Source organism: Sorangium sp. So ce726 (assembly GCF_051521405.1).
Lineage (GTDB): Bacteria > Myxococcota_A > Polyangia > Polyangiales > Polyangiaceae > Sorangium.
In genome coordinates this window covers 10,535,978-10,651,320 of the sequence record NZ_CP150349.1, presented here as the reverse complement: position 1 = coordinate 10,651,320, position 115,343 = coordinate 10,535,978, and the positions used below count along the sequence as shown (strand labels likewise).

Here is a 115,343-nt window from a genome sequence, read left to right as displayed (position 1 = left end):
TCGAAGAAGTCGTCATAAGCCCGCCGCGAACTGGTGGGTTGTTCGAGGAGATCACATCATGACCGTAGGTGAGAAGGGCAAGCTGACGGAGCTGCAGCTCGATCGCCGGGTGCGCGAGCGCCTGCTGGCGAGCGGGACGCTCAGCGCCGGGACCATCGAGGCGCACCTCGGGGGGTTGCCGGATCTGGAGGAGCAAGCCGAGGGGATCGCCGTCGATCAGCCGGCGCTCGGCGCGTCAGCGCAGGGGTCGCGGGTCGAGCCCGAGCTCGACGACGAAGGGGCAGAGTGAGCGACGCGAAGGATCGGGAAGAGCTTCCGCCGTTCGGGAGCCCCCCGGAGCTGCCGACGCTCGACTTCTCGACCTTCGTGCTGTCGATCATCGGCTCCGCGTACGTGCACCTCGGCGACGCGCCCAGCCCTGACGGCAGGGAAGAGCAGAACCTGGTCCTCGCGCATCAGGACATCGATTTGCTGTCGCTCCTCCAGGAGAAGACGAAGGGGAACCTCTCGGGCGACGAGGAAAGGTTGCTCGAGCAGGCGCTCTACGATCTGCGGATGCGCTACCTCGAGGTCTCGAAACGATCGTGACCGTTGGCGCCAGGGCTCTCTCATGGGTCCTCCTCGCCTGGCTGGTCGCCTCGTGCAGCAAGGCCTCTCCTGGCCACTCTTCCAGCGCAAGCAGCTCCACCGTCCCCTCGGGCGCCGTGCCGGTGGCGACCGCGCCGCCACCTCCGTCGGCGCCGCCGCCTCCTCCGATCGTCCGCTCCGAGGGGATGCCCGGCTCCTTCGCGCCGCTCGCGCGCAGGGCCGATCCCGCGGTCGCGACGGTCAAGGCGCGCGTCGAGCGGCAGCAGCAACCGGGCGGCCGCCGCCGCACGATCGCCGAGGGGCTCGGGACCGCCTTCGTCTATGATCCAGAGGGCTTCCTGCTGACGAACAACCACGTCATCGAGGGCGCGACCGATATCCTCGTGAGCTTCGTCGACGGCCGCGACATCAAGGCGACCGTCATCGGCCGCGACAAGCACACGGACGTCGCCGTGCTGAAGGTCGAGGAGAAGGGGCTCCCGTCGCTCCCCCTGGGCGACTCGGACACCATCGAGGTCGGCGACTGGGTGGTCGCGATCGGCAACCCCTTCGGCCTCTCCCACACGGTCTCGGCGGGGATCCTCTCCGCCAAGGGCCGCACCCGGGACGACGTGAAGGGGCTCGACCCGAGCGGCTACTTCAACTTCCTCCAGACGGACGCGAGCATCAACCCCGGCAACTCGGGCGGCCCGCTCCTGAACCTCAAGGGCGAGGTGGTCGGCATCAACGCGGCCGTGCGCGCCAACGCGAACAACATCGGGTTTGCGATCCCGATCAACATGATCCGGCAGCTGCTCCCGATGCTGCTGCGTGACGGCAAGATCCGGCGGAGCCAGGTCGGGGTGATCGTCGACGTCCTCAACTCGATCGAGGCGGGGCGGCTCAAGCGCCCCGATCGAAAGGGGGCGTGGGTGAAGACCGTGGTGGCGGGGGGACCCGCGGACCGGGCTGGCATCGCGCCGGACGATGTGATCGTCGGCTTCGAAGGAAAGGCGATTTCCGACCCGAACGAGCTCCGGTGGATGGCGAGCATCGCCGGGGTGAACAAGGTCGTTACGCTCCGCGTCGCGCGGCTGGAGCGGGTCTTCGATGTCCGCCTCACGCTGGGCGAGCTGCCCGAGCTCAGCGACGAGCCCGATGAGCCGTGAGCCGGACGCCCGCTGCCTGCCGCCCGGCACGTCCGCCGGCTGCCGCGCGCCGTGCGTGGCCGCCTGCTCCGCGACCTCCCTCGTCCCCCAGCCTCCTCAGGTAAGCTGACCCCGTGGCCATTGCACCTTCTCACCCGGACGAGCTCGAGCCGGTCGCACCTCCCGGTGATCCCGGCGAGGGCGACGCGGAAGGCGAGGACCTGTCCGCGGAGGGCGACCACCCCGAAACGAAGCAGCTCCACCCGCGCCTGAATAGCGCTTCCGCCCGTGCGTCCAATCGCGAGGCGCGACGGCGGGAAGCGGAGGAAGATCGTGAGCTCATCGAGCGAGCGCAGAAGGGGGACCAGGCAGCTTTCCGCTTGCTCGTGGAACGGCACCAGCGCAGGGCGTTCGCGATCGCGATGGGGCTCGTCCGCGACGAGAACGACGCGCGCGAGCTGGTGCAGGACGCCTTCCTCCGGGTCTACAAAGGCCTCGGCTCCTTTCAGGGGGGTTCCTCGTTCTTCACCTGGCTCTACAGGATCGTCACAAACCTGGCGATCGACCTCATGCGGAAGCCGGGACGCCGCGACCTCGAGTTCCAGGAGAATCAGGCGGCGGATGAGCAGTCCGACTTCCCGCTCGTCGCTCGGATCGACGGCGCGGACCCCCTCAACGTGGTCCGGCGCCGGGAGATCGCCGGGCGCATCCAGGCCGCGCTCGACGCGCTGCCGCCCTACCACCGAGGCGTGATCCTGATGCGGGAGGTGGAGGGCATGTCGTACGAGGAGATGGCTCAGGCCATGGGGGTCTCGAAGGGGACGATCATGAGCCGCCTGTTTCACGCCCGTCAGAAGCTTCAGCGCGCCCTCGCTGACTGTTACGCGGAGGAAGAGGGCAAGGCCCCAGCAGAGGACCCGGAGGAGATCGCGTGAGCAGCGCCAACAGCAGCAAGGCGAATCACGGGGAAGCGAGCACCCCGCCGACGGATCTGGAGCTGATGCTCTATGTCGACGGTGAGCTCGATGAGGCTCGCCACCGGCAGGTGGAGGAGTACGTGCTCCACGACCCGCGCTGCCAGGCGAAGGTCGCAGCGCTCGTCACCGCAGCCGACATGGTCCGGGACAGCGCGCTGGCCTCCAGCGCGGCCGACGGCATCGCCGATGGGGTGATGGCGAAGATCCTCGAAGAGAAGGCGGGCGCCGCGCGGGTCGACGGGGGCACTGCCGCGCGGCCGCTCGCCGCGTCGCCGTCGGCGGAGCCGCCCCGCGCTCGGGCGCGGCTCCAGGGATCGCCGGCGAACGACAACGCGCGCGGGATCTTCGCGCTCACGGCGCTCGCCGTGGCGGCGGCCGCCGCCTTGATGGTCTGGGGCAAGATGGGCGTGGAGACGCCCACCGCGGATCTGACGGCGTCGGCGCCCTCCGCGTTGCTGGCCCCGCCGCCCGAGGCGCCCTCCGCGTTGCTCGCGGCGCCGGCGAAGGAGCCGGACGCCGCGCCGAGCTTCGAGGGAGAGGTCGAGCCCGGCGTCGAGATCGCCGCGGTCGACTTCGGGGCACGCATGGGCACCATCTTTTACGTCCCGCAGGAGGCCGTGGCTTCAGGCCCGACGACCACGGTGGTCTGGCTCTCCGATGACGGTCCGGGAGGACAGTGATGAGATTTCTTGCGAGTGCGATCACCGCGACCATGGTCCTGGCGCTCGGCGTGAGCCCTTCCCCTGCCGTCGCGCAAGAGCAGGCGCCGGCCCCCCCGCAGGCGGCGCCGTCGGACGCCGAGGTCACGTCCGAGATCGTGATCCTCCACGCGACGAACGACGGGAAAGGCATCGACCCGAAGATCGGCAAGATGCCCGAGCTCGGGAAGCCGCCGTTCTCGGCGTACAACAGCTACAAGCTCCTCGAACGGCTGAAGGTCAGCCTACAGAAGGGGAAGCCGACCACGACGAAGCTGCCGAACGGCAGCGTCCTCATGGTGTCGCTGAAGGACGTGGTGGCCGCGAAGAAGAAGGACGAGCCGAGGCGCTTCGTCGTCAGCGCGAGCATCCAGAAGCCAGGTGGCACCACGTTCCTGCCCCTGCTCGAGGTGAACGCCAAGGCCGGCGAGAACTTCTTCGTGGCGGGTCAGCAGCACATGGGCGGCGTGCTCGTGCTCGGCATCAAGGTCGCGCCCTGAGTCGAGGGGGGCTCGCCCCTGCTCAGCGGCGGGCCGAGGACGGCAGCGCGATCGGCAGATCCAGAGAGAAGACCGTCCCGCGCGGGGCGCGCGCATCCGCGCGGATGCTGCCGCCGTGCGAGGCAACGATGTTCCTTACGATGCTCAGGCCCAGCCCGGTGCCGGTCCCATCGGTCTTCGTCGTGAAGAAGGGGTCGAAGATCCTCGGCAGGTGCTCGGGCTCGATCCCGTGTCCGTCGTCGCGGATCGCCACCGTGATGTAGCCGTCCTCCGGCGACATCGCGGTGGAGATGCCGAGGCAACCGCCGCGCTCGTTCATCGCGTGCGCGGCGTTCGTGAACAGGTTCACGAACACCTGCGTCAGCGGGTCGATGACGCCGCAAACTGGAGGGATCTCGTCGAAGCGCCGCTCGACGGTGACGCCGGTCTGGTCGAGGAGGTGCTCGCAGAAGACGAGCGCGCGCTCGATGATGTCGTGGAGCGAGACGGCGCCCGGCTTCTCCGCGGACGGCCGCGCGTAGGCGATCAGGTCGCGCGAGAACCGGCGGATGCGATCCGCCGCGTCGTTGATCCTCGCGAGACGCTCGATGTCCGAGGGGTCGAAGCCGCCGCGCTCGCCCTTGCGGCGCAGGTACTCGGAGTAGGCGAGGATCGAGGTGAGCGGGTTGTTGAGCTCGTGCACGACGCCTGCGGCCATCTTCCCGAGCGAGGCCAGCTTCTCGGCCTGGATGACCTGCGCGCGAAGCGACTCGTGCGCGCGCGCCTCGCGGAGCGACGCACCCAGGGTGAGCACGAGCCGGTCGACCAGCGCCTCTACCGGCGCGCTGTCGAGGTACGCGGCGTCGTCGGCCGCGATGTGCATCGTCGAGCGACCTCCGGGCTCGATGGCCACGACGCGCTCGAAGGCGAACTCCGGGAGGAGCCGCACCGGATCGCGGCCGTCGTCGCGGCGGGCGCGCGGCGAGACCCGGACGGCCACCTGCGCCCCCGTCGCGCCGGGGATGTAGACGCCGAGCCCGCAGGCCGTGAGCACATTCGCAGCCGCGCCGAGCAGCGTCGAGGCGCGCAGCTCGATGGAGGCCGACGGATCCAGCTCGCTCGACGCGATGAGCAGGCTGTCCACCCATTCGAGCGGGATGTCCCGGGTGAGGGGCTTCCGGAGCGTGACGGGAGCGTCGGACAATGGCTGCTCCCCCAGGCGCTCCGCGGTCTTTCCGCTCACCCGATCACCCTGTTCGGGTCGTCGCCGCTCGACCGGTCGAGATCGATGATCTTCGCGGCGCCGACGTAGGATTTCGTCTCGTAGCGGGTGATCTTGCCGATCTTGCGGACGATCTCCGCCATCCGCTCGGCCTCGCTGCGGATCGTGGTCGCGGCGCCCTTGATGGGGGACGCGTCGTCGATCCGGCGGCAGATCAGCTCGGCGTAGCCGAGCACGCTGGTGAGCGGTTGGTTCAGCTCGTGCGCGGCCGCGCCTGCGAGCTCGGCGATGATGGCCTGCTTCTCGCGAGCGCGGAGCTCTTCCTGCGCCTCGGTGAGGCGGGCCTCCATCCGCATCCGCTCGCGCAGGTCGGTGAAGATGCCGACGGAGCCGACCGGGACGCCGTTCTCGAAGATCAGCGCCGCGGAGAGGTGCACCGGGATCCGCGACCCGTCCCTGGCCAGGACCTCGGTGCGGTAGCCCTCGAGCCGGCCCGGACCGCCGTGCTCCTTCGCGTGGATGAGCCTCATGATGTGCTCGGCGTTGTGGTCGGGGTAGAGCGCGCGGGCGTTCATCACGCCGACGACCTCCTTCGCGTCATACCCGTAGATCCGCTCGGCGGCGCGGTTGAAGAGCAGGACGACGCCCTCCATGTTGGCCGAGACGATCGCGTCGACCGAGCTGTCGATGACGCGCTCCAGGAACTCCTTGGTCTTGGTGAGCTCCGCCTCGGTGGCGCGCTCCGTGGTGACGTCGCGGAAGCTGACCAGGACGGCGCCGCTCTCCTCGCGAAGGACGCTGCTGAAGCTGAAGCTCAGGATGAGCCGCTCGTGCTCGCCCCGCCGCACGGTGAAGTCCACCATGTGCGGGAACGATCCCTTGGCGAAGCCGGCCCGGATCTCCTCGAGGAGGGGGTGCTCGCGCGCGTCGACGAGATCGGCCAGGTTCGCCCTCTCGAGGTCCTCCGCCGTGCGCCCGGTGATCGCCTGCGCGCGCGGGTTGGAGAAGAGGATGTGGCCGTCGGGATCGACGACGACGATGCCGTCGGCCGTCGAATAGAAGAAGTCAGCGTAGCGCTGGAGCGCCTTCAGCCGGCGCTCCGCCTCGAACCGGGCGAAGGTGCTTTGCTGCGTCTGATCGCGGAGCGACTGCAGGATGCGCGCGTTGCGCAGGGCGATCGCGGTGGCGCTCGCGACCGTGCGGGCCAGCGAGAGCTCGTGCGCGTGGGGAGCCACCGGCTGTCGGCCGCGCAAGAAGAGCACGCCGAGCGGTTTGTCCTCAAACAAGATCGGCAGGAGCGCGAGCGAGCGGAACGCGTTCTCCGGGAGCTCCGCGCGCACGATGTCGAACAGCGGGTGCGCCTTCGCGTCGTCGATCACGAGCACGTCGCCCGTGCGCATGACGCGCTGGATCTCCGGGTACTTGCCGAGATCGATCGGCAGATCCCGCAGCTCCTTGTCGTCGCTCGCGGCGACCACGTAGCCGACGTCGCCCGCGTCGCGCACGAGGACGATGCTGCAGCGGTCGACGCGCGCCACCTCGGCGATGCGCCGCACGACCGTGAAGAGAATGTTCCGGAAGTCGAGCGTCGAGGAGAGCGCCTGCGTGAGCTCGAGGACCACCTTCGCGTCGTGCTCTTTGCGCGCGAGCGCGTCGACGTAGTCCCGGATCCGGAGCTGCCCGCGGATGCGCGCGATCAGCTCGGCAGGGCGGAACGGCTTGCGGATGAAATCGTCCGCGCCGAGCTCGAAGGCGCGGGCGACGTCCTCGTCCGCGTCGAGCGCCGTCAGTACGACGACGGGGACGTCCTGCGTCCGAGGGGCGTCCCGCACGGCGCTGAGGACCACGTAACCGTCAGGGGGCGGCATCACGAGGTCGAGCAGCACGAGCGCGGGCACGCTCGCCTTGAGCCAGGCGAGCGCGTCCGCGCCCGACGTGACCGCGACGGCCTCGATGCCCGCGTCGGCCAGCGCGTGCAGCAGCATCTGCCGGCTGACGGCGTCGTCGTCCACGACGAGCACAGGATCACGGCGAGGCACACGCCAAGCTTAGCGACTCCAGGCTGGAGCGAAGAGAGAATTCCGGGCCTCGGCGCGGCGTTGGCGCGGTGTTGCGCACTGCATTGCGCGGGCCGCGCGCGCTGGGATCAGGAGAAGAGATCCCCCTGCTTCGTCGCTGGAGCCGCGAGGCCCAGGTGCTCGTAGGCGCGGCGGGTCGCGACCCTGCCGCGCGGCGTGCGGCCGACGAAGCCCTGCTGGAGCAGGAACGGCTCGTACACGTCCTCGATCGTGTCGCGCGGCTCACTGAGCGCCGCGGCCAAGGTGTCGATGCCCACAGGGCCGCCGTCGTAGTGATCGACGATGACGCGCAGCAGCCGGCGATCCATCTCGTCGAGGCCGGCCGCGTCGATCTCGAGCCGCTCCGCGGTCTTCTGCGCGATCTCCATCGTGATCGCGCCGTTGCCCAGCACCTCGGCGAAGTCGCGGACGCGGCGCAGGAGGCGGTTGGCGACGCGCGGCGTCCCCCGCGCGCGCGCCGCGATCTCGCGCGCCCCGCCGGCGTCGATCGGCACGGCGAGCAGGCCGGCGCTGCGCTGCACGATGCGCTCGAGCTCCTCGACGGGGTAGAAGTCGAGGCGGACGACGTGGCCGAAGCGCGATAGCAGCGGCGCGGTGAGCAGCCCGGTGCGGGTCGTCGCGCCCACGAGCGTGAAGGGCTTCAGCGCGAGCTGGATCGTCGTCGCGTACGGGCCGTCACCGGTCATGATGTCGATGTTGAACGACTCGATCGCGGGGTAGAGGCTCTCCTCGACCGCCGGCGTGAGCCGGTGGATCTCGTCGATGAACAGCACGTCGTTGCGCTCCAGCTTCGTCAGCAGGCCGGCCAGCGCGCCCTTGTGCTCGATCGCCGGTCCGCTCGTGACATGGAGGGCGACGCCCATCTCGCGGGCAAGGATGTGCGCGAGTGTGGTCTTGCCCAGGCCGGGCGGGCCACAGAACAGCATGTGGTCCAGCGGCTCGCGCCGCCGGCGCGCGGCCTCGACGAAGACCTTGAGGTTCTCCGTGTGCTTGGCCTGGCCGACGTACTCGGCGAGCGAGGCGGGCCGGAAGAGGCGGTCGAAGCGATCGTCGTCGCCTGTCTCGGCAGGAGAGAGCGCCCGTTCAGGCATGCCACGGCGTACCGCGTGCAAGCAGCGAAGGGAAGCGCTCCGCGCGGCGGCGGCGTGGGTCGCCGCGGGGCTCTTGGGCGAGCTCAGCCGAGCGCGGGGACCGAGGACAGGCGGGGACGGCGGGGGGGTGGGATGCGCGGCAGACGAGCGCGGCAGAGCGGCCGGCCATCGGGTGCGCCGTCCACCTCGAGAGAGCCGCCGTGGAGCTCGATCACCGACCGCGCGTGGCTGAGACCCAGCGTCAGGCCGCGCCCGCGCGCCGTGGTCTGCCGGCTGAACAGGGCCTCGAGCTCGTCCGGCGGCACGTCGCGGCTGCCGTACTCGATGTCGATGCGGACCTCGTTGTTGAACTCGCCAGCCATCGTCGCCGTGAGGCGCACGAGGCGCGCCGACGGGTCGGCCGCGCCGGTCCGGAGCGCGTGCGCGACGATGACCGCGATCGCGCGCGTCGCGTACGCCTGATCGACGGGGATCAGCGGCAGCGTGTCGCCGACCTCGATGACGACCTCGCCGCCGGCGTCGCTCGCGAGCTCGCGCGCCTTGCGAAGCGCGCCCGCGATGAGCCAGCCGACGGACGTCGGCTGAGGCTCGAGCGTGAGCTGCCCGGCCTCGACGCGGGCGGCGTCGAGGATCGACTCGATGAGGCCGAGGAGCTCCCGGCCGCGCGTCGCGATGAGCTCCAGGCTCTCGCGCTGCGCGGGGGTCAGGTCCTCCTGGCCCACGAGCTCGGCGAACCCGAGGATGGCGTTCAGCGGGCTCTTGAGGTCGTGGCTCACGCTCGCGAACAGGAGGCCGCGCATGCGCTGCGCCGCCTCGCGGGCCTCGAGCGCGCGCTCCTGCGCCGCGGCGAAGACGCGGAAGCGCTCGGCGAGGTCCTCGATGGCGTGACCGAGCCGGGCGACGACGGCGAACCGGGCGGGGCGCGCGATCTGGGTGGCGCCGCGCAGCACGCTGTCCGTGCCGAGCAGGCGCACCTGCTTCGTGGCGTGCACGAGATCGGCCGCGAGGACGCGCCCGAACAGGTTGCCGAGCGCGCCGGCGACCAGCACCGCGAGCAGCGCGACGAGCGCGCCCCAGATCGCGGCGGAGGGCTCGAGGTCGGCGGAGAACCGGGTGTTGACGCAGCCGTAGTCGAGCGGCGTGATCACGGCGATCTGCCCGTCGGCCTCGCGGCCGAAGGAGGGCTCCGAGCCCACGCAGTCGTGCTCCAGGCGCGCGAGGAACCCGAACTCCGCCGCGGAGGCCACGACGTCGTTGCGGCCGGCCGCGTCGATGGCCCCGAGCGACGGGTCGAGCGCCGTGCGCGCGATGAGCCCCGCGGTCGAGCGCCGGCTGCGCTCGATGAACGTCTGGAGGTGCGCGTTCGCGATGAGCACCGCCCCGACGCCGACGAGCAGCACCGGCGTGGCGACGGCCAGGAGCAGCTTGGAGGTGACCCGCCGGCGCGGCGTCTGGTAAAGCTCGGCGGTCTCGAGCAAGGCGCCGATCGCCTCGGCCGGGCTGATCTCAAAGAGGCTGAACGCCGCGGCGCGCGTCAGCACGTAGTGCGGGATCGCGGACGCGCTGAGGATCGTGATCGCGAGGATGAGCAGGCTGACCGCGCGGCCGTCGTCGAGCTTCTCTGGTCTGATCCCGGGGATCATCATGAGGCCCGAGATCGTCGAGCTCGCCAGCACGAAGCGCAGCGCCAGCGAGGTCGGGAGCCCAGCGAACCGCTCGAGCTCCTCGTGATCGATGTCGCGCGAGCCGATCACCAGCGAGCGCAGCAGGTTCTGGTGGGTGCGCAGCCGGAGCAGCGTCAGCAGCGTGGTCGCGCACATCGCGGCGAGCGCGATCTTGGCGCCGACCGAGAGCACGCTGGCGGCGACGCGCGGTTCCAGGATGAGCAGCTTCGGCGCGAGCGCCGCGATCGCCCCGAACGCGGCGATGCCGACCAGCGCCTGGCGGACGAGGACGCGCCTCGCGAAGTGGATCGCATCGTCCCTCATGCGCTCCTCGGTCATGCGATCCTCCCTTGGGGGCCGCCGGCGCCGGGGTCGTCCCCCGGCGCCGCCGCCACGTCGGGCGTGGGCGGGGTCGGCGCGAACAGGGGCTGCTGCACGATCCACATCGGCAGGGTGATCGTGAAGGTCGAGCCCCGTCCGAGCTCGCTCTCCAGCTGGATCGTCCCGCCGTGCATCAGCACGAGGCGCCGCGCGATCGAGAGCCCGAGCCCCGTCCCGGCCCGGCGCGAGCGCACGTCGCCGGTCTGCCGGTACTCCTCGAAGACGGCCGACGTCTCCTCCGGGGGGATGCCGGGGCCGGTGTCCTGGACGACGATCGCCGCATAGCGGCCGCGCCCCGTGATGTTGACCGTCACCGAGCCGCGCGCCGTGAACTTGACGGCGTTCGAGACGAGGTTCGTCAGGATCTGCCGCACCCGCCGCGGATCGGCGTGCGCGACCAGCGCGTGGTCCCCGGTGACGCGCAGCTGGAGGGGCTTGTCGCGCGCCGCCGCGGACGCCTCCCGCATCACCTGATCGACGAGCGCGCGGAGGTTGACGGCGCGGCGCGAGAGCTGGAGCTTGCCCGTCTCGAGCGCCGAGAGGTCGAGGATGTCGTCGATGAGCGTGCGCAGGTGCTCGCCGCTCTGCCGGATGACCGACAGCGCCTCGCGCGCGTCCTGGCTGAGCGGCCCGTCGACCTCGCTCTCCAGGACGTGCGCGAACCCGAGGATGGCGTTGAGCGGCGTGCGCAGCTCGTGGCTCAACCCCGCGAGGAACGCCGAGCGCTCGCGGTCCATCGCGGAGGCCTGCTGGAGGTCCGCCCGGTAGGTGCGCTCGGCCGCGGCGAAGCGGGTGATCAGGAGGTTGAAGGCCGCCGTCAGGAGGCCGACCTGGTCGAGCGACCTGATCGGCACGGGCTCGGCCTGGATCACATCCGTGGGTAGCGCGCTCTGGCCCTGTCCGCGCGCCATCGCCGTGATGCGCTCGCGCAGGTAGTCGACATCGTCGCGCGCCGACTTGGTGAACGAGAGCGCGACCGCGACAGCCACGCCGAGCAGCAGCATCGTGAGCGCCGCGACGGCGTTGCCGAGCGCGATCGAGTCGGGCGGCGGGCTCGGCGCGGAGACGAAGGTGATCACCGAGAGGTGAGAGAGCGGCGGGTGCAGCGGGCGCGCCGCGAACCGGACGCGGCCGAGCGAGGTCGTCGCGTCGCCCTTGCCCTGCGTGAGCATCTGGACGATGACGGCCTTGGACGGCGCGCCGAAGCTCTCGTTGACCAGGACGTGGCCGCCTTGATCGGCGAGCAAAATCTCCGACCCAGCCCGCCGCGCCGCCTCCCTCAGGAACGTCGCCCGCTCCCCTTCGATGGTCCCGCGGAGCCGCGCCGAGAGAGTCGCGGCCAGCACCTCGGCGCGCAGGCTCGCGGCCTGATCGCTCATCTTCGCGAGCTGGCCGATGCCGATCAGCGCGATCGCCACCGCCGTGGCGATCCCCACGACGATCACGATCGCGGGCGCGAGCGGCACGAGCGGCGTCGTGCCGCGGGGCCAGCGGATGAGGCGACGACGGCGGGCCACGGCGGAGTCAGGATGCTAGCGCGCTTCGGGCGGCGCACGGGCCACCTCGGGCGCCCGAAGCGAGCGAGCGCCCTCGTGGGCGGGCTTTTTTACCTGGGATCGGTCGCCAGGAGCGCGAAGACGGAGTGGTCGAGCCAGCGGCCGTCGCACCACTCGGCCTGCCGGGCGATGCCCTCGAAGCGGAAGCCGAGCCGGCCGATGACCGCGAGGGAAGGATGGTTGTCCGTCGCGGCCGCAACCCGCACGCGGTGCGCGCCCATGTGGCCGAACGCGAACCCGAGCGCGGCCCTCGCGGCCTCGGTCATCAGCCCGCGCCCGGTCGCCTCCTTGCGGAGCCAGTAGCCGAGCTCGCAAGAGCGGTGCAGGTGGACGCACGCCTCGAGCCCGACGACCCCGGCGAGCGAGCGGTGCGCGCGCTCGCGGATGACGAAGCGCAGCGCCCTGCCGTGATCCCAGTCGGCGGCGCACGCCTCGGCGAAGCGCACGCTCGCGGCCGGATCCGTGTGGAACTGCACCCAGGGCAGCCAGCGCTGGAGGTAGGCGCGCGAGCCGTTGACCGCGAGCCAGAGCTCAGGCCCGTCGGACGGGTCGATCGGAACGAGGATCAGCCGCTCGGTCTCGATGGGACGTGCGCGGACCTCGCTTCGAGGTGGGAGGATGAGCATGGGGTCACCGGCACTGGATGCGGGCGGCGTAGGGCTCGAGATGACCCGCCTCGTAGTCAAGCCAGGCGACATACCACTCTCCAGGCTTCGCGCCGGGGCTGATCGAGGGCGCCGGCTGATCCCCGCTGACGCGGGCGAATTTCGTGGGCGCACCGATGCCGTCGCGGTTGATCGACGCGGTGAGCATGCGGCCCCCCTCGAACCAGACCAGCTGGGCCTGCCCGCTCGACGCGATCGCGATCGACGGGCGCGCGCCCGCCTTCGAGAACCGCTTGCGCCAGAGCGGCTGGCCCTTGGCCGGATCGATGTAGGCGGCCGACGCGCCCCCGAGCGGCGCCTCGCCGTGCCAGACGACGAAGCACCCGCTCGCGCCGCAGGCGAGCGAGGGGCTGTCGCTCCGGACCCGATCGCTGTTCACGAGCGACAGGTCGCCGAGCGCGCGGTCGGCGCGCTTGCCGGGGCTGGCCGGCGGGAGGCCCTTGCTGGCGTTCGAGAGCGGGAGGCGCATGTACTGGATGACCCGCGTCGGCTCGCGATCGAAGCGGAAGGCGAGGTGCATCACGTCGTTCGTCACCGCCACCGAGGGGAAGCGGACGCGCGGCTTCGACGGGCCCGTCGGGGTGACGTCGGTCAGCCGGATGATCTCGCCCGCCGGATCGAGGTTCGGCGAGAGGCGGCGCATGAAGAGGTCCTCGGAGGCGGCGTCGCCGTCGTCCGACCACGCGATCAGGAACCCCTCGGCGGCGCGCGCGAGCGAGGGCCACGAGTTCCCCCCTCGAGGGAACGGCGCGACCATCACAGCGGGGCCGTCGATCCGCCCGTTGGCGTCGAGCCAGCGCACGTGCACGCCGGCCTCCGGTCCCTTGCCGTCCCAGTACGTGAGCACCAGCCGATCGCCTGCGGAGGTCAGCTCGGGGCGCCCGATGGCGCGGCCCTCCGGCGTCACGTCGAGCGCCGGCGACGACGGCCGCATCGCGCCGTCGAGCGTCGTCGTGTAGGCGTGCTCGGTGCCCTCGTGCGAGTCCGTCCAGGTGACGACCGCGCCGCGCGGCCCGAGCGCGATCGAAGGCCGGCTGGCCCCGACGGCGCGGCCGCCCTCGCGCACCAGATCGTGCGTGCGCGGCCTCGCGATGCCGGTGAGCGCGCATGGCGCCTTGCCGCTCGCGTCCTTCAGGGCGATCTGCACGTTCTCGATCAGCGTCCGCGGTACGGGGTGGTTGCCCTTGTCCTGAGCGTCCTTCAGCAGCCTGAGCGCGGCCTTGAGATCGCCGGCGGCGACCGCCTCCTGCGCCTGCGCGACGAGCGGCGGCCACGCCAGGCCGGGCGGCTCGGCGTGGGCGTCGGCGCGCGCCGGCACGTTGGCCCCGGCGGAGGCCGAGGGGGCGCCCGTGGCCGGCGGCGCCGCGGTGCTCGACGAGACGGGCGGCAGGGCCGTCGGCTTGAGGAACTGGCGGTAACCCGCGTAGGCGCCGCCCGCGACGAGCGCGAGCACGCCGAACACGACGAGCGCGCGCCCGGCGCCGCCTCGCTTGGGCGGCGATACGTGCGCCAGCGGATCGGGGACCGAGGTCTCGCCCGAGCCCCCGGAGAACGTGATCTGCTGCCCCGCGCCCTGGCTCACGCGCCCGGCCATCGCGGCGCCGTGCGCGCCTGAGGTGTCCAGCCCGGCGAACGGGTCCGCCCCGCCGCGCTCCGCCGGACCCGACGGGACAGTCCGCCGCGATTCGTTGGGGGTCACACGGACGACCCCCGGCGGGTCGAACGACAGGTCGGCCGGCGCGTCGCCGCCCGGCATGACGAGCCCCGCCTGCGACGGCTCCGCGCCGCGCGGCGGCGTCGGCTGCGCGACGCCGAGCGCGACCGACAGCTCGTCGGCGAACTCCTTCGCGGTCTGGAACCGGCGATCGATCGAGCGGTCAAGCGCCTTCTCGAACCACGTCGTGAAGCTCGCCGGGAGGTCGGGGCGGAGCGCCGCGGGCTGCGGCAGGGGCGCGTTGGCGATCTGCGCGAACGTCATCGCGACGCCCTGCTCGGTCTGCCAGACGGTGCGGCCGGTGAGGCACTCGTAGGTGATGCAGCCGAGCGCCCAGAGATCCGCGCGGTGGTCGACCGCTCCCTGGCCGCGCACCTGCTCCGGGCTCATGTACGCCGGCGTTCCGAAGACCGCGCCCTCGCGGGTGAGGCGCGCCTGCGCGTCGCCTCCATCGACCGGCGCGTAGAACTTCGCGAGGCCGAAATCGAGGATCTTCGCGCAGAGCCGGCCTTCCTCATCCTTTGTGAGGAAGATGTTCTCCGGCTTGAGGTCGCGGTGGACGATGGAGGCGGCGTGCGCCTTGGTGAGCCCTCGACACACCTGGGACACCACCGTCACGGTGGTCTCGGGGTCGAGGTACCTGATGACGGTCATCCGCTCGTACAGCGACTCGCCTTCGAGGAGCTCGAGCACCAGGAACGGCCGCCCGTCGTCGAGCTTGCCCGAGTCGTAGACGTCGCAGATGAAGGGGCTGCGGATCGACGCGGCGGCCCGGGCCTCTCGGAGAAAGCGCTCGACCACGACGGCTGAGGTCGTCAGCTCCTGGGCGAGCACCTTGATCGCCACGCGTTTGCCGATGTCGATGTGCTCGGCCTCGTACACGGCAGCCATGCCGCCGCGCCCGATCTCGCGTGTGATGCGGTATTTTCCGGCGAGGACCGTGCCTACCGGGATCTTCGCTTTGTTCGGCAAAGCCATCAGGCAGGGCTGTCCCGCGACTGGATTCGCCAGCGCAGCCTATTCGAGCCGCGTCATAAGAACAATGGCGAGCGCAGCGTGACCCGTCAGGGAGGGGCCCGGCCCGCTCCCGGATGCCGTACGAGCGAGCTCATCGGTTCCAGAACGGCACCGTGAAAACGGATTCCACCCCGGGCCGGCATAATTCATAAGGCAAGGCCCACCTCCGGCGTCCCGGTGCGCAAACGGGTTCTCACCCCTGGCGCCGCCGCCGTGCAAGCGAGCTCTGCCTTGTACAGGTGGAGCTGTGAAAAAAGTAAGCGGGCTCCGATTTCCTGACGCCCGATGCACTTTTCTCACGCTCGCACGGTGCGCGAAACATTCCGGAAACATGAGCTTGGGTACACCAGCCTGGACCTTCGGTCGCGCGCCAGCGTCCGGGGTGAAGGGTCGCCGATCCGGCTCCGCTGGATGGGTCCCTGAGTCGTTGACAGTGGCGGGCAAGGCTCGGTGGACCGGGTCGCCCCCGTCACGGATCGGAAGCCGGGCGGCGCCCGGCACATCGATGGGAGGCCGCCGGCGGAGGTGTCCCCCCTTTACCAGCTCTGCTCCGGCGGGGCCTTTCGGGTGAGCGCCCGGGTCTTCCACCCTGGCGGGCACCCGGTCACCACAGGCGTGCGCAATGAAAAAGGTCGAGGCGATCATCAAGCCGTTCAAGCTCGACGAGGTCAAGGACGCCCTCGCCGAGGTCGGGATTCAGGGCATGACGGTGACCGAGGTAAAGGGCTTCGGTCGGACCGGCGGCAAGAAAGAGGTCTATCGCGGGTCGGCGTATGTCGTCGACTTCGTGCCGAAGGTGAAGGTCGACATCGTCGTGCCGGACAGCATGGTCAGCGACGTGATCGACGCCATCGAGAAGAGCGCCAAGACGGGTCGGATCGGCGACGGCAAGATCTTCGTCGTCCCCGTCGAGGAAGCCGTGCGGATCCGCACGGGAGAGCGCGGCGAGGACGCCATCTAGGAGGCGCGCCGCCGGCAGAGCGTCACAGGGAATTCGCGGCGGGTCACAGGCTCGAGGATCGACAGATCGACAGATCGACAACCGAGAAGCGAACAGCGAGCACGAGCCCGCGCACCGTCGAGTCACATACAGCGAGAGCAGCGAGTCAGCGAGGTAGAGAAGATCATGAAGGCGAAAGATGTCGTCGCGTTTGCGAAGGAAAACGACGTAAAATTTGTCGATCTCAAGTTCATCGATCTGCCCGGCATCTGGCAGCACACGACCATCCCGGCGTCCCGCCTGAACGAGGATCTCTTCGAGGAGGGGATCGGCTTCGACGGTTCGTCGGTGCGCGGATGGCAGCCGATCAACGCGAGCGACATGCTGATGACGCCCGATCCGTCGACGGCGAAGCTCGACCCGTTCCATGCCCAGAAGACGCTGAGCATGATCTGTAAGATCAGCGATCCGGTGACCGGTCAGCCCTACGGCCGCGACCCGCGCTACATCGCCCAGAAGGCCGAGAACCACCTCCGCGCGAGCGGCATCGCCGATACGTCCTACTTCGGGCCCGAGGCCGAGTTCTTCGTCTTCGACTCGGTCCGCTACGAGAGCTCGCAGCGCGGCGCCTTCTACGAGATCGACAGCGAGGAAGCGGTCTGGAACTCCGGCAAGGCCGGCCCGAACCTCGGGCACAAGATCCGGTCGAAGGAGGGCTACTTCCCCGTCGCGCCGACCGACACGCTCGGCGATCTGCGCGGGCAGATGATGTCCACGCTGATCGAGACCGGCATCGGGGTCGAGGTCGGCCACCACGAGGTGGCGTCGGCCGGCCAGTGCGAGATCGGCATCAAGTTCTCGACGCTGACGGCGATGGCCGACAACCTCATGTGGTTCAAGTACGTCATCAAGAACGTCGGCCGCAAGAACGGCAAGTCGGTGACGTTCATGCCGAAGCCGCTCTACGGCGACAACGGCAGCGGCATGCACTGCCACCAGTCGCTCTGGAAGGAGGGCAAGCCGCTCTTCGCCGGCGACGGCTACGCCGGGATGTCCGACACGGGCCTCTGGTACATCGGCGGCATCCTGAAGCACGCGAAGGCGCTCGCCGCGCTCACCAACCCGACGACGAACAGCTACCGCCGGCTCGTCCCGGGCTACGAGGCGCCCGTGAACCTCGCGTACTCGAGCCGTAACCGCTCGGCGTCGATCCGCATCCCGCTGCCCCCCGGCAACAGCCCGAAGGGCCGCCGCATCGAGGTCCGCTTCCCGGACGCGAGCTGCAATCCGTACCTCGCCTTCGCCGCCATGATGATGGCCGGCCTCGACGGCGTCCAGAACCGGATCGATCCGGGCGACCCGCTCGACAAGGACATCTACGCGCTCTCGCCCGAGGAGCTCAAGGAAGTGCCGCACATGCCGGGCTCGCTCGACGAGGCCCTCGGCGCGCTCGAGCGCGACCACGAGTTCCTGCTCCGCGGCGATGTCTTCACCCGCGACATCCTCAAGACCTGGCTCGACTACAAGCGCGAGCGCGAGGTCGACGCGGTCCGGCTCCGCCCGGTCCCGCACGAGTTCTTCCTCTACTACGACGTCTGATCGCCCCCGCCCCCGAGGGCAGCGGAGGGGCCGGCGCACAAGAAAATTGCGCTGTGCCCCTCGCTGCCCGGTCTCTTCATCGCTCGCCGTCGTGTTCGGCGAGCGCCGGTGACGCCGAGTCGAAGCGTCGCGGTACCGCAAAATCCACGGTTCTCTGCGCCCGCGAAGGCAGCGAGGCGGGTTATCGCCCCCTCGCGCCGCGAACTTTTGCTTCCTGCTGGAGCGCGCCGCACCGCGGTACCGCTCGTCCATGGCTCGGGTTATCCTCCGGTCCGGCTCCGACGGGGACGGCGTAAAGCCAGCTCCTTCTCGGTTCCCCGGTCCCGCGGTCCTCTGGTCCGCCGGTTGGTCTGTTTCCTCAGCTTCCCCAGTTCCCCAGCGACACCTCGGCGCAGCAGTGAACCCCGGCGATCTCATCCAGTCTCGCTACCGGCTCGTGAAGCTCCTGGGCCAAGGCGCCAGCGGGTCGGTGTGGGCCGCGAAGAACGTGCTCATCGACCGCGACGTGGCGCTCAAGGTGATGAGCCCCGAGGTGGCCGGGGACGCCGTCGCGCTCCAGCGCTTCTTCAACGAGGCGAAGGCGAGCGGACGCCTGCGGAGCCCGAGCATCGTCGAGATCCTCGACCTCGGTCAGGCCGAGGACGGCTCTCCGTTCCTCGTGTTCGAGCTGCTCGTCGGCGAGGGGCTCGATGAGTGGCTGCGGCGCGAGAGCACCATCGAGCCGGAGGTGCTGGTCGAGCTCTTCCTCGGCCTCGCGCGGGCGCTCGACATGGCCCATCAGCAAGGGATCATCCACCGCGATCTGAAGCCCGCGAACATCTATGTGCACCGCAACCACCTGGGCGAGCTGGTGGGGAAGATCCTTGATTTCGGGATCAGCAAGGTGATGGAGAAGGAGCACAACTTCTCGCTGACCCGCACGGGTTGCGTCGTCGGCTCGCCGGCCTACATGTCGCCCGAGCAGGCCGCGGGGCGCGAGGACGTGGATGCCCGCGCTGACATCTGGTCGCTGGGCGTCGTCATGTACGAGGCGTTGACCGGGACGACCCCGCATCAGGCGCCGAACTACAACGCGCTGATGGTCCGGATCCTGAGCAAGGACTGCGATCCGATCGCCGCGCGCAGGCCAGGGCTCCCGCCGCGTCTCTGCCAGCTCGTCGAAGCGTGCCTCCGCCGCGAGCGCGACGAACGGATCACCTCGGCGGACGCGCTCGCGAAGGAGCTCGAGGCTGTTCTTCGCGAGCTGCGCGCCGAGCGCTTCCGCGGACAGAAGGGGCGGCGCGCCTCGGACATCGGCCTCAACGGAGACGTCGGTCTCGCGCCGGAGAGCGCGGCGGCGCGCGGCGGCGACGCCGCCGGGACGCTGGGACGGCTCGTGCAGCACGGCAGGCGCCTGCCAAAGGCCATGCTCGTCGCAGCGGGCATCGGGGTGGTGCTCTGGGCGATGGCGCTCGTGCTCATCGGCAGGTACTGGATCCGCTGAGCGCTGCGGCGCTGCAGGGCGAGCGAGCGTGGTCTGCTCGTCCACGGCATGCGCGCCAGGTTGCTCCTTGCGACAGTGCGCGTCGGGGCCCCATGTTGGCCCCACTTCGAGCCGTCATCTGAGCTCGAAGCGAGCATTGCTGGAAAGGAGGCAAGTCGATGGACGACCACCAGACGCACGCAGCGCACGCCCATGTTCATGGGCAGGGATGTGGACATCAGGCGTTGCGGCATGAAGGCCATGTCGATTACCTGCACGACGGACACCTGCATCATCCGCACGGGGATCACTTCGATGAGCACGTGCTCTCGGTAGGCAGGGAGAACCCTGACGCGTGCACGCCGAGCCATGCATGCGCCGATCACGAGAAGGCGCACATGCACGGGGCAGGCTGCGGCCATCAGGCCGTGCCCCATGGCGATCATTTCGATTACCTCGTGGGTGCGCACCTGCACCATCCCCACGGCGATCACTGCGATCACCACGGCTCGGTCCAGCTAGGGTGATCGCCGCGCCGCCCGCGCCGGAGCTCCGGCCCGTGAGGTGGAGGCCGCGGGACGACGCGCGAGGGAGGCCGCGAGCGGCGTGAGGGAGACCGGCGAGCGTGAGCTCCGTGAACGACGTTCCGGGGAGCCCGGCGTCAGGCGGGCGGCGCGCTGTGGTCGTCCGGCGCGCCGCTCGCGCTGCAGCGATGTGCGTGTGCGCAGGGCGCATGCGGCTCCTCTGGACCGGACGCGCCGGTGTCGCCGGCGCCGCGCATGCCGCCGAACCATGCGCGAGGGCCGAGCCTCATGAAGCTCGAGAGCAGGAGCGCGCCGAGCGCGACCGCGCAGACCCATTCGATGGTGGAGTGCTCCTGGGGCGCGAGGTCGTGGAGGTCCGGGATCGCCGAGAGGGGGACGAAGGCGTTGGCGACGAGGCCAAGCGCGACGGCGAAGGCGACGCTGAAGAGCGCGGAGACGGCGGCGGCGCGCGCTCCGAACGCCCGACGCAGCCCGCCGAGCGCCGCGATGTGGGTCGCGGGACCCGCCACGAGGAACGCGAGCGCGGCGCCGACCGGGAGCCCCTTGTGGATCATCACCGCGGCGAGCGGCGTCGCGCCTTGCGCGCACACGTGCGCGGGCACCGCGAGGAGCGCGCTCACGAGGACGTCGTCCGGCGCACCGAGCGCGCGCGCTGCGGCCGGCGCGATGGCCGCCTCGAGGACGGCGGCGAGCACCAGGCCCGCGACGTACCAGGCCGCCATGTGATCGAGCGCTGGACCGACGGCCTCGGCAACGGCGGCGCGGAGCCGCGCGCCCGGCGACGCCACGGTCCCGGCGACGACGGGCGGCGCGCCGCCGGAGGGCGCAGCGCTCGAGCCTGGCGTCCCGGCCATCCTGGCGACGAGGAGCGCGACCAGCACGGCGAGGAGCGCGCCGCCCGCGACGCGCGCCGCGGTGAACGGCAGGCCGAGCATCCGCAGCGAGAGCAGCGCGCCGGCAGGATCGAGCGCCGGCGTGCAGAGGACGACGGTGACGCCCGAGGCGACCGGCGCGCTCGCGCGCGGGAGCCGCTGCATGCGCGGCGCAACGCCACAGGCGCAGAGAGGCAGCGGCGGCCCGGACGCCAGGCCGCTGGCGGCGCGGGGCAGCGCCGCGCCGCCGCGCAGGGAGCCGGTCGAGCGATGCAGGACGCTCGGAGAGAGCGCGCGCAGGAGCCCCGCGATGGCGAGCCCGGCGAGCACGGCGGGCGCCGTCTCGACGAACAGCGGGCCGAGCGACTCGGCGATCGACAGCTCGGACGCGTGCGCGCTCGTGAAGGAGCTCTCCGGGCTGGGGAGCGCGAGCGCGACGCAGAGCCCCGAGGCGAAGGCGATCGCGCTCGCCGTCCGCGCGCGCGCCCCCCGAGGCGGCGCCTCGTGCGTGTGGACAACGAGCCGCAGGAGGACGCCGAGGCCGAACGCGATGAACACCTCGAACGACTCGTGGGGGAGGCTCTCCACGGCGCGCTGGCCGAGGAGGGCGCCGAGCACCGTGAGCAGCCCGAGGAGCCCGAGGCGCGCGGCGAGCTGCCGCCAGCCCCAGGCGGGCAGGAAGCGCGCCGCGAGCGACAGCCCCTCGGGCAGCCGGTGCACGAGGACGGCGCTCGCGAAGAGCACCCCGTCCGCGCTGCTGTCGGCCGCGGCCACGGCCAGCGCGAGCCCGGCGCCGTCGAGCAACCCGTGCACGGCGAGCGCCGAGAACGCGATCTCCCGCCCCAGCACCTCGCCGGTGTCGCGCCTCCGGTGCTCCGTGAGCCCGAGCGCCGCGTACCCGAGCGCCGCCCAGAGGACCGCCTGCGCCCCGATCTCCTCGACCACGTGCGGCAGGTGGCGCGTGAGGACGAGCGCGGGCACGAGGCCGAGCGTCAGCCCGTCGAGCGCTGACGTCGGCAGCGCCTGGCGCCGGCCGAGCGCCACGAGGAGCGGCCCCGCGGCGAGGCCGGCGATCGACAGGACGACGACGAGCGCGAGCATGGGCGCGGTGGGCTATGCCCGAGCCACGTAGCCTAATCAATATCAAATTGGTGTTGCAACCAGGATGCGGACAGCCGCCTGCGGCCGCTGAGCGCCGCGTCATTCACGCGGCTCGGGGCTGCCGGTAGCTGGGGGTCGCCGATGACCGGGGGCTGCTCCGCCGATCAGGCCTGCACGCACCGATCGCAGCGGCCCTTGATCTGGATCTGGAGTCCCTTGCGCCGCAACGCGCGCGGCGCGCCGCGCGCCGCCTTGATTTCGATGCTCTCGTCAGGGAGACAGAGCACATCGCCGCATGTGTCGCACATGAAGTGCGGGTGCTCGTCCGCCGCGTGGGTGCCGGTGGCCTCCCGCAGCTCGAACCGCCAGAGGTGGTCGCCCATGTCGGTGCGGCGCACGAGCCCGGCGTTGGTCAAGTCGATCAGGTTCCGGTAGATGGTGGCGCGATCCCACCCCTTCGGGGCGAGCTCAGCAGCGAGCTCCGCGTGGCTGACGGGCGTCCGCGAGCGGCCGAGGCTCTGCAGCACGGCGATGCGCGGCGAGGTGGCTCGCAGGCCGGCCGCCCGGATCTGCTCACGGAGGTCCTCCGCGGACTGACCTGCTTTCGTACGCGCCATGCAAGACATCTACCGTCGCCGGGAGAGTACTGCAATCACGATGCACGGAGCGCGCAGCGCCCCGGTCGGCCGCGCGTCAGTGTGAGCGAGATCGCAAGATCGTCGCCGAGCTCGCCCCGCCACCGCCAGCGAGAACGCAGCGTCTGCCCTCGCTCGGGCCGCGTGCGCGCGTGCCCGGCGTGGCCCGGAGAGGGCCGGCGGCCGCGAGCGCCGACCCGGCTCCGAGAGGATGTGGCAGGCGGAGAGTTTGGATAACGCCGTACACCTTGTTTCGAGCGTCGCTCGAACTGCACAGACCAGGCGGATGGGCGCGCGGCGCGGCGCTCCTCGGGAAAGCGCCTCGAAATCGGGGTGAGCTCCGCGGGCCCTGACCCCGAAGGCGCGGAGGACATGGAACAGGCGGAACAGCCAGGTCCCCGTCGTCGTCTGACCTCGAGTCGAGGGGCGCTCCCTCGGTCCGCGCCGCTCTCGACGCGTGCTCCATAATGGAGCGATCGATCCAAGTTGGAGCAATCGGCGTGTCCGTTCCACGCGGGCCCTCGCGCCTCGTCATCGCTCTGCGTGTCCGGGGGTCTTGCCGGCGTTCGGCGAGAGGGCGCAAGACACACAAGACGGGCCAGACGACCCAAGACGACCAGAACGACCAAGACGTGGAATCTTCCTTTGTCGTCGCGAGTGGAATCAGCCCTTTTGGAATTGAACCGATTGTGATCGCGGATATATATTCATGCTTCCTTTGCGGGGAAATGAACCAAGGAGAGTGTCCATGCGAGCTCGGACGTGTGCGGAAGTATTTGCCTTAGTCTTGATCGCTGCCTTGGGCGTCGCGTGCGGCGCCGACCCCTCGACCCCCGTGGAGGATGCGCCGGCCGTCGTCGACGTCGAACCTGAGCAGGTCGAGGCGGCGCCAGCGCCCCTGCGGCGCGGCTGCGCGACCGTCGAGCTGAGCGACGTTGAAAAGGAAGCCGTCGAGCAGTTCGTCCGCAGCCAGGTGGCGCTCGGGTTCTCGGCGGGCGCGGCGGTCGAGATCCCCGTGCACGTCCACGTCATCAACAAGGGCGCGGGCGTATCGAACGGCGACGTGACGGACGGGATGATCGCGGAGCAGATCGAGGTGCTCAACGAGGCGTACGCGAACACCCGCTTCAGCTTTGCACTGGCCTCCGTCGATCGGACGAGGAACGCGACCTGGTACACCATGTCATCGGGCTCCTCGGCCGAGCGGCAGGCCAAGACGGCGCTCCGTATTGGTGGGCCAGACCACCTCAATCTCTACACGGCCAACCCGGGCGGCGGTCTACTGGGCTGGGCGACGTTCCCCTCGAGCTACGCGGCCCGGCCGACCGACGACGGCGTCGTCCTGCTCCATTCCACGTTACCCGGTGGCAATGCGGCGCCGTACAACGAGGGAGATACGGGTACGCATGAGGTCGGTCACTGGCTCGGCCTCTTCCACACGTTCGAAGGCGGCTGCAACAAGAGCGGTGATGGCGTGGCGGACACGGCGTCGGAGCGCAGCGCCGCGTATGGCTGCCCGCTGAACAGGGACAGCTGCCGGGGAGGTGGGCTCGACCCGGTCCAGAACTTCATGGATTACACCGACGACTCCTGCATGGATGGGTTCACCGCAGGGCAGACCGATCGCATGTCGGCTCACTGGGATACGTATCGTTGATGGGTGGATGAGGTGAGGGCGGGCGGCGGGCGACTCCGCCGCTCGCCGGCCGGACAGGCGTCCGGCAGAGCTCGATCACATCGACTTGATCTGGGCCCGGCGCTCGAAGCTCCGGCTCTCGGTGAGGACGCGCGGCGCGGGCTCGGCAGGCGCCGGCCCTGCGCTCGAGTCCCTATCTCCCTGCGCCAGGCGCTGCTGACGGCGGGTGCCGGCCTGGACGCCGAAGTACACGCCGAGGAACGTCACGACACCCCAGGCGAGCAGGCCGATGGCGATGAGGCCGGTCTGGCGCGACGAATCGCCCCCGAGCTGGCTGATCTCCTCCATCGGCGCCGACAGCTTGCTCACCTCCTTCATCGGTTCGCGCAGCGTCGCGACCTGCTCCATCGGCTGCTTCAGCCCGGCGACGTCGCGCATCGGTGCGTCCAGGGCAGCGACGTCGCGCATCGGTGCGTTCAGGGCGGCGACGTCCGTGAGCGGGCCGCGGATGCTCACGAGGCTCTCGTTCATCGCGGCGATGGTGGCCTCCATCTCGCTCAGCCGATCCATCGACTCCTTGAGGCGCACGGTCTCCCGCATGCTCTGCTGCATTGCGTCCATCGATCCCTTGAGCTCGGCCAGCCGCTCCATCGCCGCCTGCATCTCGGCGAGCTTCTCCATCGGCTGACGCAGCTCGGCGAGCTGATCGATGCTCTCCTGCGAGCTCCGCAGGGTCTGATTCGAATCCTCGATCGTCGCGCGGGTCCGCCGCATCTCCTCCGTCGTTGCCTGGATGGAGCGCGTGTTCGTGTCGATCATCGTCGCCATGCCGCAGCCCGTCGACACGAGCGCGAGCAGCATCATCGGCGCAATCCGAAGGATCCTTTCGCAGTGCATACCTGATCGTTGGTTCCTCGAAGGCGGCGCGTCAATGTGTGCTTGACGCGGTGCGCTGAAATATGACATAGCCGTGTCCGAGGGGTGAGACGCTGTGAGACATGCGCGCGTTCGCCCGCGATCCGGTCGGGCGGCACGTGCTCTCACGGCGCTGTGAACTGTCGGTGTCGGTCCGGTGGATGTGACGCGCCGAGCGCTGGAAGCCGGACGCTGGCGGTGGAAGGCGAGAGGCCGAGTGCGCAGCTGCGATGGACGTGGCGCCCCCAGCGCCGCTGTCCGGAACTACAACGCGGGTGCGGCGCGCTTCATGCCGGCGCGGCGGCGAGAGCTCCGTGGCGGCCGCGCGGGGCGGGGGCGCTCACCGCCCTGGACGGGCAGGCTGCCGGGCGCCGGCGCGGAGGGTGAGCGCGGCGAGGATCGCGAGCACGACCGCGCCGAGCCAGGCAGGCGGGCCGAAGGCCTGCGTCCCCGCGGCGAGCGCGCCGTCGATCCACGTGGCGTCGAGCAGGGCGCCGCGCAGACCTGCGCCCGCGAGCGCGGTGAAGCTCGCGTGGACGGCGACCGCCGCGAACACGCAGCGGCCGCGCAGGAACAGCGCCGCGGCGAGCGCGCCGAGCGCGGTCGCGAGGGCGAAGCTCGACGGGGACGCGCCCGGCGCGAGCCCGAGGGCGGCGCCGTGCGCGAGGGCGGAGAAGACCAGCGCGAGGTGGGGCGAGAGGCCGGCGCGCGCCGCGGCGGCGAACGGGATGCCGGTGAGCAGGAGCTCGTCGCGGACCGCGAGGGCGATCGCGCGCGCCAGGGCGAAGCCGAGGCTCGCCGAGGGGGCGCCGGCCTCGACGGTCGCCCACCCCAGCGTCGCGGAGACGCCGAGCGTGATCAGCACGGCGAGCGCGCCCAGCGCAGCGCCGAGCCCGACGCGACGGGCGACGCGCGCGCGGCGGCCTGGGCCCTCCGGCTCCAGAGGGTCGGTCCACTGCACGCCGGCCCGCGCCGCGACGACGTCGGCGACGACCGCGCCGCCGAGCGCCGCCGCGAGCGGGCTCGACGACAGGAGCACGGAGACGATCTGCAGGGCCGCGGCGAGGCCGATGAGCCAGGCCGCGCCGAGCGCGAGCTCCGTCAGGCGGCGCTGCGGTCCGACGGGATCGGGCCGAGGAGGGGCCTCCTCCGCGGCGTTCAGTGGAGCGTGTGCCACTGGCCGTTGTGCTCCACCTTCGGGACGTCCGCGTCGCCGTCGGCCTCGTTGCGGTGACGCGCGCCCAGGGTGGCGACGAGCTGGACCGTGGACGGGCGCGCGGGCCGATGGCGCGCCTCCGACGCCGCGCGGAGCCGGCGGCGCGGCGCGCGAGGCGGCGGCGACCTCCGGCTGCGGAGCCGCTGCACGGCCAGGCGGCCGGAGACGAGCAGCCCGAGCACCAGCAGCGAGCCAGCCAGCACCGGGACGAAGCCGTAGCGGCGCGCGACGTTGGCGCGCCACGCGAGCTCGATCTCGCGGCCCGTCGAGACATAGGCGGCCTGGAGCGCGGCCTCGAGCGGCACGCCGCCGCGCACCTGAGCCAGGGCGCGCACGAAGCTCTGCCGGCGCCCGTCCTCGACGAGGAAGCGGACGACGTCCGCCGCCTGCGCGTAGGGCAGCGAGCCGGCCATGTCCTCGGCGCCCGCCAGGTTCGCCTCGAGCCCGTCGAGCGGGAGGAGGCGCCCCCGGAGCGCGGCGACCGAGAGCACCTGCGCGCGCCGAGCGCCGCGGTCTCCGGCCACGTGGGCGGCGAACCCCTCGTGGAACCAGCGCGGGATCACGGCGCCGCCCGTCACCTCATCCAGGGCGAGGTGCGCGAGCGCGTGACGGAAGGCGCCCTCGAGATCGGGCGTCTCGGCGCCGAGCCGCGGAGAGGCGCTCAGGACCGCGAGCCGCTGCGCGCCGAACGAGATGGCCGTTGTGGGGCCAGCGAGGCCCCCGGGGACGAGGTCGTCGAGCTCGGCAGGCACATCCGCGATCCGGACCTTCACCGGCGCGGTCAGCACGTCGCGGCCGAGCAGGGCGCTGAGCTCGGCGCGGAGGTCGCCGGCGCGGGCGATCAGCGGGCGGACGCGGTCGCGGGTGGACGGGTGATAGGCGAACTCGATCCAGTCGAGATCCTCGGTGTGGTACGCCGGCGGCGGCGGCGGCACGGGAAGATCGGCGCTGCCGTCGCGCGACGCGGCGGGCGCGTCGTAGACGCGGGGCGCGGCGCCGGCGAGCCGCGCGGGCGCGGCGATGATCGCGACGCAGAGGAGCGCGGCGAGCCTCAGCCCCAACCCCGCTGGGCTGCGCCGGGAGGAGCGCGTCATGGCGCGATCCGACCCCGGAGGTGCACGGTGTCGCCGTCATCGCCGCCCGTCTGGGCCAGCACGAGCACGACGATGCCGGTCGCGACGACGCCCGCGAGCGGCCCCCAGAACCAGGGGGAGCTCCACGTCGAGCGTCGCTCCGATGAGCCGCTGCCGCCGTCCGCGGACTTCGGCGCCGCCGGGGCGGCGTCGGCGCGAGGTCCGCGAGGTCCCACCGCGCCGCGCTGCGATGAGGCGGGCGCGCGCGGCGTCGCAGCGCGACCCGCCGCGCCTCCGCTGCGTTCGTCTCCAGCGAGCAGCGCGCGGACGGCCGCACCCGCGCCTGGCCAGCCGAAGATCGCCCCGGCGGGTGCGCCGTCGGTGGTCCGCTGGACCGTCGCGCCGAGCTCGATCGGCGCGTAACTCGCGCCCGCGACCCGGAGCATGCGCGCCACGGGGTGGCCGTGCGCCGTGCTCACCGCGACGACGAGCGCCGCGCCTGCGCCCGCGCCGAGCGACGCGAGCAGCCCGCGCGCGACCGGCTCGGACTCGGCGCGCCCGGCGGAGCGGCGCACCTCCGCGAGCTCCTTCACGGCGGCCGGCGCGTCCGGGCGCGGCGGATCGCCGGCGAGCACCTGCGCTGTCGCCTCGTCGATGGGCGGGCGGAGCGCGGGGTCACCGTAGATCGCGCGAGCGAGCGAGCGAGCCGCCTCGGCGCTCGCGTCGTCCACCGCCACCACGACGGCGCCGCGCAGGGCCGACCGTGCGGCGGGGGTGTCCGGCGCGCCGCGCGCAGCCGGCGCCGCCGCCGCGCTGCCCGCGTCCGGAGCCGCTGCGGCGGCGCCGTCTCGAGGCGGCTCCTGGGCCTGTGCGGGCGCCGCTGTCAGGCCGAGCGCCATCGCGACGAGGCCCGGGGCAGCCGGCGGACAGCGGAACATGCATTTACGGTACGGAGGCCGCGGGCGAGCGTCAAACGGCGCGCGGCGCGGCGTCACGTCACAGCCAGCCGTGCTCGCGGTACCAGGCGACCGATCGGCGCGTCCCCTCCGCCCAGCTCACCTCGGGCGCCCAGCCGAGCTCCCTGCGGGCGTCGCTCGAGTCGCAGACCCAGTGCGACGCGGAGAGCTCGTTCAGCTTGTCGCGCGTGAGCATCACGGCCTTGCCGGTGAGGCGGCCGAGCCCCTCGCTCGCGAGCGCGGCGCCGCGCACGAGCGAGAACGGGACGCCGACGCGGACGAGCGCCCGCGCGCCGAGCGCCGCCTCGACGTCCGCCAGCATGTCGCGCCACACATACACGCTTCCGTCGTCGATGAAGTAGGCGCGGCCGCTCGGCACGTCGCTCTCGATCGCCCGGATGCACGCGGCGGCCGCGTCGGAGGCGTAGATCACGCTGAGCGTGTTCCTGCCGTCGCCGAACATCGGGAGGAAGCGGCGCGCGACGCTCTGGAAGAACGCGAACGACTCCTGGTCGCGCGGGCCGTAGATCATCGGGGGGCGCACGACGACCACGGGCAATGCGCCCTTCTCGGCGAGGACCAGCCGCTCGGCCTCGAGCTTCGAGCGCCCGTAGCGCGTCACCGGGGCCGGGCGCGCGTCGGCGGCGATGGGGCGCCCGTCCAGGCTCGGGCCGATGGCGGCGAGGCTCGAGACGAACACGAACCGCCGTATCGCCCCCGCCGGCGCCGCCTTCGCCGCGTCGAGCAGGTTCCGCGTGCCGTCGACGTTGACCCGGAAGAACTCCGCCTCGTCGCGCGCCTTGACCAGCCCGGCCGAGTGCACGATCGCGTCGACGCCCGGCGGGCCGACGACCGCGCGGCGGACGCTCTCCGCGTCCTCCACGGCGCCGTGCGCGAGCTCGACCCCGCGCAGCGACGACAGGAACCTCGTGTTCGACGAGCGCCGCACCAGGGCGACGACGCTGTGCCCCTGCTGCACGAGCTGCTCGGCGACGTGCGAGCCGAGGAACCCGCTCGCGCCCGTGACCAGCACCCTCATCGATCCGCTCCTTCTTTACGGTCCCGGCGCGCACCGGCGGCTCGACGTGGCGCCGGCGCGGGCGCCCACGTCGCACAGCCGGCGCCCGCGTCCATCACAGCGCCCGCTCGTAGACGCGGTACTTCTTGTAGACTCGACCGCCCATCATCCGGATGCCCGCGTTGATGGCGGCGTTATCCTCCAGCGTCCACCCGAGCTCGCCGTGCGTCATGCCGAGCAGGTGCCCCGCGCGGTTCATCTCGACGTAAAGGAAGGCGCTGAGCCCGGCGTAGCGCCGCACATGGCGCCACTTCTTGCGGATCCCGAGCACGACGAGGCGCCCGCTCTTCGGGCCGCGCACGCGCAGGCGCCACAGCAGCTTGAAGATCCCGTCCGGGAAGAGCTTGCCGTGGAAGTCCTTGATCAGCTGGTTGAGGTCGGGCAGCCCGAGCGCCACGGCGGCCGGCTCGCCGTCGATGAACGTGATCTTGGTGAGCTCGGGCATCAGGATGAGCCGCACGTCCTTCGACCACTTGATGAGCTCCTTCTCGGTCATCGGGACGAAGCCCCAGTTGTCGCTCCAGGCGTCGTTGTAGACGTCCATGAGGATCCGGATGTCGCGGAGCAGGTTCTTCGGATCTCCGCAGCGCGTCTGCACCTCCGGCATCGCCAGGACCTCGGCGTGGGCCTTCTGCGCCCGGGCGGGGACGTTGCCGACCTCGTAGCGCCACGCGTAGAAGTCCTTCACCTTCTCGAGCCCCGCCTGCTCGATGAGCCGACCCTGGTGCGGCCGGTGGTAGGCCATCATCATCACCGGCGGGTGCTCGAAGCCCTCGATGAGGCAGCCGATCTCCTCGTTGATCGAGAGGGAGTAGGGGCCCCGCATGCGCTTCATCCCGCGCGCGCGCAGCCAGCTCGCGGCCTCGGCGAGCAGCGCCCCGGCCGTCTCGGCGTCGTCGATCGTATCGATGAAGCCAAAGGTGCCGGTGTCGTCGCGGTGGGCCCGGAGGTGCTCGTGATCGACCTGCGCGGTGATCCGGCCCGCTGGCCTGCCGTCCTTGTACGCCACCCACGCCGTCCCCTCGGCGTGCTCGAAGAACGGGTTCTTCTTCTTGTCGAGGCGATCGGAGATGTCCAAGTCGAGCGGGCGGATATAGTTGGGCTCACCCTCGTAGACGGTGTCGACCACGTTCAGGAAGTCCTTGAGGACCTTCTTGTCGCCCTTCCGGAGCTCGCGGATCTCGATAGCCATAGGGTCCGAGCCCGTACCTTCCGAGACGCGGCGCCGCAAGGGCCTCGCACGGACGTCGTCGTGGCCCTGATCGCGGAGCGCCGCGCCCCTCGCTGATCGCGGGACGCCACGCGTCGCGCTGTTCGCACGACGCAGCGCGCGCGAAGCCGGTAAGCTCTCGCGGAGGGCCTGTCCGGCCCCCGGCAACTCAGGTGGACGCAGCATGATGACCCCGAAGGAGTTCCAGAGGCAGTTCAAGCGGCTGCTCATGAGCCGCGTGGAGGGCATGGACTGGGAGGACAAGCTCGCCCGGGTCCGCCAGTACCTGCGTCAGCTCGAGGCGCGCCAGAGCCCGGAGGAGGAGTCGGCCGAGCTGTCGCCGTCGCTGGAGCTCATCCCGTTCGAGCCCGGCAAGCGGCCTGTCGACGAGGCGCTCTATCCGGGGCACGGGTGCAGCGAGCGCGTCGGCTGCATCAACACCTCCGGCGACCCGTCGGAGCTGGGCGACGAGGTGTGGCTGCTCTACCGGCTGCGCGATCTCTACGCGTTCGTCGCCCCCTTCGAGCGGCCGTTCGAGGTGACCCTGTCCGCGTGGTTCCTCCCCGCGAGCCCCGGCGACGGCGAGCCGTGCCCGGTGCCCGGCCTCATGGACGTGCCGCTCAGCCCGCAGATCGTCTCGACCTCGTCCTACCCCGTCCCGAAGCTCGAGCCCGCCCCGTGGAACTCGTTCCATCAGACGGTCTACGTCGCCACCATCGTGCCGGCGCGGCAGCTCGTGCCGCACCCCCCCGGCGAGGAGACCGGCGGCGGCTATTTCTGGGCCGACCTGCCCGAGTCGTTCCGGCGGCGCGTCACCGACGGCTTCGAGCCGTTCACGTTCGCGAGCCTGTTCCGGCAGCAGCTCCGGGTCGAGGTCAAGCTCAGCGAGGCGGGCAGGACGGTCTCCTCCGAGTCGACGGACATCGAGATCTTCGACACCGGCCGCTTCGGCTCGCTCTACGCGCGCCTGCTCGACCGGCTCGTCAAGGCGGACACGGAGATCCAGCAGCGGGCGCTCGGGATCGACGAGCTCCACGTCGGCTATCACCCGTGGTTCCCCGTGCTGACCATCGGCATGGACAAGGCGCTCCTGTACCTCCGCGCCATCCACCAGGACCTCGAGCAGCACCGGCGCAACCTCCCCGACCCCCGCTGGCTGCTCCGGGTGGGCCTCTACCTCGAGCTGCTCACCTGCCTCGGCATCTTCGAGGCCGTGAAGCACGATTACCCGGACATGCTCTCGCCGGGGGAGCGCGAGGCCTTCGAGGAGGGCGCGGCGTTCGCGCCGATCCGCGCGTCGATCGACGTCGTGGCGTGGGCGCAGGTCTGGGACATGCGGCACATCGCGCCGCGCGCGGCCGGCTTCTTCGCGGCCGGGCCCGTGAGCCTGACGAACCTGATGCGCAAGCAGAAGGCCACGCTCGCCTTCCTGCACGCCCACCACGCGGACCTGCAGAAGGCGATCGAGCTCGCCGGCCCCAACCTGTGGAACGCGCAGGAGACATGGCACCGGGTGTTCCGCGACGCGGAGCGGGCCGTGCTCAAGAACAACGTGCTCGCGTTCCCGGAGCTCGCGCATATCGATCCGCGGTGGCGCGACTTCGCGCTCTGGCACCAGCGGGGGGACATGCGGCTGTTCGGGCTCAACCTGATGCCCGAGGCGCTGACAGGGCTCTTCGGCGACCAGGACGGCATCTTCCCCGCGGCGTGCCGGCAGTACCGGAAGTCGATGAACGACGTGGCCCGGTGGGCCGTCGAGCGGAACCTCATGGATTACACGGGCGACGAGTGCATCCCGCGGAACGCGAGCCTGCTCGAGGCGTACATGGAGAAGAACCCGTCGCACCTCGCCGCGCTGCAGCGGCGCGACGGCCACGGGGCCGCGCCGTCGATCGAGCTCGAGGAGCCGAGCAAGGCCACGCGCGAGGCGAGCGCCGAGGACCTCATGACGCTGCTCCGGCGGACGCCGGTCTTCAAGCCGCTGCTCGATCGCGAGCTCCGCAAGCTCGCCACGAAGGCGCGCCGGATCGAGTACGGCCCGCTCGACCGGATCGTGCTGCAGGGGCAGCGGGACTCGTCGATGTTCGTCGTCGCGTCCGGCGCCGTCGAGGTCCTGGTGCGGCACTCCGACGGGCAGGACTCGACGGTCGCCGCGCTCGAGAAGGGCGCCGTCTTCGGGGAGTTCGCGCTGCTCACGGGCGAGGAGCGCACCGCGACGGTGCGCGCCGTCGACGAGGTGGTGCTCTACCAGATCACGAAGGAGGCCCTGCAGCCGATCATCGAGGCGCGCCCGCAGCTCGTGATCGAGCTGAGCCTGCTCATGGCGTCGCGCCAGGCCCACCTGCGCGACGCAGCCGAGCGCTACCTCGAGGCCGAGGAGAAGGTGCGGAGCCTCGCCGGGCGCATCCGGCGGTTCGTCCTCGGCTGAGCGCGCTCAGCCCCTCGTGGCTGGCCTCGCGCCCGGCGCTTCGTGGCCACGTGGCTGGCCTCGCGCTCGGCCCTTCGTGGCCAGCCGTCGCTCGGCCCCCTCGCGCTCAGCCCTTCAGGAGCCACGCGATCGCGTCGGCCTCCGCGGTGAAGAACGAGTACTCGGGCAGCCCCATGGCGGCCGACAGGCGGGAGATCTGCATCTTCGAGAGCGCGCTGTTCACGAGGTTCGCCGCCTTGCGCATGCCGTGCTCGACGGCGTAGGCCATGGTCTGCTCGACGTACGGGCTCACCTCGGGCTTCTGCGGGGGGAAGTCCGCGATGTCGGCGAGCACGTACCAGGGCTTCCCGAGGTTGAGCAGCGTCGAGGCCTTCTGGCGGAAGTCGTCGAGGTACGCCTTGCCCTCGTCGATGTCCCAGAACCCCCACACCTTCACATGGAGGACCCCGGTCGACGTGTCGGGCCTGACGGTGAACCGCCGCTGCGGGGCGCGCTCGCGCCGCGACGTGAGCTCGGATCTCCTCAACGGCTCGCTGCTGGAGAGGCTTGCCCGCCCCGGCGGATCGAGGGGCGCCGTCCGGGGCCGGGTCTCCGCGAACTTCGAGGCGGCCGACGGCGCGGGCGGCGCGGAAAACGAGGGAGGGACGGAGCGCGAGGGCGGATTGGAGGGCGACGGCGGAACGGAGCGCGAGGGCGGGCTGGGGTAGGAGGCCGGACCGGGGCGTGAGGGAGGCGTCTTCGACGACAGCTCCGGCACGGTGACGGTCGGCACCTCGGCGAAGCCCTGCGCCGTGCCGGGCTTCGAGGGCAGCGTCGGGTCGGTCGGGCTCGGGTTCGCGCTCGGCGCGGGCGACGCCGGCTCCGGCAGGAGGATGACGCGCGAGGCCCGCGGGAGGGCGACGTCGAGCGCGGCGGCGAGCGCGCTGACCGCGACGGACGCGCGCTCGAAGCGGTCCTCGGCCTTGAGCGCCGTCGCCTTGAGGAACCAGCCGTCGAACTCCTTCGGCAGCGCCGCCGAGGACCGCCGCGCCGCGCGCGCGCTGGGCGCCTCCATCGCGCCGCGCAGGAGCTCCCCCGCGAGCATGTACGGGGACGCGGTCGCCTCGGCCTCCTGGGCCCAGTACGACTCGCCCACGAGGAGCGCGTACGCGACGTGCCCGAGCGCGTAGATGTCGGCGCGCGGGCCGACGTTGCGCTCGGCGCGGATCTGCTCAGGCGCCATGTACACGGGCGTGCCGAGCATCTGCCGCGTCAGCGTGGAGGCGTTGTGCTGCTCGATGACCTTGGCGATCCCGAAGTCGAGGATCTTCACGCAGGGCGAGCCGTCGTCGCGGACGGTGACGAACAGGTTGTCCGGCTTGAGGTCGCGGTGGACGATGCTCGCCGCGTGCGTCTTGTCGAGCGCGAGCGCGGCCTGGAACAGGTAGAGCGCGACGTCCTCGGCGGGGAGGGAGCCGCGCTTCTTGACGAGGCTGCCGAGCTCCTCGCCGCGGAGCAGCTCCATGACGAGGAACGGGGTGCCGGTCTCGTCGTCGACCCCGGCGTCCGAGGTCCTGACGATATGGTCGCTCTCGATGATGCCGGTGATGCGCGCCTCGAGGGCGAAGCGGGCGCGCAGCTCCTCGCTGTCAAGCAGGCTGGGCAGCATCACCTTGAGCGCGCGGCGTGTCGCGGTGACGTCGTCCATCACCTCGTAGACGGCGCCCATGCCGCCCGCCTTGATGACGCGCAGCACCTGGTAACGGTTGCGAAACCGCGTATTCGGCTGCAACAGGCCGGACGAGGAGCTCATCCTGTGGCCCTCGGTTCAGGCATGGTTTGCACCACGCTACCAGCGCCGCTTCCCGCGTCGCAAGGCGGTCGGGTGAGGAACGTGCTCAGCGCAGGATCGCGCCTCCGCCGGTAGGCTCGCCCCCGGATCGATCGGCGCGGTCGAGGAGCGGCTCCAGCGCGCTCCAGAGCGAGCGGACGTCCTGGAAGCGCTCCTCGGGGGCCACGGCGAGCGCCCGCGCGACCCAGGCGTCCACCTCGGGGAGCAGGTCGGGCCGGAAGGCGTGCAAGCTCGGCCGCGGGCCGCGGGCGGCGGCGAGCAGGATGTCGACCCGGCTCGCGCCGGCGAACGGCACGCGCCCCGCGAGCGCGCGGAAGAGCACCGCGCCGAGCGAATAGATGTCGATCCGGTGGTCGATCTCCTGGGGCCGGCCCTTCCATACCTCGGGCGCGATGTAGCTGGGCGAGCCGGGGATCGCGCCCTCGCGTGTGAGGGGATCGGCCTGCATGACCTTGACAAGACCGAAATCGAGCAAGCGCACGCGCCCCCGCGCCGCTGCGCCGGCGTGGCCCTGCGCGCCGTCGCCCGTGACGCGGAGCTGCGCGCTGGCGAGGGGCGCGGGATGGGCGGCGCGGGCCGGCGCGCTCCCGTGGTGAGGGGAGGTGGAGGAAGGAACGCCCGTGTCGTTGTCCAGGACGAAGATGTTCGCGGGCTTCAGATCGCGGTGGACGATGCCGCGCGCGTGCGCGGCGTCGAGGGTGTCGACGATCGGGCGGAACAGCTCGCGGATCTCGTCGAGCGGGAGCCGCTGGTTCCGCGCCTCCAGCTGGCGCAGCGTCGTCTCGAGATCGCTGCCCTTCAGGAACTCCATGACGATGTAGAGGGTGCCGTCGGGCGCCTCGCTGAACGCGAAGACGTGCGTCGCGCTGGTGCCGGCCAGCTCCCCCATGGCGCGGGCCTCGCGCCGCAGGCGGGCTTTCAGGGCGGGATCGCTGGCGAACTCGGGCCGCAGGTACTTGACGGCGACGTGCGTGCCGACTTCCTGGTCCAGGGCGCGGTAGACCACGCCGTGGCCTCCCTGACCGACCACCTCGATCAGCTTGTACCGGCCGTCGATCACGTCGTCGATGTCGTGGTCCATCGGCAAGCCCTCGGTGCTTGAGCGCGCTGCGTCAGCGTGCCGCCCAGCGAGCCCAGGTTGTAGCCGCTTCGGCGCGCTGGCGGTAGGGACGGTTGGGCGCCGACCTGACTCGCCGGCCGGGGGCGGACCGGAGACGGCGCGGGGAAGCGCGAGCGCCCGGGGGACGCGGGCTGCGGGAAGGCGCCTGCGGGGAAGACGCCTGCGGCGAGCGAGCCTGCGGGGAGCGAGCGTGCGGCGAAGCGCGCTGGGAGGAAGCGCGACCCTGCTAGGGAGGGCGAACGCGCCGAGGGAGAAGGCGAATGCGACAGGGACGTCACGGATCGGGTTCAGGCGACATCCTAGGAGTGACAGAAATTGCCTGATGATTGATCACATTCATCATGACGCAGCGACGAATTTGGTTGGTTTGCCGACCCTGAGATCCCGTGTAGAGTGGCGCCCATCCTCCTATGAGATCTGTCCGGCAGAACAGCGATCTTCCCCGGGTGAACGGCCCGCTGCCGGTCGCGCTCGACGTGCAGCCGGCCAGGTCCGGCGAGCAGGAGATGGAGGAGGAGGCTTGGACCTATGAGGTCGCTCACCACGACTCGCCGCCAGATCTCACGCATGTCGTCGGGGAGAACCTTCGGCGGCTGCGCACGCGGCGCGGCCTCTCGCTGGAGCGGCTCTCGAAGATCTCCGGCGTGAGCCGCGCGATGCTCGGCCAGGTCGAGCTCGGCCGCAGCGCGCCCACGATCAACGTCGTCTGGAAGATCGCCCGCGCGCTCAGCGTGCCGTTCTCCGCGCTCGTCAGCGAGCGCTCGGCGAGCGGACCGATGCTGCTGCGCGGAGATCGCGCGAAGCGGCTGACATCGCACGACGGCAAGTTCACCTCGCGCGCGCTCTTCCCGTTCGACGCGCCGCGAACGGTCGAGTTTTACGAGCTGTGCCTCGCCCCGCTTGGCGCCGAGAATGCCGATCCCCACCCGCCCGGGACGACCGAGAACATCGTGGTATGTCAGGGGACCGTTGAAATCAGCGTCGACGGACAGCGGTTTCTGCTCGCGACGGGCGACGCGCTCGTGTTCCAGGCGGATGTCCCGCACGTCTACCGCAACCCGGCGAACGTCGACTCGCTGATGTACCTGGTGATGACGTATTCACTGCCGGCGCCCTGAGGCGCGGCGCGTTCCTCGCCGAGGAGCGGGGGAGGGGAAGGGGCGGAGCCGCGCGAGAATGCCGGCGAGCGCCGACGCTCCGCTGCTCCGAGGAGGGTTTGCGGCCGCGCTACTTGGTCATGGCGGGCGTGCACATCATCATGGGCATGCCGCCGCACATCATCATCATCGGCATCCCGGCCGACATCATCTTCGTCATGGCCTCGCAGCGCTCCTTCAGCATGTCCATCGACATGCCCTCGGGCGGCATCATCTTGCAGGTCATTCCGTCCTTGGTCATCTCACACGACATCTTGCACATCATCGGCATGCCCATGCCCATCATGCCTGGCATCATGCCCATCATGGGCATCATCGGCATGCCCATGCCCATCATGCCAGGCATCATCGGCATGCTCATGCCCATCATGCCTGGCATCATGCCCATCATGGGCATCATCGGCATGCCCATGCCCATGCCCATCATGCCTGGCATCATCGGCATGCCCATCATGCCGGGCATCATGGATGCACCAGCGGCCATGTCCGGCGTCGACATCATGGGGGACATCATCTGCGGCATCATGGGCATCTGCATTGCAGTGGTCATGGGGGGCTCCTGTCGTCAGCGCTCGTTGCTTCCGGGAGCCGTTCTAGCCGGTCGGCGTGTCGTCGCAACGCGTTAATATGGGTGCGTGTCGCTTTGCTCCAGTCTAGCGGAGGCGCCTCCATGGCGTTGGAGGCGCCGGCGCCCCGGGCGGACGAGTGTCCAGGATGGCGATGGGCCGCTCCGCCCGGAGTGCGAACTGGAGCGGCGTCCAGGCGAGGCCGGGTGTGCCGCGGTCACGATACTTGTGCTGGCGGCCGGCGGGTATCGTGCGAGCGCCAGCTCGAAGGGCCCGGCGCTGCTCCGGGGCCGGTGACGCTGTCTTGTGCATCGACCCGCCTTTGATTTGAATGCGGTCCCGCGGACGTGCGAAGTCCTGTCGGCGGATAAGAGCCACGGTGCCATGACTGGCAGGCTCCTCTGCTCCGGGAGCGATCGAGTCCAGGTTGCCTTTCAGGATTCACGTCGCCGTCGACACCGCCAGAGACATCATGCTCCGCGCCAGGGGCGCAGGCGCCATCGATTTCGGGGGCGGACCGGTTGGGAGATAGCTCCCCGACCTGAGCGGGGCTGATCAGTTGATCTGCAGGTTTGCGGCCGCCTTACCTTCCTGCCCCGCGCCCGCGGCGCCCCCGCTCGGGGTCGTGCCGCCAGCGCCGCCGAACCCGGGGGTGCCGGTCGAGCAGCTGTTGTCTCGGAACGTGAAGGTGACGCTCGCGGATCGCGCCAGGCAGGCGCTCGGGCCACCCCCGCCGCCCGCGCCTGGGCCGCCGTCGCCGCCATTGCCACCTTTACCGCCGACGCCACCGCTGCGGCCGTCATCAGGACCGGGGCCGCCCGGGCCGCCGTTCCCGCCGAGCTGCGGCGCTCCGCCGTTGCCGCCGCGGCCGCCGTTGCCGCCCTTCCCGGATGTGATCTCGTTGCGGGAGACGACCACCCGGCCGGCCGCGGCAAAAATTCCGAAGCTCCCGCCTCCACCGCGGCCCGCAGTGCCGCTGCGGCCGCCGAGCCCGCCGCATCCACCGCTGCCGCCGCCACCGCCGCGATCGTCGATGCCTACAGGGCACGTCCCGCCGCCGCCGCCGCCCGCGCCGCCGCCGCCGCCGCCGTTCGTTCCCGGTTGCCCATTGGTGCCGTTCGCAGGCTGGTAGACGCCCGAGGCGATGCTGCCGAGATTCGCGCCCCCCGTCCCCGGCGTCCCCTGCGACCCAGCCGTGCCCGGTGTGCCATTGGGGCCCGGCGGGCCGGGGTCCAGGCAGCTCGATGTGGCGCCTCCCGCGCCGCCCGCCGCGCCCCGGCTGCCCGGATGGCCCGCCGCTCCGTTGTTGGAGCCATGTCCGCCATATCCAGCTCTCCCGCCAGGCTCGTCGCAGGTGGGCGCCGGGCCGGCATTGCCGAGGCCGCTGCAGTCGTTGCAGCCCTGCTCTCCTGCATTCCCCGAGGTCGCCGTCCCCGCCATGTGCGCCGCCCCGTTCGTCCCTGCGGCGCCGGCCCGGCCCTCCTCCACGTTGATCTGGTTGAACCGCACGAAGAGATCCGCCGTCCCCCCGCCGAGGCGCACTCCATAGGTGCTCGCGCCGGTCGACGACGGGCTCAGCGCCTCTATCGAGAGGCCCTCGATGTGCGTCGGCTGACCGATCGACGGAGCGTGGAACACCGTGCCTGTCGCGCGCACGGTGGTGGTCACCGAGGGCGTCCTCCGGAACTTGAAGTCAGCGTTGCCGTGATCGAACCCACCGTAGATGCTGATGCCGGACACGACCGTGACCGCCTCCTCGTAGAGCTCGCCCGACAGGCAGACCGCCGGGACCCCGCCCGCTTGCGCCACCTGGATGGCCTTGGTGATCGTCTCCACCGGCGCGTTGCGCGTACCGCTGCTGGCGTCGTCCCCCGTGCTCGCCGAGACGTAGATGCATTGCTCCACGAGCCCGTCGCCGCCGTCGCAGTTGTCGTCGATGAACTCGGCGTCGATCGGATCCTCGCCCGCATCTCCCGCCGCGGTCGGCGTACACGCGTATTCACAGCCGCACTCGCCCGTGAGGGGATTACCGTCCACGTCGTGTGTGCCCGGCAAGCATCCCAGCGCGCACAGATCCGCGACCCCACCGCCGCCGCCGCCCGCCTCTTCGCTGCCCCCCTCTCCACCCGAGCCGCCTTCACCTCCGCCCGAGCCACCTTCACCCCCGCCCGAGCTGCCTTCACTCCCGCCCGAGCCGCTCGTGACGGCGGCGCTGCTCGATGAGGCTGTCGTGGTGCTGCTGCTCGCGGATGACGCGCCGCCCGCGCCCGAGCCGCCTCCCGTGCCCGCGACTGGCCCGATGGGGCCGTCGATCGAGCTGCTCTCCGCGCAGCCGATCGCCGAGAGCAATGCGAGCAGAGATGCCGTCTCGAGGAAGAATTGTGCGCGCATGCTTAATTCTGCACCTTCGAGTGCGTTTCGAAAAGACTTTGTCTTGTTCGGTCCCAATCACCATGGGGCCGTGCGCCACATTGCGGCCTGCATCGACAGCGCGTCCGCCCACGCCGTTATGTGCTGTGCCGGCGCGAGCCAGCTCACGATTCCATGATTCGCCCCTCGCGCCTGTCACCGTCTCCGGTACTCTGTGTCTGCGGACGTTCCCGCTTCCGTGCCGTCCTCGCTGTCATCTGTTCATCCCATGCGCCTCGAATCGCTCCACCGCACCTCGCTCGTCTCCATGGTTGGGCTCGCCGTCGCCATGGGGCTCCATGGCGCGTGTGCACCGGACTCAGGGGCTGGCCTCGTCTCGTCCTCCTCCTCTTCGGACGGAACTGGCTCGGGCGGGACCTTTGATCCGGATGGCGGGCTGTCGACCGACGCGCCTGTCGATAGCCTCGATCCGGACGCCGCGTGTGGCCTTGTCACCGAGGAGGCGATCGCGGTCCCGCTCAATCTCTATATCATGATGGACAAGTCGTCCTCGATGGCGGGCGACGACCCCATGGTGGCCGACAAGTGGACCAGCGCGAAGGCCGGCCTGACGGCGTTCGTCAACAGCGCGAGGTTCGCCGGCGTGCGCGTGGCGCTGCGCTTCTTTCCGCGGGCGGCGGACGACGTGCCGGCCTGTGACCATGAGGCGTACAGGGAGCCGCTGGTCCCGTTCGGTCCGCTCCGCGACAACGCGGGCGCCATCGTCGCGGCCATCGAGGCCGAGTCGCCGAACGGAGCGAGCACGCCCATCTACCCGGCGCTGGGCGGCGCGTTGCTCCTGGGCATCGACGTGGCGGCGAACCACCCCGGCGAGGCCTCGGCGGTGCTGCTCGTCACCGATGGGCAGCCCCAGGGGCCGGCGGCCCAGTGCGCCGGGGTGAACCCGGAAGACCCGGACGCCATCGCGGATCTCGCGGCGGTCGCCGCGCGCTACCGCACCCCGGTGCGCACCTTCGTGATCGGGCTCCCGGGCGTGAACCAGAGCTTCGCCAACCAGGTTGCGGTTGCGGGAGGCACCGACGCCGCCGTCCTCGTCGGGGCGACCAACATCGCCGTCGAGTTCCAGAACGCGCTCGCGAAGGTCACGGGGCAGGCGCTGCCGTGTGAGGTCGAGGTCCCTTCCCAGGTGGCTGGCGGACAGGTCGCGTTCGACGATGTCAACGTCCTCTTCGGGCTCGACGGCGCACCACAGGAGGTCCTGCCGCAGCGCCCCGGCTGCGACGGCCCAGGCTGGCGCTACGACAACCCGGCTTCTCCCGCGGCCCTCGTGCTGTGCCCCGACACCTGCGAGGCCGCGAGGAGCGCTTCGATCGCGAGGATCCAGATCCTCCTCGGCTGCGAGACCGTGATCCTCTGACCGAGCACCGTAGAACGACCGCGCGATCTCGAAGGAGAGAGGGCGAACCGCCGGTGTCGTGGAGATGACGCCGGGAGCGACAGAGAGGCCCAGGAACAGGCGGCGCAGACGCGGAGCGTCATGAGTGAGACGGCTCACCATGTTGGTGGCGTGGAGGCGCGGATCGTGGCGCCAGCGCGAAGGCGTGGGACCCGGCGCGCGCGGGCGGCGCCCGGTGGCGTCCGGCGTGCTGAGCGCCGGCTTGCAACTCTGCACTGCGCTTTGTGGACTCCGGGCCCCCAGAGCCGTAAGAGGACGGAACCATGACGAAGGAGTCCTCCCTCGCCGCCGCAGGCTCGCCGCGGCACGCCGCCCCCGCGCTCCATCCCGCCCTGGTGCTGAGCGCCTACCTCGAGCCGCTCGTGCGCGGCCGGCGGGTCGCGGTGCTGGGTGACGCCACCATCGGCCTCGCCGACCGGCTGCTCCAGCGCGGAGCCCGCCTCGTCCATGCCTATGACCCGGACGCCGCGCGCGTCGCGGAGAAGCTCGCGCGGACGGCGCCCACCCGGCAGCCGCACCCGAACGTCGGCGTGTTCGATGGCGACCTCGGCGTGCGCGACGGCGCCTTCGACACCCTCGTCATCCCCGATCTCTCCATCTTCGGCGATCCCGCCGAGGTCGTCCGGCGCGCCCGACGCCTCACCGCCGCGAGCGGCGTCGCCGTCATCGCGTCGCCGAACCCGGACGCCGCGCGGGGCCTGCTCCCCGCGGGCGCGCGCCGCGGCGCGGCGCCCGGCTACTACGCGCTCTACGACCTCGTGGCGCTCCAGTTCAAGCAGGTGCGGATGGTCGGCCAGGCGCCGTTCGTCGGCTATACGGTCGCGGAGTTCGCGCCGAAGGGCGAGCCCGAGGTGAGCGTGGACACGTCGATCCTCGACGCGTCCGAGGAGCCCGAGTGGTTCATCGCCGTGGCCGGCGAGCGCCTGCCCAGGCTCGACGCGTTCGCCGTGATCGAGCTGCCGTTCGCCGACTTCCCGGGCGCGAGCGCCGGCCCGTCGCCCGAGGCGCTCAACGAGGCCGAGGGCCGCGCGCAGCGGCTCGGGGGCGAGCTTGCGGAGCTGCGCACCCGGCACCAGCGAGACCGCGAGGACGCCGGGGTCCGCGCCGAGAGCGCGGTCGCCACGGCCGCGCGCCTCGCCGAGGTGGAGGGCGAGCTCGAGGCCAGGGCAACGCGCCTCCGGGACGTCGAGGCCAGGGCGGGCGACGCCCACGTCCGGGCCGAGCGCCTGTCGCACCAGATCCGCGACATGGAGGAGGAGCTCCGCAGCCAGCGCGATCGCGCGACCCGGCTCGCCAAGCAGCTCGACGACGAGAAGCGGGTGCGGACCAAGGTCGAGCTCGAGCTCGGCATGATCCGCAACAAGCCGGAGATCGCCGGCGCCCGCGACCGCCTCGACGCCGCGACGGCCGACCTTGAGGCCGCGCGCGTCCGGATCGCCGAGCTCGAGGCGCGGCCCGCCGTGGCGGGGCCCGACCCGGCGCTCGCGGCGCGCGTGGAGGAGCTCGAGGCCGCCGCCGCGGGGGGGCGGCGGGAGCTCTCGAAGCTCACGTCGGAGCGGGACACGGCGCGCAGGCGCGCGCAGGAGAGCGAGCGCGCGCTGGAGGAGGCGCGGCGCGCGGCGGGGAGGGTCGAGGAGCTGGAGGCCGCCCGCGCCGAGCTCGCGCGCGACCGCGACCGGCAGAAGGAGCGGGCGGACCGGAACGAGCGCGAGAGCCGCGCGCTGGAGGACCAGCGGAGCGCCCTCGACGCGCGCAGGCTGCTGCTCGAGGCGCGGATCGTGGAGCTCGAGCAGACCGTCGTCGCGCTGGAGCAGCGGGCGTCCGAGCTCGAGAAGCGCGACGCTGGCGAGGCGGCGGCCGCGGAGATCGCGGGCCTCGAGGAGGCGCTGCGCGACCGGGGCCACGTCATCGCGTCGCTCATGGCGCAGCTGCGCGAGAGCGAGCGGGTGGGCAAGGAGCTCGTCGACGAGCTCGGGACGGTCTTCGCGTCGGCGTCGGCCGACCACGGCGGGCCGGGCCAGGCGTCGGACGGCGGGCAGGGCGGAGCGCTCTCGGGGCAGGGCGGGCCGGGCAGCGCGGTGGAGGCGCTGCGGCAGCAGCTCGACGCGCTGGCGCGGAGCGCCGCGTCGAGCGAGGCCGACCTGCGCGCCGCGGGATGGAAGATCGCGCAGCTCGAGCGCGAGCTGACCGAGGCGCGCGACACGTCCGGCTCTCCGCCGGCGCTCCACGAGGAGCTCGAGCAGGCGCTCGTCGCCGCGCAGGCGGAGATCGCGGCGCTGCGCCGGGCGGCGGAGCGGGAGGACGTGGCCGTGGCGCGCGAGGACGTGGCCGTGGTGCGCGAGGACGTGGCCGTGGTGCGCGAGGACGTGGCCGTGGTGCGCGAGGACGTGGCTGGCGCGCGCGGGGATGTGGCTGTCGTGCGCGACGATGTCGGCGTGCCGCCCGAGGTGATCGAACAGACGGTGCTCCTCCAGCAGGTCGCCAGCGCTGTCGAAGCGAGCGTGTGAGCCGCGGTCTGGACCGGGGAGGGCGGTGGCCCCGGTCCAGATCCGACGACGTCGCCTGCGCGTCGCATCGACCCGCGCGTCAGCCGTGACGCCGACGCAGGGTCCCGGGCGCAGCCCGACGCGCGGCGCGCGACGTCACGCCGGGCCGGACAGGTTCGTGCTCTCGGCCGGCGACGCGCTGGCGAGCGGGGAGCGCTTCTCGCCCGCGAAGGCCTTCTCCACGAGGTAGTCGCCCGGCTCGCCGCTGTTGCCCTCCTCGAAGCCGCGCGACTCCAGGAGCGCGGCGGTGTCGGCGAGCATCTCCGAGCTGCCGCAGAGCATCAGCCGGTCGTGCGCGGGGTCGAGCGTGGGCAGCGCCAGATCGGCGAAGATGCGGCCGGACTCGATGAGCGTGGTGATCCGGCCCTCGGTCTTGAACGCCTCGCGGGTGACGGACGGGTAGTAGAGGAGCTTGGGCCCCACGATCTCGCCGAGCAGCTCGTCCACCGCGAGCTCTTGCTCGAGGTATCGCGCGTACGCGAGGTCCTGCACGCGGCGGCACGTGTGCGTGATGACCACGCGCTCGAAGCGCTCGTACGTCTCGGGGTCCTTGATGACGCTGAGGAACGGCGCCAGTCCGGTCCCGGTCGCCAGGAGCCACAGGGTCCGGCCCGGCCGCAGGTTGCCGATCGTGAGCGTGCCCGTCGCGCGCTTACCGACGAGGATCGTCTCGCCGACGGCGATGTGCTGCAGGCGCGAGGTCAGCGGGCCGTTCGGCACCTTGATCGAGAAGAACTCGAGCGTCTCCTCGTGGTTTGCGCTCGCGAGGGAGTACGCGCGGACGAGCGGCTTGCCCGCGACCAGGAGCCCCATCATGCAGAACTGCCCGTTCGCGAAGCGGAAGCTCGGCGAGCGGGTGGTCTTGAGCGTGAAGAGCTTGTCCGTCCAGTGGTGGACCTCAAGCACCGTCTCTTCTGTGTAACCGGGTACCATGTCGTTCATCCTTGTCGGTGCGAAAGCATCGCGGCGAGGTGGTTCGAAAGAGCGCGCCCCCGATCAAGACAGCGGGGCGGCGCCGCGGTGCGCGAGTGCGCCGAGCTCTACAGCAACATCGTTTTCCATCCGTTCGCCGCTTCACATAGCAATGATGCTAATGATAATCAAGATCATCATCGGCCCGTAGCGCGGTCGTCGATGGCTCCGTGGAGCGTCGCCACGTTGTCGCGCACGACCTCGTGGAGCGTCGTCCTCCAGGGGCGACGGCGCTCCTTGGCCTCTAGGGGCGAAGGCGCTCCTTGGCGATGCCCGTGGAGCCGCTGACCACACGGCGCGGAGACCGCACGCCGCGAGCCAGGCGACGACGGCGGGCCGGGCGGGGGCTCACGGGGCCGGGCGGTCAGGAGCGCGGCCGCCGCGCGGCGTCTCTGTGCGCACGCGGTCGCTCGCGCTAAGGACCGGGCCGATGCGCGCTCCTCGCTCCCTCTCCACGCTCGTCCGGCTCGCCGGCGCCGCCGCCCTGGCCCTCGCGCTCGGCGCCTGCGGCGCGGTCACCGCGCCTGGCGCGAAAGACCCCATCGCCTCGCTCCGCGACGCTGGTGCGCATTCGACCGACGGCGAGGTCGTCGGCCGCTGGCTCCTCGGAGAGCTCCTGGTCCCGGGCGGCACGCCTGCCGGCGCCAGGGAGGCGCGCAAACGCCTGGAGGGGATCGGCGCGAAATCGATGCTCGCGTCGCTCGGTCGCGCGATCGACGACCAGGGGCACGGCCGCAATGCGCGCGCGGCGGCGGCCTACCTCGATGCGCTGGACGCCGCCCGGGTGAGCGCGCACCCCGACGCCGCCCTCGTGGGCTGGTTCGCCGCGAACCGCTTGCTCGGCCTGCGATCCAGCGTCGCGGGCCTCTGGAAGAAGTCCCGCGAGGTCGTCCTGCGCGCCATCGACCACCCGAGCAAGCTCGGCTGGCGCGCGCGCGGAGAGCTCGTCGAGTGGTGGAGCCTCGACGGGTTGCCCGACGAGGCCGCCGCGGCGCGCCCGGCCGGCGCCGGCGCCGCCGGGACCGCCGACAAGGCCGGCGCCGCGCCCGCCGTGCCGCTCATCGACCTCGCGGCGCGCCGCTACGGGTGCATCGAGAACGCCCGCTTCGCCGGCCCGTTTGGCCACCTGGCCGCGAGCGACCACCGCGTCCACTACGAGGCGGAGCGCGCCGGCCCCTGGCCTCCCGTGTTCCCGCGCGATCCCCACCGCGCCGACGCGCCGCGCGTGCTCGGCGCCGAGCGCCGCGGCTGCCAGCTCTCGGCCGTCGCGCCGGAGGGGCCGGGCGAGGGCGGGGCCAAGGGAGGCATCTTCTACGTCGAGACCTTCGTCGACCTGCCCGCCGAGCGCGAGATGCTCGTCGCCGTCCAGGGGGCCTACGCCATCCTCGTCGACGACGTCGAGGTGCTGACCCGCGACACGAAGCAGTGGGGGATCTGGCCCCGCTTCGGCGTCCGCCTGCGCCTCGGCTCCGGCCGGCACCGCATCGTCGCCCGCGTCGGGGGCCGCGACACCTCCATCCGCCTGCTCGCGCCCGACGGCACGCCCCTCGGCGTGGCCACCTCCGCCGACCCGACGCCGCCCTATTCGCTCGTCCCGCCCGAGGTCCTGCCGGATCCCAACCCCATCGAGCCGTTCCTCACGGCGCTCGGCGTGCCGCCGCAGCCCGCGTCGAAGGTGGCGCGCGCGCTCGGCCTGCGCGGCGCGCCCCCCACCGAGCGCGACGTCAACGATCCGATCGCCCGGTACCTCGCCGCGACCATCGCGCACCTCGAGGGCCAGGACGACGTGAGCGCCGTGCTGATCGAGCCGCTCGTGGCCGATCCGGCGCGCGCCACCGGCCCCGCGCTCGCGGCCCAGGCGGTCTTCCTCGAGAAGGACCCGATCTTCCCGGCGTCCGACGGGCAAGACCTCGTGAAGGACGTGCGCGCGCGCGCCGCGGAGAAGGACCCGGAGCTCTGGTACCCCCGCCTCTGGCTCGCCCTCGAGGAGGCCGACAAGGTCGGCCTGTCCGAGATGACCCGCACGATCGAGGCCCTCGCCGACCGCTTCCGCGAGGTGCCTGACCTCCTGAAGACGCTCGCCGGGATGTACTCGCGGCTCGGCTGGCGCGTCGAGCACGTCCGCACCGTGAAGGAGGCCGCCGCGCGCTTCCCGGACGACGTCGAGGTGCTGGGCGCGCTCCTCCGGATCCACGACGGCGACGGGCACATCGCGCAGGCCGACGCCCTCGCCGCGCGCATCCGGGAGCTCGATCCCGACGCGGAGATCGAGCTGGAGAGGGCGATCGATCGCCGCGACTACGCGGCGGCGATCAAGGAGCTCCAGCGCCTCGGCTCCGCCCGCAAGGACCGCAAGGACATCGCCGCGCGCATCGCCGACCTCCTGACCCGCGCCGGCAAGCGCGCCGAGTCGTTCGAGCAGCTCGAGCGCGCGCTCGCGAAGTCGCCGGACGACGCCGACGCGCGCCTCGCGCTCGCGGACGCGCGCTTCGCGCGGGGAGAGCGCGACGCGCTCCAGAAGGCGCTCATCGAGGCGATCCGCACGGGCGCGGACACCTCGGGGCTGCGCGACGCGATCGAGCTGCTCGACGGCACGACGGAGCTCAGCCCGTACCGGCTGGACTCGAAGAAGGTGATCGCCGAGCACGAGGCCTCGGGCGAGGTCATGCCGGGCACGGCGGCGCGCGTGCTCGACTATGCGGCCATGTGGGTGCACGAGGACGGCTCGGCGCGGATGCTCCAGCACGAGATCATCCGGATCCAGTCGCGGGAGGCCATCCAGGAGCACGCCGAGCAGCGCATGCCCGAGGGGCTCGTGCTCAAGCTCCGCACGATCAAGCGCGACGGGTCGATCCACGAGCCGGAGTTCATCGAGGACAAGCCGACCGTGACGATGCCCCACCTCGAGGTGGGCGACTACATCGAGGTGGAGAACCTGTTCGTGCTGCGCGGCGACGGGCAGGGGGGCCTCACGTTCCAGGGCCCGCGCTGGTTCTTCCGCGAGGAGAAGGTCCCTTACTGGCGCAGCGAGTTCATCGTCGTGTCGCCGAAGAGCCGGCCGCTCGACGTCGAGGCCTCCGGCCCCGTCCCGGCGCCGGAGATCGTCGAGTCCGGCGCGCTCGTCACGCGCCGCTACCGGGTCGACAAGAGCCCCGCGCTCCCGGAGGAGCCGGCGAGCGCGCCGATCTCGGAGTTCCTTCCGAACATCCGCATCGGCTGGGGCATCCGCCTGGACAGCACGATCGCGCGCATGGTCGACGCGGCAGCCGACGAGACGCCGCGCGATCCGCGGCTCGTGCGCATCGCGCGGGCGATCGCACGTACGCCGCGTACGCCGCTCGCGCCGCGCTCGCCGGACGCGGGCGGCGGCGAGCAGGGGAAGGCCGCCGGCGCCGCGCAGGACGCGCGCGGCGAGGGCGGGGGAGCGGCGCCGTCGAAGGATGAGCAGGCGCGCCGGATCTACCGGTGGGTGCTCGCCAACGTGGAGCCGGGGCGCGAGGACGACGGCCGCCGGGTCGTCATCGGCAAGAGCGGCAACCGGACCGAGGCGTTCCTCTACCTGTGCCGTCTGGTCGGCATCGACGCAGGCTACGGCGTCGTGAGCGACCGGCTCACCGCGCCGCCGCGCGGGCCCATGAGCGAGGCCGAGACGTTCAACGCGCTCGCCGTCCGCCTCGACACCGGGGACAAGCCCGGCGCGGGCGCGGTCCGCTGGATGTTCGTGCGCGACAAGTTCGCGCCGTACGGCTACCTGCCGAGCTCCCTCCGCGGGCAGCCGGCGATCGTGCTGAAGCCCGGGACGCCGCGCGAGGTGACGCCCTCGTCCGGCGCGCACGACGGCGTGGTCACGGAGGGCGTCGCCGAGGTGGCGAGGGACGGCTCGGCGTCGCTGGCGATCGAGCAGCGCTACGAGGGCAAGCTCGCGATCGCGCTGCGCTCGGCGCTGGAGTCGCTCCCCGACGCCCAGCTCCGGGACGCCGTCGAGTCGCGCCTCCTGCCGCAGATGGTGCCGGGGGCGCGGCTCCAGGAGATCGAGATCAAGGAGCTGAGCGAGATCGATCGGCCGCTCACGCTGAAGATGAAGATCGCCGCCGCGAGCTTCGCGCGCGCGCAGGGAGGGGAGCTGGTCATCACGCCGCCGTTTGGCGTTCGCGTGGCCAGCCTCGCCAGCCTGCCGGTCCGGGAGACGCCGCTCTACCTGTCGGAGCAGATCGCGACGCGCTCGGAGGTGCGGCTCCGCGTCAAGCTCCCCGCGGGCGCGCGCGTGGTCACGAAGCTCGCTCCGTCGACGGCGGACGACGAGGGGCGCGCCGTGCGGGTGAACGATCGCGTGGACGGGGGCGCGCTGGTCCTCGATCGCTTCCTCGAGCTGCCCGCGGGCCGCGTGCAGCCCGATGCCTATACGAAGTTCCAGCAGTTCGCCCGCGCGGCGGACAGCGCGCTCGACCGGGACATCGTCGTGCAGCTCGACCGCGACGGACGCTGAGCGAGGCGCTCCGCTCACCCCGCGCCGGGCCTCCGTCGCAGGGGATTCCTGTGTGTCAACGCACGCAGTATGGATTACTCTTTTCTTCCCTACTGTGAGCGATCTGGATTCCCAGTACGCGCAGGATGCTGGCCGCCAGCCCACGGATCCCGTGAAGGCCCGGGTGGCGCGCGCCTTCCGGCTCTCCTCGCTGTTCGCGCAGGTGGATCGCGAGGTACGGGAGGCGGTCACGGACGCCGCGGCGCTCGAGGTGGTGGCGTCCGACGCGGCGATCTTCGAGCAGGGGGCCCCCGCGGACACGCTGGTGGTGCTCGGCCGGGGGCGCGCGCGCGTCGAGCGCGTCAACGGGGCGGGGGCCGCGTTCCCGCTCAGCTACCGCGGTACGGGCGATGTGCTCGGCGAGTCGTGCCTCGGGGGGCTGGAGACGCGGACAGAGCGGGCGATCGCGATGGATGAGGCCGAGGTGGTCCGGGTGCCGCTCGCCCTCGTCCGCGAGCTCTGCGCCCAGCACCCGAGGCTCGGGGGCGCGGTGTTCGCGCTGCTGGTCGCGCGGCAGCGGGAGACCGAGGACCGGATCGAGTCGATGCTGTTCAAGAACGTGGGAGGGCGCCTCGCCGAGTTCCTCCTGCACGCGGCGGAGCGGTGGGGCGTGCCGACGCCGCGGGGGACGCTGATCTCGGCGCCGATCACGCACGCGGAGATCGCCCAGGTGATCGGGTCGACCCGCGAGACGGTGACGCTGACGCTCGGCGCGTTCCGGAAGGAGGGGGTGCTCGACGCGGCGGGGCGGCGCCTCATCGTGAAGGACCGCGAGGCGCTCGCCCGCAAGCGCTAGGGGCGGCGTCAGCCTGCCGCGGTGCGCGGCTGCTCCTGGAGCGTGGCGCGCAGCTTCTCCAGCGCGCGCGAGAGGCGGGATTTGACGGTGCCCACCGGCACCGCGAGGCGCTCGCCGATCTCCACGAGGGAGAGCCCCTCGAAATAGGCGAGCTCGAGCACCGTGCGCTGGTCCTCCTGGAGCGCGGCCACGACGCGCCTCACGCGGGCGCAGTCGGAGCCGAGCGCCGGGTCGAGGCCACCGAGGTCGGCCGGGGCGTCGTTCTCCTCGCCGTCCGAGACCAGGCGGAGCTGCCGTGCCGATCGGAGCCGGTCGAGCGCGCGGCTGCGCAGGCGCATCATGAGCCAGGTGCGGGCCGACCCGCGGAGCGGCTCGTAGGTGTGGGCCTTTCGCCAGACCTCCAGGCAGCAGTCGTGGACGAGATCCTCGGCTTCGGCGGGGCTCCCGAGCACCCGCTGGGCGAGCGCGAGGAGCGCGGGCGCGTACCGGTCGTAGAGGACGGCGAGGGCCTCCCGGTCGCCGCCGGCGATGCGGGCGACGAGCTCCTCGTCGCTGCCAGGCGCCGCCCTCGGCGCGGAAGGGGCCGCGACGTGAGCCGGCGGCGCCTCGTGAGCGGGCGCGGGCGCGGGCCCGGGGCTCGCGGCGATCAAAGCGCCACCTCGATGCCGCCCTCGCCGACGATCGCGCACAGGCACGGCGCGTCGCCGACGACCGTCGGGATGGCGTGGATCGAGCCGGCGGGGCTGTGGAGCTCCTCCCCGGCGCGGACGACGCGCCCGTCGTCCACGGCGAAGGCGCCCTCGAAGACGAGGATGCGCTCGTCGCCCAGGTGGCGATGGCGCGGGATGCCCCCGCCTGGCTCGAGGCAGACGAGGATCGCGCTCGTGGTCGCGCGGCGCGGGCCGGTCGCGAGCGGCAGGACGCGCATGCCCGGCAGCAGGGCGTTCATCGCCTCCGGCTCGGACAGCGCGTGGAGGGCGCGCCGGGCGTCGTCCGGCGCGACGTCGATGAGGGCGGCGAGGCGCGGCGCCATCGGGGTGAACCGCTCCAGGCGATCCACCGAGGCAAAGAGCCGCGCGCGCAGGCGGCCCTCCGGCGGGACCGGCGGCAGCGCCAGGGCGACGGTCGCGACGGCGGCCTCCGCGTCGGCGAGCCGGCGCGCGCAGTCGCTGCAGGCGCCGAGGTGCGCTTCGACCTCGGCGTCGCGCGCCCATCCTGCGCGGGCGAGGAGCGCGTCCTCCAACGGATCATCCAGGTGTCCAGTGAGCATCATCGGCGCCGCTCCTTTGAGGCGAGGTTGTGCCCCTGGATGAGTACGCGGGGGAAGGGCGAGCGGTTCCAGCGGACGTGGCGGGACGCCCCGGACACGCGCCGGTGACGGCCGAGCAGTCGGCGCGCTCTGCGCCGGCGCGCGCGCCGTTCCCAGTTGACGTGGCGCACGAAGCGTCGATACGCCTTCGCGAGTCGACCCCGCAGGAAAGGACCGCCCATGCCGAAGCTCAGCTCCGGGACAGCCATCGCCGTCGCATTTCTTTTCGGTTGCTCCGCGTCGTACGTCGCGCCGCGCTTCCTGGTGCCGCCGGTGCAGGCGGGGACCGATCCGCCCCGGTGGGAGGTTCGGTGCGTGGACGTGGAGACCGCGCGCGTCAGCGACAGTCAGGTGATCGAGGTGACCACCACGTCCGGATGGAACCCGGTCCTCAAGCGGTTCGGGCAGGAAGGCTGGGAGCCGGTGCAGTTCCTGCGCAGCGAGATGTCCGGGAAGATCGACGCCGTGTGCTTCAAGCGGCCTCTCCTCTGACGGGCCGCACGTGGCGCACGTGGCGCGCAGCCGCCGCGCGCCTGGAGGGCGGTCGCGCCGGGAAGGCCGCCCGCGCCGGGACACGCCGCGACGGCCGCCGCGCGCCGGGAAGGCCGCCCGCGACGGGAAGGCTGCTGCGCGCCATGACGGCCGCCACACGCCAGGGAAGCCGCGGCGAGCGGGCGAGGCTGCCGCCTGGCATTCTTGCGGCGGAAGCCGGCCGGAAGGCGTGCTAGGGGGCGCCGATGGAGTCCGCGATCCAGACCTACCGGATCCGCCTTGACGGCATCCGCTTTCGCGCCAAGCACGGCGTGTCTCGCGCCGAGCGCGACCTGCCCCAGGATTTCGTCGTGTGCCTGGAGGTGGAGCTCCCGATCTCGTTGTTGCCTCGAGCGGACACGCGCGCGCGCGTCTTCGATTACGACAAGCTCGCGAGCCTCGTCGTCGAATCCGGCACGAGCGCGTCGTACAAGCTGCTTGAGACGCTCGCCGAGCGCATCATCGAGCGCGTGCTCGACGACACGCCGGCCCTCCTCGTGACCGTTCAGGTCAAGAAGTTCGGCCCCCCGACGTCGGTGTCGGTAGATGCCGCATCCGTGGAGCTCTCGGGCCGCAAGGTCGGATGAGCTCGCTCTTGCAGGCTTCTTGAGCTCTCGCCATGGTCACGTCATGGCGGACGACGCAGGGCGGCGGGCGAGGTCGTTGATCGAGCGCAAGCAGGCGTTCGCCGAGCGGCAGGCGGCGCGCGGCACGGGCGCCTTCGGCGGGCTCGCGCCGATGGGCAGCGGGCCGCCGAACCGGCACGGGATGCCGAGGCTGCCGATCGGTCAGCGCGAGGTGAAGAACTGGCCGGTGCTCGATCTCGGCGATACGCCGGACATCTCGACCGAGGGCTGGCAGCTCGAGATCGACGGGCTCTGCGAGGCGCCGCGGACCTACTCCTGGGAAGAGTTCATGGCGCTGCCGCAGACGCTCGACGTGTCCGACTTCCACTGCGTGACCACCTGGAGCCGCCTGGACAACCACTGGATCGGCGTCCGGTTCGCCGACATCGCGGCGCGCGCGCGCCCGCTCGCGGACGCGCGCTTCGTGCTGATCGAGGCGAGCGACATCGCGCCCGGCACGCAGACCCCCTACACGACGAACCTGCCGCTCGAGGAGGCCATGCTGCCCGACGTGCTGCTCGTCCACACCTGGGAGGGCAAGCCGCTGCCGCGCGAGCACGGGGGCCCGGTGCGGATGATCACGCCGCAGCTCTACTCCTGGAAGGGCGCGAAGTGGGTCCGGCGGATCACGTTCACCGCGGTGGATCAGCCGGGGTTCTGGGAGGTCCGCGGCTACTCGAACACGGCGTACCCGTGGTTCGACGATCGGTACGGCCGCCGCTAAAGCGGGGCGCCGCGCGCTGAGGACGGCGAGCCACCATGCCCGGCGAGGAGAGCGTGAAGCGCACGGAGGCCTACGCGAGGGAGCACCTGGCCAACGAGCGGACGCACCTCGCCTACGTGCGCACGGCGATCGCGCTGCTCAGCTTCGGCATCACGCTCAACCGGGTCAGCCTCTACTTCCTGGAGGCGGGGCCGCCGGCCGCGCCGGGAGGGCCGCGGTCGCTGCTGCGCGAGGTCGTGGGCGTCGGCGCAGGGATGGTCGTGCTCGGGATGGCGCTCATCGCGTGGGCCGCGATGCGTTACCTGCGCGTCGCTCGCGCCATCGATCGCGGGGAGTACCGACCTGACCGGACGGCGATCCTGATCTTCACGGCGGCGCTCTTCCTGGCCGGCGCAGCGAGCATCGCCTGGCTGTTCGCCTCGTGAGCCGGAGGCGAAGCGTCCCGGCGTGATACGGCGCGACCCGGCGAGCGGGCGCGCAAGGCCGCGGACGTTCCCTCCTCGCGGCCCGGCGGAGAACACGGTGTCCATCAGCGGCTTTCCGTTGACGAGCACCGTTTTCCCTCCCTTCGACAGCGCGCCTTCCCTGCTGGAAGGCTGACTCGCCAGCCGCGCATTCTGGCGAAAACTTGCGTGACGGCGGCGGGCCCGACGCGGCATAGTGCGCGCCTCGGATGACAGGCAAACGACACCCCGGCGGATTGGGGCCGCCAGGGTGCCGGCGCCTCAGCCTCGTGCCGGAGGACTGGAGCATGGGTAGGCCCATCGCGCCTTGGTTTGTTGGTTGCATTCTTCTCATCGGCCCAGCGACGTTCTTTGCATGTGGTGACGTGCCCTATATGGGCGGAGACTGCGCGGTCACGGATGACTGCGAGTCGGACCACCAGTACGTGCCGGGCACGGTCTGCGTCGATGAGCGCTGCGTGTGCGGCGAGCCGGACAAGGTCATCTGCTGCGCGCGCGGCGAGGGGGGCTCGCGTGGCGAGCAGGACTCGGAATGTTTCAAGGCGTGCCTCACCTGCGACGAGTGCGCGGAGGGCACCGAAGAGGGCACCGAGAAGTGCTCCGGGCTGCCGGTGCCGCCCCTCGGTTGCGAGAGCGACGCGGAGTGCCCTGGCCCGCCCGACCCGCGGTGCGGCGCGGGGCGGTGCGTGGACGGCGCGTGCGCGGTGGAGATCCACGAAGGGCCGATCGAGTCGCAGATCCGGGGCGACTGCAAGATCGAGAAGTGTACAGCCGACGGCCGCGTGGTCAGCGTGGCGGCCCAGGATGTCTACGATGATGGCAACCAGTGCACCCTCGACTTCTGCGAGGTCGATGAGCCGCAGCACCTCCTGTTGAACGAGGTCACGTGCCCCGCCTCGGGCGACGGGCGGTGCCATGAGGGCGCCTGCGTGCAGTGCGTCGACACGGACGCGTCGCTGCGCTGTCCCGGCGGGCGCGCGTGTGATGGCGTCTGGTGCGTGCCGGAGCACTGCGTGAACGACGTGCAGGACGCCGGTCTCGGGGAGACCGGCTTCAACTGCGGTGGCCCGTGCCGGCCCTGCCAGGCGGGGGACCGCTGCCGCGCGGCCACGGACTGCATGAGCGGCGTGTGCACGAACGATAGCTGCATGATCCCGAGCTGCAGCGACGGGGTGAAGAACGGCCGTGAGTCTGGCGTCGACTGCGGCAAGCAGTATTGCCCGCGCTGCGAGCCGGGCAGGGGCTGCGAGACCGGCGCGGACTGCAAGAGCGGCGTGTGCTGGGCTGGCGCCTGCGAGGCCCCTACCTGCACGGACGGCGTGAAGAACGGTGACGAGGCCGGCGTCGATTGCGGCGGTGAGGGGTGCACCGGGCCGTGTCCAGCGTGAGCGTGTGAGCGTGTCGCCGGCGGCCACCTCGGAGACGGCGACTCGCCGGCGCGCGATGGGCGCAACCTCTGGACGGTACAACCCACGTCCATCAGGACGTCCCTGCCCGAATCCCGGTTGACGTCCAATTTCACCGTCAGTAGGACGGCTCGCGTCGTCATGTTGCTCGTCCGCTGGGGAAAAGGGGAGGGGACCATGGTCACACGAGTCCGGCAGAAGATCTCATGGGCGGTTGTGGTCGCCCTCGCGCTCCTCGTCGCACCGGCGCGCGCAGGAGCGGCCGAAATGAGCGCCGGTGCGAGCTTCGGGTGGATTCAGATCGGCGTCGATTCTCGCCCCGCGGTGGGTCCACAAGCGGGGATATCGTGGCCCTTCGAGCGGGACTTCTTGTTCACGGTCCACGACCTGTGCACCATCCTCCTGGCGACCCAGGACGGCGGGCTCGGTGTCTACAATCAGACATCACTCGACGTCGGAGTTGCGTGGGAGGACGGCAATTTCAGTCTGGGGCCATCGGTCGCGTTCTACGACATGCCGTCGTGCGGCGTCGCCTTGTGCGGGCGCGTGGCCGGGGTGGCGATAGGCGGGCATGCGCAGGTTAACTCGTACTTCGCAGGGTCGCTGGGCTGGTCGACGAGCGCCCATGTGCATTGGGTCGGCGGGGATAGTCCTGTGCTTCCGGGCAACGTGGCCTTCGTCGTCCTCGCTGGTCCTGTGCTTCGATGGAGCACCGAATGAACACGAGAAGACCTCGGGCGAACGTCATTCATCCTCCGCCGCGCCGCTTGCCAGCACCGTCTCTCCACCCTTCTTGCCAAGCTCGATGAGCCGGCAGGGCGTCGCCTTCCGGAGCCGCTCTGCCAGCGGGCGGGAGTGTGTCGTGATCCACAGCTGACTCCGGGATGCCGCGTGCACAAGGAGATCTCCGAGCGGCCCGAGCAGATCCGGATGCAGGCTCGTCTCCGGCTCGTTCAGCGCCATCAGCAGCGGAGGCCTCGGGCTCAGCAGCGCCGCCAGGAGGCAGAGATAGCGCGCCGTGCCGTCCGAGAACTCGCGGGCGTCGAGCGGCCGCGACATCCCTGGCAACCTGAGCTCGACGCGGAACCGCCCCTGCGTCGAGGAGACCTCGAGCGACGCGCCAGGGAACGCGCTGGAGACGGCATCCTTCAAGGCGCCCCTGTCGCCGATATCCAGGATCGTCGCCAGCGCCGCGGCCAGATCGTGGCCATCGGTGCTGAGCACCGGCGTCCGCACCCCGACCTGCTCGACCCGCAACGGCGCGCCGGAGTCGGTGCGGAAGTGGTGATAGAACCGGAAGTTCATCAGCTTTTGCCGCACCACCGAGAGCAACGGAAAGCGGTGCGGCTCCACCACCTGCGCCAGCACCGACTCCGAGCCCCAGAGCGAGAAGGGAAAGGTCACGCGATGGCCCTCCGCGTCGCGCGCGAAAGCCGAGCTCGCGGCCCGCTCAAGCATCGGCAGGCGGCGGCGCTTGTCGAGCAACCAGAGGTTCTCTTCCTTGATGTCCGGGTCCAGCTCGAACGGCCCTCCAGGCGGCGGCGTCAGCCCGCACTGAAGCTCGTAGACGAGCTGATCCAGCCGCACCCGCAGCGTCATCCGCACGGGGCCTTTGCTGCGCTGGCCGGCCCAGAGCACCGAGGGCATCCCGCCCTCCTCGGCCAGCGTGCGCGCGAAGGTCCCGCTCGCCGCGGCGCCGAGCAGCACCATGGTGCGATAGAGGTTGGTCTTGCCGACGCCGTTCGGTCCGACGATGACATTGACCTGCGCGAGGGGGAGCGTCAGCTCACGGATCGAGCGGTATCCGGCGACATGGAGCTCCTGGACCGTCATCCCGCCCAGGATAGCCTGACGTGGGCACCGGCCTTCCTACCGCAGGCGGTGCTCGCGGAGCACGTCGGCCGGCACCGCCTCGCGCGCGAGCTCGCAGAGCCGCGCGTGGTGCGTGAAGAACAGCACCTGCGTCGTCCCCGCGAGCTCGCCGAGCACCGCGAGGGCAGCCCGGGCGCGGTCGTCGTCGAAATGGATCAGGATGTCGTCCAGGATGAGCGGCATCGGCTCGCCCGTGCGGGCGTGGTGCTCGAGGCTCGCGAGGCGCAGCGCGAGGTAGAGCTGGTCGCGCGTGCCGTCGCTCAGGCCCGTCACGTCCACCTCGCGCTGCACCGGCGCCCTCGCGGGCTCCGCCGCTGCGTCCGTGAGCGCCTTCGTGGGCTCTGTCGCTGCATCCGCAGGCGCCTTTGCGGGCTCTGCCGCTGCGTCCGCGGGCGCCTTCGCGGGCTCCGCCGCGCCGTCCGGCGCGGGCGCCCTCGCGGCCGCTGCCCCGCCGACCCCCGCGCCCGACGCCGCCGCGCGGACGCAGCGGAGGATCGCCTGCTCGCTCTCGTCGTAGCCCACCCGGAGGCCGGCGAAGGCGCCCAGCGTCAGGCGGTGGAAGAGCGCGCTCGCGCGCGCCAGGATCGGGCCCTGGTTGCGCTCGCGGTAGCGCTCGATTTCGCGCTCGAGCAGCACCGCGGCGAGGCGCGCCCGCACGTAGCGGCGCACCTCGCCGCGCAGGTGAGAGAGGCAGATCTGCGCCTCCGCGGCGGCCTCCGCGGCGCCCACCGTCGCACGGAGGTGCTCGCGCTCCTGCTCGAGGCTCCCGAGCGCCCTGTCGATCCGGCGCCGCTCGTCCTCGAGCGCCGCGAGGCGCTCCTCCGCCCGGTCGAGCTCGAGCGCGAGCGCGTCCCGCTCCACCCCCGCGGTCTCCTGCTCGAGCGCGGCGATGCCCGCGCCCTCGCCCGCCTCGAGGAGCTTGCCCTCGTTCTCGACGAGCTCGCGGTCGAGCCGGCGCGCCTCGCGCGAGCGCTCCTCCGCCAGGGAGAGCGCGGCGACGTCGTCGGCGTCGTCACCGCCGCGCGGGACGCCCGCCGCCTCGAAGAGCTTGGCGAGGCGCGCTGCGGCGGCCGCGCGGCGCGCCTCCTGCTGATCCAGCTCGCGGCGCTTGTCGGCCAGGCTCCGCGCGATCTCGCCGCGCTCGCGGAGGTCGGCGCGCGCCTTGTGGTGGCGCTTGATCAGCTGATCGGCGGCCTGATCCGGCGGCAGCGGGGCGAGGTCCGGCGCGTGCCGGGACGCGAGCTCCGCGACGTCGGCCGCGAACGCCCGGGCGTCGCGCTCCATGCCGCGCACCCGGCGGCGCTCGTGGGCGGCGCTGTCCGCCTTGCGGAACAGCGCGCCGAGCTCGTCGAGGATCGCCGTGGCCTCGTCCGCGGAGGCGTCGCCAGGCAGGCCGAGCGGCCGCACGCCCTCGGCCCACTCGGCCCGCCACGCCTCGAGCGCGCGCGCGTGCTGCGCCTGCTCGCGCTCGAGGTCCTCGATCTCGCGCTCGAGCTCCTTGCGCTCCCGCAGGAGCTCCTTGCGCTCCCGGGCCGCGCCCTCGATGGCCGCGAGCTCCTGCTCCGCGGCCTCGACGAGCGCCGGGAGGCGCGCGGGCGCGTCCTCCGGCGCTCCGGCCGCATCGCCGCGCGCGCCCACGCTCGCCGCATCGCCGCGCGAGCCCACGCCGGCCGCGTCCCCGCGCGAGGCGCCCGGCGCGGCGCGCGCGCCCTGGATCGCCGCGTGGAGCTCGGCCGCGTGCGCGTGCATCCGGGCCCGCAGCGCCTCGGCCTCGGCCTCCGCGGCGCGCAGCCGGTCGACCGTGGCGGTGAGGGCCGCGTAGCGGCCGAGCCAGCCGCGCATCTCCTCGGGGGAGCGCGGGACGACGCCCGCGGGCCGCCACAGCTCGAGCCACGCGGCCTCGGCCTCCTCGACCCGGCGCGCCAGCGCGGCGCGCTCCGCGGCGAGCTGCGCCTGGTCCGCCTGGGCCCGCGCCTCGTCCGCGAGGAGCCGCGCCAGGCGGGCGACCCGGTCGGCCTCGCGGCGCAGCCGATCGGCGAGGGTGTCGGCGGCGCGGACCAGGTCGGCGTACTCGTCGGGCTTCCCGCGGGCGGCCGGCGGCTCGTCGCGCGCGGCGAGCGACGGCCTGCGCCGCGCCCCGGGCGAGGCGGGCGCGTCCGCGCCGACGTCGAAGAGCGTGGCTGTGTGGATCGCCGCGGCCGCCGCGCGGGCGCCCGCCTTCGCCTGGAGGGCGCGCACCAGCGCCTTGAAGGCGGCGTCCCGGCGCTCGCGCGCCTCCGCGAGGTCGGCCTCCGTGGGGACGGCGCCGGCGCGCTGGAGCGCGTCGATCTCGCGGGCGCTCTCGCGGAGGCGCGCCTCGATCTCGGCGGCGCGCTCGCCGAGCCGCTCGCGCTCCCGGGCGAGCGCGCCCCACTGCGCGGCCGCCTGGTCGACCGTCTCGGGGAGCGGGACGGGCAGGGCGCTCGCCTCGGCCGCGGAGAGCGGCCGGCCTTCGGGCGCGCCACCTGCGTCGAGGCGCGTCCGCCGCGCTGCCGCGAGGCCGAGCCGATCGCGCTGCGCGTCGGCCTCGCGGGCGAGCTGCGCCGCCGCGGCGGTGGCCTCGCGGAGGCGGTGCTCAAGGTCGCCCTGCTTCTGCGCGCGAGAGAGCGCGCCGCGGAGCGGAGCGGGATCCTCGCCCGGCGGCAGCTCGGCCAGCCTGCGCGCGCACGCGTCGCGCCGCGCGCGGTGCGCCGAGAGCAGCCGCTCCACCTCGCGCGGCTTCGCCTCGGCGGCGCCGCGCTCGCGGGCGAGCTTCTTGATGCGCGCCTCGGTCGCGACGTCGACGCGCATCGCCTCCAGCCGCTCGGGGTCGTCGCCGCCGGCGAGCGATGCGTCCCGCCCGAGCCTGCGGAGGATCGCGCGCGCGTCCTCCTCGATGCTGTGGAGCTCCGCCCGGACGCGCGGCAGATCGACGGCGGCCTTGCGGTGGCTCCCGAGCCGGGTCACGAGGCCGTCGATCGCGCCCGCGTCGAGGTCGGCGAGCGACGCGGGGACCTCCAGCGCGGCGTGGCGGGCCTCGAGCTCCGCGATGTCGGCGCGGAGCCTCGAGGCCTGGGCGCCCGCGTCGGCGGCGCGATCCTGGGCGTCCTCGCGGTCGCGCTGCGCGCTCTCGGGCAGCAGGACGACGTGGCCGAGGGCGGCGCGCCGGCCCAGGATCGCGCGCCGCGCCTCCAGCAGCGGGAGCACCCGGAGCGCGCGCCGGAGCCGCTTGTCGGTCGACCGGAGCGCGCGCAGCTCCGCGTCGACGCGCTCCTGCTCGGCTCGCTGCTCGTCGATCTCCTGCCGCTTGCGCGTCCAGTCCGCGGGCGGGTGAGCGGCGCTCCTGGCCCCGTTGCGGGCCACCTCGAAGGCCTTGATGGCCTCGTTGAGGGGGCGGGTCCTCGCCTGGGGCGTGAAGATCTCGTCCGCCTCCTGGCGCAGCGTGGCGAGCAGCTGCTGCAGCCCCGGCCCGCCGAGCCCCGCGCCGAACAGGCTCTGACCGACGTCGCCCTTGCCCTGGAGCAGGGCCTCGGCGCCCTGGCGGAGCGTCTCGTGGGTGAGCCCGAAGGAGGTCCGGAAGAGCTCCTCCGTCACGCCGCCGAGCACCGGCGCGAGCGCGGCGTCGTCGAGGGGGTTGTCGTCCGGGTCGCGGAGCGTCTTCACGCGCCCCTTGCGGCGGACGAGCGCGAGCGCGGCGTCGCCCCTTCCCGCGAGCCGGCCGCCGACGCGGAGCTCGGTGTTGTGGTGCAGGTGGGCGTCGGGCGTGATGTGCGGGATGCCGTAGAGCAGGCCGCGGATCGCCCGGAGCGCGGTGCTCTTTCCGGCCTCGTTGGGGCCGTAGACGACGTGGAGGCCCGGCGACGGCGAGGAGAAGTCGAGCCGGAGATCCGTGAAGGGGCCGAACGCGAGGAGGTGGAGCTCTAGGATCTTCACGAGATCGCTTGCCGGGCGCAGGGGGCGGTGCCCTCCCCTGAACGGATAGCAAGTGCGGAACCTCCGGGCGTTGTCAAGCCGCACCGCGCGGCGCCGGGCGCGTTGCGCGGCGCCCGTCCGTCCGATGAGAGGGCGGCGGGTCGTGTCGTGGTGGAAGCGGCAGGCGGGCGGGCGGGCGGCGCCGAGCGTCCGCTCCGTTCAGCGGCGCTGCGCCATCAGCTCAGCGGGGCTGCGTCGCCGGCGTGTGGAGGAAGGCGCTCCACGAGCCGCGCCGCGGCGCCTTGCCGAGCAGCACCTCGGCGAGCGCCTCGCTGATCGGGAGCCCGGGGGTGCGCTCCAGCCAGAAGAACTCGCCGGACGGGTTGACCTCGAGGAAGACGTGCCGGCCGTCCGGCGTGCGGAGGATGTCGATCGCGCCGTAGTTGAGGCCGAGCTGATCCATCAGCCGGAGCACGCCCGTCTCGACGTCGGGCGGGAGCGTGTCCTTGCGCCAGGCGTCGATGAGCTCGATCCCCTGCCGCCGCCAGTCGACCTCGGCGCCGGGCGCCGCCTGCGAGTCGACCGAGGCCGTGAAGACGCGCTCGCCAACGACCGTGACCCGCAGCTCGCGCGCCTTCGGGATGTTCTCCTGGAAGGTCATCGGGCAGAGCGAGAGCCCCCGCATGTCGGCGAGGTCCTTGGCCTCGAGGGCGTTCGTGAAGACCACCTGCTCCTCGCCGTCGCGGTAGACGGCGAACGACGAGAGCATCTTGGCGATCACCCCGCCCGGGCAGGTCGCGGCGAAGGCCCGCGCCGCATCGGCGTCGTTGGTCGTGAGCGTGCGCGGCGTGTCGAGGCCGACCTCGCGCGCGATGTCGAGCTGCACCTGCTTGTTCGACGCGAAGCGCACCGCCGGCAAGGGGTCGACCTGCGGGACGCGGAACGCCGCGAGCATGCCCTCCGCGGTCTGCTTCGCCTCGTGGACCGACGCGCTCCGGAGCTGCGGATCCATCGACGAGGGCAGCCTGGCGCCGTAGGCGACCCGGCGATACCAGACGGCGGTCACGTCGCCGAGGTCGAGCGCGCCGTCCCGGGTGGTCAGCGTGGAGCGGCCCGCCCCGGCCCCCGACGAGAGCGAGAGCCGCGCCCCCGCAGGGAAAGCGTCGGTGTCGAAGCGGAAGGCCCGGCCGCCCAGCCTGGCGATCGCGGCGGCGACGCGGTCGATGCACTCGTTGTCTTCGCTGTGCGTGATGATGAGGACTGTCACCGGTTCTCCGTCGGAGCGAGCAGCGCCTCCGCCAGCGCGTCGGCGATCGGCAGGCCGAGATCCCGCTCCAGCATGCCCCACTCGCCGGCGGGGTTCACTTCGAGAAAGACGTGCTCTCCGTCCGGCGTCCGGATGAGGTCGACGGCCCCGAAGACCAGCCCGAGGGCGCGAAGGAGCGCGCCGAGCTGCGCTTCGACGTCGCGCGGGAGGGCGTCCGGCTCCCACCCGATGCCGACCTCGCTCACGTCGGGGTGGCGCCAGTCGACCGCGATCGACTCGTAGCGGGTCGCGTCGAGCGCGCCCGGGAAGCACCGGCCGTCGACGCAGGCGACGCGGAGCTCGCGCGCCTTGAGGATGCGCTCCTGGAAGATCATGGGGCTCTGGCGCAGCCCGGAGAGGGCGTCGAGGTCGGCCTCCGCGACGGCGTGCGTGAAGACGAAGGGCGCGCCGCCAGCGAGGCTGGTCGAGAAGGGCGTGAGCATCTTGGCGACCACGTTCCCCCCGAGGCGCGCGAAGAGGCCGCGGACCTCGCCGGGGTCGTTCGTCACCAGCGTCTCGGGGACGCGCAGGCCGACCGACGCGGCTGCCGCGAGCTGGCGCAGCTTGTCATTGGCGCGCTCCTCGGCCGCCGGCTCGTTGATCCAGCGCCGCGCGGGGAGCCCGCGCAGCCAGCCGGTCAGCGCCGCCATCGACTCGCGCACGCACGCGCCGCGGTAGGCCTCGGGGATGCCCTCGCCGAGGTTCGGCGCCCAGAGGCGCCGGAGCCAGACCGCGGAGATCTCGTCTCCGCCGATCGCGGCCCCGGCGTCCTCCAGGCGGCGGCGCACGCCGCCCGGCCCGAGCGCTGTCGAGAGCGTGATGTCGCGAGGGAACCGGTCGACGTCCAGGCGAACGGGGCGAGCGCCGCGCCTTCGCAGCGCCTCCGCCACGCGCCCGATCCCGAAGTCGTCCTGTGAGTGCGAGACCAGGAGGACGCTCGCGCTCGCCATCGTCACGTCAGGGTGCCTCTCTCGCACGGGCGCGGGCGGTCCATGCGGTGCTCAGGCCTCGTCGCCGTCCGACGGGTACTTCAGCGTGGTGAAGATGGGATCCTTCCCGCCCCCCCCGCCGTCCTCCTGGTCCGACGGGTACTTCAGCGTCTGGAAGGGCGGCCTGCCGGCCTTGACGCCGGTACGGACGCGCTTCTGATCCTCCAGGAAGCGAGCGAAGAACGGCACCGCCTCGGCGTCGTCCTTCTGCTCCTGCTGCTCGGGCTCACGGTTGTCGATATCGGCCATGGGATACCTCCAGATGGTTGCGTTGCCGCGGCGACGGAGCCGCCGAGGACAAGAGAGATAACATAGCGAGCCGCCAGGCGGGGGCGCAAGCCCGAGGGCCATCTTTGGCGCTTTTCAGAGCTTTTCAGCACGATTGCAGCGGCTCGACGTGGTGATTCCGCGATCCCGTGATCCTTCGATTCCGCTGTTGCGGCTATCGTTTAATCACGGGGCAATCACGGGGCAATCACGGGGCGTTTGGTTGTACTGAATCGTGTTGAGCTTGGTTACGCGTCGGTACGGGGGGAACGCGATGTTGCGCGATGTCGCGGGCGGCTTCGCTGCGTTCCGCCCGCTGTTCGCTGCTCATTTCACGGCCAGATCTTCGTCGCCGTCAGAGGGATATTTGAGGGTGACGTACTCGTCTCTGTCCGACGGGTACTTGAGGGTCTGGTAGATGCCCCCGGCTTTGACGCCGGTCCGGATGCGCTTCTGATCTTCCAGGTAGCGAGCGAAGAAGGGCACCGTCTCCGCCTGCTCGTCTTGCTCTTTCTGCTCGGGATCACGATCGATGTCAGCCATTGGAAACCTCCAAATCGATGTACTGCCATGCGGCGAAGCCGCGGAGGAGAGCATTCATGCAATCGGTCCGCGCTGCACGTGAAGTTTTGCCAGGCTCATCGCCTTTACCCGGGCGATGGGTGCGACTTCCTGCGCATCCTTCGCTCGTGTACCTTGGCGCGACCCCTCATGCCCGCCGGGTTCTCACGCTCGATCCACGTGATCGCGACCGACGGCCATCGCGGCTCGATCGTCGGCGCCGCGATCGGCGCGCTCCTGCTCGGAGGCTGGCTCGCGTGGTTCTTCCTCGCGCGCGTCGGGCAGTACGAGGCGAGCGTGAGCGCGCGCCTCGAGGTGGGGCAGGCGGCTCACCGCGTCGAGGCGCCCCTCGGGGGGAGGGTCGCCGCGGTCCGCTTCGACCTCCTCGGGGCCGAGGTCGCCGCGGGCGACGTCCTCGTCGAGCTCGACGTGGAGCCGCTCCGCCGCGAGATAGACGACAAGCAGGCCCGGCTCGCGGCCATCGCGGGGCAGATGGGGCCGCTCCGGGCCGAGATCGCGGCGCGCTCGCAGGCGCTGCGCGACGGGTCGGAGGCGGCGCGCGCGCGCATCGATGAGGCGAAGGCGCGGCTCAAGGAGGCGGAGGCGGGCGCGCGCTTCCAGGAGCTCGAGGCGGCGCGGGCCGTGCGCCTCCGGCAGGACGGGCTCGTGTCCGAGGCCGAGGCGGCGCGGCTCGCGGCCGAGGCGCTGTCGCGGCGCTCGGCGACCGAGGCGCTCGACCGCGCCGCCGCGCGGGCCGGCGTCGAGCGACGCACGGGGCAGAGCGAGCAGCAGGCCGAGCTCGCGCGGCTCGACCGCGAGGCGGCCTCGCTCGAGGGGGAGCGGCTCGTGCTGGAGGCGACGATCGAGGGGCTGCTCGCCGAGATCGAGCGGCGCAAGATCCGCTCGCCGATCGCCGGGCGGGTCGGTGAAATCACGGTGCTGCGGGCCGGCTCCTTCGTGCGCGAAGGGGACGTCGTGGCCGCCGTCGTCCCGCCCGGTGAGCTCAAGGTGATCGCGGAGTTCCCGCCCTCCTCCGTCGGGCGGATCCGCGCGGGGCAGGCGGGGCGCCTGCGCCTCGACGCGTTCCCCTGGACCGAATACGGCACCCTGGCCACCACCGTCGAGCGTGTCGCCAGCGAGGCGCAGGAGGGCCGCATCCGCGTGGAGCTCGGCGTGCGGCCCGATCCCGCGTCGCCGATCCCCATGCAGCACGGGCTCCCCGGCAACGTCGTCATCGAGATGGAGCGCGTCTCGCCGGCGTCGCTCGTGCTGCGGGCAGCAGGGCAGATCGTGAGGGTCCGCGGCGGAGCGGACGGGTGAGCCAGGGGACGGCTGGCGCCGATCCACGATCCGCGTCGGAGCGAGCAGCGAGCGCGGATCCCCGCCGCCGGCCGCCGAGCCCGAGGCGGAGGCTCCTCGCGCCGGAGGTCGTGCAGACCTCGGCGATGGATTGCGGGCCCGCCACGCTCAAGTGCGTGCTCGAGGGCTTCGGCGTCGGCGTGAGCTACGGGCGCCTGCGCGAGGCCTGCCAGACCGACGTCGACGGCACCTCCATCGACACCCTGGAGGACCTCGCGGAGCAGCTCGGGCTCGTGGCCCAGCAGATCCTCGTCCCGCCGGAGCACGTGCTCCTCGACGAGGCCCAGGCGCTGCCCGCCCTGGCCATCGTGCGGCAGTCGACCGGGCCGCTCCACATCGTCGTGATCTGGCGCCGGCACGGCGGCCTCGCGCAGCTCATGGACCCGGGCACGGGGCGGCGCTGGGTCACGCGACGGCAGCTCGAGGCCGAACTCTACCAGCACGAGCTGCCCCTGTCCGCGGCGGACTTCCGCGCGTGGGCCGCGAGCGACGGGTTCACGCGGCCGCTCGGGCGCCGGCTCGCGTGGCTCGGCGCAGGGACGCGGCCGATCGAGGCGGCGCTGTCGGACCGGGACTGGCGTGCGATCGCCGCGCTCGACGCCGGCGCGCGCCTGGTCACGTCGCTCGTGCGCTCCGGCGGCCTCGGGCGGGGCCGCGAGGCCGCGCGCGTGCTGGGCGCGCTGCTCGATCGAGACGCTGCGGCCGCCCGGGAGGAGATGATCCCGCCTGGCTTCTGGACGGCGCGTCCAGGGCCGGCCGACCCGTCCGGGGAGGAGATGGTCCTCACGCGGGGCGCCGTGCTCGTGCGGATCCGCGGGCGGCGCCCGCTCAGCCTCGCCCGCGCGCCGGCAGGCCGCGACAGCGCGCCGGGCGCCGGCGTCCCCGAGCCCACGGTGCACGCCGAGGCGGGGGCACGCGGCGAGGCGGGCGCACGCGGCGAGGCGGGGGCACGCGGCGAGGCGCGCCTCCCCCCCGACCTCGCAGCCGCCCTCACGGAGCGCGAGATCCCGCCTGGGCGCGCGCTCCTCCGGATGATCCGCGAGGACGGCCTGCTGACGCCCGCCGTGCTCGCCGGCGCGCTCTTGCTGAGCGTCGCGACGGTGGTGCTGGAGAGCCTCCTCTTCCGGGGCCTGCTCCAGATCTCGAACGATCTCGCGCTGTTCGAGCAGCGCCTCGCCGCCCTCATCGCCCTCGCCGCGTTCCTCGCGGTGGAGCTCGCCCTCGATCTCTCGCTGACCACGGGGATGATCCGGCTCGGGCGCCACCTCGAGGTCCGGCTGCGGATGGCGTTCCTCGCGAAGATCCCGCGCATCGGCGATCGCTACTTCCAGAGCCGCCCGGCCTCGGACATGGCGCAGCGCGGTCACAGCTTGCACGTGCTCCGCGGCCTGCCCACGTTCGGCGGCCAGATCGCGCGCTCGGCGCTCGACCTCGCGGTCACCACGGCCGCGATCGTCTGGATCGATCCCGCGAGCGCGCGCCTCGCCGTGCCGGGCGCGGCGCTCGCGCTCGCGCTGCCGTTCGCGGGGAATCGCGTCCTCGTCGAGCGAGACCTGCGCGTCCGCACCCACGCCGGCGCGCTCACGAGCTTCTACCTCGACGCCCTCCTCGGCCTCGTGCCGATCCGGGCGCACGCGGCGGAGCGGGCCGTGCGGCGCGAGCACGCGGGCCTGCTCGGGGAGTGGGCGCTCGCCGGCCGCGCGCTCCTCCGCGCCGCGCTCGCCGTCGACGGGGCGCAGGCGCTGATCGGCTTCGCGCTCGCCGCGTGGATCCTCGGCGATTTCCTCGCCCGCGGGGGCGCCCTCTCGCGGGCGCTCCTGCTCTTCTACTGGGCGCTCGCGCTGCCTGCCATCGGGCAGGCGCTCGCGAGCACGCTGCTCCAGTACCCAGGGCACCGCAACACGGCGCTGCGCTTGCTCGAGCCGCTCGGCGCGCCGGAGGAGCTGCGCGCCGGCAGCGCCGCGCCCGCCGCAGCGGCGCCGCTCGTGCAAGGGGGCGCCGGCGGCGCGGGCTGTGCGATCACCTTCGAGCGCGTGCGCATCCAGGCGGCCGGTCACGTGATCCTCGACGGGGTGGATCTGAAGATCGCGGCGGGCAGCCACGTGGCGATCGTGGGGTCCTCGGGCGCAGGGAAGTCGAGCCTCGTCGGGGTCCTGCTCGGCTGGCACCGGGCGAGCGAGGGCAGGGTGCTCGTCGACGGCCGCCCCCTCGACGGCGAGCGGGTGCGCGCGCTGCGCGAGGAGACCGCGTGGGTCGACCCGGCGGTCCAGATCTGGAACCGATCGTTCCTCGACAACCTCCGCTACGGCGCGCCCGACGACGCGGCCGACTTCGGCGCCGTCGTCGAGGAGGCCGAGCTGCGCGAGGTGCTGGAGCGGCTGCCGGAGGGGCAGAAGACCCTGCTCGGCGAGGGCGGAGGGCTCGTCTCCGGCGGCGAGGGGCAGCGCCTGCGCCTGGGCCGGGCGATGCTGCGGAGCGAGGCGCGGCTCGCGATCCTCGACGAGCCGTTCCGCGGCCTCGACAGAGAGCGCCGCCGGGCGCTGCTCGCCCGGGCGCGGCGGCGCTTCCGCCGCGCGACGCTCCTGTGCGTCACCCACGACGTCGGCGAGACGCGATCGTTCGAGCGGGTGCTCGTCGTGGACGGCGGGCGCGTGGTCGAGGACGGGGCGCCGGCCGAGCTCGCGGCGCGCCCCGGCTCGCGCTACCGCGCGCTGCTCGAGGCCGAGGCGGCCGTGCAGCGAGGGCTCTGGTCGAGCGGCGGGTGGCGCCGGCTGAGGGTCGCGCGCGGGCGCATCGCCGAGGCGGCGGCGGAGGGCGCCGGCGCAGCGGGGGAGGGCGCCGGAGCGCCACCGGAGGGCGAGCGGAGGTGACCGCCGAGGCGCAACCTGGGTGGGAGGGCCGGCCAGACGGGGCGGAGGCGCAACCTGGGTGGGGGGCCAGACCGCAACCTGGGTGGGGAGCGCAGCCGGACCAGGCGGTCGATTCGCTCGGCGCCCTCGAGTGGCCGGCGGAGCGCCTCGGCGACGCGCTCGAGGCGCTCGCGACGCAGAGCAGCCTCGGCCCGCGCGCGGTCGCGGCGCCCGTCCCGACCGCCGGGCACCTCCGCAGCGCGGACGCGCTCGGGGCGTGGATCGATCAGGCCGCGGCGTACCTCGGCGTCGAGGCGGAGCCGATCGCGGCGCGCTACGACGAGATCGGCGAGGCGCTCCTCCGCGTCGCGCCCGCGCTCGTGTGGCTGCGCGACGGCGGGGCGCCCCGCTTCCTCGCCCTCGTGGGGCGCAGGGGGCGCGACCTCGCAGCGCTCCGCGCCGACCGCTCCACGGCGCGCGTCCCGGTCGAGGCGATCGCCGGCCGCATCTGCCGCCCGATCGAGGCGCAGGTGCTCCCGGAGATCGAGCGCGTCCTCGCGCGCGCAGCCGTGCAGCCGCGGCGGCGCGGGCGCGCGCGGCGGGCCCTGCTCCACGAGCGCCTCGGGCCCGTGATCGTCGACGGCATCTGGAGCCTGCGCCTGCCGCCGGGCGCGCCGCTCGCGCGGCAGGCGTTGGCCGCGCGGATCCCGCGCCGCCTCCTCGGCCTGCTCGCGGCCCACGCGTCGGCCTACACGCTCTGGATCCTGGTGTGGATGACCGTGGGGCGCAGCATCCTCGACGACCACCTCGACGAGGGGTGGCTCGTCGCCGGTGCGCTGCTGCTCGCGACGGTCGTGCCGCTGCGCCAGCTCATGGCGTGGCTGTCCGGCCTTGTCGCGATCGACTCGAGCGCGCTGGTCAAGCAGCGCCTGCTCTCGGGCGCGCTCGCGCTCGACGCCGAGGAGGTGCGCAGCGAGGGCGCGGGCCGCTTCCTCGGCCGCGTGATCGAGTCCGAGGCGATCGAGGGGCTCGCGATGGGCGGCGGCGTCGCGGCGGTCGCGTCGGCGTTCGAGCTCGCGGCGGCGGTGGCCGTGCTCGCCCAGGGCGCAGCGGGCGCGATCCATGCGCTGCTGCTCGTCGCCTGGGCGGTCCTGGTCGTCGCGCTCTGCGTGCGGTTCTACCGGCGGCGCGCGCGCTGGACCGCCGCGCGGCTCGCGATGACGCACGACCTCATCGAGCGCCTTGTCGGCCACCGGACCCGCCTTGCCCAGGAGCGCCACGGCCGCTGGCACCACGGCGAGGACGAGGCGCTCGCCCAGTACGTGCTGCGGTCGCGCGACATCGACCGGAGCCAGATCGAGATCGGCGCGCTGATGCCGCGCGGCTGGCTCATCGCGGGCATCATCGGCCTCCTGCCGCCGTTCCTCGCGGGCACCGCCTCCGCCGGGGCGTACGCGGTGGCGCTGGGGGGCGTCCTGCTCGCGAGCCGCGCGCTCCAGGGCCTGTCGGGTGGCCTGTCGAGCCTCGCCAGCGCGGCGATCGCGTGGGAGCAGGTCTCCACGCTGTTCCAGGCGGCCGCCCGCGGCGGGCCGCCGCCGCCGCCGCTGCCCCCCGACGCGGGGCGATCGCCGGCTCGCGCGCGCGGGCAGGAGGCCGCCGGCGGCCCCGTCGGCGCGGGGGACGCGCGGGACGTCGAAGCCCGCGCTGTGGTCCTGGAGGCGCACGAGCTGTCGTTCCGGCACAAGGGACGGGCGCGCCCCGCGGTCGTCGACGTGTCGGTGCGGATCGCGGCGGGTGATCGCATCCTGCTCGAGGGGCCCTCGGGCGGCGGGAAGTCGACGCTGAGCGCGCTGCTCTCGGGGCTGCGCGCGCCCGACGCGGGGCTGCTGCTGCTGAACGGGCTCGACCGCCACATGCTGGGCGCCGCCGCGTGGCGGCGCCGCGTGGCCGCGGCGCCGCAGTTCCACGAGAACCACGTCCTCGCCGGGACGTTCGCGTACAACCTGCTGATGGGCAGGCGCTGGCCGCCGAGGCCCGACGACCTCGCGGAGGCCGAGGAGATCTGCCACGAGCTCGGCCTGGGCGAGCTGCTCGGCCGGATGCCGGGAGGGCTGGAGCAGGTGGTGGGCGAGACGGGCTGGCAGCTCTCGCACGGCGAGCGAAGCCGGCTCTACATCGCGCGCGCGCTGCTCCAGGGCGCCGAGGTCGTCGTGCTCGACGAGAGCTTCGCGGCGCTCGACCCGGAGACGCTGGAGCGAGCGCTGCGCTGCGTGCTCCGGCGCGCGCGCACCCTCGTGGTCATCGCCCACCCGTAGTACCGCCCGCCGGACGTCCGGCCAGGGAGCCGGAGAGAGTTCAACGCAAAGGCGCAAAGGCGCAAAGGCGCAAAAGAAAGAGCAAAATTTAGTTTTGCGTCTTTGCGTCTTTGCGTTGAACTCTCTCGAGGACAGCGTCACGCGCGCCTCGCGCCACGTGTGCAGGCATCAGAGGACGCGTGGATCCCGATCGCTTTCGGGATACGACCTGTCGCAAGGCTGTCAAGTCCCCTTCATGGCCTCTCCCATCTCGTTTCGTCGCTTCCTGTCTCGTTCTGTTTCGTGTTCACGAACACATGCCTTGGGCAAGGAGGAGCCCAGCGGCGCGCGAGCTTCAGAGCGAGCTCACGTCGCGCAATTTCGCCACACAGACAGCGCTGACCTCGATGTCGGTTTGCCCCTGATCGATCTCAGGCAACTCCGTAAGGCACGTTGCGCTCGACAACTGAGCAGTGACAGCGGTAGCGTCGTCATGTGCATATCGGCGCTGGACGTCATCTGTGTTGCGCCTAGAATTCATTTCAATGCCGGAATTCAAGACCGAGAGGCGGTTGCCCGTCGGCGCGGAGGTGCTCGCCGGGAAAGGAGTTCACTTCCGTGTCTGGGCGCCAGCCCGGCGCAAGGTCGAGGTCGTCCTGGAGGCCGGGCCGGGGAGCGGCGGGGCCGCCCCGATGCGGCCCGAGGAGGGCGGTTACTTCGCGGCGCTCGTCGCGTCCGCCGCGAGCGGCACCCGCTACCGGTTCCGGCTCGACGACGGTGAGGCGCTCTATCCCGATCCCGCCTCGCGGTCTCAGCCGGAGGGGCCGCACGGGCCCTCCGAGGTGATCGATCCCGCCGCGTTCTCATGGAGCGACGCGGCATTCCGGGGCGCCCCGCTGAAGGGGCAAGTCGTCTACGAGATGCACGTCGGGACCTTCACCCGAGAGGGCACATGGGAGTCCGCGGCCCGCGAGCTGCCGGAGCTCGCGCGGATCGGCATCTCCCTGATCGAGCTGCTGCCCATCGCCGAGGTCCCCGGCCGCTTCAACTGGGGGTACGACGGCGTGAATCTCTTCGCGCCGACGCGCCTCTATGGCAGCCCGGACGATCTCCGGCGCTTCGTGGACGCGGCGCACCGCGTCGGGATCGCGGTGATCCTCGATGTCGTCTACAACCACCTCGGCCCGGACGGCAACTATCTCGGCCAGTTCTCCAGGGACTACTTCACCGATCGTCACAAGACGGACTGGGGAGCGGCGATCAACTTCGACGGCCCGCGCTCCGAGGCGGTGCGGGAGTACTTCATCACCAACGCCGGCTACTGGATCGACGAGTTCCACCTCGACGGGCTCCGGCTCGACGCGACGCAGAACATCTACGATGGCTCGAAGGACCACATCCTGGCCGCCATCGCGCGCCGCGCGCGGGAGGCGGCGAAGGGCAAGGAGACGTTCCTCGTGGCCGAGAACGAGTCCCAGGAAGAGTGGCTGATCCGCGCCGCCGAGCGCGGCGGCTACGGGCTCGACGCGATCTGGAACGACGATTTTCACCACAGCGCCAAGGTGGCGCTCACCGGCCATGGCGAGGCCTATTACAGCGATCACGAGGGCTCGCCCCAGGAGCTCCTCTCTGCCCTGAAGCACGGCTTCCTCTTCCAGGGGCAGCGCTATCACTGGCAGAAGCAGCGGCGAGGGACGCCGGCGCTCGGCGTGGATCCGGCCCGCTTCGTCCTCTTCCTGGAGAACCACGATCAGGTCGCCAACACCGCGCGAGGCGAGCGGCTCTGCCACATCGTGAGCCCGGGCAGGCTCCGGGCGATGTCGGCGGCCCTGCTCCTCGCCCCGGGGACACCCATGCTCTTTCAAGGGCAGGAGTTCGGGTCCTCGGCGCCGTTCCTCTTCTTCGCCGACCACAACCCCGAGCTCGCCCCGCTCGTGCGCAAGGGCAGGGCGGAGTTCCTCGAGCAGTTCCCGTCCTGCTCGGTGCCCGAGGTCCGCGCGCAGCTCGACGATCCGAGCGACCCGCGCACGTTCGAGCGCTGCAAGCTCGATTTCTCCGAGCGCGAGCGCAACGCCGCCATCTACGCCCTCCACGAGGACCTCATCGCGCTCCGCCGGCGCGATCCGGTGATCCGGGCCCAGCGCCCGCGCGGCGTCGACGGGGCCGTCCTCTCGGCCGACGCCTTCCTCCTGCGCTACTTCGGCGACGACGGCGACGACCGGCTGCTCCTCGTCAACCTCGGGCGGGACATCCATCGAGGGTCGTTGCCGGAGCCGCTCTTCGCCCCGCCGCCGGGGCGCCGCTGGGAGACGTCGTGGTCCAGCGAGTCCCCCCGCTACGGGGGCCAGGGCAGCCCACCTGTCATCACCGAGGAGGGCGTCCACATCCCGGGCGAGGCGGCGATCCTCCTCCACCCCGTGGTCGGGACGCCGGTGCCCGAGAAGACGAGCGAAAGCCCGCGCCCAGAGGAGCCCAAGAAGCATGTACGCTGACGAGATCTGCCGGAGGATGGTCTGGTCCCGGGGCGCCGCCCCCACCTCGCAGGACGACGCCGAGCGCGGCTCGGACCCGCTCACGCGGGAATGGCTCGTCACGAACGGCCTCGGCGGTTACGCGTCGGGCACCGTCTCCGGCGCGGTCACCCGCCGCTTCCATGGACTGCTGATCTCCGCGCTGCCGGCCCCCCTCGGCCGCACCATGATGCTCAGCGATCTCTCCACCCGGATCTTCACCGCGGAGGACAGGGTGTATCAGGTGGGCGGTCAGGAGCCCTGGCTCGACGACGGCGCCGCGCAGGTCATCGATCTCGCCGAGTTCCGCCTCGAGGCCGGGCTCCCCGTCTGGCGCTACGAGGGCGCGGGGATGGCGATCGAGCGGCGCCTCCTCATGCCCCACGCGCAGAACACGGTCCATGTCACGTACACGCTCGTCGAGGGGACGGGGCCGGTGCAGATCGAGCTCCAGCCGTGGGTGAATTTCCGGCCGCACGAGGGCGCGCTCGATCGGCCGGTGGCGGGCCCCTATGCGCTCACCGTGGTCGAGGATCGCTACGAGCTCGCGTCGCCGGGCGACCTGCCGCCGCTCCGGCTGAAGGTCCAGGGCGCTCGGGCCGAGTTCAGGATCGAGAGCGCCCGCCTGCGCAACGTGCGCTACCGGATCGAGCAGAGCCGCGGATACGACGCCGTCGGCGAGTTCTACAGCCCTGGCCGCTTCAGCCTCGAGCTCCCGGTCTCCGGCAGCGTGACCCTGATCGCGTCCACGGAGGCCTGGGAGACGCTCAACGCCCTCTCCACGGACGAGGTGCAGCGGGCGGAGCGCAAGCGCCGGACACGGCTCCTGCTCGCCGCGGCGCCCGAGGTCCGCACCGGGCCGGCGGCGGAGCTCGTCCTCGGCGCCGATCAGTTCCTCATCAGCCCCGCGGGCCGCGTCGAGGACGCCGCCCGCGCCCGGGCCGCCGGGGACGAGGTGCGCACCGTCATCGCGGGCTACCACTGGTTCACCGACTGGGGCCGGGACACCATGATCAGCCTCGAAGGGCTGACGCTCGTCACCGGGCGCCACACGGAGGCGGGCTACATCCTGCGCACGTTCGCCCATTACGTGAAGGACGGCCTCATCCCCAACATGTTCCCGGAGGGCAAGAACGACGGGCTCTACCACACCGCCGACGCCACCCTCTGGTTCTTCCACGCGCTCGATCGCTACCTGGCGACCACCGGAGATCGCGAGACGCTCCGGCTCATCCTCCCCACGCTGATCGATATCGTCGAGCACCACACCCGCGGGACGCGCTTCGGCATCCGCGCTGACCCGCAGGACGGCCTGATCCGCCAGGGGGAAGAGGGGGTTCAGCTGACCTGGATGGACGCGAAGGTCGGCGACTACGTGGTCACGCCACGCCGGGGGAAGCCCGTGGAGATCAACGCGCTCTGGTACAACGCCCTGCGCCTCATCGAGCGCTGGGCGCGCGAGTCCGACGGCGACGGCGCGGCGAAGCGCTACGGGGCCGCCGCCGAGCAGGTCAAGGCCTCCTTCAACCGGCGCTTCTGGTCCGAGAAGCACGGCTATCTCTATGACGTGATCGACGGCGAGCAGGGCGCCGATGACGCTTTCCGGCCGAACCAGCTCCTCGCGATCTCGCTGCCTCACCCCGTCCTCGAGCCCGCGCGCTGGAAGGGGATCGTCGATCAGGTGAAGGAGCGGCTCTGGACGCCCGTGGGCCTCAGGTCGCTCGCGCCGGGGCACCCGGACTACAAACCGAAGTACTTCGGCGACCTCCGCGCGCGGGACATGGCCTATCACCAGGGCACCGTGTGGGGGTGGCTCATGGGCCCGTTCATCGACGCCTGGCTGAAGGTGTATCCCACCGATCTCGCCGGGTCGCGGCGCCTGCTCGAGGGCTTCGCGCCGCACCTCGACGAGGCCTGCGCCGGCTCGATCAGCGAGATCTTCGACGCCGAGCCGCCGTTCACGCCCCGTGGGTGCGTTGCGCAGGCGTGGAGCGTGGCCGAGGTGCTGCGCGCCTACGCCCGGACGGCCCCCTCAGGGGGCTGAGCGCTCGCCCGTTCAGAACACCACAGGCACCGCCGCCGGGCCGCGGATCGTGGGCCATTCGCTCCATACGATGTCGCGGGGCGAGGTGGCGAGCTCGATGCGCGGCAGCCTCCGGAGGAGCGTCGAGAAGGCGAGCGCCGTCTCGATCCGCGCGAGCATCGCGCCCAGGCAGAAGTGGATACCGCTCCCGAAGGCGATGTGCCGGTTCGGCGAGCGGCCGATGTCGAAGCGGTACGGATCCGGAAAGTGCTCCGGATCCCGGTTCGCGGCCAGGAGACCCGCCGCGACCCCTTCTCCCGCCGGCACGCGGGCGCCGAACAGCTCGATGTCCTCGAGCGGCCAGCGGATCGTCGAGAGCTCTGCCGGGCCCTCGCAGCGCAGCACCTCCTCCACCGCGGAGCCGACGAGCCCGGGGTCCTCGTCCAGCCGGCGCCGCTCCGCGGGGTGCGAGAGCAGGAGGAACATGCCGCTCGCGATGAGGTGCACGGTGGTCTCGTGGCCCGCGACGAGCAGCAGGAACACCATGCTCGAGAGCTCCGTCGGGCTCAGCTTGTGCTCCTGCTCCTCGGCGAGCAGGAGGGCGCTGATCAGGTCGTCGCGCGGGGCCTTGCGGCGCGCGTCGAAGAGCGCCCGGAAGTACGCCCCGAACTCCTCCACCACGGGCTGCGCGCGCTCCACGAACTCGCGATCTTTCGCGGGCGCGAGGAGGATCTTGGTCCACCGGCGGAACCGGTCGCGATCCTCGACGGGGAGGCCGAGGAGCTCGGCGATCACCGCGGTGGGGAGCGGAAACGCGAAGTCGGCCACGAGCTCCATCCGGCGCCGGTCGATCACCGCGTCGATGAGCCCGTCCGCGATCGCCTGGATGCGCGGGCGCAGCCCCTCCATCATTCGCGGCGAAAAGGCCCGCTGGACGAGGCCCCTGAGGCGCGTGTGATCCGGCGGATCGGCGTCGAGCATGTGCCGATCCATGGCGGTCGTGCGCTCGCTGAGCGGGAAGTAACGCCGGCGCACCTCGGCAGGGAGCTTGTGGAAGTCGCGGATCAGGCGCGGATCCTTGAGGAGCTCCACGCAGTCGTCGTAACGCACGGCCATCCAGATGGGCACGTCGAGGCGGGGGTGAATGAGGCGATGCAGGCGCCCCGCGGCCCGCATGCGCGCGTAGATCGCGTGCGGCTCGGCGCGGCTGCTCGGATGGAACAGCTCCGGAAAAGCGTCCTGGTCGACCATGATTCCCCCGTTTCATGGCGTCCGGACGTTCGGGGTGATGCTCGCGTCACGCCGGATCGCGAGGTGTGCATGGTGGAGAACAGCGCGCCGTCAAGCGGCGGTCGGAGAGCCGCGCGCCGCCAGGCCGCGGCGTCGGAGCTCGGGCGCGCCGCGGGGCCGCGCCCGACCTTCAGGGCGCGTCGCTCGCGCCGAGCAGCCGCGAGATCAGCGTGTGCTCCACGTCGTCGAGCGCATCGCGCAGGAACGCCGGGTCGTCGAGGCGGATCGCGTCGTCTCCCTCGCGCGCCTCGACCGGCAGCTTGTTCCTGAGGCTCGCGAACTCGCGCAGCAGCGAGGACAGGCCCGCCTCGTCGTCGCGCAGCCCGCGCAGCGAGCGCGTGAGCTGGCCGATCGCGTCGTCCCGCTCCTCCAGCGCGCCCACCTGGAGCGGCGAGATCGTCCGGGAGAGCACGCGCTCGATCCAGAGCGCGCCGCCGAGATCGTTGGCGATCGCGCGGATCTGCCCCGTCCAGCGCTCGAAATCGGCGCGGAGCGCGGCGTGCGCCTTCGTCGCGCCGCACAGGAAGACCCGCGCGGCCAGCGTGCGCCCGTCCGCCTCGGCGAGGCGCCGCTCGAGCTCCTCCCGCGTCAGATCCACGATGTCGTCGGCGCTCGCGGCCGGGGAGAGATCGACCTCGCACGCGCTCCAGCGCACGACGTCGAGGGGGCGGTGCTCGACCGAGGTGATGCGGCCCTCGTCCACCGCGACGAGGAGGGCGCCCTTCTCGCCGGTCTCGCGGGCGTGGCGGCCCTGGAGGTTGCCGGGGAACGCGATGTACGGATCGCGCGAGAGCACCTCCCGGGTGTGCACGTGGCCGAGCGCCCAGTAATCGTATCGCTTCCCGACGAGGGTGTTCAGGCTGCAAGGAGCGTAGTTGTCGTGGCCCTCGCGGCCGCCCAGGCAGGTGTGGAGCATGCCGATGTTGAAGAGGCCTGCCCGCGCGTCCGGATACCCCGCGGCGAGATCGTCGGTGACGGCCTTGGTCGCGAAGCTCTGTCCGTGGACGGCGACCCCGAGCCGATCGAAGACGATGGACTCGGGGCGGCGGGGATCGAGCCGCCGCGCGTTCTCGGGGAGCTCCAGGTGACGCGTGATGTTGCTCTCGGCGTCGTGATTGCCATAGAGGAGCACCACCTCCACCCGGGCGGCGCGCAGGCGGGAGAGCTGCGCGGCGAAGAACAGGCCCGTGCTGTAGTCCTTCCAGTCGCCGTCATAGATGTCGCCCGCGAGGAGCAGGAGGTCGACCTCCTCGGCGAGGCAGAGGTTCACGAGGTTCTCGAGCGCGCGGCGGGTCGCCCCGCGGATCTGCTCGACGGGGGCGCCGGGGTAACGGTCGAGCCCGCGGAGCGGGCTGTCGATGTGGAGGTCGGCGGCGTGGACGAACTTCATGGGCTGGCGCGGCCCGAGCTTAGCCGCTCGGCGCCAGGAGCGCTGCTCATCTGATGAGGATCGCGCTCGGCTGAAGCGGCCGAGCCGCACCGTGGCGAGGAGGCAGGCGGAGCGCGCCCGCGGAGGGAGGCTGGCGCGGGCGCTGGCCTAACGGACGCACGTGCAGGCGGAGTGCTCGGAGTCCGGCGTGTCCTTGTCCTGTTCGCCCGCCCTGTCGACGACCCGGGCGTCCATGCCGAGCTGTTGCAGGAGCTCGGTCACGAGCGCGATGGCCTCCTGTTTGTCCGCCTGCGTGCGCGGAGAGGACCACGCGACGCTCTTCGTGACGAGCGTCTTCACCAGGGCGTCGATCGGCGCGGGGATGGGCACGGCGTCGAGAGCGGGCGGCGCGCCGGTCGCTTGCGGGGCTCGCGAGCGCTGTGTCCCGTCGGAGGCGCCATCTACGGGGCGGTACGCGCCGAGCCTGTTGGCCGGATCGTCATCCTCGCTGTCGGACTCGTCGTCGTCGTCCTCGTCCTCATCCTCGCTGTCGGACTCGGCATCACCCCTGGCCACGGCGGAGCCGGACGGGGCGCGCGGGGGAGGCGCCGGCGCCGCGCCGATCCGCGCGGCCGCAGCCGAGGCCGTTGCATCCGGCCAGTCGGCTGGGTTGTCGACGCGCTCGAAGGTGAACAGGTAGCCGCCGCTCCTGCGCTCGGCGGCTTGCGGGTCAGCGTTGGAGACGCTGCGATCGTCGCGGTGCTGCCACTGCCCCGACGCTGCGTTGCGCGTGCTCGCGGTGTAATGACCCGCCGTCGTCGTCGCCCCGTGGTGATGGACGACCACGTTCAGGCGGTACCAGCGGCCGTTGACCCTCAGCCAATCGGGGACGTCGATCGCTCTGCCGTCCCTGTTCCCCGCGTTCCAGCGTTGCAGAGCAATCGTGATCGCCCGAGGCGTGTTGTTGACCGGGGCGACGAGGATCTGCGTCGATGGAGTGCCGCGCACCGCTCGACCCCCGCGCATGGCGGTCGCCTCGACGGTGCTCGCGCTGAAATGGGCATTGAGCGCCTGCTGCAGCGTGCGGCTGCCGTGGATCGACGGGCTGAGCACGACGTCGGACGCCTGTCGGTTCCATACGGGGTTGTCGTCGAGCGAGGTGGGATTGTCCAGCGTGCCATGATGCTCGTTGAGCGCCACCCCGGCCCAATCGGTTCGATTCGTCTGCGTCAGGGTCACGCCGGCGATATCGAGGTTCGCTGCATCAAAGAGGCGTCGGAAAAGGACCTCGCTGGGATCCTGTTGCGTCGTGGCGGACGTTCTGTCGAGCACCCTGGTGTCGGTGTTGCGCACTCTGGTGTTCGTCAGGAGCGTATCGAGGCGCTCCATCGTGTCCCTCCCGACGAGCGTGCCGGCCCGGATCTGGGTGAGGACCGCGTGCACCGCGGCGCGGAGCCGGGCGTCGTTGGTGCCAGGGTTGTCGCCTACGCGCGGCGCGAACAGATCGTAGTAGGCATCGGTGTGCGCGAGCATCGTGAGGCCGGCGGACAGGAAGCAGCTGTTGCCGATGTTCTCGACGCCCGTGTTGGTCACCTGTGGAGTCGGCGGGGTCCCGGAGGTCGACCCGTCTCCTGTCGAGCGGGTGAACGCTGCTTCGGGCGTGGCCTTGCGGCCGGCGTGGACGTAGCTGGTAAGGAGGTGCGCCGTGCCGTCGGGCTTCACGCGCGCGACGACCTTGGTCGCGCCGCTCCAGAGAACGACGTTGGTCGCGCCGGTCTCGTCGGTCCTTGCCTCGATGAGCCCGGCATTGCGGACGGCGTCGCGCGCGGTCGCGAGGTAACGTCGCATGCCCTCTGTCGGCGACATGCCCGTCGCCAGCTCCTCCGGCGTCAGGAAGTCGGCGCCGTGCTTGGCGGCGTGGTAGGCGGCGGTGCTCTCCGACTCGAAGCTCAGCCTGTCGGCCGCGTCCGCGAGCCTCTGCTTCAGCTCGCCGTCCTGGCCGAGCGTGACGTCGCCCACGGCGCCGGCCTCCCGCGCCGCCTCCAGCTGCGCTTGCCAGCGACCCTCGATGTCTGCGCCGTTCATGTTGTCCTGCATCGAGGCGATGAAGAACTCGAAGCGCTCGACGAACTGGTCGAAGTTCGCGGCTCCCTCCAGCGCGAACGCGGCCGCCGGGCGGCGCAGATCCTGGCGCACGTCGGCGCCCACCAGGTCGTAGAGCCGGAGCAGCGCGTCGTGCCGCATCTGGCCCTCTTCGGCGAAGATCGGGAGCGACGTGGGGTCGTCGATGCCGCTGTCGCGGAGGAAGGGCACGACCTGATCGAGCTGCGGCCTGAAGCGCAGCCGCTCCTGGCCGCGGTGGGACCCGGACAGGTCCAGGGTGGCCTGGTCCCTGGAGGACCATGGGATCCCGTCGTTGAGGTTCTTGATGAGCATGAGCAGCTTGCCGAACCGCCCGCGGTCATGGAGCTCTCGCAGCCGCTCCGGGTGCAGCCTGACTTGCCCGCCCAGGTCGAGCTGGCCGCCCGTGTTCGTCAGCTCGATACCTGCCTCGTTGATGCGCTCCTCGGCGATGTCGAGGAAGTCGCTGCTCGCGCTGTCGAGCCCCTCCTCGAACCGCCACGGCTGCGGGCCGAGGTAGAAGCCGCCGTCGATCAGCGGCACGCCCGGCTGGCCGGTATCGGAGAAGCCGTTCTTCTTCTTGTCCCACCTGGACTGGCCGTCGCGGCTGCGCCAGCGGTAGACGTGGTAGTGCGGCGCGTTGTGGCCTGGCTGGTTGTGATCGCTCATGTCCACGTCGATGATGACGTGCTCCGCCTCCTGCCCTTCCTGCTGCGGCGGCACCTTGGCGTGGATGCGGTATTGGTAGATCCGCCCGGTCGCGAGATCGACCTTCATCTCCGGCGCGCCGAACGGATACCCCTCGGCGTCGTCTTTGGGGGTGTCGCGCCAGCGCGGCAGGAGGTCGCGCTCGTACGCGAGGCTCTCGTCGTCGAAGCGGCCGGCGATCTCGTCGGGGATGAGCTCGCGGATCGCCTTGGGAGAGAAGCGGAGATCCTCCATGAGCTCGATCAGCGCGTCCGGCGACTTCACGCGCGTGGAGTGCAGGAGCTGCGATTTGGCGAACAGCGGCCTCTCGAGCTCCTTCATTGACTCGAGGATGCTCTCGGCGTTGTCGCGCAGGGTGTGAAGGATCTCGGGCTCCAGCCTGTAGCCGCGCTGGTGGAATTTGAGCGCGCGGCCGAGGTTCCACGGCGCGCCGCGCAGGTGCTCGATGACCGCCCTCTGGCGCTCCTCGACGGGCGCGGGGGGGCCGGGGTCGGCGACGAAGCGCAGCCTGCCGAGGAGCACGTCCTCGATGCCGTTGAGCGGATCCTCCACGTGGCCGTGCTCGTCGACGTAAAGCGCGTTCATGCGGAAGTCGCGCTTCTGCGCGTCGGCCACGACGTCGAGCGGGCCCTGCACGCTTGTGTCGTCCGCGGTGGTGATGTCCACGGCGTCGTCGCCGTCGCCCAGCGTGATCAGGCGCCGTTCGGCGACGGTCTTGATGGGGATGGATCTGAACAAGGGGTCGTCGCTCAGCGCGGCCTCGAGCCGCGACATGGGCATGTTCGTCTTGAGATCGACGTCCCTGGGCTCATTGCCGGCGAGGACGTCGCGCACCGCGCCGCCGACGATGTAGACGTCATAGCCGGAGCTGCGGATGAGCGCGATCATGTCGTGGACCCGGTGGGTGGTCCCGACGGGGGTGTCGAGGAGGGAAGCGCCGACCGGCGGGCTCTGGGCGCCCTCGGCACGCGCCGGCGCCTCCTGGTTGAGGATCGCATGGGCCGTGAGCTCGCGGCCCACGAGCCGAGGGCGGAAATAGGTGTTAACCCCATCGGTGTTGCGTCTGACGAAGTCCAAGAACGCCGTCTCGCCGCGCCTATCCGGGTCGATGCCGGCGAACCTCAAGAGCGGCCTCAGGATGCCGCCGTCGCTGGTGGCGAAATGAGGCACCGCGGGCGCGCCATCCTCGCTGGCGCGGTCGGAGAAGAAGGCGTCGGCGATCATGCTGCGGTCGGCGCTGCCCTTCTTCTCGCCGACCGAGCCGCTCGTGAGCTCATTGAATCCCCGGTTGTAATCCGCCATGGCGTCGCGCCGCTGGCGGTCGAGCCGGACGCCGCGCCAGGGGATCTCTCGACCATCGGAGGTGGTGAACGTGCGCCCGACGATGTCGCCGTGCTCGAACAGCTCTCCGACGTTGACGTTGGTGAGGCGCAGGTCCGTGATGCGCTGGTCGCGGATGAGGCTGTCCAGCTGATCGCGGATGTGGCGCCAGGCGGGCGACAGCTCATCGCGCGACTTCAAGAGCACGCCGACCAGGTTGGTGTCGAGCACCAGCGAGGTGGAGGTGAGCGGTGGCGACAGCGACGGATCGGCCATGCGCTCGGCGTGGCGGACGAGCTGCTCGATGGTCGGGCGGATATCGCGGATCTTGCCCTTCTCCATGGCGCGCGCGAGCATGCCGGCGAACGCGCGCTCGCCGATGGTGCGATTGATGATGTCGAGCTCGCCGCGGGTGACCCAGCGCCCCTCACGGCCCTTCTTGGCGATCGAGCGAGGCGACTCCTCGCGTCGCGACGTGGGCGGGGGCGGGTCGCGCAGAGTGGCGAGATCGATGCCCGGCGTCGTCGCGAGCGAGCCGATGGCGCCCAGCGCCTCGGCGAAGTCGAAGGCGATCCTGCGCCTCTCGCCGTCCTTGTACGAATCGAGCACGTTGCGGAACGCCTGCGCCAGGTCCTCGCCCGTGCGGGTGCCGTTGATTCCGCTGAGCAGGAACCTCGCGAGCGCCTCCGCACGATTGTGCCCATGGGGCAGGAGCGTGGTGAGCGCGGCCTTCACCGCGGCGTCGTCGATGTGATTGAGCAGCGACGTTTGCAGGTCGCTGTAATGCGGCACGTCCCAGATCCAGCCGGGGATGGCCCTTTCAGCGTCGGTGGTGGGCTCGCGCCGCGCGAGCTTGGGCTTGGTCTCCACCTGGGTAGGGCCCATCTCCGGCAGCTCGTCGCCGAAAGCGCTGAAGAAATCGTCCATCACCGGTGGAGTCGCATCTCCGACCGTGCGCGGGTCGCCGTTCTTCTCGGAGGAGCCGTCACCGTGTTCGGAGGAGCCGTCACCGTGTTCGGAGGAGCCGTCACCGTGTTCGGAGGAGCCGTCGCCGTTCTTCTCGGAGGAGCCGTCACCGTGTTCGGAGGAGCTGTCGCTCTCCTCGGAGTCGACCTCTCGGCCGATCGTCGAGCGGCCCTGATCCCGCTTGAGCGTGTCCAGGACGAGCGCGGTGTGCGCTGCGAGGTGCTCCTGGAGCTCGGCGATGGGCAGATGGAGCAGGCTTGGGTTGAACGCCAGCCACTTCTCGACGATCTCCTCGGCCAGCCGCGCGGCCGCCGGCAGCGCGATGGGCAGCATGTCCAGGATCTGCGGGAGGAGCTCCGCGTCGATGGTATTGACGGCGAGGCTCGCGACCTCGATCAGGCGCTGCGACGGGACGCGCTCCAGGAGGGCCTCGTACAGCCCGGAGGGGGTGAGATCGACCGTTCCGGCATCGAGCGTCCCCGGCGCCGCGGAGGGCTGGCCAGGGCTGGTGGGCTGGTCCTGCGCGGAGCTGCCCGGCGCCTGGGTCGACGCGTTCCCCCCACCGGGGGGCGCCGCCGCGGACCGTTCGAGCTCCTGGAGCTGTTCTCGCAAGAACGTCTCCTGCCTCATCCGGAAGCGATCCATCCGTCGGAACGTCAGCTGGTTCCTCTGGGGGTGGTCGTACAGCGCGAGCATGAGGCGCGCGGCCTCCGGGGGGACCTCGCGAATCAGAACGCTTGCTTCCGCTGGAGAGAGCCCGAAGGTGCTACGGACCCAGCTGCGGACCTTCGTGTCGTATCGGCGCCACTCTGCGGGGCTTCCGAAGGTGTGCACGCCGATCTGCTGGGGTGGCTGGGGCGCGATCCCCCCCGAGCCGTTCGTGAGCGTTCCCGCGAGCTGGTTGCTCGGGTCCATGGGGTCCTGCGTGGCGCCGGACGGCTCGCCCGCTCCGAGGCGCGCCGGAGCGCGCTGCTGGGTGGAGGTGCCGTTGGCCGGCGCGTGCGGCGGGGGGTAGGTCCCGTGGGTGATCACCTCGAAGACCTTCGGCATCTCTGCCTTCAGCACCCGGATGGGGAACGCCTGCCCCCAGGACTGGACAGGCACGATGAAGGCGTCGCCGTCGGCGGTGATCTCGCCGTTGATCGCGAGGTGGTGCCGGCTCTCGGCTTCGCCCTCGCCGAGCGGCGCGATGGTCGCGGGATCGCGAGGCGTCGTGGCGCCGTCGCGGTATGTCTCCGCCGCCTTCGACAGCGCAGCGCCGTTCGAGACGGTCACGATGGCAAACCCAGCTCGATCCGTGCGCTGCAGCGTCTCGTTGACGCGCGCGATGTCGCCCTCCGAGAGGCCGCCGCTCTTGACCTCGACGTCCGCCCCCAGCGCGGAGCTCACGAGCGTCGCGATCGAGTTCGCCGAGAGGAGCACGTCGCCTTCCGCCGCCACGACGCCGGGCTGCTTCGCGGCATCGGTCCGTTCCTCGTGCTGCGCGACGGCGCTCTTTCCGAGCAGCTCGAGGAGGCCTCGGGCGAGCAGGTGGTCGAGCAGGTGGCGATCCAGCTGCTGCCGCTCCTGCGCTTGCGTCAGGCCGCTGCGCCTCGCCCCGGCCCTCTTGAGCCCGTTGACGAGCGGCCGTGTCGGAGCCGGGCCGCTGGAGGACTGTATCTCTCCGGTCATCGCGCGCCGGACGAGGTCGAGATCCTCGCTGAGCGTCGCCTTGCCGGGGCCCTGCTGCGCGCCGAGCTCACTGGCCCCGGGCGCCCGCGCGAGCCGGCCGAGCAGCCGGCCGGTGAACAGCGCGACGACCAGGTGTGAGGTGGTGGCGAGATCGCCCTTCAGCACCGTGTAGAGGGCGCTCTGGAGGCCGCAGTTGCTGAAGGTGGACTGCGAGAGCGACGCGGGGTCCTCGATGAGCTCGCGCATCCTGTCGACGATCGCGCTGTCGACGTTCATCGACTCGAGCAGGCCTGCCAGGCTGTCGGCGGCCTGCTTCCTGTGCTCTCCGTTCGCCGGGTCGGACCACGCGCGGCTCTGCTCGTCGAGCGCGTCGATCCGCTCGTCCAGCGTGCTCCCCTGCGCTCCTGGGCTCCGCGCGGCCTCGCCGGGGGCTCCGGTGGGCGCGGTGGACGGCGCCGCGCGCGGCTCGACGGGCTGGCTGCTCGCCGTCCCCCCTTCGTCGATGCCGGCGTCGTAGTCGGGACGATAGGCGCCCAGCTCGGACGCGGCGTCCACGGATGTCGCGCGCGCTGGCGCGGGCGCCGCGCGATTCCCGGCGCGGCCGGTGTGCGCGTAGCTGGTGAGGAGGTGCGCTGTGCCGTCGTCTGCGACCCGCACGATGACCTTGGTCGCGCCGCTCCAGAGCACGACGTTGGTCGCGCCGGTATCATCGATCCTCGCCTCGATGACGCTCGCCGCGCGGACGGCCTCGCGCGCGGCCTCGAGGTAGCGTTCAACGCGCTCCGCCGGCGACAGGCTCGCCAGCTCCTCTGGCGTCAGGAAGTCAGCGCCGTGCTTGGCCGCGTGGTAGGCGGCGGTGCTCTCCGACTCGAAGCTCAGATCGTCGGCCACGTTCGCGAGCTTCTCCCGCAGATCGCGGCCCTCGCCGAGCGTGACGTCGCCCACGGCGTCTGCGTCCTCTGCCGCCTGCAGCTGCTCTTGCCAGCGCTCCTCGATGTCGACGGCGTCGAGGGTGTCCTGCATCGAGGTGACATAGAACTCGAAGCGCTCGACGAACTCGTTGAAGCTCTCAGCGTCCTCGAGCGCGAAGGCGGCCGCCGGGCGGCGCAGGTCATGGCGCACGTCGGCGCTCACCAGGTCGTAGAGCCGGAGCAGCGCGTCGTGCCGCATCTGGCCCTCTTCGGCGAAGATCGGGATGGACGCGGGGTCGTCGATGCCGCTGTCGCGGAGGAAGGGCACGACCTGATCGAGCTGCGGCTTGAAGCGCAGCCGCTCCTGGCCGCGGTGGGACCCGGACAGGTCCAGGGTGGCCTGGTCCCTGGAGGACCATGGGATGCCGTCGTTGAGGTTCTTGACGAGCGTGAGCAGCTTGCCGAGCTGCCCGCGATCATGGAGCTCTCCGAGCCGCCTGGGGTGCAGCTTGACCTGGCCCCCCAGGTCGAGCTGGTCGGGGGTCCTCGTGAGCGCGATACCTGCGTCGTTCATGCGCCCCTCGACGACGTCGAGGAAGTCGCTGCTCGTGCTGTCGAGCCCCTCCTCGAACCGCCACGGCTGCGGGCCGAGGTAAACCCCGCGGTCGATCAGCGGCATGCCCGGCTGGCCGGTGTCGGAGAAGCCGTTCTTCTTCTTGTCCCACTTGGACAGGCCGTCGCGGCTGCGCCAGCGGTAGACGTGGTAGTGCGGCGCGTTGTGGCCTGGCTGGTTGTGGTCGCTCAGGTCCACGTCGATGATGACGTGCTCGCCCTCCTGGCCTTCCCGCAGCGGCGGCGTCTTGGCGTGGAAGCGGTACTGATAGATACGCCCGGTCGCGACGTCGATCTTCATCTCTGGCGCGGCCAGCGGATACCCCGCGGCGTCGTCGTCAGGGGTCTCGCGCCAGCGCGGCAGGATGTCGCGCTCGTACGCGAGGCTCTCGTCGTCGAAGCGGCCGGCGATCTCGTCGGGGATGAGCTCGCGGATCGCATCGGGAGAGAAGCGGAGATCCTCCATGAGCTCGATCAGCGCGTCCGGCGACTTCGCGCGTGTGGAGCGCAGGAGCAGCGCCTTGGCGAGCAGGGGCGCCTCGCGCTCCTTCATGGCCGAGAGGATGCTCTCGGCGTTGTCGCGCATGGCGTGAAGGATCTCGGGCTCCAGCTTGTAGCCGCGCTGGTGGAACTTGAGCGCGCGGCCGAAGTTCCACGGCGCGTTGAGCAGGTGCTCGACGACCGCCCTCTGGCGCTCCTCCACCGGCGCCGTGGGGCCGGGGTCGGCGACGAAGCGCAGCCTTCCGAGGAGCTGATCCTCGATGCCGTTGAGCGGATCCTCCACCTGGCCATACTCGTTGAGGTAGAGGGCGTTCATGCGGAAGTCGCGCTTCTGCGCGTCGGCCATGACGTCGAGCGGACCCTGCACGCTGGTGTCGTCGGCGGTGGTGATGTCCACGGCGTCGTCGCCGTTGCCCAGCGTGATCAGGCGCAGCTGGGGGACCGTAGTAATGGAGAGGGACTTGAACGCGGGGTCGTCGCTGAGCAGGGCCTCGAGCTTCGACATGGGCATGTTGGTCTTGAGATCGACGTCCTTGGGCGGATTGCCGCCAAGGGCGTCGCGCACCGCGCCTCCGACGATGTAGACGTCGTAGCCGGAGCTGCGGATGAGATCGAACAGGTCGCTGACCCGATGGGTGGTGCCGACCGGGGTGTCGAGGAGCGAAGCGCCGGTGGCCGGGCTCTCGACGTGCGCGGCGTCCTCGGCCTCTGCGCGCGCTGGCGTCTCCAGGTTGAGGATCGCATGGGCCTTGAGCTCGCGGTCCACGAGCTGCGGGCGGAAATACGGAGTTCCCTCGTCGGTGTTCTCCCTGACGAAGTCCTTGAACGCCGTCTCGCCGCGCATCGCCGCGTCGATGCCGGCGAAGCCGAGGAGCGGCGTCAAGATGCCGTGATCGCTGGTGGCGAAATGAGGCACCGCGGGCGCGCTGCGCTCACGGGCGCGCGTCGAGAAGAAGGTGTCGGCGATCATGCTGCGGTCGGCGCTGCCCTTCCTCTCGCCGACCGAGCGGTCCGTGAGCTCATCGAACCCCTGATTGTAATCGGCCATGCCGCCGCGCCGGTCGCCGTCGACCTGGACGCCGCGCCAGGGGATCTCTCGGCCATCGGACGTGGTGAACGTACGACCGATGATGTCGCCGTGCTGGTAGAGCTCTCCGGCGTTGATGTTGGTGAGGCGCAGATCCGTGATGCCGTGCTCGCCAATCAACGTCTCCAGCTGATCGCGGATGTGACGCCAGGCGGGCGACAGGTCGTCGCGCGGCGTGAGCAGGGCGCCGACCAGGTTGGAGTCGACAACCAGCGAGGTCGATGTGAGCGGCGGCGACAGCGACGGATCGGCCATGCGCTCGGCGTGGCGGAGCAGGTGCTCGATGATCGCGCGGGTGTCGGCGAGCTTGCCCTTGTCCATGGCGCGCGCGAGCATGCCGGCGAACGCGCGCTCGCCGATGGTGCGGTTGATGATCTCGAGCTCGCCGCGGGTGACCCAGCGCCCCTCACGGCCCCTCTTGGCGACCGAGCGAGGCGGCTCTTCGCGGCGTGACGTGGGCGGCGGCGGGTCGCGCAGGGCAGCGAGATCGATACCTGGCATCGCCTCGAGCGAGTCGAGGACTCCCAGCGCCTCGGCGACGTCGAAGGCGATCTTGCGCCTCTCGCCGTCCTTGTACGAGTCGAGCACGCTGCGGAACGCCTGCGCCAGGTCCTCGCCCGTGCGGGTGCCGTTGAGTCCGCTGAGCAGGAACCGCGCGAGCGACTCCGCGCGATTGTGCCCGTGGGGCAGGAGCGTGGTGAGCGCGTCCTGCACCGCGTCCTCGTCGATGTTATCGAGCAGCGCGGCTTGCAGGTCGCTGTAGTGCGGCACCTCCCAGATCCAGCCGGGGATGGCCCTTTCGGCGTCGGTGGCGGGCTCGCGCCGCTCGAGCTTGGGCTTGGTCTCCACCTGGGTAGGGCCCACCTCCGGCAGCTCGTCGCCGAAGGCGCTGAAGAAATCGTCCATCACGGGTGGCGTCGCATCTCCGGGCGTGCCGGCCCTGCTGCGCGTGCCCGATGATGTCTTTGGCGCGCTGCTCTCGAGCACCTCCTGGGGAGTGGGTGTCTGCTCGCGATGCGGCGGCTCGCCCTCCTCGGAGGAGCTGTCGCCCTCCTCGGAGGAGCTGTCGCTCTCCTCAGAGGAGCTGGCGCTCTCCTCGGAGTCGACCTCTCGGCCGATCGTCGAGCGGCCCTGATCCCGCTTGAGCGTGCCCAGCACGAACGCGGTGTGCGCTGCGAGGTGCTCCTCCAGATCGTCGGCGGACAGGTCGAGCAAGCTGGGGTTGAAGGCCAGCCACTTCTCGACGATCTCCTCGGCCAGCCGCGCGGCGGCCGGGAACGCGATGGGCAGCATCTCCAGGAGCTGCGGAAGGAGCTCTGTGTCGATGGCCTCGACGATGAGGCCCGCCACCTCGTCCAGCCGCTCGTTCGGGACGCGCTCCAGGAGGGCGTCGTACAGCCCTGACGGCGTGAGCTCGACCGTCGCGGGATCGATTCTACCCGGCGCTGCAGAGGGCCGGCCAGGGCTGGTGGGCCTGTCCTGCGCGGGTCTGACCTGCGCCTGGGCCGGCGCGTGACCCCCGACGGCGGGCGCCACGGCGGGCGCCACGGCGGGCGCCGCCGCGGGCTGGTTGAGCTCTCGGAGCTTCGCTCGCAAGAACCTCGCGTCCCTCATCCGGAAGCGATCCATCGGGCGTAACGTCAGCTGGTCCCTCCGGGGGTGATCGTGCAGCGCGAGGATGAGGCGCGCGGCTTCCGGGGAGACCGTGCGAATCAGGGCGCCTGCGTCGGCTGGAGAGAGCGTGAAGGTGTCACGAACCCAGCTGCGGACCTCCCCGTCGTACCGGCGCCACTCCCGGGCATCTCGGAAGGTCTGCACGCCGATCTGCTGGGCTGGCTGGGGCGCGATCTCCTGCGAGCGGTTCGAGGGCGCTCCTGCGAGCTGGTCGCGTGGGTCGGCCGCGGCCCCGGACGGTCCGCGCGGGGCGAGGTGCGCCGGCGCCTGCGGCTGGGTGGAGGCCGGCGCGTGCGGCGGGGGGTAGCTCCCGTAGGTGATCGCCTCGAAGAGCTTCGGCATCTCTGCCATCGGCACCCGGATGGGGAACGCCTGCCCCCAGGACTGGACGGGCACGATGAAGGCGTCGCCGTCGGCGGTGATCTCGCCGTCGATCGCGGCGTGGTGCCAGCTCTTGGCTTCGCCTTTGCCGGGCGGCGCGACGCTCGCGGGATCGCGAGGTGTCTTGGCGCCGTCGCGGTGCCTCTTCGCCGCTTCCCAGAGCGCCTTGCCATTGGAGACCGTCGCCACGGCAAACCCAGCTCGATCCGTGCGCTTCAGCGCCTCGTTGATGCGCGCGACGTCGTCCTTCGAGGAGCCGCCGCTCCTGACCTCGACGTCCGCCCCGAGCGCGGACCTCATGAGGTCTGCGATCGAGTTCGCCGAGAGGAGGACGTCGCCCTCTGCCGCCACGACGCCGGGCTGCTTCGCGGCATCGGTCCGTTTCTCGTGCTGCGCGACGGCGTCTTTTCCGAGGAGCTCGACCAGGCCTCGGGCGAGCAGGTGGTCGAGCAGGAGGCGATCCAGCCGCTGCTGGTCGTTCGCGTTCGTCAGGCCGCTGCGCTTCGCCCCGGCCGTCTTGAGCCCGTTGACGAGCGGACGAGTCGGAGCCGGGCCGAGGGCGCGCGGGATCTCTCCTGTCATCACGCGCCGGAGGATGTCGAGGTCCTCGCTGAGCGCCGCCTTGCCAGGGCCCTGCTGCGCGCCAAGCTCGCTGGCCATGGGCGACTGCGCGAGCTGGCCGAGCAGCCGGCCGGTGAACAGCGCGACGACCAGGTGCGAGGCGGTGGCGAGATCGCCCTTCAGCGTCGTGTAGAGGGCGCTCTGGAGGCCGCAGTTGCTGAAGGAGGATTGCGAGAGCGACGCGGGGTCCTCGATGAGCTCGCGCATCCTGTCGACGATCGCGCGGTCGACGTTCATCGACTCGAGCAGGCCTGCCAGGCTGTCCGCGGCCTGTCGCCTGACGCCGTCGCTCGCCGGGCCGGACCACGCGCGGCTCTGCTCGTCGAGCGAGGCGAGCCGCTCGTCGAGCGACTGGCCTTGATTCGGTGCGCTCGGTTGGACCTGGGCGCTGCTCGTGGTCTTGGGGGGGTGCGCCGGCGGGTTGGCTGTCCCATCTTCGCTGTTCGAAGCGGGGTTGTACCCTGCCGGCTCGTCCGCCGGCGGCGGCTGGCTGCGGGGCCCGACGAGCTCGTTGAGGGCGTCTTTGCCCTTGTCTGCGAGGTCCTGCTCGAAGCTGTCTGCGCGGTTCTTGAGAATGTTGGCCCAGTCGCTGCCGAGCTTGGCGAGATCGACGGTGCGGGCGTTCTTGGTGCTCTCGTCGCCGATCTTGTCCTGCTTGAGTCCGCCGACGCTGGAGATGGGGTTTGCGGTCTTCTCGGTGGAGCGCCAGTTGTGGACGTAGCCGACGGTGCTGGGTGCGTTGGGCCCGGTGGTCTCGATGCCGATCTGGAGTGCGCCCTGCCTGCCGGGCCTGGGCGGGCGGTAGCCGATGAACATGTGGCCGTGGGCGCCGTCGGGCAGGATGACGTCGCCGTTGAAGTCCTTGAGGCCGAGGCCGCCGACAGCGAGGTTGATGCCGTAGAGCTCCGTGTCGTCGAGCTTGGCCAGGATGGCGGCGGAGTGCCCGCCCTGCTCCTTGAACTTGCCGTCGCCGAGGGCGATGTGGTGGGTGCCGAAGGCGCGCTTGAACACGCCCCTGGCGGGGTTTCCGTTGCTGTCGGTGATGCCGAGCAGCTCGGTGAGGGCGTAAGGAGCGCTGCCTGCGGGGATCTGGACGTTGACGCGGCCGCCGTGGGAAAGGAGCTTTGCGACGGGCACGTCCTCGAGCGGGACATGGCTCTTTGCGCTGTCGTCGTAGATCTCGGCGCCTTCCTGGAGGAGGTGGAAGACGTTCTTGAGGACCTCGAGGGACTGGCGGTGCCTGCCGACGACCTCTTCCTTGGAGAGCGTCTTTTGCGGCCGGAAGCGCTTCTTGTTCGGGTCCGGGACGGCGCCCTGGGCGATGGCGGTGTCCGCGTCGTCGTTGGGGTCGGTGTGCTCGAGGGTCCTGGACCACTCGTCGACGATGCCCTGATCGATGAGCTGCTGGAGCGCAGCTTTCCTCTCGGGATCGGTCGTGTGCCTGGCCTCCATGGACAGGGCCAGCGCTGCCGGCGGGGTGCCCTCGAAGCGCTCGCCGTCGCCGCTGTTCATCTGGCGCGAGACGTAGCTAGCGAGGATGACCTTGCTGGCCTTGTGGAGCTGGTGGAAGCCGCGGAAGCGCTCCGGGTTATCGTTTGTATCGTTCGACAGGTACTTCTCGACGTCGGCGTGCGTGAGCATGCCAGAGGCGTTGAGCCATGCCTGTCCCTGGGGGGTGGAGGAGAGCTGCTGGAAGGCGCTCCACTCGGCGTCGGTGAGCAGCGGCCCCCTGGGGAAGCGCCCTCCGATCTGTTCCTTGGCGTTCGCAGGATCGCGCGGGAAGCCGCCGCTGGTCAGCGGCCCCGTGATCGTGGGAACACCGCGCTTGGCCCCCTCACGGCTCATGAAGCCGGTGTCGGTGCGCCAGAGGGTCTTCTTGACGGCCTTGTCGACGATCCAGGTGACCTGTTCGATGGGCGTGGACGCGGCGGGATCGGGCGCGCTCTCCGACGGCGGCTCCGGCTCTTCCTCGATCGGGTCCGTCTTCGCCTGCGCGTCGGCGGCGGTATCGCCGCTGTCCGTGGCGGGGTTGTACGCTGCCAGCATGTCCTCCGGCGCGGTCGTCACCTGCGTCACGGGGAGCGGCGGTGGAGGCGGCGGCGGAGGCGGCGGTGGAGGCGGCGGCGGAGGCGGCGGTGGAGGCGCCAGTTGGCCCGGCGGTAGACCTGACGGCGTGGTTGCGTCGGCCGATTCGGTGGCGGGCGTACTCGGGGTGAGGTACACGCTCTCCAGATCGGAGATGTGTTTCAGCGACGGCTCGCTGTCCATCGAGGCTCTCAGGTTCTGCTCGACGGTCTCAACGAGCCGCGCGCTCCCCGTGCGCGCCTCCATCACGAGAGCGGGCTGACCGCCGAGATCGAACACCGCGTACAGCGACCCCTCATGGGGCCCGAGCCGCTCGTTGTCCTTGAATGAGCGCCTGAGGACGTCCCGCACCGCGTCCTTGTGTTGGCCGTCGAGCGAATGCTCAACGAGCGCCGCGGCGAGCTTCTCCAGATTGGCCTCGACGCCGAGCCACTGCAGGGCTTCGGCCTTCGCGGCCTCGTTGGTCGCGGCGTTGAACACGTCGCGGATCGCGGCCTTCGGCATCTGGCCATACTTGTTCTTGATGTCGGAGCTCTGCGCGTTCCGGAACGTCTGCTGGATGGCGGCGACCCACGTGCCCATGACCAGGGCGGCGCGCACCTCCGGGTCCGCGGCCGCCGCCGCGGGGAAGTCATCCAGCGTCGAGAGCGCGCTCGTGATGTTGTCGACGATGGGCTCGAACAACCTGAGACCCATCGGCTCGAACAGCTTCTTGAGCTCCGCGATGCCTTCGCCGCCGCCGAGCGTCTGCGTGAGCATGCCATAGTTGACTTGCACGCTCGCGATGCTCGGCGTCTTCCCGCCGACTTCGACGAAGTACTGATTTCCACTCCCCGTGACCGGCTGGAGCTGCAGGCGCGGGCGGACCTCCTGGGGGATCTTATCGTCCGAGTCGATCCGGCTGTTGTAGTTGGCCAGCACCTCGTTGAGCGGGACGACCGTGATGTCCCGCACGGCGCTCTTGCCGTCGCTGTAGCGGTACGGTTTGACGCCGAACGCGGACGGGTCGTTATTGACCTCCTTGAACGTGTCGATCAGGTGGCGCATCGCGCGCAGGAGACCCTTGTGCGTCGCGTGGTCCGTCGCTGGCACCGGGCCGCTGACCATCTCGGCGACCGACTGGTCACGCGTCAGCGAGAGGAGGTGGTAGCCCCCGATCGTCTCCTCGGTCTGCGCGAGGTGGAAGCTGGAGCCCTGCGGCGGATCGCTCAGCTGTTCACTTCGTGCTGTGCCGAGCAGCAGCGTGGCCGAGAACTCGACCTCATACCCGAGGGAGGGTGGGTAATAGACGCCGACCGTCGCGGCCTCGACGGTCGGCGGCGAGGTGTCTGTGGGCTCTGCGCTCGAGCTCGGCGCTGTGGCGAGCGCGTCGCCGCCCTGGGCGTCCATCTGGCCTGTCGGTCCAGGCTGAGCCGGGTCCGCGGAGGCCAGGTGAGCGACGACCTTGAGCGTGTAGGGAGCGCCGTCGCGCCGCACGTAGGTCTTTGGGGGCGTCGGCGGCGGAGGGCTGGCCGCCACGGAGCTGGGCGCTCCCGGGGGAGCAGGCGGCGGCGCGCTTCCCCCGGGCGGCGGTGGCGGTGGCGGTGGCGGTGGCGGGGGAGGCGGTGCCGGTGCGGAGAGCTGCGGCTGCGCGAGCCCTTGATTCTGCTCGCCATCCCAGGAGAGCGTGTCGGGGAGCATGCCGTCCCTCGCAGCGATCGGCTCCGGGCTCCTGAATACAAGAGCGCCGCTGGAATCGTAGACCTCCAGCGTCAGGCCCTCCACGGGGCGGCCGGAGGCGGGAGGATCGATGCGGAGTTCGATCGTCTCTCGGCCAGGCGAGAAGAGCTTCTTGTCGGTCCTGGAGGAGACCTGTTCTCGCGATGGCGTCCCCGCGGCCATGTCGGCGTCCTTCAGCTGGACTCCGGCGAGGAGCTCGGCTGGATCGTCGCCTGGCGCGTGCGACGCGGGCGATTGCGCTTGTTCGGATGGGCTCGAAGCGAGCGCCTGCTCCTGCGCGGATGCGCCCGGGCTCGAGCCTTGCGCCGGGGGGTAGGCCCCGTAGGTGATGGCCGAGAAGAGCCCGGGCATCTCGCTCTTTTTCACCCGGATGGAGAAGGCCCGCCCCCAGGACTGGAGGGGCACGATGAAGGAGTCGCCCTGCTCGGTGATCGGGCCGTCGATCGCGACCTGATGCGGCTTCTCCACCTTGGAGTGCTCCAGGAACGCGGCCTTCGCAGGATCGTGGGGCGTCGTGGTGTCGGGCGGGTGCTTCTGGGCCTCGTTCCAGAGCGCTTCCCCGTCCATCACGGTGGCCAGGGCGAAGCCGGCGCGACCGGGCTGGAGCGCCTCGTTGACGCGCGCGATATCGTAACCGCCAGGCGAGCTGCTGGTCATGACGGTGGGGTTCGCGCCGAGCGCCGAGCTGAAGATGCTGGCGACCGAGTTCGCCGAGGCCAGCAGGTCGCCCTGCGCCGCGGAGGCACCGGGCTGATTGGCGGCGTCGGAGAGCTCCTCGAGCTTCGCGAGCGCGTCCTGTCCGAGCATCTCGACGAGGCCGCGGGTGAGCAGGTAGTCGAGGAGGCGGCGATCCAGCGCCTCTCGGTCCTCGGCCTTCTTCAGGCTGTCGCCCTTGGCCTTGGCGGTTTTGAGGCCGTTGACGAGGGGCCTTGTGGGCGTCGGGCCGAGGGCCTGGGGGACATCCCCGGTCATCACGCGCCGGAGGAGGTCCAGGTCGTCGCTGAGCGTCCCTTTGCCCGAGCCCTGTTGTGCGAAGGTCTTTGCCCCGGGGGTGCTCGCGAAGCGGCCGAGCAGCTTGCCCGTGAAGAGCGCGGCGACCAGGTGGGAGGTGGTGGCGAGATCGTTCTTCAGCGTCGTGTAGAGGACGCTGGTGGGCCCGCAGTTGGCGAAGGCAGATTGCGAGAGCGATGCGGGGTTGTTGATGAGCTCCCCCAGCCTGCCGATGACCGAGGGATTCACGTTCTGCTGCTGGAGCAGCCCGGTCAAGAGCTGCAGGGCTTCCTTCTTGTTCTCCGCGCTGGGCGGGCGCGACCATGCGCGGCTCTGTTCGTCGAGCTCGTCGAGCAGCTCGTCGAGCGTCTTCCCCTGGTTCTGGGCGCTCGGCTCGACCTGGGCAGTGGCTGCGGCGTTGGTCGGGGCGGGGGAGGGGCTCGCGCCCGGCGCGGGGGCTCCGGCGAGCGTATCGCCCGAGTGGCCCACGCCGTCGTCCTGGAGCTCTTGAGGCGGCTGGGTGCGGGGGCCGAGGAGCTCGTGGAGCGCGTCCTTGCCTCTCTCCGCCAGCTCTTGCTCGAAGCTGTCGGCGCGGTCCTTGAGGGTCTTGGCCCAGTCGTTGCCGAGCTTGCCGAGGTCGACGGTGCGTGCGTTCTTGGTGCTCTCGTCGCCGATCTTGTCCTGCTTGAGGCCACCGACGCTGGAGATGGGGTTGGCGGTCTTCTCGGTGGAGCGCCAGTTGTGGGGATAGGCGACGGTGCTGGGCGCCCCAGGGCCGGTGGTCTCCATGCCGATCTGGAGCGCGCCGGGCCTGCCCGGCTTGGGCGGGCGGTAGCCGATGAACATGTGGCCGTGGGCGCCGTCGGGCAGGATGACGTCGCCGTTGAAGTCCTTGAGGCCGAGGCCGCCGACGGCGAGGTTGATGCCGTAAAGCTCGGTGTCGTCGAACTTGGTTCGGAGGGCGGCGAGCTGGCCGCCCTGCTCCTTGAACTTGCCATCGCCGAGCGAGACGTGGTGGGTGCCGACGAAGCGCTTGAACACGCCGGCCTTGGGCTTGCCCTTGTCGTCGGTGATGCCGAGGTGCTCTGTGAGCGCGTACGGAGCGGTGCCGGCGGGGATCTGGACGTTGACGCGGCCGCCGTGGGACAGGAGCTTGGCGACGGGGATGTCCTGTAGCGGGACATGGCTCTTGGCGGTGCCGTCATAGATCTCGGCACCTTCCTGGAGCAGGTGGAAGATGTTCTTGAGCACCTCGAGCGACTGCCCGTGACGCTTGACGACCTCGTCCTTCGAGAGCTTCTTGCCCTTCGTGAAGGTCAGGGTATTGAGGAGCGTCTTCGGAGCCAGCACGGCGCCCTGGTTGATGGCCGTGGTCGCATCGTCGTTGGGCTCGGTGTGCTCGAGGGTCTTCGACCATTCGTCGATGATGCCCTGGTCGATGAGCCTCTTGAGCTCGTCTCGCCTGGCCGGGTCGGTCGTGTGCCTGGCCTCCATGGACAGGGCCAACGCCGCCGGTGGGGTGCCCTCGAAGCGACTACCGTCCTCGCCGCTGTTCATCTGGCGCGAGACGTAGCTGGCGAGCACGACCTTGCTCGCCTTGTGGAGCTTGTGGAAGCCGCGGAACCGCTCGGGGTTGTCGGTCGGGTCGCTCGACAGGTACTTCTCGACCTGGTCGTGGGTGAGCATGCCCGAGGCGTTGAGCCAGCTCTGCCCCTGCGGTGTCGAGGAGAGCTGCTGGAAGGCGCTCCACTCGGCGTCGCCGAGCAGCGGTCCTCTGGGGAAGCGCCCTCCGAGCTGCTCCTTGGCCGTCGCGGGATCGGGGGGGAAGCGGCCGGCGCTCAGCTGGCCCTGGATCGCAGAGAGACCGTGCTTGGCCTGGTCACGGCTCATGAAGCCCGTGTCGGTCCGCCAGATGGTGTTCTTGACGGCCTTGTCGACGATCCAGGTCACCTGCTCGACGGGTGTGGATGTCTCCGGATCCGGCGCTCGCTCCGACGGCGGCTCCTGCTCTTCCTCGATCTCGTCGAACTGCGCTTGCGGGTCGGCTGCCGCATCCCCGCTGTCCAGAGCGGGGTTGTACCCGGCCAGCATGTCCGCCGGGTTATCCTGGGGTGGAACTCGAGGCGAGTTGCCGTCCCCGCCGGTTCTGGTGCTCGTCGCGGGGGACTCGCCGCGAGGCGCGCGGGCGTGCTGTCCGCCTTCAGGCGTCAGCGGCGTTAGAGACGGAACCTCGCGACCGGACTGGGGCCGTTGGGGTGGCCCGAAGCGATCTCCGTTGTCGTCTTCCGAGTCGTCGTCGTCTTCGTCGTCGTCTTCGCCTTCGCCTTCGTCGTCTTCGCCTTCGTCGTCGGAGGCGTCTTTGCCTTTTCCTTCGTCGTCGGAGGCGTCTTTGCCTTTTCCTTCATCGTCGTCGTCGTCGGAGTCGTCGTCTTCGTCGTCGTCGGAGGCGTCTTGGCCTTCCTCGTCGGAGTCGTCGTCGTCTTCGCCTTCGTCGTCTGAGGCGTCTTTGCCTTTTCCTTCATCGTCGGAGGCGTCGTCGTCGTCGGAGGCGTCTTTGCCTTCGTCGTCCTCTTCGCCTTCGTCGTCTGAGGCGTCTTTGCCTTTTCCTTCGTCGTCTGAGGCGTCTTCGCCTTTTCCTTCGTCATCGTCATCGTCGTCGTCGTCGTCGTCGTCGGAGGCGTCTTGGCCTTCGTCGTCGGAGTCGTCTTCGTCTTCGCCTTCGCCTTCGCCTTCGCCTTCGTCGTCGGAGGCGTCTTTGCCTTTTCCTTCATCGTCGGAGGCGTCGTCGTTGTCTTCGTCGTCGGAGGCGTCTTTGCCTTCGTCGTCGTCTTCGCCTTCGTCGTCTGAGGCGTCTTTGCCTTTTCCTTCGTAGTCGGAGGCGTCTTCGCCTTCGTCGTCGGAGGCGTCTTCGCCTTTTCCTTCATCGTCGGAGGCGTCTTCGCCTTTTCCTTCATCGTCGGAGGCGTCGTCGTCGTCGTCGTCGTCGTCGTCTTCGTCGTCTTCGTCGTCTTCGTCTTCGTCGTCTTCGCCTTCGTCGTCTGAGGCGTCTTCGCCTTTTCCTTCGTCGTCGTCGTCTGAGGCGTCTTCGCCTTTTCCTTCGTAGTCGGAGGCGTCTTCGCCTTCGTCGTCGGAGGCGTCGTCTTCGCCTTCGTCGTCGTCTTCGTCGTCTTCGCCTTCGTCGTCTGAGGCGTCTTTGCCTTTGCCTTCGTCGTCGGAGGCGTCGTCTTCGCCTTCGTCGTCTGAGGCGTCGTCTTTGCCTTCGTCGTCTGAGGCGTCTTTGCCTTTGCCTTTGCCTTCGTCGTCTGAGGCGTCGTCGTCTTCGTCATCTTCGCCTTCGTCGTCGGAGGCGTCTTTGCCTTTTCCTTCATCGTCGGAGTCGTCTTCGCCTTCGTTCTCGGTGTCGTCGTCAGCCTGGTCCCCGGAGTCGTCGTGGTCCGAGTTCCTATCGCTGTGGTCCCCGTCGCCCGCGTCCTGCGCATTCTCCCGGAAGAACTCCGCGTCGACCTCCTCGACGCTGCCGTGATCGCGCGATGGCAGCGTCCCCGGGCTCGGGGTCGCGGAGGCTGCCGCGGAGCCCTGTGCGCTGGCCGCGGGCAACCCGGCCGGCGCCTTGGTTCCGGTGGTGATGGGCGTGGCCGGGCTCCCGGGGTCGCGCGTGGGCAGTCGCGATGTCGTCTCCGGCAGGCGCGGGCCGGAGCTCTCCGGCGCCTTTCCTCGAGCGCTTTGCGTCGTTTCAGCTTCCGAAACAGGACTCGAGGCCTCTGGCGTCTTGGCCGTCATCTGCTCCGGCGCGTCACCGGGCATCTCGCGGGGCTCGTTGCCCTTGGGGGCTTGCTCGACCCCTTGCGGCCGCTGATTCGAGCCGCCCTGCCCGGGATCCTCGGCGCCTCGCTTCGGGTCGGACGCGGCGTCACCCGGCGGATCGCGTCGATCGCCGCCCAGCGAACCTCGCTCGGGACGATCCGACCCATCGGACGATTCGTCGGACGATTCATCGGGCGACTCATCGGGCGACCCGTCGGACGACTCGTCGGAGGCGCGCAGCGCGGTATCCGGGGTGTCCCGCGGCGGAAGTTCGCGCGGGCCGACGAGGTTCTTGATCGCCTCTGTCGGGTTCTCCGTCACGTCGTGCGCGAACTGGTCCGCTCGTTCCTCGAGGGACCCTTTCCAATCGTCCCCGAGCTTGTGCAGGTCGACGGTGCGGGCGTTCTTGCCCTTCTCGTCGCCGATCTTGTCTTGCTTGAGACCGCCGACGCTGGAGATGGGGTTGGCGGTCTTCTCGGTGGAGCGCCAGTTGTGGATGTAGCCGACGGTGCTGGGCGCGCCTGGGCCGGTGGTCTCGATGCCGATCTGGAGCGCGCCCCGCCTCTCCGGCTTGGGCGGGCGGTAGCCGATGAACACGTGCCCGTGGGCGCCGTCGGGCAGGATCACGTCGCCGTTGAAGTCCTTGAGGCCGAGCCCGCCGATAGCGAGGTTGATGCCGTAGAGCTCTGTGTCGTCCAGCTTGGACCTGATCGCGGCGTACTGCCCGCCCTGCTCCTTGAACTTGCCCTTGCTGAGCGAGACGTGGTGCGTCCCGAAGTCGCGCTTGAACACGCCGGCCTTGAGGTTGCCGTTCTCGTCGGTGATGCCGAGGAACTCTGTCAGCGCGTAGGGCGGGCTGCCCTTGGGGATCTGGATGTTGACGCGGCCGCCGTGCGACAGGAGCTTGGCGACCGGCACGCCCTGGAGCGGGACATGGCTCTTCGAGCCGGCGTCGTAGATCTCGGCGCCGGCCTGGAGCAGGTGGAAGGTGTTCTTGAGCACCTCGATCGATTGCCGGTACCGGTCGAGGGCCTCGTCCGTCGAGAGCGACTTGGTCTCTGCGAACGTCAAGCTCTCCTTGAGCGTCCTCGGAGCCAGCACGGCGCCCTGGTCCATGGCCTCGATCGCGTCGTCGTTGGGCTCGGTATGCTCGAACGTCTTGGCCCATTCATTGGCGATGCCCTGATCGATCTGCTTCTTGAGCTCGTCCCTCCTCGCCGGGTCGGTCGTGTGCCTCGCCTCCATGGACAGGGCCACCGCCGCCGGAGGCGTGCCCTCGAAGCGCTTGCCGTCATCGCCGCTGTTCATCTGGCGCGAGACGTAGCTCGCGAGGACGACCTTGCTCGGCTTGTGGAGCAGGTGGAAGCCGCGGAACTTCTCGGCGTTGTCGCTCGAAAGGTATTGCTCGATCTGGTCGAGCGTGAGCATGCCGGAGGCGTTGAGCCAGCGCTGTCCCTGAGGGGTCGAGGAGAGCTGCTCGAAGGCGCTCCACTCCGCTTCGTTGAACAGCGGTCCCTTGGGGAAGCGCTTCCCGAGCTGCTTCTTCGCCTGCGCGGGATGGGTGGGGAAGCCGCCGCTGGTCAGCTGGTCGGCGATGCTCGGGATGCCTCGCTTCGCCTTCTTGCGGATGCCTCTACCCGTCGACGTCCTCCAGTCGGACTTCTTGACGGCCTTGTCCGCGATCCATGTCACCTTGCCGTCCTGCGCTGGGTCATCCGTGGTGGACGAGCGTCCCGGTCCCGAGCGTCCAGGCCCCGGCTGCCGGGAGCCCTGCTCCGCGGGCGGTGACTTCGAGGTAGAGGGTTTGGCGGGCGTGGGCTCCGCGGTGGAAGCGGGTTTTGCGGCGGGGGTGCTCTTGGCGCCGGTCTCACCGCTCTTGGCGCCGGTCTCGCCGCTCTTGGCGCCGGTCTCACCGCTCTTGGCGCCGGTCTCACCGCTCTTGGCGCCGGTCTCACCGCTCTTGGCGCCGGTCTCGCCGCTCTTGGCGCCGGTCTCGCCGCTCTTGGCGCCGGTCTCGCCGCTCTTGGCGCCGGTCTCGCCGCTCTTGGCGCCGGTCTCACCGCTCTTGGCGCCGGTCTCGCCGCTCTTGGCGCCGGTCTCACCGCTCTTGGCGCCGGTCTCGCCGCTCTTGGCGCCGGTCTCGCCGCTCTTGGCGCCGGTCTCGCCGCTCTTGGCGCCGGTCTCGCTGCTCTTGGCGCCGGTCTCACCGCTCTTGGCGCCGGTCTCGCCGCTCTTGGCGCTGGTCTCACCGCTCTTGGCGCCGGTCTCGCCGCTTTTGGCGCCGGTCTCACCGCTCTTGGCGCCGGTCTCACCGCTCTTGGCGCCGGTCTCACCGCTCTTGGCGCCGGTCTCGCCGCTTTTGGCGCCGGTCTCACCGCTCTTGGCGCCGGTCTCACCGCTCTTGGCGCCGGTCTCGCCGCTCTTGGCGCCGGTCTCACCGCTCTTGGCGCCGGTCTCGCCGCTCTTGGCGCCGGTCTCGCTGCTCTTGGCGCCGGTCTCGCCCGTCTTGGGAGAGGTCTGAGCTGACGTGCTGTCCTTTGCGACGGTCTCGTTCGCGGGCGTCCCTCTGGGCACCTCGCCCCCCTTGGGAGCCGTGCTTCCTGGCGCCGTCGCCTTGGTGTTCCCTTGGGAACCATTGCCGACGTCCTGAGATGAGGGGGTGGTCGGCTGGGTGGAGCCCCTGGGGAGGCCGCCATCGGCGGATCGAGGCCTGACGGTGGGCGTGGTGGTCTGAGGCTGGGTGGAGCCCCTGGGGAGGTCGCCATCGGAAGCAGCGGATCGAGGCCTGACGGTGGGCGTGGTGGTCTGAGGCTGGGTGGAGCCCCTGGGGAGGTCGCCATCGGAAGCAGCGGATCGAGGCCTGACTGTGGGCGTGGTGGTCTGAGGCTGGGTGGAGCCCCTGGGGAGGTCGCCATCGGAAGCAGCGGATCGAGGCCTGACGGGATCCTGCAGGTTCCCGGCGCTGGAGACCGGCGGTCTCGGCGTCGCGGTGGGTGAGCTTGGCGCGCTGGTGGGTGCTCGACCGACATTGGGGCTATTGTTGCCGGTCGTCGTGGTCCCGGCATGGCTCCCTGATGGACTGCGCGGCGCGGCCGCCGTCGTCGTCGTCGAGCCGGGCGAACTCGGCTTGCTGGTGCTCTTCCGCGTGACGGGATCCCAGCCGGAGAAGGGGTCTGGCTTCGGGGTCGGGCTGGGCGCCGCGGCCTGGTTCACGGCGTTGGGCGCGGCTGTGCTGCTGGACGGGCTGCCGGCTTCGGTCAGGGGATGCGCGAAATTGCCCGCGCTCTTTATCTGGGTGCGCAGCCCCGATCGGACACCTGTGGCTTTCGACGGCGAAGGCGAACGGCTGCGCGAGGAGCTGCGCGAGGAGGGCATGCGCCATGAATGACGCGAAACTCATGCGCTGCCAAGCGCCTCGATCCTCGCCTGGAGGCGGGATATGCCGTGCGATGTCGCCGTGCTCGGCCAGCAGCGCACCTCTCCGGATCCGCCTTGTGGACCCGGAGATGCCCGCACCTTCGCGCCATCGCGCCATCGCGCCATTGTGGCGCTCCGCCGGGACCGAATCCGCGCATGCATCCAGGGCGACGCGGCGACATGCATCGCGATTGCGGTCAGTCCGCCGAGCAGGTAACCTGGCGCTCTAGTTGCACGCACGGATGTGTCAGTTTTACTGGAATGTTCCGCTGTGGGTGAGCGCTTGCTGCCTCTCCGCTCACGCGTCTGGCATGCGGCCGTGCGTCGGCGCGCCCGACGAGGTCGAGGTGCTGCCGAGGCGATTCCAAGGTTGAGCCCGCTGCGCGGCTGCCGCCGGTGCGCGTTGTCTCGCGCGGCGCGCTTGTGTACGAGGCTCTATCTCTCTATCTACGGCAGCGCTGGCCGATGAAGCCGTCGCGCAGGGCCAGGAGGACGAGGATCCATGAGCGTCACGACGATCGACGTTGCCGAGGTCGCGCCTTCGACGGCGCCCCTGCCCGCGTTCGACGAAGAAGCTTCGGTGCAGAGCCTGCTCGTCTCGCCCATCGAGGCCGCCTACCGGCATCGCCTGCCGCTCGTCGGGCGCACGGACGTGCACCCGCTTGTCCAGGCAGCGTACATGGCGTTCACCCAGCGCTATCCGCTCGTGCTCTCGCCCGACGTGATATGGCTCTGCCTGGCGCGGGGGCTCACGCTCCACATCGCCTCGAACGAGGCGGAGCGGCGCAAGTTCATCCGGGAGGACCGCGATTTCGAGCTGACGCTCGAGCGGCCTGATTTCACGCTCGGCCAGGTGAACCCGTGGCCCATCACGTTCTCGGAGCTCTCCGCCCAGACCGCCGCGCAGGTCGGCGGGCTGAGGGAGCTCTTGGCAGCCGACTTCTCGACGACAGGGCCGGTCGAGCGGGTGGCCTCGGAGCTCACGGTGACAACCCCGTTCGCGCCGCATTTCGAGTGGGAGCCGCCTTTCCCGGCCGACATGGTGTTTCCGAGACCCGGAATCCCGCGCATCTACCTGATGGGTACGGCGGATGACTGGCGCTCGGTGCGGCAGCGCGCGGAAGCGTTCGGTCCGCTCGGCGCGGAGCGCTGGACCCGCGCGCTCCTGCCCGTGCTGGATCAGATCGTCGCCTCGGTGGAGGGGCGCCAGCCTCCGGATCCGGCGTTCTGGCGCGCCTTTTTCCGGTACGAGAACGCCGCGGACGAGCTCACCGGCTGGATTCACGTGCTCTTCCCCTACCTCCGCGCGTGGCCCGCAGATCACTTCGGCCCGAACAAGCACCTCGACGACTGGCTCGAGCGGTGGACAGCGGCGGATGCTCGGCGCAACCCGCTCGCAGCGCTGGCGGATCCGCAGGGGCCGGGGTTCGCTCGGCTTCCGCCGGCGCTGGCGAGCGCGCCGCTGCGGCTCGTCGACGCGCACGGCCAGGAGCACTCCCTGGAGCTCATCAGCGGGCTCATCGGCGTCACACAGGACCCGCACTCGCTCGCGCTCATCCCGGAGTTCGTCTGGGCCATTTTGAACGAGGAGCCCGGGGCCGCGCCCGAGGAGCCCATCGAAGCGGGCTGAGCGCCGGCCGACCGCCGCTCCCCCTTCGTTTACCCGAACCGCACCTCGAGCCCCGCGCCCCCGCCCTCGACCACGATCTCCCTGTCCCGGCACCCCGGATCCTCCGCCATGCGCGCGGCAATTGGCGTGATCACCCGCTCCTCGATCACCCGCTTCAGCGGCCGCGCCCCGCGCCTCGGATCGAACCCCGCCTCGGCCAGAAAGGATCGCGCCTCGGGCAGCACACGGAGCCTCAGGTTGCGCCGCACGAGCCCGGTGCGCGCCTCGGCCTTGGCGAGCTCGAGATCGACGATCTTGAGCACGCTGTCCCGCCCGAGGCCCCGGAACTGCACAACGTGGTCGATGCGGTTCACGAACTCCGGCCGGAAGTGCTCGCGCACGCCCGCCGGCGCCGCGCGCCGCGCGCCCGGGAGCAGGGCGCGCTCGTCGTCGCCGCCGAAGCCGACCGGCGCCCGGTCGGCGACGCCGAGGTTCGAGGTCATCACGATGAGCACCATCCGGAAATCCACGTGGCGCCCGTCCTCGTCCGTCAGCCGCCCCTCGCCGAGGATCGCGAGCAAGAGGTCGAACACCTCGCGGTGCGCCTTCTCGATCTCGTCGAGGAGCACGAGCGACAGCGGCTCCTGCCGCACGCGCTGCGCCAGCGTCGTCGCGTCCGGCCCCGCCGCGAGCAGGCGCGCCGACGAGCCAGGGAGCCTGTATTCGCTCATGTCGAGCCGGATCATCCGCCCCTCGTCGCCGAACATGGACCGCGTGAGCTCCTTCGCGAGCTCCGTCTTGCCCACGCCGGTCGGGCCGACGAACAGCAGCGTGCCGCACGGGCGCTCGGGATCGTTCATCCCGGCCTTGAAGCGCGCCAGCACCCGCGCCGCCGTGTCGCACGCCTCGTCCTGCCCGATCACGCGCCGCTTCAGCCCGCGCGCGATCGTCTCGGCGCTCGCGGGGATCTCGTCCGCGATGAGCTCGATCGGCAGCCCCGAGTGGCGCGCGTAGGCCTCGGACACGTCCCGCGGGTAGAGCACGCGCGCCGGCGCCGCCCCGGCCGCCTCGGCCTCCGCGCCGGCCCGGGCGCCGGCCTCCTGCGCGAGCCAGTCGAAGAAGCGGAACGCCTTGCCGGGGAAGAGCACGTCGCGCCGGAACATCGCGAGGTGCTGCACCAGCCGCTTCTTGCCCGCCGGGTGCAGCCGGACGCGCGTGTCCTTCCGCGCCTCGTACTCCGCGAGCAGCGCCGGCACCGCGGCCGCATCCGGCTCGCGCAGCCGGACGATCTGGAAGCACGCCACGAGCGAGGCCGCGCGGCGCTGGCACGCCTCGAGCTCCGGCTCGGTGCACTCCGCGATGAGGCTCACCTCGCCCGTCCGGAGCGCGGGCAGGAACACGTCGCCGATCGACGCGCCGTCCGGCTGCGGCCGGAGCAGCGGCAAGAGCGCGCCGACGTGGAGCAGATCCCCCTCGTGCGACAGCTCGCCCACGAGCTTCAGGCACCTCGCCTGCCACATGCCGAGGTACTTCATCCCGGCGAGCAGCCGATCGGCCGAGGTGCTGAACAGGCCCGGCGAGCTCGCGCGCGCCTTGTCCCTGCGCCACGCCGCGAACCGCCGCGCCAGCCGGTGGACCCAGGTCGTCTTGCCGACGCCCGGGCCGCCCACCAGCAGGATCGACGGCAGCGGCGCGCCGTGCGCGGCGCGCGCCACGTCGAACAGCGGCAGCGCCTGCTCCAGCTCCTCGGACTCGCCCACCGCGAGCGGCAGCCGCTGGCGCGCGGCCTTCTCGACGAGGTCCTCGGAGACGGCGTGCAGCGTGGGGCGCTCGTCCTCCGGGCGCCGAGCGCTCCGCCCGGCGCGCTCCATCCGGCGCGGCGACCACGGGCGCACGTACTCGTCTCCCTCCCGGCGAAAATCGAAGAGCGACCGCGGGGACTCGCCGAGCAGCGCGCTCGTGACGAGCTGGCGGAGCACGTCGGGCGCAATCGACAGATCCTCGAGGATCACGGACCAGCCGAAGCGCGGGAGCATCACGCGGACGCCGCCCTCGGCGAGCTTGCTCGCGAGGTACGTGAGCCGCAGCGGGATCTGGCGCCGGCCGACGACGGCGGTCCGCTTGACCGTGGTCTGCGGGTGGACGTCGACGTCCAGCGAGCGGACCTCGAACGACTCGTCCCACAGGTAGCGATCGAGATCGTCCTCGTCCGTGGCGAGCCTCGCGTGGAGCTCGACCTCGATCGCGCGCAGCACCTCGTCCTCGGAGGCGCCATAGGCGGACGGCGCCGGCCGATCGAAGAGGAATGCCCACGTGCGCAGGAGGATGCCGGTGAAGCGGCCGTCGTGGTGGGCGATGAAATAGACGCGGAGCGATTTCTTGGTCATACGGTGGCGGTGGAAACGCGCAGCCTGACCGCGCGAGCCTACCACACCCGGGCAACACCCCGGGCCGGGAGCGTCGCTGCGTTGCTCGGCCGCGTTGTTGGTTGTTTCGTTGCGCGCGCGCCGTCGTTTCATTGCTCCGCTATTTCATTGCGCCATTGCGACGATTCCGCCGCAGTCGTTCGTGCAGCGCCCTGAGGAGGCCTGTCCCGGCGCGAAGTGGAGCAGCGTCGGAATACGCTGACGGTCAACTCAACGTCAGATCAACTCCATGCGTCGTGGTGACGGCGTGCGTCAAAACGGCTGCGCGCTGCGACGCAGGAACAATCGTGCTGCATAATTCTGGCGGTGTGGAGATGTGTAATCTCATCCACCCTGGTCTCCTCGGGAGGTGTAGAGTGGTGTTCATGCCGCAAACGCCTTATTTCACGACGACTCGCCGCAGCGCGGCTCGAGCCGCGTTTTCCTTGTTCCTATCGCTTGCCCCGCTCGCGGGGGCCGTGCCCGCGAGCGCTGCGGTGACGCAGCTGGATGGCACGCGCCTGCCCACGGCGGTCGGCGCCAACGAGCTTAACCTCGTGACGGGCCGGGGTTTCCCCAGGGACGCCGTCACGCTCGATGGGCTCTTCGGGTACCGGGGGGAGGACATCGATCCCCTGGCCGACGCGAGCACGGAGCCAGGTGTCTTCTCGCCGCTCTGCGGGTTCTCGGGAGAGCTCGTGCTGCGCGGGGGCGGGTGCAAGGTCGCGTTCGGCTGGTACAACGCGAACGCGAGCGGCACGCGCCCGCCGGACAACCAGATCTACGAGCTGATCCCCGCGGACACCTCAACGGCGTTCAATTGCGAGGACAACGATTTCTGCCCGCTGGCCACGATGGAGACCACCCAGGCGGGGCAGCACGACTGGACGCCGAGGCAGTTCTCGGCGGCGGACATCCGGAACGATCGGCGGTACCAGGGCGGCCTGGTCGGCTTCGCGCTGATCGGCAAGGCGGGCACCTACTGCACCCAGACGAAGTTCTCGCAGCGCGAGCTGAACACCGTCTGCACGAGCTGCACGCCGAACGAGCCGTGGGTGACGACGCTGATCTACACGTCGACCGCCGAGCCCGACGCGTTCTATGTCGCCTTTGAGGACCTGCCCGTGACCGCGACGAGCTGGAAGGGGAGCCAGGGCGGGTACGAGAACGACGGCGATTTCAACGATTTCGTCTACTACATCACGGGCGTGACCTGCAAAGGCGGCGGCGAGGTCTGCGACACGGGCCTGCAGGGCGCGTGCGCCGTGGGCAGGACGGGCTGCGCGACCGAGGGCGATGTCGAGTGCCTGCCCGTGCTCGAGCCCGGCGAGCAGAAAGAGACCTGCGACAACATCGACAACGACTGCGACGGCGAGGTCGATAACGGCGAGGGGCTCTGCAACGAGGGCTTCGTGTGCAACCGCGGGTCGTGCGTGCCGTACTGTGGGCGCGGCGAGGTCGTCTGCGACGTCGGCCTCGTCTGCGACGACGGCTTCTGCGTGGAGCAGGCGTGCGTCGGCAAGGAGTGCACCGGCGGCCAGATCTGTGTCGGTGGCAACTGCGTGGGCGGGTGCGACGGCGTCGTCTGCCCCGCGAACCAGGAGTGCCAGCTCGGGCGGTGCGTGGATCTCTGCGCCCACATCGAGTGCGAGGACGGCGCGGTCTGCGAGCGCGGCATCTGCCAGTCCAACTGCGGCTGCCGCACCTGCCCCACCGGAAAGGAGTGCGGGGGGGACGGCCGTTGCGTCGACACCGGCTGCGACGGCAAGACGTGCGCTGACGGGCAGGTCTGCGTCGCCGGGAACTGCACCGACGCGTGCGCGGGCGCCGTCTGCCCCGGCAACGCGCCGTGCGTCAACGGGGTCTGCGGCGAGCCGGTGGTCCACGGCGGCGCCACCTCCGCCGCGAGCGGGTCGATCGGACCCGACGTGGGGCTCGACGATCCGGTGGATCTGACCACTGGCTCTGGCGCGGGCTCTGGCTCTGGCTCCGGTTCTGGCTCCGGCGGCGCGAGCGGCGGTGGCACGAGCGGCAACAAGCCCGACACGTCCTGCGCGTGCCGCGCGGGCGCGACCTCGGAGGCCTCGCCGGCCAGGGTCGGCCTGCTCGGGCTCGGTCTCCTGCTGCTCGCCGGCCGCAGGCGCCGCGCGCGCCGCGCCGCGAGCCGCCCGTAAGCCGCGCTCTGGCCCGCCGCGCGCCCGCGTCACCCCGCGGAGCGCGCGGCCATCGCCGCGACGAGGCCCCCCACGATCGCCGCCAGGACCCACGCGAGGCGCGCCCCGTACGGTGACGCGGCCGCGGCGCCGGCGGGCAGCGGGAACACCACCGACCGCACCCGCCGGGACTCCGCGTCGACCAGGAGCACGCCGTCGACGTCGAACGCGACGCGGTACTCGAGCAGCTGCCGCCGTGTCGCGGGCGTGTCGATGCGCGGCGCGAGCCGGCCCGTCTTCACCTCGGCGACATACCGCCTGGGACCGTGCGCCACGAGGTAGTCGGCGCGGAGCCCGACGCTGACCGGCTCGCCGTCGATCTGGACTCCGTACGAGACCGCGACCTGCCGGCCGACGATGGTGTAGCCGAGCTCGCGGAGGAGCGCCTCGGCGCGGACCTCTCCCGCGGCGCCCTGCTCCCGGCACTGCGAGAGCCGGCGCCGCTGCCATGCGCGCCTCCACGCGAGCCGGAGCGTCTGGACCAGCCCGAAGGCGAGCGCCGCGCCGGCCACGGCCAGGAGGAGCTCGGGCGGCATGTCGCGTAAATCCACGCTGCGCGGGTTTGCTCAGGAATCGGGATACCGGGCCAAGTTTTCTGCGCCGGGTCGCCTGCGGCTTGGCTGGCGCGCATGTCCGCGCGCTCCTATGACAGGGCCGCAAGAGGCATACCGCCTGCTCGTGCTCTGGAGTGGTGGCGCCGTGTTTCAAGAGCGTGCCCGGCTGATCGGCTCAGGGATGCACACCCATCGTCCGCGAGAGCACCCTCCTGCTGGATCCGAGGGGCGTCTGGCTGTGATCGAACACGAGGAGAGGCACCGTTCGCAGGTTCGCGCGCTGACCGAGGCCAGCCGCGCGCTCGCGTCGGCGTGCTCGGCGCGCGCGGTCCAAGAGATCGCCCTCTCGGCGGCGACGCGCCTGAGCGGCTCCGGCAGGGCCGTCCTGATCCTGAACGACGAGGACGAGCGCCCGGTCGTGCGAGCGGCGCTGGGGCTCGATCCGGCGCTGCTCGCCGAGCTCTGCGGCCGCCCGCTCCCGAGCGTCGACGACGGGATAGCGCGAGCGCTGGACGGGGCGGTCCACGTCGCCGCCGCGCCGCTGATCGCCGACGGCCGTGTCTCTGGCGTGCTCGCCGTCGAGCGGGACGCCCCGGCCTCCGGCGAGGATTCCTGGCTGATCGAGGCGCTCGCCGATCAGGCCGCGGTCGCGCTCGCAGGCGCCGCCGATGGCGCCGCGCAGGCAGGCGGCCTGGAGCAGCGCGGTCGCCTGGAGGCGGACGTACAGGACGAGCGCTATCGCCTCCTCGCTCGAGCGATCAAGGACCCGATCTGGGACTGGGATATCCAGACGGACCGGGTCGAGCACAACGAGACGTTTTACGAGGTCTTTCGCTATGCTCCCGAGCAGACGGCACCGACCGCCGCCTGGTGGATGAGCCGCTTGCTGCCCGAGGATCGCGACCGCGTGGTGCGCGGCTTCGAGGAGCTCTTCCGCGGCGACGCCGACAGCTGGTCGGCGCAGTACCGCGTGTACCGTGGCGATGGCTCCGTCGCCCGGGTGTTCGACCGCGGGGCGGTGCTCCGCGACGCGTGCGGCAAGGCGATCCGCATGATCGGATCGGCGGTCGACCTGACCGAGCGATTCCGGATCGAGAGCGCGCTCCAGGACCGGGAGGATCGGCTCCGGCTGGCCACGTGGGCGGCGGACGTGGGCACGTGGCGGGTCGACCTGGAGACGCAGTACGACACGAGGGACGCGAGCCTGAACCGCATCCTGGGCCTGGACGAGCGCGAGACGACGCAGCCCATCGACGACTGGTTGAGCCGCGTCCACCCGGAAGATCTCGACGCGGTGATCGCCATGCACGAGCGGAGCATCCGCGAGCGGTGCATCTACGACCTCATCCACCGCGTCGTCCGCGCCGACGGGTCGATCCGGTGGGTCCACGATCGCGGGCGAATCGTCGCCGATCGGGACGGCTCCCCGCTGTTCTTGACGGGCGCCGTCGTCGACATCACCGAGCTGAAGCAGCTCGAGCACGAGCGCACGGAGCTGCTCCGCCGCGAGCAGCAGGCGCTCGCCCAGTCGGAGAAGGACCGCATCCGGGCCGAGGACGCGAACCGCATGAAGGACGAGTTCCTCGCGACGGTCTCCCACGAGCTGCGGACGCCGCTCACCGCGATCCTGGGCTGGGCGCGGCTCATCAAGGACAAGGCCCTCGCCCCGGAGCGCGTCAAGCAGGGCATGGCGTCGATCGAGCGCAACGCCCACGCGCAGGCGCAGATCGTCGACGATATCCTGACGGTCTCCCGGATCATCACGGGCAAGCTGCGGCTCCGCACGATCGCCGTGGATCTCACCGCGGTCATCGAGGCCGCCGTGGACACCATCACGCCGACGGCGAAGGCGAAGGAGATCGAGATCCGCGTCGAGCCAGGCGAGGGGCTCAGCCACGTGTGCGGCGACCCGGATCGCCTCCAGCAGGTCATGTGGAATCTGCTCTCCAACGCGGTGAAATTCACCCCGAAGCGAGGGCTGGTCACCATCCGGGTGGGGCGAAGCGACTCCCAGGTCGCGATCTCGGTCACGGACAACGGCAAGGGCATCGCCACGTCGTTCCTGCCGTATGTGTTCGACCGCTTCCGCCAGGGCGACTCGTCGCCGACGAGGGCCCACGGCGGGCTCGGCCTGGGGCTCGCGATCGTCCGCCACCTCGTCGAGCTGCACGGCGGCACGGTGGAGGCGGAGAGCCCGGGCGAGGGGGGAGGAGCGACGTTCACGGTGACGCTCCCCTTGCCCGCGGCGCCCTCCGCTGCGCACGAGGGGCCGCCGTCTGCGCAGGGCCGCTCCCCGCTGCGGAGCGGGGAGCCGTCGCCGCTCTTCGGCGTTCACGTCCTCGTCGTCGAGGATGAGCCGGACGCCCGGGAGATGCTCGCGTTCTTGCTGGAGGGAGCGGGCGCGCGGGTCACCACGGCCGGCTCGGCGAGCGAGGCCATGAGCGTCCTGGAGCGGCTGAGGCCCGATGTCCTGCTCAGCGACATCGGTATGCCGGGGGAGAGCGGCTATGCGCTGATCCACCAGCTGCGTGCGGCGGGGCGGGACGAGATCCGGCGTATCCCCGCCGTGGCCCTGACCGCCTATGCCCGGATCGAGGACCGGAGGAGGGCGCTGGCGGCCGGCTTCCAGAAGCACGTCGCCAAGCCGATCGACCCTGCCAACCTGGTGCAGGTCGTCGCGGACCTCACGGGCTGCTCGGGCGGCGACGGGGCCCCCGCCCGCTCCCGGCGTGGCGCGCTCCTCGGTTGACCCCGCGCGGCGCGCGCCCGCTCTAGGCCAGCTCGACGCCGAGCAGCCACAGCATGAGGGCCTTCTGGACGTGCAGCCGGTTCTCGGCCTGATCCCACACGCGCGAGCGCGGCCCTTCCAGCGTCTCGTCGTCGATCTCCTCGCCGCGGTGCGCCGGCAGGCAGTGCAGCACGATGGAGTGCTGCGCGGCCTTCGCCATCACCTTGGCGTCCACGGTCCAGCCGGTGAACGCGGCGCGGCGCTTCTCCGCCTCGGCCTCGTGTCCCATGCTCGCCCACACGTCCGTGTTCACCACGTCCGCGCCCGCCGCGCCCTCGCGCGGGTCGTGCACGATCGTGACGTGGCCCGTCTTCCGCGCGCGCTCGACCTCGTCCGCGGGCGGCATGTACCCCTCGGGCCCCGCGAGCACGAGGTGGAAATCGAAGAGCGGCGCCGCCTCGAGCCACGAGCGCGCCATGTTGCTCGCGCAGTCGCCGAGGAAGGCGATGCGGCGGCCGGCGATGCCGGTCCTGTCCCCGCTCGCCGCGAGCGCCTCCTGGATCGTGAAGATGTCGCTGAGCACCTGCACCGGGTGGCCGTCGTCCGAGAGCGCGTTGATCACCGGCACGCTCGCCTCCGCCATCTCGAGCAGGCGCGCGGTCGACGAGGTGCGGAACGCGATCAAGTCGCAATACCGGGCGAGCACGCGCGCCGTGTCGCGGATCGGCTCGCCGCGGGCGAGCTGGCTGCCCTGGGTGCTCAGCACGACCGGCTGGGCGCCGAGCTGCGCGATGCCGACCTCGAACGACACGCGCGTGCGCGTGCTCGCCTTCTCCAGGACGACCGCGATGGCTCGGCCGGCGAGGATCGTCGTGCGCCGCCCTTTCGGCTCCTCCTTCAGGCGAGCGGCGAGCCTGAGCACCCGGTGCGCTTCGGCCAGGGTCGTGTCCGTGATCTTGAGGTAATCGCGCTTCGCCATTGTCCCGCCTTCCGCGTCGCCGCCGTCGTGCCGCGGGGCAGCCCGCGACGCAAGGGGCGCGCCGTACGCCCGTCGTGATGTGGCACAACCGGGACGCCGCCGTCAATCGGCCGTGGATCTGCCGTGGACCGCGCTCAGCGCCAGATCTCGATCTGCCACGCGGCGTCCGAGATCTGCTCGACCGACGCGCGGATCCCAAGGAGATCTCGGAGCAGCCCGAGGTGGGTTGTCGTGTGGGATGACGGGCGCACGGTCCGGAAGGCGCCGCGGCCCGCGAGGGCGATCGGCAAGAGCAGCTGATCGGCCAGGTGCTCGCCTACCGGCACGCCCGCCGCGAGGTAGTCGCGCGCCTCCTCGGCCGCCTTCGTGGCGACGGACTCCGCGCGCACGCCCTTCGCGCCGAACCCGGTGAAGACCTCGGTCACGTGCTCGCTCTCGACGGCGATGGTGAGCACGTTGCCCGGGCCGTTCCCGCCCCTCAGCACGCTGGGCTTGAAGCAGTCCGGCTCCCAGCCGAGCACCGCCGCCGCCGCGTCGAGCTCGCGCACCGCGATGGCGCCCGGGAGGTTCGACACCGTCGCGACCGCCCGCCGGCCGCGGATCTCCCCGCGCTCGAGGAGCTCGAGCGGCGCGAGCGCCGGCGCCGGCGCGATCGCGACGCGGGCCAGCCCGCCGCCGGCCGGGTAGAAGCCGGGCGTCACGAGCGTCGCGGTGACGTCCGGCCCCATCCTCCGCACGAGCGGCAGGTAGGCGAGGTCCAGGAAGTCGAACGGCGGCGCCAGGGGGTTGTGCGTGCCGCCCTCGAGCGTGAGCGCCGACGGCCCGGGCGCGCGGAGCAGCGCGGGCAGGACGGTCTGCAGCACGAGCGTCGTGCTCCCCGCGCTCCCGACCTGGAACGTGTGCTCGCCGGGGACGATCGCTGTCGGTCGAAACACGATCTCCTGCGAGCCGAGCGACGCGCCCGACACCTCGGCGCGGCCGATCTGGGCCGCGGCCCGGACCGAGGTCAGGTGTTGCCGCATCAGGCCCGGGCGCGAGCGGCCCTTGCGGATCGAGGTGATACGGACGGGCGTCTGCGTGATCAGCGAGAGGCCGAGCGTCGTGCGGAGGATCTGGCCCCCTCCCTCTCCGATGGATCCATCGATGGTCAGCATGGCGGTCGGCTCTCCCCTGGATCAGCGATATCACGGCGCCGGGGCGCGCGGCTCACCCCTTCACGCAGACGACCTGCCGCAGGGTGTGGACGATCTCGACGAGATCCTTCTGCGCCCGCATCACGTCGTCGATCGGCTTGTAGGCCGCCGGCGTCTCGTCGATCACGTCCTCGTCCTTGCGGCACTCGACGCCCGCGGTCGCGGCCTCGTGGTCCGCGACGGAGAAGCGGCGGCGCGCCTCGCCCCGCGACATGACGCGGCCCGCGCCGTGGCTCGAGCTGCAGAAGCTCTCCGGGTTGCCGAGCCCGCGGACGATGAACGACCGCGCGCCCATGCTGCCCGGGATGATCCCGAGATCACCCGCCTGCGCGCGGACAGCGCCCTTGCGGGTCACGAGGACGTCCTTCCCGTAGTGGTGCTCGCGCGCCACGTAGTTGTGGTGGCAGTTCACCGCCTCCACGGTCGCGTCGAAGGGCGGCAGCTCGCCCGAGCCACGGAGCGCCTCGATCACCTGCGCCATCATCAGCTCGCGGTTCACCGCCGCGAAGTCCTGCGCCCACGACACCGCCTGCATGTAGTCGTGGAAGTGCCTCGTCCCGTCCGGCAGGTACGCGAGGTCGTCGTCGGGCAGGTTGATGAAGAAGCGCCTCATCTCCTGCCTGGCGAGCTCGATGAAGTAGCTCCCGACCCGGTTGCCGACGCCGCGCGACCCGCTGTGCAGCATGACCCAGACGCGGTCCTCCTCGTCGAGGCAGAGCTCGATGAAGTGGTTGCCGGTCCCGAGCGTGCCGAGGTGCTCGATGGCGTAGCCGCGCCCGATGCGCGGGTGCTTCTCGACGATCTGCCGGTACCGCGGCTCGAGCTCGGCCCACGCCGCGACCTGGGCGGGGGGCGGCGAGCGCCACGCGCCGCGGTCGTTCTTCCCGCCGTTGTCGGTGCGGCCGTGCGGCACGGCGCCCTCGATGGCCGTCCGGAGCCCGCGCAGCGCGTCCGGCAGCTGCGACGCGGAGAGGCTCGTGCGCGCCGCCATCATCCCGCAGCCGATGTCGACGCCCACTGCCGCCGGGATGACCGCGCCGCTCGTCGCGACCACGCTCCCCACGGTCGCGCCGATGCCCTGGTGCGCGTCGGGCATCACGGCGATCCACTTGTGGATGAACGGCAGCGCGGCG

Annotated in this window: 69 protein-coding genes (2 of these 69 running past the window's edge); 33 read left to right on the top strand and 36 right to left on the bottom strand. The window is 71.5% G+C overall.

Annotated features, from left to right (window positions below; genetic code table 11):
• The 7 genes from WME79_RS39550 to WME79_RS39520 form a co-directional block, all read left to right on the top strand.
• On the top strand, positions 1-18 hold the 3' end of the coding sequence (locus tag WME79_RS39550; protein WP_437525706.1) for an FKBP-type peptidyl-prolyl cis-trans isomerase. 654 nt of this gene lie to the left of the window's left edge; only the last 18 of its 672 coding nucleotides appear in the window; its start codon lies beyond the left edge, outside the window; the stop codon is at positions 16-18.
• Positions 19-58: 40 nt separating this feature from the next.
• Positions 59-289 (top strand): hypothetical protein, encoded by a 231-nt coding sequence (locus WME79_RS39545; RefSeq protein WP_437525704.1) that lies wholly within the window; start codon positions 59-61, stop codon positions 287-289.
• The gene (locus WME79_RS39540; protein WP_437525702.1) at positions 286-588 is read left to right on the top strand and encodes a DUF1844 domain-containing protein; all 303 of its coding nucleotides are present in this window, start codon (positions 286-288) and stop codon (positions 586-588) included. Before WME79_RS39545 ends, WME79_RS39540 begins: the two co-directional genes overlap by 4 nt.
• On the top strand, positions 585-1,736 hold the full coding sequence (locus WME79_RS39535; RefSeq protein WP_437525700.1) for a S1C family serine protease: 1,152 nt from the start codon (positions 585-587) through the stop codon (positions 1,734-1,736). Before WME79_RS39540 ends, WME79_RS39535 begins: the two co-directional genes overlap by 4 nt.
• 113 nt (positions 1,737-1,849) lie before the next feature.
• On the top strand, positions 1,850-2,650 hold the full coding sequence (locus WME79_RS39530) for a sigma-70 family RNA polymerase sigma factor (protein ID WP_437525698.1): 801 nt from the start codon (positions 1,850-1,852) through the stop codon (positions 2,648-2,650).
• The gene (locus WME79_RS39525) at positions 2,647-3,372 is read left to right on the top strand and encodes an anti-sigma factor family protein (protein WP_437525696.1); all 726 of its coding nucleotides are present in this window, start codon (positions 2,647-2,649) and stop codon (positions 3,370-3,372) included. Before WME79_RS39530 ends, WME79_RS39525 begins: the two co-directional genes overlap by 4 nt.
• Entirely contained in the window at positions 3,372-3,890 is a 519-nt protein-coding gene (locus WME79_RS39520) for a hypothetical protein (protein ID WP_437525694.1), read from the top strand. The genes WME79_RS39525 and WME79_RS39520 overlap by 1 nt, the downstream gene beginning before the upstream one ends.
• A 22-nt stretch (positions 3,891-3,912) precedes the next feature.
• On the opposite strand, the gene WME79_RS39515 is transcribed toward WME79_RS39520, so the two are convergent.
• The 7 genes from WME79_RS39515 to WME79_RS39485 form a co-directional block, all read right to left on the bottom strand.
• Positions 3,913-5,073, bottom strand: coding sequence for a sensor histidine kinase (locus WME79_RS39515; RefSeq protein WP_437525692.1), 1,161 nt, complete (start codon positions 5,071-5,073; stop codon positions 3,913-3,915).
• A gap of 35 nt (positions 5,074-5,108) precedes the next feature.
• Complete coding sequence (locus WME79_RS39510) at positions 5,109-7,130, bottom strand: PAS domain S-box protein (RefSeq protein WP_437525690.1); 2,022 nt, start codon at positions 7,128-7,130, stop codon at positions 5,109-5,111.
• Positions 7,131-7,237: 107 nt separating this feature from the next.
• Positions 7,238-8,260: a Holliday junction branch migration DNA helicase RuvB gene (gene ruvB / locus WME79_RS39505; protein WP_437525688.1), complete on the bottom strand. Its 1,023-nt coding sequence runs from the start codon at positions 8,258-8,260 to the stop codon at positions 7,238-7,240.
• A gap of 83 nt (positions 8,261-8,343) precedes the next feature.
• A complete protein-coding gene (locus tag WME79_RS39500; RefSeq protein ID WP_437525686.1) occupies positions 8,344-10,263 on the bottom strand; it encodes a sensor histidine kinase in 1,920 nt (639 codons plus the stop codon).
• A complete protein-coding gene (locus WME79_RS39495) occupies positions 10,260-11,822 on the bottom strand; it encodes a sensor histidine kinase (RefSeq protein ID WP_437525684.1) in 1,563 nt (520 codons plus the stop codon). The genes WME79_RS39500 and WME79_RS39495 overlap by 4 nt, the downstream gene beginning before the upstream one ends.
• Before the next feature lie 89 nt (positions 11,823-11,911).
• On the bottom strand, positions 11,912-12,487 hold the full coding sequence (locus tag WME79_RS39490; protein WP_437276928.1) for a GNAT family N-acetyltransferase: 576 nt from the start codon (positions 12,485-12,487) through the stop codon (positions 11,912-11,914).
• Positions 12,488-12,491: 4 nt separating this feature from the next.
• Positions 12,492-15,218, bottom strand: a complete 2,727-nt coding sequence (locus WME79_RS39485) for a serine/threonine protein kinase (protein WP_437525681.1) — start codon at positions 15,216-15,218, stop codon at positions 12,492-12,494.
• Positions 15,219-15,879: 661 nt separating this feature from the next.
• Between WME79_RS39485 and WME79_RS39480 the strand changes: the two genes are divergently transcribed.
• The 4 genes from WME79_RS39480 (at position 15,880) to WME79_RS39465 (ending at position 19,785) form a co-directional block, all read left to right on the top strand.
• Positions 15,880-16,218 (top strand): P-II family nitrogen regulator, encoded by a 339-nt coding sequence (locus WME79_RS39480; protein ID WP_012239819.1) that lies wholly within the window; start codon positions 15,880-15,882, stop codon positions 16,216-16,218.
• A gap of 165 nt (positions 16,219-16,383) precedes the next feature.
• On the top strand, positions 16,384-17,796 hold the full coding sequence (gene glnA / locus WME79_RS39475; RefSeq protein WP_437525679.1) for a type I glutamate--ammonia ligase: 1,413 nt from the start codon (positions 16,384-16,386) through the stop codon (positions 17,794-17,796).
• Between the two features lie 397 nt (positions 17,797-18,193).
• A complete protein-coding gene (locus WME79_RS39470; protein WP_437525677.1) occupies positions 18,194-19,279 on the top strand; it encodes a serine/threonine-protein kinase in 1,086 nt (361 codons plus the stop codon).
• Positions 19,280-19,437: 158 nt separating this feature from the next.
• Positions 19,438-19,785 carry a hypothetical protein gene (locus WME79_RS39465; protein ID WP_437525675.1) on the top strand — a complete coding sequence of 116 codons (348 nt, stop codon included), beginning with the start codon at positions 19,438-19,440 and terminating at the stop codon, positions 19,783-19,785.
• Between the two features lie 134 nt (positions 19,786-19,919).
• Here the strand turns inward: WME79_RS39465 and WME79_RS39460 are convergent, their stop codons facing one another.
• Both WME79_RS39460 and WME79_RS39455 read right to left on the bottom strand, forming a co-directional pair.
• Positions 19,920-21,776: a permease gene (locus WME79_RS39460; RefSeq protein ID WP_437525673.1), complete on the bottom strand. Its 1,857-nt coding sequence runs from the start codon at positions 21,774-21,776 to the stop codon at positions 19,920-19,922.
• Between the two features lie 164 nt (positions 21,777-21,940).
• A complete protein-coding gene (locus tag WME79_RS39455; protein ID WP_437525671.1) occupies positions 21,941-22,393 on the bottom strand; it encodes a Fur family transcriptional regulator in 453 nt (150 codons plus the stop codon).
• Between the two features lie 766 nt (positions 22,394-23,159).
• Between WME79_RS39455 and WME79_RS39450 the strand changes: the two genes are divergently transcribed.
• Positions 23,160-24,068: a zinc metalloprotease gene (locus tag WME79_RS39450; protein ID WP_437525669.1), complete on the top strand. Its 909-nt coding sequence runs from the start codon at positions 23,160-23,162 to the stop codon at positions 24,066-24,068.
• 75 nt (positions 24,069-24,143) lie between these two features.
• Here WME79_RS39450 and WME79_RS39445 read toward each other — a convergent pair whose 3' ends face one another.
• The 6 genes from WME79_RS39445 to WME79_RS39420 form a co-directional block, all read right to left on the bottom strand.
• Complete coding sequence (locus WME79_RS39445; protein ID WP_437525667.1) at positions 24,144-24,944, bottom strand: hypothetical protein; 801 nt, start codon at positions 24,942-24,944, stop codon at positions 24,144-24,146.
• A 358-nt stretch (positions 24,945-25,302) separates the two neighbouring features.
• Positions 25,303-26,139 carry a CPBP family glutamic-type intramembrane protease gene (locus WME79_RS39440; protein WP_437525666.1) on the bottom strand — a complete coding sequence of 279 codons (837 nt, stop codon included), beginning with the start codon at positions 26,137-26,139 and terminating at the stop codon, positions 25,303-25,305.
• Positions 26,121-27,272, bottom strand: coding sequence for a peptidase MA family metallohydrolase (locus WME79_RS39435; RefSeq protein ID WP_437525664.1), 1,152 nt, complete (start codon positions 27,270-27,272; stop codon positions 26,121-26,123). Before WME79_RS39435 ends, WME79_RS39440 begins: the two co-directional genes overlap by 19 nt.
• Positions 27,269-28,189 carry a hypothetical protein gene (locus WME79_RS39430; RefSeq protein WP_437525662.1) on the bottom strand — a complete coding sequence of 307 codons (921 nt, stop codon included), beginning with the start codon at positions 28,187-28,189 and terminating at the stop codon, positions 27,269-27,271. Before WME79_RS39430 ends, WME79_RS39435 begins: the two co-directional genes overlap by 4 nt.
• A 58-nt stretch (positions 28,190-28,247) precedes the next feature.
• Positions 28,248-29,246, bottom strand: a complete 999-nt coding sequence (locus WME79_RS39425) for an NAD-dependent epimerase/dehydratase family protein (RefSeq protein ID WP_437525660.1) — start codon at positions 29,244-29,246, stop codon at positions 28,248-28,250.
• A 94-nt stretch (positions 29,247-29,340) separates the two neighbouring features.
• Positions 29,341-30,477: a hypothetical protein gene (locus WME79_RS39420; protein ID WP_437525658.1), complete on the bottom strand. Its 1,137-nt coding sequence runs from the start codon at positions 30,475-30,477 to the stop codon at positions 29,341-29,343.
• A gap of 202 nt (positions 30,478-30,679) precedes the next feature.
• On the opposite strand from WME79_RS39420, the gene WME79_RS39415 reads away from it, so the two are divergent.
• A complete protein-coding gene (locus WME79_RS39415; RefSeq protein WP_437525656.1) occupies positions 30,680-32,923 on the top strand; it encodes a cyclic nucleotide-binding domain-containing protein in 2,244 nt (747 codons plus the stop codon).
• A gap of 106 nt (positions 32,924-33,029) precedes the next feature.
• On the opposite strand, the gene WME79_RS39410 is transcribed toward WME79_RS39415, so the two are convergent.
• Together WME79_RS39410 and WME79_RS39405 are read right to left on the bottom strand one after the other, a co-directional pair.
• Positions 33,030-34,715, bottom strand: coding sequence for a serine/threonine protein kinase (locus WME79_RS39410; RefSeq protein WP_437525654.1), 1,686 nt, complete (start codon positions 34,713-34,715; stop codon positions 33,030-33,032).
• 85 nt (positions 34,716-34,800) lie between these two features.
• Positions 34,801-35,835 (bottom strand): serine/threonine-protein kinase, encoded by a 1,035-nt coding sequence (locus tag WME79_RS39405; protein ID WP_437525652.1) that lies wholly within the window; start codon positions 35,833-35,835, stop codon positions 34,801-34,803.
• Between the two features lie 449 nt (positions 35,836-36,284).
• Here WME79_RS39405 and WME79_RS39400 point away from each other — a divergent pair, with 449 nt between their 5' ends.
• Positions 36,285-36,992: a helix-turn-helix domain-containing protein gene (locus tag WME79_RS39400; protein WP_437525650.1), complete on the top strand. Its 708-nt coding sequence runs from the start codon at positions 36,285-36,287 to the stop codon at positions 36,990-36,992.
• A 109-nt stretch (positions 36,993-37,101) separates the two neighbouring features.
• On the opposite strand, the gene WME79_RS39395 is transcribed toward WME79_RS39400, so the two are convergent.
• A complete protein-coding gene (locus WME79_RS39395) occupies positions 37,102-37,581 on the bottom strand; it encodes a hypothetical protein (protein ID WP_437525649.1) in 480 nt (159 codons plus the stop codon).
• Positions 37,582-38,152: 571 nt separating this feature from the next.
• Positions 38,153-39,988 (bottom strand): PE-PGRS family protein, encoded by a 1,836-nt coding sequence (locus tag WME79_RS39390; RefSeq protein WP_437525648.1) that lies wholly within the window; start codon positions 39,986-39,988, stop codon positions 38,153-38,155.
• A gap of 247 nt (positions 39,989-40,235) precedes the next feature.
• Here WME79_RS39390 and WME79_RS39385 point away from each other — a divergent pair, with 247 nt between their 5' ends.
• Together WME79_RS39385 and WME79_RS39380 are read left to right on the top strand one after the other, a co-directional pair.
• The gene (locus tag WME79_RS39385; protein ID WP_437525646.1) at positions 40,236-41,384 is read left to right on the top strand and encodes a vWA domain-containing protein; all 1,149 of its coding nucleotides are present in this window, start codon (positions 40,236-40,238) and stop codon (positions 41,382-41,384) included.
• Between the two features lie 302 nt (positions 41,385-41,686).
• On the top strand, positions 41,687-43,930 hold the full coding sequence (locus WME79_RS39380; protein WP_437525644.1) for a hypothetical protein: 2,244 nt from the start codon (positions 41,687-41,689) through the stop codon (positions 43,928-43,930).
• A gap of 135 nt (positions 43,931-44,065) precedes the next feature.
• On the opposite strand, the gene WME79_RS39375 is transcribed toward WME79_RS39380, so the two are convergent.
• Positions 44,066-44,902, bottom strand: a complete 837-nt coding sequence (locus WME79_RS39375; protein WP_437525642.1) for a ferredoxin--NADP reductase — start codon at positions 44,900-44,902, stop codon at positions 44,066-44,068.
• 469 nt (positions 44,903-45,371) lie between these two features.
• Here WME79_RS39375 and WME79_RS39370 point away from each other — a divergent pair, with 469 nt between their 5' ends.
• Both WME79_RS39370 and WME79_RS39365 read left to right on the top strand, forming a co-directional pair.
• The gene (locus tag WME79_RS39370) at positions 45,372-49,427 is read left to right on the top strand and encodes a hypothetical protein (RefSeq protein WP_437525641.1); all 4,056 of its coding nucleotides are present in this window, start codon (positions 45,372-45,374) and stop codon (positions 49,425-49,427) included.
• 94 nt (positions 49,428-49,521) lie between these two features.
• Positions 49,522-50,262 (top strand): Crp/Fnr family transcriptional regulator, encoded by a 741-nt coding sequence (locus tag WME79_RS39365; RefSeq protein ID WP_437525639.1) that lies wholly within the window; start codon positions 49,522-49,524, stop codon positions 50,260-50,262.
• A gap of 8 nt (positions 50,263-50,270) precedes the next feature.
• Here the strand turns inward: WME79_RS39365 and WME79_RS39360 are convergent, their stop codons facing one another.
• Together WME79_RS39360 and WME79_RS39355 are read right to left on the bottom strand one after the other, a co-directional pair.
• Positions 50,271-50,912: a sigma-70 family RNA polymerase sigma factor gene (locus WME79_RS39360; RefSeq protein ID WP_437525637.1), complete on the bottom strand. Its 642-nt coding sequence runs from the start codon at positions 50,910-50,912 to the stop codon at positions 50,271-50,273.
• Entirely contained in the window at positions 50,909-51,535 is a 627-nt protein-coding gene (locus WME79_RS39355; RefSeq protein WP_437525635.1) for a cupin domain-containing protein, read from the bottom strand. The genes WME79_RS39360 and WME79_RS39355 overlap by 4 nt, the downstream gene beginning before the upstream one ends.
• Positions 51,536-51,751: 216 nt before the next feature.
• Between WME79_RS39355 and WME79_RS39350 the strand changes: the two genes are divergently transcribed.
• The 6 genes from WME79_RS39350 to WME79_RS39325 all read left to right on the top strand — a co-directional run bounded on the left by WME79_RS39350 (position 51,752) and on the right by WME79_RS39325 (position 56,042).
• Entirely contained in the window at positions 51,752-52,063 is a 312-nt protein-coding gene (locus WME79_RS39350) for a hypothetical protein (RefSeq protein ID WP_272103899.1), read from the top strand.
• A gap of 245 nt (positions 52,064-52,308) precedes the next feature.
• On the top strand, positions 52,309-52,689 hold the full coding sequence (locus tag WME79_RS39345) for a dihydroneopterin aldolase (protein ID WP_437525633.1): 381 nt from the start codon (positions 52,309-52,311) through the stop codon (positions 52,687-52,689).
• Positions 52,690-52,732: 43 nt separating this feature from the next.
• Positions 52,733-53,452 carry a molybdopterin-dependent oxidoreductase gene (locus tag WME79_RS39340; RefSeq protein WP_437525631.1) on the top strand — a complete coding sequence of 240 codons (720 nt, stop codon included), beginning with the start codon at positions 52,733-52,735 and terminating at the stop codon, positions 53,450-53,452.
• A gap of 35 nt (positions 53,453-53,487) precedes the next feature.
• Positions 53,488-53,877, top strand: coding sequence for a YidH family protein (locus WME79_RS39335; protein WP_437525629.1), 390 nt, complete (start codon positions 53,488-53,490; stop codon positions 53,875-53,877).
• Positions 53,878-54,290: 413 nt separating this feature from the next.
• Complete coding sequence (locus WME79_RS39330) at positions 54,291-55,304, top strand: hypothetical protein (RefSeq protein ID WP_437525627.1); 1,014 nt, start codon at positions 54,291-54,293, stop codon at positions 55,302-55,304.
• 159 nt (positions 55,305-55,463) lie between these two features.
• Positions 55,464-56,042 carry a hypothetical protein gene (locus tag WME79_RS39325; protein WP_437525625.1) on the top strand — a complete coding sequence of 193 codons (579 nt, stop codon included), beginning with the start codon at positions 55,464-55,466 and terminating at the stop codon, positions 56,040-56,042.
• Between the two features lie 24 nt (positions 56,043-56,066).
• Here WME79_RS39325 and WME79_RS39320 read toward each other — a convergent pair whose 3' ends face one another.
• The 6 genes from WME79_RS39320 to WME79_RS39295 all read right to left on the bottom strand — a co-directional run bounded on the left by WME79_RS39320 (position 56,067) and on the right by WME79_RS39295 (position 64,229).
• Entirely contained in the window at positions 56,067-57,155 is a 1,089-nt protein-coding gene (locus WME79_RS39320) for an AAA family ATPase (RefSeq protein ID WP_437525623.1), read from the bottom strand.
• A 36-nt stretch (positions 57,156-57,191) separates the two neighbouring features.
• The gene (locus WME79_RS39315) at positions 57,192-61,145 is read right to left on the bottom strand and encodes an AAA family ATPase (RefSeq protein ID WP_437525621.1); all 3,954 of its coding nucleotides are present in this window, start codon (positions 61,143-61,145) and stop codon (positions 57,192-57,194) included.
• A 220-nt stretch (positions 61,146-61,365) separates the two neighbouring features.
• On the bottom strand, positions 61,366-62,391 hold the full coding sequence (locus WME79_RS39310; RefSeq protein ID WP_437525619.1) for an MvdD family ATP-grasp ribosomal peptide maturase: 1,026 nt from the start codon (positions 62,389-62,391) through the stop codon (positions 61,366-61,368).
• On the bottom strand, positions 62,388-63,380 hold the full coding sequence (locus WME79_RS39305; RefSeq protein ID WP_437540029.1) for an MvdC family ATP-grasp ribosomal peptide maturase: 993 nt from the start codon (positions 63,378-63,380) through the stop codon (positions 62,388-62,390). The genes WME79_RS39310 and WME79_RS39305 overlap by 4 nt, the downstream gene beginning before the upstream one ends.
• A 51-nt stretch (positions 63,381-63,431) precedes the next feature.
• Positions 63,432-63,668: a microviridin/marinostatin family tricyclic proteinase inhibitor gene (locus WME79_RS39300; protein WP_272103913.1), complete on the bottom strand. Its 237-nt coding sequence runs from the start codon at positions 63,666-63,668 to the stop codon at positions 63,432-63,434.
• A 345-nt stretch (positions 63,669-64,013) separates the two neighbouring features.
• Complete coding sequence (locus WME79_RS39295) at positions 64,014-64,229, bottom strand: microviridin/marinostatin family tricyclic proteinase inhibitor (protein ID WP_437525616.1); 216 nt, start codon at positions 64,227-64,229, stop codon at positions 64,014-64,016.
• Positions 64,230-64,397: 168 nt separating this feature from the next.
• On the opposite strand from WME79_RS39295, the gene WME79_RS39290 reads away from it, so the two are divergent.
• From WME79_RS39290 to WME79_RS39270, 5 genes are all read left to right on the top strand, one after another.
• On the top strand, positions 64,398-65,567 hold the full coding sequence (locus tag WME79_RS39290; protein WP_437525614.1) for an HlyD family secretion protein: 1,170 nt from the start codon (positions 64,398-64,400) through the stop codon (positions 65,565-65,567).
• A gap of 125 nt (positions 65,568-65,692) precedes the next feature.
• Positions 65,693-68,476, top strand: a complete 2,784-nt coding sequence (locus WME79_RS39285; protein ID WP_437525613.1) for an ATP-binding cassette domain-containing protein — start codon at positions 65,693-65,695, stop codon at positions 68,474-68,476.
• On the top strand, positions 68,473-70,770 hold the full coding sequence (locus WME79_RS39280; protein WP_437525611.1) for an ATP-binding cassette domain-containing protein: 2,298 nt from the start codon (positions 68,473-68,475) through the stop codon (positions 70,768-70,770). The genes WME79_RS39285 and WME79_RS39280 overlap by 4 nt, the downstream gene beginning before the upstream one ends.
• A 524-nt stretch (positions 70,771-71,294) precedes the next feature.
• The gene (gene treZ, locus WME79_RS39275) at positions 71,295-73,241 is read left to right on the top strand and encodes a malto-oligosyltrehalose trehalohydrolase (protein WP_437525609.1); all 1,947 of its coding nucleotides are present in this window, start codon (positions 71,295-71,297) and stop codon (positions 73,239-73,241) included.
• Positions 73,231-75,303, top strand: a complete 2,073-nt coding sequence (locus WME79_RS39270) for an amylo-alpha-1,6-glucosidase (RefSeq protein ID WP_437525607.1) — start codon at positions 73,231-73,233, stop codon at positions 75,301-75,303. Before treZ ends, WME79_RS39270 begins: the two co-directional genes overlap by 11 nt.
• A gap of 12 nt (positions 75,304-75,315) precedes the next feature.
• On the opposite strand, the gene WME79_RS39265 is transcribed toward WME79_RS39270, so the two are convergent.
• The 3 genes from WME79_RS39265 to WME79_RS39255 form a co-directional block, all read right to left on the bottom strand.
• Positions 75,316-76,533, bottom strand: coding sequence for a cytochrome P450 family protein (locus tag WME79_RS39265; protein ID WP_437525606.1), 1,218 nt, complete (start codon positions 76,531-76,533; stop codon positions 75,316-75,318).
• A 169-nt stretch (positions 76,534-76,702) separates the two neighbouring features.
• Positions 76,703-77,962 (bottom strand): metallophosphoesterase family protein, encoded by a 1,260-nt coding sequence (locus WME79_RS39260; protein WP_437525604.1) that lies wholly within the window; start codon positions 77,960-77,962, stop codon positions 76,703-76,705.
• Positions 77,963-78,109: 147 nt separating this feature from the next.
• Positions 78,110-101,686, bottom strand: coding sequence for a hypothetical protein (locus WME79_RS39255; protein ID WP_437525602.1), 23,577 nt, complete (start codon positions 101,684-101,686; stop codon positions 78,110-78,112).
• Positions 101,687-102,101: 415 nt separating this feature from the next.
• On the opposite strand from WME79_RS39255, the gene WME79_RS39250 reads away from it, so the two are divergent.
• Together WME79_RS39250 and WME79_RS39245 are read left to right on the top strand one after the other, a co-directional pair.
• Positions 102,102-102,500, top strand: a complete 399-nt coding sequence (locus tag WME79_RS39250; RefSeq protein ID WP_437525600.1) for a hypothetical protein — start codon at positions 102,102-102,104, stop codon at positions 102,498-102,500.
• A 531-nt stretch (positions 102,501-103,031) separates the two neighbouring features.
• On the top strand, positions 103,032-104,159 hold the full coding sequence (locus WME79_RS39245; protein WP_437525598.1) for a DUF4419 domain-containing protein: 1,128 nt from the start codon (positions 103,032-103,034) through the stop codon (positions 104,157-104,159).
• Between the two features lie 29 nt (positions 104,160-104,188).
• On the opposite strand, the gene WME79_RS39240 is transcribed toward WME79_RS39245, so the two are convergent.
• The gene (locus tag WME79_RS39240) at positions 104,189-106,525 is read right to left on the bottom strand and encodes an AAA family ATPase (RefSeq protein ID WP_437525596.1); all 2,337 of its coding nucleotides are present in this window, start codon (positions 106,523-106,525) and stop codon (positions 104,189-104,191) included.
• A gap of 464 nt (positions 106,526-106,989) precedes the next feature.
• Between WME79_RS39240 and WME79_RS39235 the strand changes: the two genes are divergently transcribed.
• Positions 106,990-108,717, top strand: a complete 1,728-nt coding sequence (locus WME79_RS39235) for a hypothetical protein (protein ID WP_437525594.1) — start codon at positions 106,990-106,992, stop codon at positions 108,715-108,717.
• A gap of 29 nt (positions 108,718-108,746) precedes the next feature.
• Here the strand turns inward: WME79_RS39235 and WME79_RS39230 are convergent, their stop codons facing one another.
• A complete protein-coding gene (locus tag WME79_RS39230; RefSeq protein ID WP_437525593.1) occupies positions 108,747-109,292 on the bottom strand; it encodes a hypothetical protein in 546 nt (181 codons plus the stop codon).
• Positions 109,293-109,548: 256 nt separating this feature from the next.
• Between WME79_RS39230 and WME79_RS39225 the strand changes: the two genes are divergently transcribed.
• A complete protein-coding gene (locus WME79_RS39225) occupies positions 109,549-112,059 on the top strand; it encodes a PAS domain-containing protein (RefSeq protein WP_437525591.1) in 2,511 nt (836 codons plus the stop codon).
• Between the two features lie 22 nt (positions 112,060-112,081).
• On the opposite strand, the gene argF is transcribed toward WME79_RS39225, so the two are convergent.
• The 3 genes from argF to WME79_RS39210 form a co-directional block, all read right to left on the bottom strand.
• Positions 112,082-113,017 carry an ornithine carbamoyltransferase gene (gene argF / locus WME79_RS39220; RefSeq protein WP_437525589.1) on the bottom strand — a complete coding sequence of 312 codons (936 nt, stop codon included), beginning with the start codon at positions 113,015-113,017 and terminating at the stop codon, positions 112,082-112,084.
• A 134-nt stretch (positions 113,018-113,151) separates the two neighbouring features.
• Positions 113,152-114,171, bottom strand: a complete 1,020-nt coding sequence (rtcA, locus tag WME79_RS39215; protein ID WP_437525587.1) for an RNA 3'-terminal phosphate cyclase — start codon at positions 114,169-114,171, stop codon at positions 113,152-113,154.
• Positions 114,172-114,223: 52 nt separating this feature from the next.
• On the bottom strand, positions 114,224-115,343 hold the 3' portion of the coding sequence (locus WME79_RS39210; RefSeq protein WP_437525585.1) for an RtcB family protein. 107 nt of this gene lie beyond the right edge of the window; the window shows 1,120 of its 1,227 coding nt (coding positions 108-1,227); the start codon falls outside the window, past its right edge; the stop codon is at positions 114,224-114,226.

Coding starts and splice junctions, on each gene's coding strand:
- WME79_RS39545 (WP_437525704.1), top strand. CDS start 59: ATGACCGTAGGTGAGAAGGGCAAGCTGACGGAGCTGCAGCTCGATCGC.
- WME79_RS39520 (WP_437525694.1), top strand. CDS start 3,372: ATGAGATTTCTTGCGAGTGCGATCACCGCGACCATGGTCCTGGCGCTC.
- ruvB (WP_437525688.1), bottom strand. CDS start 8,260: ATGCCTGAACGGGCGCTCTCTCCTGCCGAGACAGGCGACGACGATCGC.
- WME79_RS39500 (WP_437525686.1), bottom strand. CDS start 10,263: ATGACCGAGGAGCGCATGAGGGACGATGCGATCCACTTCGCGAGGCGC.
- WME79_RS39490 (WP_437276928.1), bottom strand. CDS start 12,487: ATGCTCATCCTCCCACCTCGAAGCGAGGTCCGCGCACGTCCCATCGAG.
- WME79_RS39485 (WP_437525681.1), bottom strand. CDS start 15,218: ATGGCTTTGCCGAACAAAGCGAAGATCCCGGTAGGCACGGTCCTCGCC.
- WME79_RS39480 (WP_012239819.1), top strand. CDS start 15,880: ATGAAAAAGGTCGAGGCGATCATCAAGCCGTTCAAGCTCGACGAGGTC.
- glnA (WP_437525679.1), top strand. CDS start 16,384: ATGAAGGCGAAAGATGTCGTCGCGTTTGCGAAGGAAAACGACGTAAAA.
- WME79_RS39465 (WP_437525675.1), top strand. CDS start 19,438: ATGGACGACCACCAGACGCACGCAGCGCACGCCCATGTTCATGGGCAG.
- WME79_RS39460 (WP_437525673.1), bottom strand. CDS start 21,776: ATGCTCGCGCTCGTCGTCGTCCTGTCGATCGCCGGCCTCGCCGCGGGG.
- WME79_RS39455 (WP_437525671.1), bottom strand. CDS start 22,393: ATGGCGCGTACGAAAGCAGGTCAGTCCGCGGAGGACCTCCGTGAGCAG.
- WME79_RS39450 (WP_437525669.1), top strand. CDS start 23,160: ATGCGAGCTCGGACGTGTGCGGAAGTATTTGCCTTAGTCTTGATCGCT.
- WME79_RS39445 (WP_437525667.1), bottom strand. CDS start 24,944: ATGCACTGCGAAAGGATCCTTCGGATTGCGCCGATGATGCTGCTCGCG.
- WME79_RS39435 (WP_437525664.1), bottom strand. CDS start 27,272: ATGACGCGCTCCTCCCGGCGCAGCCCAGCGGGGTTGGGGCTGAGGCTC.
- WME79_RS39430 (WP_437525662.1), bottom strand. CDS start 28,189: ATGTTCCGCTGTCCGCCGGCTGCCCCGGGCCTCGTCGCGATGGCGCTC.
- WME79_RS39425 (WP_437525660.1), bottom strand. CDS start 29,246: ATGAGGGTGCTGGTCACGGGCGCGAGCGGGTTCCTCGGCTCGCACGTC.
- WME79_RS39420 (WP_437525658.1), bottom strand. CDS start 30,477: ATGGCTATCGAGATCCGCGAGCTCCGGAAGGGCGACAAGAAGGTCCTC.
- WME79_RS39415 (WP_437525656.1), top strand. CDS start 30,680: ATGATGACCCCGAAGGAGTTCCAGAGGCAGTTCAAGCGGCTGCTCATG.
- WME79_RS39410 (WP_437525654.1), bottom strand. CDS start 34,715: ATGAGCTCCTCGTCCGGCCTGTTGCAGCCGAATACGCGGTTTCGCAAC.
- WME79_RS39405 (WP_437525652.1), bottom strand. CDS start 35,835: ATGGACCACGACATCGACGACGTGATCGACGGCCGGTACAAGCTGATC.
- WME79_RS39400 (WP_437525650.1), top strand. CDS start 36,285: ATGAGATCTGTCCGGCAGAACAGCGATCTTCCCCGGGTGAACGGCCCG.
- WME79_RS39395 (WP_437525649.1), bottom strand. CDS start 37,581: ATGACCACTGCAATGCAGATGCCCATGATGCCGCAGATGATGTCCCCC.
- WME79_RS39390 (WP_437525648.1), bottom strand. CDS start 39,988: ATGCGCGCACAATTCTTCCTCGAGACGGCATCTCTGCTCGCATTGCTC.
- WME79_RS39385 (WP_437525646.1), top strand. CDS start 40,236: ATGCGCCTCGAATCGCTCCACCGCACCTCGCTCGTCTCCATGGTTGGG.
- WME79_RS39380 (WP_437525644.1), top strand. CDS start 41,687: ATGACGAAGGAGTCCTCCCTCGCCGCCGCAGGCTCGCCGCGGCACGCC.
- WME79_RS39375 (WP_437525642.1), bottom strand. CDS start 44,902: ATGGTACCCGGTTACACAGAAGAGACGGTGCTTGAGGTCCACCACTGG.
- WME79_RS39370 (WP_437525641.1), top strand. CDS start 45,372: ATGCGCGCTCCTCGCTCCCTCTCCACGCTCGTCCGGCTCGCCGGCGCC.
- WME79_RS39355 (WP_437525635.1), bottom strand. CDS start 51,535: ATGATGCTCACTGGACACCTGGATGATCCGTTGGAGGACGCGCTCCTC.
- WME79_RS39350 (WP_272103899.1), top strand. CDS start 51,752: ATGCCGAAGCTCAGCTCCGGGACAGCCATCGCCGTCGCATTTCTTTTC.
- WME79_RS39345 (WP_437525633.1), top strand. CDS start 52,309: ATGGAGTCCGCGATCCAGACCTACCGGATCCGCCTTGACGGCATCCGC.
- WME79_RS39340 (WP_437525631.1), top strand. CDS start 52,733: ATGGCGGACGACGCAGGGCGGCGGGCGAGGTCGTTGATCGAGCGCAAG.
- WME79_RS39335 (WP_437525629.1), top strand. CDS start 53,488: ATGCCCGGCGAGGAGAGCGTGAAGCGCACGGAGGCCTACGCGAGGGAG.
- WME79_RS39330 (WP_437525627.1), top strand. CDS start 54,291: ATGGGCGGAGACTGCGCGGTCACGGATGACTGCGAGTCGGACCACCAG.
- WME79_RS39325 (WP_437525625.1), top strand. CDS start 55,464: ATGTTGCTCGTCCGCTGGGGAAAAGGGGAGGGGACCATGGTCACACGA.
- WME79_RS39320 (WP_437525623.1), bottom strand. CDS start 57,155: ATGACGGTCCAGGAGCTCCATGTCGCCGGATACCGCTCGATCCGTGAG.
- WME79_RS39305 (WP_437540029.1), bottom strand. CDS start 63,380: ATGGCGAGCGCGAGCGTCCTCCTGGTCTCGCACTCACAGGACGACTTC.
- WME79_RS39300 (WP_272103913.1), bottom strand. CDS start 63,668: ATGGCCGATATCGACAACCGTGAGCCCGAGCAGCAGGAGCAGAAGGAC.
- WME79_RS39295 (WP_437525616.1), bottom strand. CDS start 64,229: ATGGCTGACATCGATCGTGATCCCGAGCAGAAAGAGCAAGACGAGCAG.
- WME79_RS39290 (WP_437525614.1), top strand. CDS start 64,398: ATGCCCGCCGGGTTCTCACGCTCGATCCACGTGATCGCGACCGACGGC.
- WME79_RS39285 (WP_437525613.1), top strand. CDS start 65,693: ATGGATTGCGGGCCCGCCACGCTCAAGTGCGTGCTCGAGGGCTTCGGC.
- treZ (WP_437525609.1), top strand. CDS start 71,295: ATGCCGGAATTCAAGACCGAGAGGCGGTTGCCCGTCGGCGCGGAGGTG.
- WME79_RS39270 (WP_437525607.1), top strand. CDS start 73,231: ATGTACGCTGACGAGATCTGCCGGAGGATGGTCTGGTCCCGGGGCGCC.
- WME79_RS39265 (WP_437525606.1), bottom strand. CDS start 76,533: ATGGTCGACCAGGACGCTTTTCCGGAGCTGTTCCATCCGAGCAGCCGC.
- WME79_RS39260 (WP_437525604.1), bottom strand. CDS start 77,962: ATGAAGTTCGTCCACGCCGCCGACCTCCACATCGACAGCCCGCTCCGC.
- WME79_RS39245 (WP_437525598.1), top strand. CDS start 103,032: ATGAGCGTCACGACGATCGACGTTGCCGAGGTCGCGCCTTCGACGGCG.
- WME79_RS39240 (WP_437525596.1), bottom strand. CDS start 106,525: ATGACCAAGAAATCGCTCCGCGTCTATTTCATCGCCCACCACGACGGC.
- WME79_RS39230 (WP_437525593.1), bottom strand. CDS start 109,292: ATGCCGCCCGAGCTCCTCCTGGCCGTGGCCGGCGCGGCGCTCGCCTTC.
- argF (WP_437525589.1), bottom strand. CDS start 113,017: ATGGCGAAGCGCGATTACCTCAAGATCACGGACACGACCCTGGCCGAA.
- rtcA (WP_437525587.1), bottom strand. CDS start 114,171: ATGCTGACCATCGATGGATCCATCGGAGAGGGAGGGGGCCAGATCCTC.